Raw genomic sequence first — 113,877 nt, 5'->3', positions numbered from 1 at the left:
CAATGTATTTACGGCAACCTTCCGGCTGAATGCGAAGGAGGAGGCCAGAATGCGCGCGGAGGCCGAGGAGCTTCTGAAGATTGTAGATTTGACGGATGTGCGCGACGAGCTGGCTACATCCCTGCCTTATGGAAAGCAGCGCCATCTGGAGATCGCGAGAGCGCTGGCGACCCAGCCGGAGCTTCTTTTGCTGGATGAGCCGGCGGCAGGCATGAATCCCCAGGAGACCCTGGAGCTTACCGAATTCATCGGACGGATTCGTGACGAATTTGGATTGACGATTTTCATGATTGAGCATCATATGGATCTGGTTATGGAGATTTCAGACCGCATTTATGTGCTGGATTTTGGAAAAACCATTGCGGAAGGAAATCCGGAGGAAATCCGCAGCAATCCGCGGGTTATCGAAGCTTATCTGGGAGGTGCGCAGGATGAGTAATCATATTCTGGAAATCAAGGATTTAAATGTGTCCTACGGCGGAATCAAGGCTGTGAAGGATATCAGCTTCTGCGTCCCCAGAGGTGAGGTAGTAACGCTGATCGGAGCCAACGGCGCTGGCAAGAGCTCTACCTTACGTTCTATTGTGGGACTTGTGAAGCCGGAAAGCGGAAGCATTCAGTTTGAGGGAACGGAGCTTTCGGGACTTTCCACCGATCAGATTGTGTCAAAGGGAATTACGCTGGTTCCTGAGGGACGCCGGGTATTCCCGGATATGACAGTGCTGGAAAATCTGAAGATTGGCGCTTATATGAGAAAGGATTCCCTGGAGGAGGATCTGAAATGGGTGCACGACCTGTTCCCCAGGCTGAAGGAACGTTCCTGGCAGCTGGCGGGAACCCTCTCCGGCGGCGAACAGCAGATGCTTGCCATCGGCCGCGCGCTGATGTCAAAGCCGGATCTTATCATGATGGACGAGCCGTCCCTGGGACTGGCGCCTCTGATTGTGCAGAGCGTGTTTGACATCATCAGGGAGATCAACCAGCAGGGCGTAACGATTCTTCTGGTAGAGCAGAATGCGAACATGGCCCTGAAAGCGGCGAATCTGGGCTATGTGATGGAGACGGGACGCATCACTCTGACCGGGACGGGGGCCGAGCTTCTGGAGAATGAAGAGGTGAAGGCTGCGTATCTTGGAAAAGCGAAGAATAATACAAAGAAATAGATTTACTTTTTCCTGGAAAGCATGTATACTAAAGGCGTTTGAGTGATTGAAACGGATGCGGCACGGCGGATTTACCGCGGCCGCGCCGAAAAGCCAATGGAGGGATAACAGGTTATGGTAAAAGCAATTGTAGGAGCAAACTGGGGAGATGAGGGAAAAGGCAAGATTACGGATATGCTCGCCCAGGAGTCCGATATTATCGTCCGTTTTCAGGGCGGAGCCAATGCAGGCCACACGATCGTGAATAATTACGGCAAGTTTGCGCTGCACACACTGCCGTCCGGTGTGTTCTATGATCACACAACCAGCATCATCGGAAACGGCGTGGCGCTGAACATTCCGGTTCTGTTCCGTGAGATTCAGAGTATTGTGGATCAGGGGGTTCCGAAGCCCAAGATCCTGGTATCTGACCGCGCGCAGATGGTGATGTCCTATCATATCCTGTTTGATCAGTGCGAGGAGGAGCGCCTGGGAGGAAAATCCTTTGGTTCCACCAAATCGGGTATCGCTCCCTTCTATTCGGATAAATATGCAAAGATTGGTTTTCAGGTGAGCGAGCTGTTTGCTGACGAGGCGTATCTGAGAGACAAGATTGCAAATGTCTGCGTGCAGAAGAATATTCTTCTGGAGAATCTGTACCACAAGCCGGCCCTTGATCCGGATAAGCTCTATGAGGAGCTGATGGAGTATAAGGAGATGGTGGCGCCCTATGTGTGCGATGTGTCAAAGTATCTCTGGGACGCTATCCGCGAGGGAAAGAACATCCTGCTGGAGGGCCAGCTGGGTTCCATGAAGGATCCGGATCACGGCATCTATCCGATGGTGACTTCCTCTTCCACGCTGGCAGCTTACGGCGCTATCGGAGCCGGAATTCCGCCTTATGAGATCAAACAGATCATTACAGTCTGCAAGGCATATTCCAGCGCAGTTGGCGCGGGCGCATTTGTGAGTGAGATTTTTGGTGAAGAGGCTGACGAGCTGAGACGCAGAGGCGGCGACGGCGGAGAGTACGGAGCGACCACCGGACGTCCGAGGAGAATGGGCTGGTTCGACTGCGTGGCCTCCAAGTATGGCTGCCGGATCCAGGGCGCTACAGATGTGGCGTTTACCGTGCTGGATGTACTGGGATATCTTGACGAGATTCCGGTCTGCGTAGGCTATGAGATCGATGGTCAGGTGACCACAGATTTCCCGACGACCTATCTGCTTGAGAAGGCAAAGCCGGTTTATGAGACGCTTCCCGGCTGGAAGTGTGATATCCGCGGTATCAGAAAATATGAGGATCTGCCGGAGAACTGCCGGAAGTATATCGAGTTTGTGGAGAAGCATATCGAGTGCCCGATCACCATGGTTTCCAATGGACCGGGACGTGACGATATCATTTACCGGAGATAGGCAAAGAAGGCTGTAGGAGAGGCTCTTATGATAGATACGGTTATTTTTGATCTGGGAAATGTGCTGGTGGGCTTCGGATGGGAAGAATGGCTGCGGAGCATTGTGCCGGAGGAAAAGGATTATCTGGCTGTAGAGCAGGCAGTCTTTCGGAACCCGGCCTGGGTGGAGCATGACAAGGGCCTACTGACGGAGGAAGAGGAGCTGGAGGAATTCCTGTCTGCCGCTCCGGAGTATGAGGCAGAGATCTGCCAGGTGTATAAGGACATCGGAAGGTGTATCTGGGATCTCCCGTATACGGTTCCCTGGCTTCAGGAGCTGAAGGCAAAGGGGCTGAAGCTGTACGCCCTTTCCAACTGGCCGAAGCGCGTGTATGACCAGAGAGGAAGCAAGCTGGACTTTCTGGAGCTGATGGATGGCTATATCCTTTCCTACCGGGAGCATGTTATCAAGCCTTATCCGGAGATCTATCAGCGGCTGATAAGCCGGTACGGCATCTGCCCGGAGCGGGCGGTCTTTCTCGACGACACGCCGGCAAATGTAGAAGGAGCCAGGAGGCTTGGCATCCACGGGATACATTTCCGCTCAAAGGAACAGGCGGAGGAAGAGCTCCGTGGGCTTGGGATCGAATAAAAGAAGCTTCTTTCATTGACAGGGGAATATATTAGGAAAAATTGTGCAGGAACAAAGACGGGATGGTCATGTCAGATCAGAACGGGTTCCTGCATTTTTTCGCTTGACATACCTAGATTATCAAGGTATGATAAATACATAGAATATCTAGGTATAGAAAGGGAGGACAGAGCATGGACAAAAAGATGATGGCAGCCAGCACTTCGATGCTTCTTCTGAAGCTGCTGGAGGAGGAGGATATGTACGGATACCAGATGATCCGGAAGCTGGAAACGAGAAGCGGCAATGTGTTTTCCCTGAAGGAGGGGACGATGTACCCGGTGCTTCATGCTTTAGAGGAAGAGGGAGCAGTGGAGAGCTATGAGAAGGCTGCCGAGACCGGACGCATGCGGAAATATTATCATTTGACGAGAAAGGGGCAGAGGCTTCTGGCAAAAAAGCGGGAAGAATGGGAGGAGTACGAAAAGGCAGTGCATGCTGTGCTGAAGGGAGGTGCTGTATTTGCCTTCTGAGACATACGGAATCGTAGAAGCCTATTTGAAGGATGTAGACGATCAGATCTCGTGTAAGCTGGGGCTTTCGTCCGTGAATGAGGAATTGCGGGGCCATATCGAAGACAAGACGGCTCTCTACATGGAGTACGGCCTGGACAGAGAGGAAGCCTGCAGAAGAGCGGTCAGGGACATGGGAGCCCCGGATGTGGTGGGGATGGAGCTGAATAAGCGCCGCCGGCTGCGGACGGCAAAGCCTCTCCTTTTTGTGGTTCTGGCGCTGATGGCTGTGGGACTGACGGGAGAGCTGCTGCGGAGCGCAGCGGGCAGGAGTATGTCAGATATCATTCTTGAGGCAGCGGGCCAGAGATATTATCTCTGGGGACTGCTGGTGCTGTTTCTGGTGGCACGGTTTGGATATCCGTTTCTCCTGAGGCATACAAAGGGAGTCTGCGTGTTTTTTCTGGCAGTCTGCGCGTTTTTTGGAGGATTGTATCTGAGCCTGAAGGTTTGTCCGGGCTGGGTAGACAGGCTTTATGCTTATACTGCGACGAGGCTTCCGGGTATGCTTTTTCATATATTTATTTCTCTGTTCCGAACCACGCTGTTTTTGGGAATCATACAGCTTGCCGTTCCGGTAGGGGCTGTGCTGCTTTACAGGAAGAGGAATCAGTACTTCCGCGGAATTTTTTTCTTTTGTCTTTTCCAGGCGCTGATGATTCTCCTGGGAAAGGGAAATTTTCTGCAGGAGCGGAGCTATATTCCGATTCTGATCCTGCTCTCCAGCTGCCTTGGCACAGCGCTGTATCTCCTGAGAAAGGGATGGTGCATCGTCAAGAAGAGCCAGGGAGCGGCCGCAGCGCTTGCTGGCTTCTGCATTTTGCTGATTTTCTGGGCTGCGCCCCAGTGGAGCAGGATCAGGGGAAATCTGGAGGTCTGTGTGAATCCCGGTTCCCGCGCCTCTGTCACAGACGCCTGGGACGATTCCTACAATAATGTGCTGATACGGGAGCTTCTGGGGCGGGCGCGCGCGTTCGGACAGATTGAGCTGACAGAGGAAGAGCTGGTGCGCTACGGAACGTCTCAATGGTACTATGAGGATGGAGATGGAAACTGGAATAATGGCTCGGAGACGAGTGTCAGGCCGTTTGAGGAGCATGTCGCATACAGGATGCAGTTTCTGGAGGAACCGGATTTCCGGGAAATTCTGCCCCAGTCTTATATGGAAAATTACCGGATCTCCTGGTGGGCTTTGCGCTATGGATGGGTACCGGCGCTTTTCCTCACCGTGCTGGTTCTTGCCCTTCCGGCTGCGGCGCTGTGGACAGCCTTCCGTATCCGGAACCGTCTGGGGCGGCTGACTGCCTTTTCTGGCGCGCTGGTCTTTAGCGTCCAGACGGTGTTTTATCTGGTCGAGAATTTCGGATTTCAGTTTGGAGCCTTCAGCAATCTGCCCTTTGTGGCAGAGGGACTCGTAAGCATCACAGGCAGCGCAGTCCTGGCAGGGCTGATTCTTTCCGCTTACCGGTTCGACACAGTGATAGAGGAGAGCGAGGTTCCGGTTACTTCTGGGTATCATCCGGCTTCTTCAGATTCCGGTACACCAGCAGATAAGCATAGAAAAAGACGGGAATAATGATGGTGCATACAATGGAAGCCTTCAGCCAGTTCTTGGACTCTGTCGGGTCGACAAAGGCAAGGATGAAGGTAATCAGATACAGGCCGACGAGGATAATGACTCCTGCAAGAGCCAGGATTCGCTTTAGCTTTTTAGACATGACAGTACTTCCTTTCCGGATGATTCTGCCGGCATATAAATATAAGGGGAAGCCCCAGGAAAAGTCCTGCTCCCCGGACACCGGCGCCGATCTGAGAGTAGCACATTTCTTTCAAAAAGTATAGAAGTTTAGAAAATTTTTGTATAAGGAGGAGGATTTGGGCTATACTAGGATTAGACAAAAGAGAAACGAATTACTTATATCCTCCCCTTTAGTAAATCCCCGCCGGAGCGAACGGCGGGGATTTTTTTCGATTCACAAAGGGAGGCGGCAGAAGCGCAGGAAAAGCCGCGCAAAAAAACGGAACCTCCATTCAAAGAGATTCCGCTTCTTCAGGTTCTGGAGCATACGGGACTTGAACCCGTGACCTCCACACTGCCAGTGTGGCGCGCTCCCAACTGCGCTAATGCCCCTCACGCCTTACTACTATAACAGGACATGTGAAAAAAATCAAGAGAAATTTTCTCAAAATAGGACTTGCCAAAGAATTTACGTACTGTTATGATCTACTGATGGGATGTATTTCGGCGGAAAATGTTTCTGCCTCGGGATATGGCTCATGCAAATTGATACACAGGAGGCGTAAAAAGATGCTTGAATTACAGGATATCTGTTATCAGGTCACAGAGGATTCTCAGGATATCGACATCCTGAGAGATGTCAATTTAAAAATAGATGACGAATTTACGGTAATTACCGGCCCGAACGGAGGCGGAAAGTCCACGATGGCCAAGATTATTACCGGAATCGTGAAGCCTACGTCCGGAAGAATTCTGCTGGACGGTGAGGATATTACGGATCTGTCGATTACAGAGCGGGCCAAAAGAGGAATCAGCTTCGCGTTTCAGCAGCCGGTCCGTTTCAAGGGACTGACAGTACTGGATCTTCTGAATCTGGCTCACGGAGAGAAGCTTTCGCTGGATGCGGCCTGCCAGTATATGTCAGAGGTGGGCTTGTGCGCCAGGGATTATATCAACCGGGAGGTAAACGCCTCTCTGTCCGGCGGCGAGCTGAAGAGAATTGAGATCGCGATGGTGCTTGCGCGTGGGACAAAGCTCTCTATTTTCGACGAGCCGGAGGCGGGGATCGACCTCTGGAGCTTCAACAACCTGATTCGGGTATTTGAAGAGATGCGCCGGAAAATCAACGGCTCCATCGTAATTATTTCCCATCAGGAGAGAATCTTGAATATTGCGGATCGTATCGTCGTGATTGCGGATGGAAAGGTGACGGATCAGGGGACAAAGGAGGAGGTTCTTCCAAAGCTCCTGACTTCTTCGGAAGCGTGCAGCACATTGATGGATAAGGTAGTTTAGAGCGGCAGGAAGGAAACACTCAAACTGCGGCAGCATGATAGAAAAGAGGATAAAAGTATGGCTCAGAAGATGGATCAGTTACAGATGCATATGCTGGAGAAGATAGCAGATCTTCACGGCGTGCCGGAAGGCGCTTACAATATCCGTTCCAACGGGGCGCTGGCCGGAAGAAATACGACTGCAAATATTGATATTGTAACCAAAGAGGATAAACCAGGAATCGACATTATCATCAAACCGGGTACAAAGAACGAGAGCGTGCATATTCCGGTGATCGTCAGCCAGAGCGGCTTAAAGGATCTGGTATACAATGATTTTTATATCGGGGAGGATGCGGACGTGACGATCGTGGCGGGCTGTGGCATTCACTGCGGCGGTGACGATACGACAGAGCACGACGGCATCCATACCTTCCATATCGGAAAGAATGCAAAGCTGAAATATGTGGAGAAGCATTACGGAGAGGGAGACGGAGCCGGAGAGCGGATTCTGAACCCGACGACGGTTATTTACATGGATCAGGACAGCTACATGGAGATGGAGACGACCCAGATCAAGGGTGTGGATTCTACGATCCGCGATACGAATGCGGAGCTGAAGGACGGAGCGACCCTGGTGATCAAGGAAAAGATCATGACCCATGGGAAGCAGTACGCGGAGACGAATTTCCAGGTAGATCTGAATGGCGTGGACTCCAATGCAAATGTGGTGTCCCGTTCTGTGGCGAAGGGCAGCTCCCATCAGGTATTCAACTCCAAAATCTGCGGCAACAACAAGTGCTACGGACATACAGAGTGTGACGCAATCCTGATGGATGAGGGCCATGTGGTCGCAGTGCCGTCTCTGGACGCCAACGATCTGGACGCCAGCCTGATTCACGAGGCTGCTATCGGAAAGATAGCCGGAGAGCAGCTGATTAAGCTGATGACGCTGGGACTGACAGAAAAGGAAGCGGAAGAGCAGATTGTAAGCGGCTTCCTGAAATAGGAAGCGTTGACAAATACAGTCTCAGGTGATAACATTAGGGACATATATGGGCTGTAAAAGCCCTGAAAATAAGAAAATGCAAGAAAAGCGAAGGATGGAGAGAAAGCAATGGCATTACTGAAGCAGTGGCGCGATATGGCCTACGACGAGAAGGCAAATAAAGGAGATATCCAGAGATTCTGGGCGAAATATTTTAACATAGAAAAAGAGATCTATGAGCAGCTTCTGGAGGATCCGGACACCGAGGTAAAGGGAACTGTCAAGGAGCTGGCAGAGAAATATGGTCAGGACGTTATGACCATGACGGGCTTCCTGGACGGCATCAATGACAGCCTGGTGGAGCCGAATCCCATCGAGGAGATGGAGGAGGATACCGTTGTATCCCTGAGGTTTGATAAGGAAAAGCTTTATAAAAATATGGTGGACGCAAAGGCGGACTGGCTCTATGAGCTTCCCCAGTGGGACAAGATCTTCTCTAAGGAGAAGCAGAAGGAGCTGTACATGGAACAGAAGAAATCCGGCACAATTGTAAAGGGGCCGAAGATTGGAAGAAACGATCCCTGCCCCTGCGGAAGCGGAAAGAAGTACAAAAAATGCTGCGGAAGAAATGCATGAGTAAGCTGTTTCTGATTCTTGGCACGATTTTTACAGTCTATTATATCGGAATTATTTTATATGCCGGCGTGCATGCGTCCTTTGCCTGGTTCTGGCTGGGCCTGGGCGCTGTATGCTGGCTGGCTCTGGCCGTCTGCAGGGTGCCCGCCCTCCAGGCGGCCTTTCTGCGCATTCCCTCAGGAGTCCGGGCGTCGGCAGGCGTCCTTCTGGCGCTGGGCATCCTGATTTTTCTCGCGGCGGAGGGATGCATCATCAGCGGTATGGCCCAGAGTGGAAAAGGCTCCTGCGATTACCTGATTGTACTGGGGGCTCAGGTGAAGGGGACGCGTGTGAGCCGTGCGCTGAAGCAGCGGCTTGACCGGGCCGCGGAATATCTGAGCGAGAATCCGAAAGCCCTGGTCATCGTGTCCGGCGGTCAGGGCTCCGGCGAGGATATCACGGAAGCGGAGGCCATGGAGGAATATCTGCTTGAGGCCGGAATCGGACAGGAAAGGATACGGAAGGAAGAAGAGTCTGTCAATACTGTGCAGAATATCCGGTTCAGCCGAGAACTGATGGAAGGAGAGGAGCCTTCTGTCGGAATTGTATCAAATGATTTCCATATCTTCCGCGCTGTGCATATCGCAAAGGCTCAGGGGATAGATGCCAGCGGGATTCCGGCTCCGACGGAGATTTTCATGCGTCCGCACTATATGACGCGCGAGGCATTTGCGCTGGTGAAGGATCTGCTGCGCGGGAATGCGGTGTTTTGAGCAGAATATTATGCGGGAATGCTTATATGGCAAAACAGAATGTGAGGTTTTGTGCAGAAAGATTAACAGGAGGGAAGAAGGAGTGAGTGACAACAGTACAAGCCTGACGAAAACCAGCCGGTTCCTGAGCATGATTCTCAGGCACCGGCCAGAGGCAGTTGGGATTACACTGGATGAGCATGGCTGGGCCAATGTGCAGGAGCTGCTCCTGGGAATGAAAAGGACGCATCCGATCGATATGGACATGCTGGAGGAAATCGTGAGGACGGATAATAAGCAGAGATATTCTTTTAATGCGGACAAGACGAAAATTCGGGCGAATCAGGGGCATTCGATCCCTGTGGACGTGGAACTGCCTCTTGTGGAGCCGCCGGAATATCTGTGGCATGGCACCGGGGAGAAGTATGTGGAATCGATCGGGGAGCAGGGGCTAATTGCGAAAAGCAGGCTATATGTGCATCTGTCGGCAGACAGGGAAACAGCCCGCACCGTGGGAGCGAGGCATGGCAGGCCTGTCGTTTACAGAGTAAAGACGGGACAGATGCAGGAGGACGGCTTTCTGTTCTATCGTTCGGTAAACGGTGTCTGGCTGACGAAGCAGGTTCCGGTCAGATATCTGGAGAGAGACGATGAAGCTTGATCGAATGATAGGCATCCTGGCGGTGCTTCTCCAGCAGGAAAAGGTGACGGCTCCCTGGCTGGCAGAAAAATTCGAGGTGTCCCGGAGAACGATTAACCGGGACATTGAGCGGCTCTGCATGGCGGGAATTCCCATTGTGACGTCCCGCGGAGCCGGAGGCGGGATTTCCATTATGGAGGGCTACAAGATAGACAGGACGCTGCTTACCTCCTCTGATATGCAGGCAATTCTGGCAGGGCTGCGAAGCCTGGACAGCGTCAGCGGGACGGGACGCTACGCGCAGCTCATGGACAGGCTTCTTCCGGGGGCTTCGGAGCTTCTGAGCGGAGATCCGCATATCCTGATAGATCTTTCCTCCTGGTACAAGACTGCTCTGGCGCCGAAGTTAGAGCTGCTCCATGAGGCGATTGAAAACAGCCGTCTGGTGTCCTTTTCCTATCATGCTCCTTCCGGCGAGTCCAGCCGCCTTGTGGAGCCGTATGATTTGATTTTCCAGTGGGCGGGCTGGTATCTGTGGGGCTGGTGCAGGACAAGAGAGGATTTCCGCCTGTTCAAGCTGAACCGGATGACAGAGCTTGCAGATGCCGGTTCCTTTGAAAAACGGCCGGCTTCTCTGCCGGATCTGTCGCAGGAAAGGGTATTTCCCCATGTGTTTCAGGTGAAGGCGAGAATTGAACCGGAATACCGGTGGCGGCTTATTGAAGAATACGGGGCGGATAGCTTTCAGGAGCAGGAAGACGGTTCGCTTCTGTTTACCTTTGGATTTACAGATAAAACCGGCATTGTTGGATGGATTGCTTCTTTTGGAGGAGGCGCAGAGCTTCTGGAGCCGGAAGAGCTTCGGCGTGATTTGGCGCAGTTTGGAGAAAAAATCCGAAAAAGACATTTGGATACATAAAATAAACATGACATACTGCTGTCGTATTTCCCTTGATAGAATATCTGTAAAAAAGGGGATGAGGCATAATTATGGCGACCAGCCGGGAATTTGCAGAATATGTGACGGAACAGCTGCAGGATGCGGGAAGAATCACCTGCCGCAGGATGTTTGGGGAATATGGGCTGTTCTGCGGAAGAAAATTTTTTGGTATGATTTGTGATAATACGCTGTTTATCAAGATCACGGAAGCGGGACGGGCCGTCTGCCCGGGACTGCCGGAGGAGCCTCCCCATGAAGGAGCCAGAAACTGTTTTCTGATCGAGGAGACAGATGACAGGGAGCTTCTGGCCAGGCTTGTCACGGCGACCTGCGGAGAGCTTCCGGAGCCGAAGGAAAAGACCAGGCACAGGAAAAGACAGGGCGCGGGAAAGGAAAAAGCCCAGGCGCAGGAAAAGGCAGGGCACAGGCGAGGAAAAAGCTCAGGCGCAGCCGGAAAGCGGGATTCGGGGAAATAAACAGCTATACAGGAGGAAAACAGGGGCAATGGCATTCGATTATAAAAAGGAATACAAAGAATTTTATCTGCCGAAGAGCAAGCCAGGCCTGGTGACTGTACCTGCGATGAATTTTATCGCGGTGCGCGGAAAGGGAGATCCCAACGAAGAGGGCGGAGATTACAAGACAGCTATGGGGCTCCTGTACGGGCTTGCGTTTACAATTAAGATGAGCAAGCTTGGAGAACATCAGATAGAGGGATATTTTGATTATGTTGTGCCTCCGCTGGAGGGCCTCTGGTGGCAGGAGGGCAGGGAAGACATCGATTACAGCCGCAAGGATCTGTTCCGGTGGATTTCCATGATCCGCCTTCCGGATTTTGTGACAGAGGCAGACTTTGAATGGGCGCGCCGGGAAGCGGCGCGGAAGAAGCAGCAGGATTTTTCACGGGCAGAATTTCTGCCCTGGGAGGAAGGGCTCTGCGTCCAGTGTATGCATGTCGGCCCTTATGACGAGGAGCCGGCGACGCTTGAGGCAATGCGGCGGTTTATGAAGGAGAATAAGCTGAGCCCCGATTTTTCGGAGGGCAGGCGCCATCATGAGATTTATCTGAGTGATGTGAGGCGGTGTAAGCCGGAGAGGCTGAAGACGGTGATCCGGGTGCCGGTGAGGAGAAACGGTTGATATGAAGTTTTGGGATTTCCGTGCTGGTCAGATTTAGACTATATATTTGTATGGAAATTGCGTAGAGCATATGAAAGACACCTTCAGGGCGGCAAAAACAAAAATGTTTTTGCCGCCCTGAAGGATATGTTTGTTACACATAACATTATTATTTCAATCCGCAAGTTTCCCTGACATTTTTTATAATAGCACATTCTATATTGATAATTAATATTTCAATAAAGTTAATATTAAAAATCATATATTTTATATTGCAAATATAACTGGAATATGTTACCATAAATTTAGGCCTAATATAGCCAGCTCCGGAGCGGAAGGAGAAGGTAAATGGAAAGCAAAAACACGAATGAAAAGGAAAAATATCTCGCCCATATCAGCGAAGATAAAAAACGGGAACAGACGGTGTTAGAGCATAATCAGGGGGCTGCCTTACTTGCGGGAGAATTTGCGTCAAAATTCGGCTGCAGAGAATGGGGGCAGGCAGCCGGCCTGTGCCACGACATCGGAAAATATTCGAAGGGGTTCCAAAAACGCCTTCTGGGGGAAGGACCTCCTGTAGATCATTCTACGGCGGGAGCTCAGGAGCTTTATGCCAGAGGCTATCTCATGGTTGCTTACTGCGTGGCAGGACATCACAGTGGGCTGCAGGACGGAGGCAGCGCAGCAGCGGATGAAAGCGATGCAGGCACTTTTCTGGGAAGGATGAAAAAGCAGGTGGAGGATTACAGTGCCTTTCGGGAAGAGACAGAGATCCCAAGGCTTTCAGATGTACCATTGAAGCCTTTAGGGAAAGGAGGATTCAGCGTTTCCTTTTTCATTCGAATGCTTTTTTCCTGTCTGATTGATGCGGATCGTCTTGATACAGAGCGTTTTATGATGAATGGCATGGTGGAAAGAGGCGGATATGACAGCGTAGAAATCCTGATGGATCGCCTGCAGGCTCATATTGCGCCTTGGCTTCGGCAGGAGGCTCTCTCCACAGTAAATGGACGCAGAACGGCCATTTTAAAAAATTGTCTGGAAAAAGGAAAGGAAGAACCGGGACTTTTTCAGCTGACTGTTCCCACAGGAGGCGGAAAGACGACAGCGTCGCTGGCATTTGCGCTGCAGCAGATGAAAACCTATGGAATGGATCGGGTGATTTATGCGATTCCGTATATTTCTATCATTGAGCAGAATGCTCAGGTCTTTAAAGACATTTTGGGGGAGCACAATGTTTTGGAGGATCACAGTAATGTATCCGTGGAAAATCCGGAGAAGCTGAGAAAGGAGCAGCTTGCGGCAGAAAACTGGGACCGTCCAGTCATTGTGACGACAAATGTTCAGTTTTTTGAATCTTTATTTTCCAATCAGACTTCAAAGTGCAGAAAGCTGCACAATATTGCGAACAGTGTGATTATCCTTGATGAAGCGCAGATGCTGCCGTCGAAGTACTTAATCCCCTGTATCTGGGCGCTGAGCGAACTGATTTGCAATTATCACTGCACAGCTGTGCTCTGTACGGCGACACAGCCGTCGCTGGCGACGTATTTCCCAAAAGGAATACAGGCCAGGGAGCTTTGTCCGGATGTGAATAGCCAGTATGAGTTTTTCAAAAGAACCCGTTTGATATACGGAGGCGTATTTTCTGAAAAAGAGCTGGCAGAGCGGCTTCAAAAGGAAGAACAGGTTCTGTGCATTCTGAATAGCCGGAAACGTGTGCAGAGAATTTACCGGAAGCTAAACGGGGAAGAAGTGTATCACCTTTCTACTCTGATGTATCCGAATCATAGAAAGCGCGTTTTGAGAGAAGTAAGAGAGCGTTTGGCTGATGGCCTGCCATGCCGTCTGATCGCCACCAGCCTTGTGGAAGCCGGCGTTGATTTGGATTTTCAGGCTGTGTATCGAGAACTGGCAGGAGTGGATTCTGTGATTCAGGCAGCTGGTCGGTGCAACAGAGAGGGAAAACGGTCCAGGGAAGGGAGTCTGACCGTTATTTTTACGATGGATAAGGAAGAGAAAGCAGATATTCCGGCGGAACTGAATCAGCCGATTGCTGTGGCGGAACAGATTCAGAGGGAATTTGATGATATATCCTCTCTGGAAGCTATTCATGAATATTTTGAGCGTCTGTACCGTTATAAAGGGGAATCGCTGGATTCAAAGGGGATTGTGGAACAGTTTGAGCAGGGAATCCGGGCTTTCAGCTTTCCATTTGAGACAGCAGCGTCCAGGTTTCATCTGATAGAAGAACGGACAAAAACGATTCTGGTGGACAAAGAGCCGGAAGCCCGACGGATTGCAGAACAGCTTCGCGCAGGATGTTTTTCAAGAGAATTGATGAGACAGGCAGGCGGATATTGTATACAGGTCTATGATAATCTGTTCGAGGATTTGAGAGGAGCAGGTCTGATAGAAGAGCTGTTCCCGGAATTTTACCGGCTGCGAAGCGCGGAGCAGTACAGGGAGGATGTGGGACTTTTACTGAATGTCTCACGGGGAGATGCTGTATTTGCCTGAGAGCAGGATGAAAATATGGAAAACAAAGGAAAGGAGGCGTGGCATGAGCCATGGAGTAAAGGTTCGGGTGAGGGGAGATTTTGCCCTGTTTACCCGGCCGGAAATGAAGGTGGAACGCTGTTCTTATGACGTGATGACGCCATCGGCAGCCAGAGGAATTCTGGAAGCCATATACTGGCATCCGGGCATGCGGTGGAAGATTGACCGGATTTATGTATGCAGGCCCATTCAGTTTACCAGCGTACGCAGAAATGAAGTGAAAGGCAAGGTTTCCGCAGGTAATGTGATGTCTGTCATGAATGGGGGAACGAAACCGCTGTATATCTGTGCAAAGGATGAGATTGTGCAGAGAGCGTCGATGATTCTTAAGGACGTGGAGTATGTCATAGAGGCGCATTTTGATATGACAGATAAGGCAAATGAGGGTGATAATCCGGGAAAGTTTAAGGATATCATCATGCGGCGGCTGCGGAGGGGAGAGTGCTACCATATGCCGTATTTTGGATGCAGGGAATTTCCGGCTCATTTTGAACTGTATGAGAAGGATACGGTAGACACTGCCTATGCAGGGGAAAGGCGGGAACTGGGTTACATGCTGTATGATATGGACTACACAGATCCGGAAAACATTACGCCCATGTTTTTCAGGGCTGTGCTGGATGGCGGTGTCCTGGATGTGAGGAAATGCGAGGTGGTTCGATGATTCTGCAGTCCCTGGTCCGTTATTATGAAATATTGGCGGAAAAAGGAAAGGTAGAGCAGCCCGGCTGGTGCAAGGCAAAGGTTTCCTTTGCGCTGGAGCTTTCAGAGAAAGGAGAACTCATAGGGGTACTGCCTTTAAAGGATAAGGATGAGCGCGGGAAGAAAGTGGCTTGGGGTCCAAAAGAAATCCGGGTTCCGCAGATGCTGACCAGATCCTCCGGTGTGGCTGCCAATTTTCTCTGCGATAATACAAGCTATTTTCTGGGAACAGATGCAAAAGGAAAACCGGAACGTTCGCTGGAGTGCTTTGAATGCGCAAAGGAAAAGCATCTGGAGATCCTGAAAAATACTGACAGCCCTGCGGCAGAAGCGGTGAAGGCCTATTTTGAGACATGGAATCCGGGGCAGGCCTCTGAAAATCCCGTATTGCAGCCCCATCTGGATGAAATGATGGCCGGAGCCAACCTGGTATTTTTATGGAAGGGCCGTTACGTGCAGGAGGACAGTGAGGTACAGAATGCCTGGGAGTCATACCGGCAGCAGGATGAGCAGGAAGCGGAAGGTATCTGTCTGGTGACAGGGAAAAGGAGCTCGATTGCCCGGATTCACAGCAATATTAAGGGACTGCAGGGAGCACAGTCCAGCGGGGCGGCCCTCGTGTCTTTTAATGCTCCAGCGTTTGAATCTTACGGGAAAGAGCAGAGCTACAATGCTCCGGTGGGAAATTACGCAGTTTATGCTTATACGACTGCATTGAATTATCTGCTGAAAGACAGAAAAAAAATGTCTTATGTCGGAGATACGGCAGTGGTGTACTGGGCCGAAAATGGAAAAGAAGTTTATCGGAGTGTGTTTGCGGCTGTTTCAGAACCAGTATCAGACAATCAGGAACTGGTGCATGGGGTATTTCACAATCTGGAACTTGGACGGGCAGTGGATCTGGAAGCTGTTCAGGACAAGCTGGATCCGGAGCAGAAATTCTGCATTCTGGGAATTGCGCCAAACGCGGCCAGAATTGCGGTACGGTTTTTCTACACAGACAGCTTTGGAAATATTTTGAGGCATCTGAAAGAGCACTATGATCGAATGGAAATTGTCCGTCCTGCCACAGATACGCTCAGATATCTTGGCGTATGGAGAATGATGCAGGAGACTGTTAATCAGAAATCAAAGGACAAAAAGCCGGCAGCCGGCCTGACAGCCCAGGTATATCAGAGTATTATTTCAGGCGGCCGGTATCCGGATGGCCTGTATCAGGCAGTGCTTGGAAGAATACGGGCAGATCAGGACAACAGCGATCAGCGGATTTATAAGATTACCAGGGGAAAGGCGGCGGTTATCAAGGCTTATCTCCTGCGGAATACCAGTTATGAAAGAGAGGTTTTGACTGTGGCATTGAATGAAGACTGCAAAATTCCAGCTTATGTGGCGGGCAGGGTGTTTGCTGTGCTGGAGGAAATTCAGGAAAAAGCGAATCCGGGAATCAATTCGACCATTAAAGACCGGTATTTTAACTCGGCCTGCGCAACGCCCGGAGTTGTATTCCCGATTTTGATGAAATTAAAAAACAGCCATATCCGGAAGCTGGAGAGCAAAGGAATGCGGATTTATTTTGAACAGAAGCTCACGGAACTCGAGGGAAAGCTGGAGATTCAGGAGGACGGAACCATATGGCCCAGGCGGCTGTCCCTGGAGGAGCAGGGGGCGTTTATCCTGGGGTATTATCATCAGACACAGAAACGGTATGAGAAGAAAGAGAAAGGGGAGCAGGAATAATGGCAGAGGTAATTAAAAACAGGTATGAATTTGTAGTTTTATTTGATGTGGAAAATGGAAATCCGAACGGAGACCCGGATGCAGGCAATCTTCCCCGCATTGATCCGGAAAGCGGATATGGAATCGTAACAGACGTATGTCTGAAGAGAAAAATCCGTAATTACGTGGAGACTGTAAAGGAAGACGCGCCGGGATACCGTATCTACATCAAGGAAAATGTTCCTCTGAACCGCAGTGATAATGAGGCGTATCAGGCACTGGGGACAGACGAAAAGAAGATTAAGGAGCTGAAAAAGAGCACACCGGATATTGACCGGAAAATTCGTGATTTTATGTGTGGCAATTTTTATGATATCCGTACCTTTGGAGCAGTGATGACGACTTTTGTGAAGGCAGCCCTGAACTGCGGGCAGGTGCGTGGCCCGGTACAGCTTGGCTTTGCACGGAGTATTGATCCGATTATTACACAGGAGGTCACGATTACCCGTGTAGCGATTACTACGGAGGCGGACGCGGAAAAGAAAAGTACGGAAATGGGGCGTAAAAATATCGTTCCCTATGGACTTTACCGGGTGGAAGGATATATTTCGGCAAATCTCGCAAGAAAGGTGACAGGATTTACGGAAGAGGATCTGGAACTTCTGTGGGAAGCCCTTATTAATATGTTTGAGATTGATCATTCGGCGGCCCGCGGTAAAATGGCTGTACGGGAACTGATTGTGTTTAAACACAGCAAAGAGCTTGGAGACTGCCCGGCCTATAAGCTGTTTGACGCAGTAGAGGTACAGAAGAAGGACGATGTACTCTATCCGAGAAAATACCAGGACTATACTGTGACGATTCACAAGGAGCAGATTCCGGATACAGTGGAGGTACAGAGAAAGATTTGATGGAATACCGGGAAGAAGATTATCTGATGCTCTCGGGAATTCAGCATTTTGCTTTCTGCCGGAGACAGTGGGCGCTTATTCATATTGAACAGCAGTGGCAGGAAAATGAACATACAGTACAGGGTGAACTGCTTCATAGGCGGGCGCATGACGGATATCATTCAGAGAGCAGGAATGAAGTAATTATAAGCAGAGGAATGCCTGTTTATTCCAGAAGCATGGGAGTCAGCGGCGTCTGCGATATTGTAGAGTTCCAGAAAGCGGAGGAAGGCATTTCCCTGCACGGACATAAAGGTCTGTACCGCGTATATCCGGTGGAATATAAGAAGGGAAGTCCGAAAGACACTGATATGGATATTCTGCAGCTTGCGGCACAGGCCATGTGCCTGGAAGAAATGCTTATGACGCAGATAGAAGAAGGGGCAGTGTATTACGGCGAGACCAGAAGGCGAACCCGGGCTGTATTTACAGAAGAACTGCGAAGCCGGGTCCGGATATGCTTTGAGGAAATGCATCAGCTTTATAAAAGACGCTATACGCCGAAAGTGAAATGGTCAAAAAGCTGTAATGCCTGTTCTCTTCGGGATATCTGCCTGCCGAAGCTTGGAAAGGCTTCGACTGTGGAGCATTATATAGAAAAGATAATCGGAGAAGATACGGAATGAAAAAGCTTTTGAATACTTTGTATGTGACCTCTCCGGATTCTTATCTGTCTCTGGATGGTGAAAACATAGTGATTTTGGACGGAGAGAAAGAATTGGGGCGAATTCCTCTGCACAATCTGGAAGCAATCGTTTCCTTTGGTTACCGCGGTGTCAGCCCAGCGCTTATGGGCGGCTGTGCTAAAAGAAACATTGCGTTGTGTTTTCTGACGCCTCAGGGAAAATTCCTTGCCAGAGTGACAGGAGAGACGCGGGGAAATGTAGTTCTCAGGAAGCGGCAGTATGTGGCATCAGAACAGGAGGACACAGCACTGGGAATTGCCAGAAATTGTATATTGGGAAAGGTATACAATTCACGTTGGATACTGGAGCGGGCTACGCGGGATCACAGTCTGCAGGTGGATGTCGAAAAGCTGAAAAAAGCGTCAGGGTTTTTGAAAAATTCCTTGAAGGCAGTCCGGGAATGTTCATCCATGGAGCAGCTCAGAGGATATGAGGGAGAGGCGGCAAGCATCTATTTTGGTGTATTTGACCAGCTTATTCTTCAGCAGAAAAAGGATTTTTCTTTTATGAGCCGAAACCGCCGCCCTCCTCTGGATAATGTGAATGCAATGCTGTCATTTGTATATACGCTTCTTACGAATTCGGTGGCGGCAGCCCTGGAGACAGTCGGCCTGGATCCTTATGTAGGATTTATGCATACGGATCGTCCGGGCAGAGTATCGCTTGCTCTCGATTTGGTGGAAGAGCTCCGTCCGGTTCTGGCTGACAGATTTGTGCTGACCATGATCAATAAAAAAATGGTAACAGCCAGAGACTTTACGGAAAAAGAGGATGGAGCGGTACTGATGTCAAATGAGGCAAGAAAAAGGCTTCTTACAGAATGGCAGAATAAGAAAAAGGAAGTAATCACACACCCCTATCTGAATGAAAAAGTGGAGTGGGGCATGATTCCTTTTGTACAGGCAATGCTTCTGGCAAGATATCTGCGAAATGATTTGGACGAATATCCGCCGTTTTTCTGGAAATAGAGGCAGGAGATAATATGCTGGTTTTGATTACATATGATGTCAACACGGAAACCGCTGCCGGGAAAGCCCGGCTCCGCAAAGTCGCAAAGCAATGCGTAAACTATGGAACACGCGTACAAAATTCTGTTTTTGAATGTGTGATAGATACGGCGCAGCTTCTGGTTTTGAAATCAAAATTGATTGATATTATCGACGAAGAGGTGGACAGCCTGCGGTTTTATTATTTGGGAAACAAGCACAAGACGAAAGTGGAACATGTAGGCGTGGAAAAAGGGATCAAAGTGGAAGAGCCTCTGATTTTCTGACATGTCTGAGGAAGGTTTGAAAAGTAGAATTTGTTTTCTGAGAAATGAACGCAGGAGACAAGCCTCGAGGTATTTATAAATGATTTATGATTAATGAACCTTGTGTTTCAGAATGGTTGGATTGTGCTTTATATGGGTTTATTATGCTTGAATTCTTATCTCTGTAGAAAATGATGTCGTAATACTCGAAATAGCATATGCTCGTAGCGGAAATATCTTTACTAATCTGTGTGTAACGGGAGTGTTTTTCGTTATCATTTATGTGAAAAAATGATATATAGTAAAAGGTTTTAATTGTGTCGAGAAATAATTTAAGCATATGCAATACTATATACCATTGTTTAGAAGAAAGGAGAAGTGAAACAGAAATGCAGTTGTGCGAACTATAAGTGAGCATAACATACCTGTTTGATTCGCACTGCAGATAACTGCGAAAGTGAGATGTGAAAAACAGATTTGAGGGATATATTGTAAAATTCTGTGTATGTGCAATACGAGAATGAACAAACTGTGCAAAACTGGTAGATTTCAGAAAAAGAAATTTAGGCAGTTTTGCTGTCACCGCCCTTGTGGCGGTGAGGATTGAAATTTATTGTCAGTTACACTTGTACAAGAATCTGTCCGTCACCGCCCTTGTGGCGGTGAGGATTGAAATTGTAGGTGATTATATCGTTTGTGGAGTCGATGGAGAAGTCACCGCCCTTGTGGCGGTGAGGATTGAAATTCCCGAATGAACCGCCACTTAAAGTTGTATCGGCATGGTCACCGCCCTTGTGGCGGTGAGGATTGAAATCATATAATGTTTAGAAGCATAGGTTCCTTCCGGGGTCACCGCCCTTGTGGCGGTGAGGATTGAAATCAAATCCGCACCCCGAATATGCGGTTCGGAACTGCGTCACCGCCCTTGTGGCGGTGAGGATTGAAATATACTGGAAAGGTTTCGATCCCGGACAACAGGTCGTCACCGCCCTTGTGGCGGTGAGGATTGAAATATCGAATATCAATGCTTTCCTGACCTCCGAATCAAGTCACCGCCCTTGTGGCGGTGAGGATTGAAATAATTCCGGTCAGAGTCATTGCAGAGTTTACGGTGTCACCGCCCTTGTGGCGGTGAGGATTGAAATCAGAAAGGAAACACAATGGTATCCACAGCTGAAATGGTCACCGCCCTTGTGGCGGTGAGGATTGAAATAAAAAATTCGGGGACTCTGGGGTTTATGCTCCTAAGTCACCGCCCTTGTGGCGGTGAGGATTGAAATCTATACCTCAAAACTGTTTAACCACGAGACTTAGAGTCACCGCCCTTGTGGCGGTGAGGATTGAAATCACTATAGCGAAAGTCAAAGATGTTGCCGAAACTGGTCACCGCCCTTGTGGCGGTGAGGATTGAAATTTGAAACTGAGCGCACAGGAAGATGGGTATCTGTGTCACCGCCCTTGTGGCGGTGAGGATTGAAATTGGTTTCCAAGGGTGGGCCACACGCGCGGATATAGTCACCGCCCTTGTGGCGGTGAGGATTGAAATGGTACATCTTCCCGCCTTTTCCCGGCTTTACCTGGTCACCGCCCTTGTGGCGGTGAGGATTGAAATAGCTTATCCCTCGCAATCCTGCGGGCTATGATATGTCACCGCCCTTGTGGCGGTGAGGATTGAAATCCGAACGTTACCCATGTCGGGGCCGATCCGTTCGGTCACCGCCCTTGTGGCGGTGAGGATTGAAATTATTCATCTTCATCCGGAGCCGTGGTTTCCGATGTCACCGCCCTTGTGGCGGTGAGGATTGAAATAGAGGATTGCCGATGAGAGCCAGGTGACGGGGTCGGTCACCGCCCTTGTGGCGGTGAGGATTGAAATTTCCAGAATGTCAATCGTGCTGTCTGTCGGAGCCTGTCACCGCCCTTGTGGCGGTGAGGATTGAAATTCTGTTCGGTCAAAATCGGATTATCCTCTGGCGTGTCACCGCCCTTGTGGCGGTGAGGATTGAAATTCACAAAATTCCTGAGGTTCATGTCTCACCTCACAGTCACCGCCCTTGTGGCGGTGAGGATTGAAATTCCGATCTCCATGTAAAATCCAAAGAACGTCCAGTCACCGCCCTTGTGGCGGTGAGGATTGAAATGTGAACGTGGTGTCTAACAGTGTAATTCCGCAGGGTGTCACCGCCCTTGTGGCGGTGAGGATTGAAATTTCTTCAACCGGGCTGTCTGCCCCATAGTCAATGTCCGTCACCGCCCTTGTGGCGGTGAGGATTGAAATAGATCGATTCCCGTGAGAAAGCGCGGGCTATTACTGTCACCGCCCTTGTGGCGGTGAGGATTGAAATTTTACCTGTTGGACTTTGTACATTTCTCCGGCTTGTCACCGCCCTTGTGGCGGTGAGGATTGAAATAAGAAAATGTCCCCCGAAGAAGAAGTTGCATCCTGTCACCGCCCTTGTGGCGGTGAGGATTGAAATGAATCGCGTATCGCGAAATCAAATCTGGATTTTGCGTCACCGCCCTTGTGGCGGTGAGGATTGAAATTTCGCAAATTAATAGAGATTTTCACAGACCCTTAGTCACCGCCCTTGTGGCGGTGAGGATTGAAATTCCCTGCCATTGTGTTGCCTCCTAAAATGATTATGTCACCGCCCTTGTGGCGGTGAGGATTGAAATTGATAAGGCATTACACCTACCGGAGTGCCATAGCGTCACCGCCCTTGTGGCGGTGAGGATTGAAATTTTATATATCAAAAAGAGCCGACCTCCCGAAAGGTCACCGCCCTTGTGGCGGTGAGGATTGAAATATCATTATTTTGTTGTCTCCTTTTGCAATATATGTCACCGCCCTTGTGGCGGTGAGGATTGAAATTACGAAGCGGACAGGTCAAGGCATCCTGAGTAGCGTCACCGCCCTTGTGGCGGTGAGGATTGAAATTCTCGTACTATTGCAGGATTTTCGGGATATTTGGTCACCGCCCTTGTGGCGGTGAGGATTGAAATCATAACAACCAAGGATATGTGCAGAGGGATTATAAGTCACCGCCCTTGTGGCGGTGAGGATTGAAATAATATACTTCTGAGGGCGGTGGTAGTACCGGAGTCGTCACCGCCCTTGTGGCGGTGAGGATTGAAATCTCCCAGAGTGGATCGGATGCTGACCGGTACAGCTGTCACCGCCCTTGTGGCGGTGAGGATTGAAATATAGAAGGAGACACGCAGCAGAAGATTGGAGAGAGTCACCGCCCTTGTGGCGGTGAGGATTGAAATGTTTACTGCCTGCTGCTCTTCCGGGCTTACAGCCGTCACCGCCCTTGTGGCGGTGAGGATTGAAATCAGAAAGCATCATGGTTTTTACGATCCAGTAGAGTCACCGCCCTTGTGGCGGTGAGGATTGAAATCAGATCGATGGAGACGTAGACGAAGAGTATTACGTCACCGCCCTTGTGGCGGTGAGGATTGAAATTATTAGTTACCCAAAATGGTGAATTGAATCTCCAAGTCACCGCCCTTGTGGCGGTGAGGATTGAAATTGCAAACATTCCAACGTAGATATTGGGAACCCAATGTCACCGCCCTTGTGGCGGTGAGGATTGAAATTTCCGGTGCATTACTACGGGTATTTCACCGTCCCTGTCACCGCCCTTGTGGCGGTGAGGATTGAAATCGCATGGTCGGCGCCCCATAGTCCGCAGCCACCGTCACCGCCCTTGTGGCGGTGAGGATTGAAATCCTGGCCATAATATTTTACAAGGAACGCTCTGACGTCACCGCCCTTGTGGCGGTGAGGATTGAAATACAATCTCTTCGCCGTCTGACAGGCCGGTTTTCACGTCACCGCCCTTTTGGCGGTGTGGATTGAAATCCAGATAGGCATATCAGTGTTATTCATTCTTGGCCATCGCTCTTGTAGCAACGAGAGTTGAAATAGTGATTATGTGGAGAAGGCGCTCACAACAGTTCGTTCACTACCCTGACGATGAAAAGGAGTGAAAGTAGAGTATGCGGACAATGACGCGACGGTCCATGACATGCCATCACCTTTACAGCAGTGAGAAACTCAATAAAAGCTCCTGTGTATTATACTCTCATTAGTGTTGTGGGCCTTGCATCGGTCACCAATAAAAGAATTAAAATATAAAATACTTGATATTTTTGGCTGATTAGTAATGAAAAATACGTTATAATTTAACAATCTCATCACATTATCAGTAGTCACTGGAAAGTAGAAGCAAAAAAGGAGATGCGGGTATTGTGGGGAATTTATCCTTTTGGGAGAATGAGTGTGATAATGCCATTCAGTGAAAAACTATTTTCTGCAGAATGTGTTCATAATAGTAGTGGCTTTTACAGAATTACAACATTATAGCAAAAACGGAGGAATCCAACCATGCCGCCATGCACCATATGTCCCCGCAATTGCCGAATTGACCGCACCGCCGGTCAGAAGGGCTATTGCGGTGTCACAGGAACCAAAATCAAAGCCGCCCGCGCGGCGCTTCATATGTGGGAAGAGCCCTGCATCTCGGGAACGAGGGGCTCTGGGACCGTATTTTTCAGCGGCTGCCCTTTAAGATGCGTGTATTGTCAGAACCGTGATATCGCAGGGGCAGAAGCGGGAAAAGAAATTACGCCGGAACGGCTGTCAGAGATTTTTCTGGAGCTTCAGGAAAAAGGGGCGGTAAATATCAATCTTGTGACGCCCACCCACTATACGCCGGAGATTGCGTGGGCGGTAAAGCAGGCTCAGGCCTGCGGCCTGACGCTCCCTGTTGTGTATAACTGCAGCGGCTACGAAAAGACAGAAACGCTCCGGGTGCTGGAGGGAATTGTAGATATCTATCTGACAGATTTCAAATATATGGAATCCGAGACAGCTGCACGCTATTCTCATGCGCCGGATTATCCGAATGCTGCCAAAATGGCCCTTGAGGAAATGGTTCGTCAGCAGCCGGAGCCGGTTTTTGGCGAAGACGGCATGATGAAAAAAGGAGTGATTGTCCGGCATCTGCTGCTCCCGGGACATTTGAAGAACGCTAAGGCGGTTGTGCAATATGTGTATGAGACATATGGAGATCGGGTATACCTAAGCCTTATGAATCAATATACGCCTCTTCCGGGCATGGAAAAATGGCCTGAGCTGAACCGGAGGGTGACGAAACGAGAGTATGAACGGCTGGTTGCTTTTGCGGTGGAGCTTGGAGTGGAAAAAGGCTTTATTCAGGAAGGAGAAACAGCGGAAGAGAGCTTTATCCCAGCCTTTGACAATGAGGGAATCTGAAGGCGGGAAATTTGTAAATGAATTGACAGGGCAGAGTAAATATGCTATCATTTTCGGTAGAAAAAGAGAGACTTTTGGCGAAGCTGTCAGAAGTCTCGCTTTGTGTAAACGATAAGGAGGAAAGGAAATGGAATTTCTATGGGAGGGGCTTATGTCCATCACCTGGCAGCAGGTTGTGATGTATGCGGTGGGAATCCTGCTGATCTATCTTGCTATCAAAAAGGACTATGAGCCTGCGCTTCTGCTTCCAATGGGCTTTGGAGCAATCCTGGTAAATCTGCCTTTGTCCGGTGTGATTAATCAGGAGATGGAAGGCATTGGTGTTGTGAATGGTATTATTGAATGGTTGTTTAACGTGGGTATTGATGCGTCTGAGGCGCTGCCAATCCTGCTGTTTATCGGTATCGGAGCGATGATTGACTTTGGCCCGCTTCTGTCTATGCCGTCTATGTTCCTGTTCGGTGCAGGTGCGCAGTTTGGTATTTTCTTCGCGATCTGTGTGGCAGTGCTGATGGGCTTTGACCTGAAGGATGCTGCGTCTATTGGTATTATCGGAGCTGCAGATGGCCCGACCTCGATTCTGGTGTCTCAGGTCCTGCATTCCAACTATGTGGGGCCGATTGCGGTGGCAGCGTATTCGTATATGGCGCTGGTGCCGATTGTGCAGCCTGTTGCTATCCGTCTGGTGACCACAAAGAAGGAACGCAGGATCCATATGGACTATACGCCGGGAACAGTTTCTCAGAAGATGAAGATTGCGTTCCCGATCCTTGTTACCTTCCTGGTAGGTCTGGTGTCTCCGCAGTCTGTTGCCCTGGTAGGCTTCCTGATGTTCGGAAACCTGCTGCGCGAGTGCGGTGTGCTTGGAAACCTGTCTGATACGGCTCAGAATGTGCTGGCAAATCTGATTACCCTGCTTCTGGGAATCACGATTTCCTTCAGTATGCGCGCGGAAGCCTTCGTAAACTTTGACACGCTTCTGATCATGGTGCTTGGTCTGGTTGCCTTCATTTTCGACAGTATCGGCGGAGTGCTTCTTGCGAAGTTCCTGAACCTGTTCCGTAAGAAGAAGATCAATCCGATGATTGGAGCTGCCGGAATTTCCGCGTTCCCGATGTCTGCCCGTGTAGTTCAGAAGATGGCGATGGAAGAGGATCCGTCAAACGTGATTCTGATGCACGCCATCGGAGCAAACGTATCAGGTCAGATTGCTTCCGTTATCGCCGGAGGTCTTGTCATCAGCCTTGTGGCTGCTTATCTGTAGGAGGTGCGTATTAAGATGGGTGATTTTATCATTGCACTGGAAATTATGGTAAAGGGAATGGTCGGAATTTTCGTGGTAATCGGCATTCTGACACTCCTTGTAATGCTCATGGGAAAGATATCCGGCCCAAAGAAAAAGGATGATGAGCAGGCATGAGAAGAAGTGACAGAGAGATTCGGGATTTTGATGAAATTCTTGAAGTCATGAAAAAATGTGACGTCTGCCGGATTGCCATGCAGGGGGACGAATATCCCTATGTGATTCCGCTCAATTTTGGCATGGCGGTGGAGGGACAGCAGGTGACGCTGTATTTCCACGGAGCGCAGACGGGTATGAAGTATGAGCTGCTTTCAAAAAATAATAAGGTCTGTTTTGAGATGGACTGCGGCCACATGCTTTTTACGGATATGGAAAAGGGCAATTGCACCATGTGCTATGAAAGCGTGATTGGGTACGGTGTCCTGGAGGATGTGCCTGAGGAAGGAAAGAGAGAGGCTCTTGATATTCTGATGGAGCATTATCCGGTTCCTGCCGGCTTTCATTACAATGAAGCTGTGGTGGCTCAGACTCGTGTGTTAAAGCTGACGGTGGAATCCATGACTGGAAAGCGGCGTGAGAAAAAATAATAGAAATCAATGTTTTAAGATTCGGGGCGTTCTGAAAATCAGATTCAGAACGCCCCGGTTTTAGATTACAGCGGTTATGGCGCCAGGATTGTCCGGCCAGCCCGGAGCAGTCCCGGTCAATAGCATTTATCGCAGGGGGTAAGTCCTCTGGCCAGAGCCTCGTCAAGGGTTGCCTCATAATAAGTGCCGTTTCCGCATTTATGAGTGTGATATTTGCTGCCTGTTCTGGTGACCAGCACGGTCTGAGAGTTTGTCACTCCGGAATCTGCAGAGGAAGAGGCGGAAGAAGAGCCATCGTTTATAGAATCAGCAGAGGCCGTAGTGGAGGAAGCTTCTTTTTTGGAATTCTGGGCTTCCTCAAGCTCATCCTGCGTCTGTTCCAGCTCATCTTGTACCTGGGCAAGCTGCTGCTGTGTCTCCTCCAGGGCTGCTTTTGTGTCGTTTAATTCTGCTTCCTTTTGCTCCAGAAGAGCCTGCGTCTCTGCGAGCGCTTCATCGACAGCTGCCTGTATCTGTGAATCTATTTCCGCAGAAGCAGCTTCAGCGGCGTCAGGAGCCTCGGAAAGCGCCTGGGAGCCGGGAACCTGGGAGGGCAGCAGAGATGAGACTGCGATCGCCAGAAACCAGATCCCCATAACGACAGTAACAGGCCATTTGACCCACTTATGCCACTGAGGCTTGTACTTCCACATCAGATAGCAGCCTGCAGGGAAAAAGACAAGAAGGAGAAGAATAATCCATCCTGTTTTCTGGTACCATTTCATACTAATTCCTCCTCTTTTGTAAGATGATTCTGAGCAGATAACTGCTGCTCAGGATAATTCATACTGATTATACCAGAATATTCCTGAACATTCTATAAGATTTGAAATATTTTACAGAATTATTTGGAGAAATGGAAACAGGAAATATTCATTGCAGGCCGGACGGGCTTATGCTATCGTAGAAAAAGAGGAAACATTTCAGCAGGCAGGGAGCCTCCTGCCGGTGGAGAGACAAAAGCGGGAGAAGAAGATATGGCAAAAATATTGCTGGTAGAAGACGATAAAGACATTATAGAGAACTTAAGCGCCGTGCTCCGGGCAGAAGGGTTTCAGGTCCGGGCGGAGGAAGGACAGAGAGAAGCCCTTGAGGCGGTGGAAGAGGAAAGCTTTGATCTGCTGCTTCTGGACGTGTCACTGAAAAACGGCAACGGGTTTTCTGTCTGCTCGGCGGTGAAGGCGGTCTCAGATCTTCCTGTGATATTCCTGACGGCTTCCGGAGATGAATTCAGCGTCGTCACGGGTCTGGAGCTGGGGGCCGAGGATTATGTGAGCAAGCCGTTCCGGCCCCGGGAGCTGATTTCCCGGATACGAAGCGTCCTGCGGCGCTGCGGGAAAAGCCAGGCAGTAGTGGAGATAGAGGGGCTGAGAGTGGACACGGTAAGGGCTGTGGTCACCAGGGATGGGCAGGACTGCCTTTTGACGGCGCTGGAGTACCGTCTGCTCCTGTTCTTTTTGAACCACAGGGGCATGGTGCTGTCCAGAGGAAGACTTCTGGAGGAAATCTGGGATGCGGCAGGAGAATTTGTGAATGATAATACGCTGACGGTCTATATCAAACGGCTCCGCGAGAAGATAGAGGCCGATCCGCAGAATCCCATCATTATCCGCACAGTGCGCGGCCTTGGATACAAGCTGGGAGAATAGGGAGGAAACGTATGCGTTATCTGCGAAATTCAGAGCTTTGGCGTCAGCTTTTGGTTTCTCTGCTTTTTTGGGTGTCAGCGGTTCTGGCGGCCCTTTTCTGTTTTCCGGGTCAGACAGGATGCGCGGTCTTTCTTGGAGCGCTGGGGCTGCTTGTCATCCTTTTCTGGCTTTTCTTTACGGTCAGGCGTTACCGGAGGCTGGAACATCTGGCGGCGGACGCAGACAGGCTGCTTCACGGGGAACGGTCCCTCGATTTGTCCCAATATCAGGAAGGAGAGCTGGCGATTCTGGCGAACGAGCTGCAGAAGCTGATTTCCCGGCTTCAGGATCAGTCTGACCGGCTTCAGAAGGAAAAAGTGTATTTAAGCGATTCTCTGGCGGATATCTCGCACCAGCTCCGTACCCCGCTGACCTCGCTGAATCTGCTGCTTGCCAGACTGCCTGGGGAGGCGGGGGAAGAAGAAAGGCGCCGCCTGGTCTATGAGGCGGGGCAGCTTCAGCAGCGGATTTCCTGGCTGGTGGAGGTTCTGCTGAAAATCGCCCGTATTGACGCGGGGACGGCTTCCTTTGGAAAAGAACGGGTGGATGCGGCACAGCTTGTCCGTACGGCTCTGGAGCCTTTTTGTATTCCCATGGAAATACGGGGACAGAGAGCGGAGCTTCAGATACAGGAAAACGCCGGTTTCTCAGGCGATCCGGAATGGAGCACAGAGGCCCTGGGCAATATTATAAAAAACTGTCTGGAGCATGCAGGAGAAGGAGGGGTGCTTAGGATCCGGGCGCTGGAAAACAGCCTTTATACTGAATTTATCGTAGAAGACGACGGGCCTGGGATCAGCCCGGAGGATCTGCCCCATCTGTTCGAACGGTTTTACAGGGGAAAGCAGCCCTTTGGCTCCGGCGTGGGAATCGGCCTGGCTCTGGCCCGCATGATTATAAATGCCCAGAATGGAACGGTAAAAGCGGAAAACAGAACAGAGGGCGGGGCGAGATTTATCCTGCGGTTTTATAAGGGAATCATATAGCGTCAGTGTGTCTTCCTCCCCCCTGAAGCTTTCCGGCACAGACAAAAGGAAAAGTGACAATTTTGTTATTTTTCAGTCACGGCAGCGTCACCTGCTCCTGGTATACTGAAAAAAACAAAGCGGGAGAGTCCGGCAGAGCGCCGGGCGGAGAGGAGCAGTATGGATGTATTGAAGGCAGAGCATCTGTCCAAGATTTATGGTTCGGGCGATAATGAGGTTCGGGCTTTGGACGACGTATCTTTTTATATTCAGCAGGGAGAGTTTGTGGCGATCATCGGGCCTTCCGGTTCGGGTAAATCGACGCTTCTCCATATCTTAGGCGGCGTGGACCGGCCCACATCCGGAAAGGTGTATCTGGACGGAAAGGATATCTACAGCCAGGATGCGGAGCAGCTGGCGATCTTCCGGCGCCGGGAGGTAGGCCTGATCTATCAGTTTTATAATCTGATCCCGGTTCTTGACGTGGAAGAGAATATCACGCTTCCGGTGCTGATGGATGGCAGGCCGGTCAATAAAGAGCGGCTTGAGGAGCTGCTTGCGTTTCTGAATCTCGCGGATCGGAGAAAGCACCTTCCGAACCAGCTTTCCGGAGGCCAGCAGCAGCGCGTCTCTATCGGAAGAGCGCTGATGAACGCGCCTGCTATTGTGCTGGCGGATGAGCCTACGGGAAATCTGGATTCCAAAAACAGCCAGGAAATCATGGAGCTGTTAAAGCTGTCAAACCGGAAATTTGGACAGACGCTGATTATGATTACCCATGATGAGAATCTGGCGCTGCAGGCAGACCGGATTATGTCCATGGAGGACGGGAGAATCGCCAGAGACGAGGTGATCCGCCGATGAAAAATGTGTTTGCCAATGTGACCTTTAAGACCTTAAGGAAGAACCGGACGCGTACTCTTGTGACGGTCATCGGGATTATTCTGGCTTCGGCTATGCTTACAGCGGTTACGACCTTTATTTCCAGCCTTCAGCAGTATATGGTCCGGGTAGCCATCGAGGAGCTGGGAAACTGGTACGGGGCTTCGTTTCAGGTTCCGGAGGAAAAGCTTGCAGAGCTTTCCGGGGATGAAGAGGTGACAGGGCTGACAGTCTGGCAGGATGTGGGCTATGCGGAGATTCCAGGTATTACAGATGAGGAGATCTACATCTATCACAAGCCTTATCTCTATGTGGCCGGGCTGTCAGAGGGCTTTACGGATATGATGCCGATCGTGCTGACGGAGGGGCGGATGCCGGAGAACAGCCATGAGATCGTGATTACAGACAGAGTGGAGAACTGGGGACTTCTGGATGTGGAAACCGGCGATACGCTGAGGCTGAATCTGGGGAAAAGAACTCTGGAGGGAGAGCAGCTGGGACTCTATAATCCGCTGATTTATACACAGGAGGAGGACGGCAGCAGGATCCGAGTGGTGGAAGAATTTGTCCCGGAGGAAACGAGGGAATACACGGTGACAGGAATCATGGAGCCGCCGGCTTTCATGGAGAGCAGCAGCACTCCTGCCTTTTACTGTATGTCAGTGATGGAGGAGGAGCCGGCGGGGAATGCATCCTATACCTGCTTTTACCGGATACGTCATTCTTCACAGATTTACCGGTTTACACAAGAAAACATGTATGGTTACGAAACCACCTACAATACAGAGCTTCTCCGGTATATGGGAACCTCTCAGAACCGTCCGTATATGCAGCTGCTCTATGGTCTGGCGGCGATCCTGATCGCGCTGATTATGGTTGGAGGAATCTCTCTGGTCTACAATTCCTTTGCGATTTCCGTCAGCGATCGGACGAAGCAGTTTGGCCTGCTGGCCTCTGTAGGGGCTACGCCGAAACAGCTGCGGGGGATGGTGTTTTGGGAGGCGCTGGCCTTAAGCGCTGTCGGGATTCCTCTCGGTGTCGGAGCGGGAATTCTCGGAATCGGTGTGACCCTTCATTTCACCGGATCCTATTTCATCTATCTGCTTTCCAGCGATACGGTGGTGATGCAGCTTTATATAGCCTGGCCGGCAGTTCTGATCGCAGTTCTGACAGCTCTGGCAACAGTGCTGATTTCCGCCTGGATTCCGGCCAGGCGTGCGGCGAAGCTTCCTCCGATAGAAGCGATCCGGCAGTCGGGGGATGTCCGGAAGCCCCGGAAAAACAGCTTTGCAAAAGGCCGGAAGGGAAGGATTTCCTACCGTCTCTTCGGTCTTCCTGTGATGATTGCGGGGAAGCATTTTTCCAGGGACAGAAAGCAGTACCGGACGACGATTTTCTCACTGTTTATCAGTATTGTGCTTTTCATCTCGGCCAGCTCCTTTTCGTCTTATATTAAGAGCACCGCGACGGAGGTAAGTGAGCTGCCGGGCTATGATGTCTCAGTATATCTGGAAGACGAAGCGGAGCATCTGGCCGGAGAGATTGCAGCAGTGGAGGGCGTCGATGCAGCGCTGGATACGGCATGGGTCTATGCGAAAGCTCTGGTAGATCCGAAAGCTATGACGGAGGAAGCGCGTGGAATGTACACGCCGGAAGGAATTTCGTCTCCGGGCTCGGAGGATTCTCCCTATTTCCTGTCAGAGGATGGACGTGCGGTGCTTTCTGTAAACCTTTTGGTGCTCAAGGATGCGGATTATGAGGAATGGCTGGCACAGCAGGGCGTCAGACAGCAGACAGTGAATGAGGGCGCCCCATATTCTGCCGCTGCCTATAATCAGATGAAGTGGTATGATTGGAGTGAGCAGAGATACAGAAGCTTTGATGTCCTGGAAAAGGAGGGGGCGGAGATTGAGCTGGTGCTTACGGATACAGAAAGCTGGAACGAGGCTATATCAGCGGCAGAGGAAGCGGGAGCTTCCGGCCAGGAGGTGCGGGAAGAGGATTATCAGCGGCAGGTACGGGCTGCTGCAGACTTCTTTGTAGAAAGAGGGCCGATGAACCTTTTTGCAGGGGACTCCGGGCTTAATATTGTGGTTCCGGAGAGCCGGTTCAGGCAGATGACCGGAGATGACGCAGACGCCTATCTGACAAGACGGACCTTGTATCTGCAGGCGAAGGAGCATCAGGCAGTGACAGAGCGCATTCAGAAGCTGGCAGACGAAGAGACGAATACGGACGGAGGCTACGTATTTGTAAATGATGAGAGGCAAAGCATCACCGTGGCAAAAAATATGCTTCTGACGGTAGATATCTTTTCGTACGGGTTTATTGCGCTGATTTCCCTGATTGCAGCCGCCAATGTATTTAATACGGTTTCTACGGCCTTTCTGCTGCGCCGCAGAGAGTTTGCGGTACTGTCGTCTGTAGGAATGACGCCGAAGGAAATGAACCGGATGCTGAGCTTCGAATGCCTGCTTTACGGCTTAAAGGCACTGCTTTATGGGATTCCCGTGTCTCTGCTCGTGACCTGGGAAATCTATCAGGTAGTGAAATCCAGCATGGATACGAGCTTTTACGTTCCGGTATTCAGTATTGTGATTGCTGTATTCAGTGTGTTTGCCGTCGTCTTTGTGACCATGCTTTACGCCCGCAGCAGGATGCGGCACGAGAATATTATTGACAGCATCCGCCAGGAGAGCCTATAGAATTTTTAGAATTGTTTAGAATTCCTTTATTGAATGTCATTTTGCAAAATGTTAGACTTTTTTCATACTGGCGGGCAGTCTGTATGACTGTCCGCTGAAAACGACAGGAGAAAAGAATGAAGGAAGTCAAAAACAACAAAAAACCGTTTATTTTCTACTACGCGGTTGTCATATTGATTATGATACTGCTGAATCTTTTTCTGTTCCCGAAGATGCTGTCGCCTACCATTACAGAAGTAGGCTATGATACCTTTCTTTCCATGCTGGAGGAAAAGCAGGTAAAGGAGGTACAGATCGACAGCCAGGAGAACCAGATTATTTTTTCAGATAAAGGTGATCCGGTGAATTATTATGAGACGGGAATTTTTCCGGATCCCGATCTGCTGACACGCCTGGAGAACGCAGAGGTAGAGGGCGGCTACGGGACGCAGATTATAGAGCAGGTTTCTCCCTGGATGTCCATTTTGATGTCTCTGGTGCCATTTATCATTCTGATTGTGATTGGACAGCTTATGATGCGCAGCCTGAGCAAAAAGATGGGCGGAGCCATGGGAAATGCCATGACCTTCGGAAAGAGCAACGCAAAGATTTATGTAGAATCTACCACAGGCATCCGGTTCTCTGATGTGGCAGGTGAGGATGAGGCGAAGGAAATCCTGACGGAAATTGTGGATTTCCTGCATAATCCTGCAAAGTATGCTGAGATCGGAGCGTCTATGCCGAAGGGAGCGCTTCTGGTGGGGCCTCCGGGAACCGGAAAAACGCTGCTTGCAAAGGCAGTGGCAGGAGAAGCGAATGTGCCCTTCTTTTCTATCTCCGGCTCGGAATTTGTGGAGATGTTTGTAGGTATGGGCGCGGCGAAGGTACGCGATCTGTTCCAGCAGGCCAATGAGAAAGCTCCCTGCATTGTGTTTATTGATGAGATTGATACGATCGGCAAGAAGCGTGACGGAGCCGGCTTCAGCGGAAACGATGAGCGTGAGCAGACCCTGAACCAGCTTTTGACTGAGATGGACGGCTTTGACGGCCGCAAGGGCGTCATGATCCTGGCAGCGACCAACAGGCCGGATTCCCTTGACCCGGCGCTTCTGCGGCCGGGCCGCTTTGACCGGAGAGTGCCGGTGGAGCTTCCGGATCTGAAGGGCCGTGAGGATATCCTGAAGGTCCATGCGAAAAAGGTGAAGCTGGGCGATGATGTAGACTTCAATGCTGTTGCGCGCGCGGCGGCAGGCGCCTCCGGAGCGGAGCTGGCGAACATGATCAATGAGGCGGCGCTCCGCGCCGTACGCCAGGGCCGCAAATATGTGATTCAAAGCGATCTGGAGGAGAGCGTGGAGGTAGTCATCGCCGGCTATCAGAAGAAGAATAAGGTTCTTTCCAATAAAGAAAAGCTGATTGTGGCTTACCATGAGGTAGGGCACGCTCTGGTGGCGGCCCTGCAGACCCATTCCGCTCCGGTGCACAAAATCACAATCATTCCGCGTACCTCCGGGGCCCTTGGTTATACCATGCAGGTGGATGAGGGCGAGCACAACCTGATGTCGAAGGAGGAGCTGGAAAATAAAATTGCGACGCTGACCGGAGGCCGTGTGGCAGAGGAGCTGATTTTCCATTCTGTGACGACCGGCGCTTCCAATGATATCGAGCAGGCGACCAAGCTGGCCAGAGCCATGATTACGCGCTTCGGCATGTCGGAGGAGTTCGATATGGTTGCCATGGAGACTGTGACGAATCAGTACCTGGGCGGCGATACGTCTCTGGCCTGCTCGGCGGAGACGGCGTCTCTCATTGACCGCAAGGTGGTAGAGCTGGTAAAGGCAGAGCATGAGAAAGCAAGAAGGCTTTTGTCAGACAATATTTTGAAGCTCCATGAGATCGCCAAATTCCTTTATGAAAAGGAGACAATTACCGGCGAGGAATTCATGGAAGTGCTGGATCGTCCGGCAGGGCAGATTGAAACCTCAGATGAAGCTGGGACGCCAGCTCAGCAGTAGGAAATCGCGACGCCAGAACAGGCCGCGGTTCACATAAATTTTACGATTTCTTAAAAAAGCTTCCGGTTCTCTGATTTTGGTATTATAATGAGAGCTGCCGGAGGCTTTTTGTTATGAATAGAGATGCAGAAAATACGATTTTGGAAAAAAGAAATGATTTTACAACAGGGGACATGAAGGGAAGTATTTTCCGGATTGCGTTCCCAATGATTATGGCACAGCTGGTCAATGTGCTTTACAATATCGTGGACCGTGTGTATCTGGGCCACATGGAGGGCGACGGGAGGCTGGCACTGACAGGTGTGGGAGTGGCCTTCCCGCTGATTACGATTATCAATGCGTTCGCGAACCTTTGTGGAAGCGGCGGCGCGCCTCTGTGCTCCATTGAGCGCGGCAGAGGAAATCTGAAGAAGGCAGAGCAGATCATGGGAAATTCCCTGGTGGTGCTTGTGATTCTCGGTGTGGTCCTGACTGCGGCAGGCTATCTTTTCAAGACACCGCTTCTCTATCTGTTTGGCGCAAGCGAGCAGACGATTGCCTATGCGGACGGGTATCTTCAGGTCTATCTGGCCGGAAACATTTTTGTGATGCTGGGGCTTGGCATGAATCCGTTTATTCAGTCCCAGGGCTTCGCAAAGACGGGAATGCTGACGGTCGTGATCGGCGCTTTGCTGAATCTGATCCTGGATCCTGTCTTTATCTATGGCTTTGGCTGGGGCGTGGAGGGCGCGGCGCTGGCGACTATTTTGTCTCAGATGGTGTCTGCTGCGTGGGTGCTGGCTTTTCTGTGCGGAAAGAAGGCAATTCTGAGGCTGCGCCTGCCGGCAATGAAACCGAAGCCCAGGCTTATGGTGCAGATTCTGTCTCTGGGCCTGTCCGGCTTCACGCAGTCTGTGACAAACAGCCTGGTGCAGATTTTCTGCAATGCGTCCCTGCAGTTTTACGGCGGAGATCTGTATGTGGGAGCCATGACAGTCATCTATTCGATCCGCGAAGTCGTGCAGATGCCCTTGCAGGGCTTTACCCAGGGAGCCCAGCCGGTGCTCGGGTATAATTACGGAGCCAGGCAGTACGGGCGTGTGCGGGAAGGGATCCGGTTTGTCACAACAGTATCCCTGGCCTTTGCGTCGGCAGCCTGGCTGATTCTGATGCTGTTTCCCGGACAGCTCATCCGGCTCTTCAACGGTGAGCAGGAGCTTCTGGAGGTGGGGATCATCTCCCTGCGGATTCATTTTGTGCTTTTTATCTTTATGGCGTTTCAGTATGCGGGGCAGAATATTTTTGTCAGCCTTGGAAAAGCAAAGCAGGCGGTATTTTTCTCTCTGTTCCGCAAAGCTATCCTCGGGGTGCCGCTGATCCTGATATTGCCTCATCTGTGGAATCTGGGGATTTATGGCGTGCTGGCGTCGGAACCGGTGACGAATATCGTCGGCGGCCTGGCCTGCTACTTCACGATGCTGCATGTGGTGGGAGGCGAGCTGAAGGCAGGAGAGAGGAGTGCCTGAATGGGGCCGGAAATGTAAAAACTTTCTCATGTATACAAAAGAATACTTGCCAGAGGCCCGGATCTTGTGTACAATTTTATAAGACAGCTCATGTCCGGAATGGCGAACAGGGCAGTGTGCTTCTGCCGGACGGACATAAATCAAGCACAGTATAAAAACATAACAGGATGCAGGAGGAAGAGCAGACATGCGTAATAAAGTGACAGATTCTATCTATTATATAGGAGCGGATGATAAGACCATCGATCTGTTTGAGAGCCAGTATGTGGTTCCGAACGGCGTCTCCTACAATTCCTATCTGATCATGGATGAGAAGACAGCGATCATGGACACCGTAGATCCGAGAGCGGCGGAAGAGTGGCTGGCGAACCTGGAGGAGGCCCTGGACGGACGGAAGCCGGATTATCTGGTGATTTCTCACCTGGAGCCGGATCATGCGGGAAACATTCAGAGGGTCGCAGAAAAGTATCCGGAGATGAAGCTGGTGAGCAACGCAAAGGTCTTTGCCTTCCTGCCTCAGTTCTTTGATCTGGATCTGACGGATCGCTGCGTGACGGTAAAGGAAGGGGATACCTTAAGCCTTGGCAGTCATACCCTGGCCTTTGTGATGGCGCCGATGGTTCACTGGCCGGAGGTTATGGTAGAATACGAGGTATCTGAGAAGATCCTGTTTTCGGCAGACGGCTTTGGAAAGTTCGGCGCTCTTGACACAGAGGAAGCGTGGGCGGACGAGGCGAGACGTTATTTTATCAATATCGTAGGAAAGTACGGCACACAGGTGCAGGCGCTTCTGAAAAAGGCTGCAGGGCTTGATATTGCGATGATCTGCCCGCTGCACGGACCGATTCTGAAAGAGAATCTGGGCTATTATATCGGTCTTTATGATACCTGGAGCAGCTATCGTCCGGAGGAGCCTGGCATTGTGATTGCCAGCGCCTCGATTCATGGAAATACGAAGAAGGCGGCCCAGGAGATGGCGGAGATCCTGCGAAGCAGGACGGAGATTCCGGTCAAGGTCTATGATCTGGCCCGGGATGACATGGCGCAGGTAATCGCGGAGGCATACCGTTATGACCGTCTTGTTCTGGCGGCAGCCAGCTACGACGGAGGCGTGTTCCTCTGCATGGAGGACTTCCTGACCCACCTGAAGTATAAGGCCTTCCAGAACCGTAAGGTCGGACTGATTGAGAATGGAACCTGGGCTCCTTCTGCAGGACGTGTGATGAAGGGATATCTGGAGGAGATGAAGAATATCCAGGTGTGCGATACCATGGTGACGATCCGTTCCACGATGAAGCCGGAGGATCGGGAGGCTATGGAGCGGCTGGCGGACGAGCTGCTTGCGCAGTAGCGGAGAATACATCCGAGAATGACAGAAAAAAGGACTTGAGAGAATATGGCACGAAGAAGGAGAAAAAGCCGGGGAAGAAAGCTGATTCTGGCCGTAGCGGCCCTGTGCCTGGCGGCGGTATATCCTCTGCAGGAACAGCTGACAGATGGCGGCGGGGACTCCCGGGGTGCAGGAAATGCGGCAGCGGAGGACGTATCTGCTGCCGCTTCCGATGTCTTCCGGGATGGCTCCACACTGGAGGTACATTTTCTGGACGTAGGGCAGGGGGATGCCACTTTGATCCGCTGCGGTGAGGCTGCGATGCTGATCGATGCAGGAAATAACAGCTGGGGCGATGATGTCCGGGATTATCTGGAGTATCAGAGCATAGGCGATCTGGACTATGTGATTGGAACGCATCCGGATGCAGATCACATCGGGGGACTGGATGTAGTGATGGAAGCCTTTGACTGCGGCACCGTGATCATGCCGGATTACGAAAAAGACACCCAGACCTATACAGATGTGACAGATGTGATGGAGGAGAAAGGGTATGAGCTCACGCTGCCCCAGGTGGGGATGGTCTATGAGCTTGGTGAGGCTGCCTTTACAATTGTGGCGCCGAACGGAGAATATGGGGATAATGCCAATGATTATTCCGTGGGAATCCTCCTGGAGCATGGGGAGAACCGTTTCCTGCTTACGGGAGACGCAGAGGAGGATTCCGAGGCGGACATGCTGGATAATGGAATCGATCTGTCTGCTGACGTCCTCAAGGCAGCCCACCATGGCAGCAGAACGGCCAATACAGAAGCATTTCTGGAACGGGTGAATCCGGAATATGTGGTAATTAGCTGCGGAGAAGGAAACAGCTACGGGCACCCCCATGCAGAGGTGCTGAACCGGCTCCGGGAGATGGGAATCAAGGTCTTCCGTACGGACGAGGAGGGAACTGTCGTAGCGACATCAGACGGCGCCGGCATCACCTTTAACGTACCGCCCAGCGAGAGCTGGCAGGCCGGAGAGCCGAAGGGGTGAAGCCTGGAAGGCCTGTGTGAGCGGGCAAAAGGCATGGGAGCAAGAATATCAAAAAGCAGAAACGAAAAAGCGAGGGGTGTAAATGGAGATTATAGAAGAGAAAAAGCAGTTTGCGGTGCTGATAGATTCAGACAATATCAGCGCCAAATATGCGTCCAGTATTTTTAACGAGATCGAGAATTATGGATACGCGTCCTTCCGCCGTATCTATGGAAACTGGTCCAGCAGGGCGAATGGCTGGAAGGAGGAGGTCCTGCTGGAAAATTCCATCACTCCGGTCCAGCAGTTTGCCTATACCAGCGGGAAAAACGCGACAGATATGGCCATGGTGATTGACGCGATGGACATCCTTTATTCAGGAAAGGTGGACGGCTTCTGCCTGGTGACAAGCGACAGTGATTTCACGCGGCTGGCGATGAGGCTCCGGGAGGAAAATATGTATGTCATCGGCATGGGAGAATCCAAGACGCCCATGGCCCTGACCAAGGCCTGTAATAAGTTTATCCATCTGAATCTGATTAACAAGCAGGTCAATGATGTGGAGACGGCTTCCGAGGCTTCTGTGTCTGCCGGAGCCCGAAGAAAAGGAAGCAAGGCTGCTGAGGAAGAGCACGGCAGCGCGGTTACGCCTCTCTCCCAGATAGAGGAAGCCGTGATTTCCATTATCAATGACAATGAAAACAAAGGAAAAATCACATATCTGGGTGAGATAGGAAGCCGGCTCAATGACAAGTTTACGGATTTTGACGTCCGGAACTACGGCTACACGAAGCTGGTGGTCCTGCTTCAGGATACCTGCCCCCGCCTCTCCGTGTACCGGATTGATTCCGCTTATGCGGTGGGCTTAAGCGGCCAGATTGACCGGCAGAAGCTGGAGAAGGAAATTCTGCTGTTTGTAAAGAACAGCGGAGGCCAGGTGGAAAATCTGTCCCTGGTCTACGAGGAAATTCATAAGAAGCATCCGTCCTTTGATATCAAGGATTATGGATACAGCCGCCTGTCCAGCTTCCTGCGGAGCATCCGGCAGCTTTCGGTAAACGGCAATCTGGTCAGCATTAAGGAGAGAAAATCATGACAGAGGAGAGAAAGGCGTTAAAGCCTTTGGATGTGGTGGGCGGTTATCTCGTGCGGCCCGGTCTTTATGAAGTATATGGAGCGACAGCCCTGGAAGGGGCTGTCAGCTTTACCGTGCACTCACAGGGAGCGTCTTCCTGTGAGCTTCTTTTATATCACAGAGAAGAGGAAAATCCCTATGCGGTACTGAAATTTCCGGATCATTACAGGATAGGCCAGGTATATTCCATGATTGTCTTCGGCCTGGATATTGAGGAATTTGAATATGCATACCGGCTGGACGGTCCCTGGGACCCCGAAAAGGGACTGCTTTTTGACCGGAAGCATGTGCTTCTGGATCCATATGCGAGAGCTGTGACAGGACAGAGTGTCTGGGGAGAGAGCCAGAAGAAAGACGGCCTCTACCATGCCCGTGTCGTGAAAAGCAACTTTGACTGGGGAGACGCGCCGGACCCATTTTATGAGATGAGCGATCTGATTATTTATGAGCTTCATGTGCGGGGCTTTACGAAGCACGAGTCCTCCGGCGTGGAGCATCCGGGCACCTTTGCGGGATTGAAGGAAAAGATTCCCTATCTGAAGGAGCTTGGCGTCACGGCGGTGGAGCTGATGCCGATCTTTGAATTTGACGAGACGATGGGAAAGCGGGAGGTGGACGGCCGCCAGCTCCTTGATTACTGGGGCTATAACACGGTGAGCTTTTTTGCGCCGAATACCAGCTACACGGCGGCGGAAGAGTATAACCGGGAAGGACGTGAATTGAAGGAGCTGATCCGGGAGCTCCACCTGGCGGGAATTGAGGTGATTCTCGACGTAGTCTTTAACCATACGGCGGAAGGAAACGAGCACGGTCCGTTTATCTCCTTTAAAGGCTTTGACAATCAGGTTTATTATATGCTGACGCCGGACGGATACTATTACAATTTCAGCGGCTGCGGAAACACTCTGAACTGCAATCATCCAGTCGTGCAGGAGATGATTGTGGAATGTCTGCGCTACTGGGTTTCCGAATACAGGGTAGATGGCTTCCGCTTTGACCTGGCAAGCATCCTTGGCCGCAATGAGGACGGCTCGCCCATGAGCAATCCGCCGCTTCTGAAACGCCTTGCCTATGAGCCTCTGCTGGGAAATACGAAGCTGATCGCCGAGGCCTGGGACGCAGGCGGGCTTTACCAGGTCGGAAGCTTTCCGGCATGGAAGCGGTGGGCCGAATGGAACGGAAAATACAGAGACACGCTGCGGAGCTTCCTGAAGGGAGAATACTGGCTGGCGCCGGAGGCAGCCAGCCGGATTACGGGTTCCCACGACCTTTATGCGGAGAACAGGAGCGGCTACAGCGGTTATAATTCTTCGGTTAATTTCCTGACCTGCCACGATGGATTTACGCTGCGCGATCTTTACAGCTATAATGAAAAGCATAACGAGGCCAATGGCTGGAATAATACGGATGGCAGCAATGACAACCGCAGCTGGAACTGCGGGGCAGAAGGAGAGACCGAAGATCCGGAAGTGCAGAAGCTTCGTCTGAGGCTGATGAAAAACGCCTGCGCAGTGCTGATGTGCAGCCGTGGAACTCCCATGTTTCTGGCCGGGGACGAGTTTGGAAATACCCAGTACGGAAACAACAATGCCTACTGTCAGGACAATGAGATCTCCTGGCTGGACTGGGGACTTTTGAAAGAGCACCGGGAGCTGTTTGATTTCTTCCGGTATATGATCGCGTTTCGAAAGCGCCACCCTGCGGTTACCAGGGAGCTTCCCGGAGCCATGTGCGGCTTTCCGCAGATCAGCTGCCATAAGGAAAATGCCTGGGACGGAAAGCTCTCTCCGGACACAAAGGCCTTCGGCGTCCTGTATGCGGGCTATGACGGAGAAAGAGGAAGGGATGATCTGGTCTATCTGGCGGTCAATCCATGGTGGGAGGAGGCATGGCTGGCGCTTCCTGCCCTTCCGGAGGGCCTCTCCTGGCGGATGACCGTCTGTACAGGAGCGGGAGAAGCCGGAGAGATCTACCCGGAGGGGATACCTGCCGGTGGAGACAAAATCTGCCTGAGGCCCCGTTCTGTGACGGTGCTGGAGGGATGCTGAGGCTCCCTCCCTTTTCCGCGCTTATGCCGGAAAGAGGACAGGGATGGAGATTTTATGCAGTTTTTCTGTGTAATCCTGTATTTTTTTGCAAAAAAGAATTGACAAATTTATTTTCCTGGGAGTAAGATAAAAAACGATATAGAAATATATCAATTTTTTATAAGGAGGAAACTATTATGAAAAAGGCATTAAGCTTACTGCTGGTTGGCGCGATGACTCTTTCCCTCGCAGCATGCGGAAGCAATTCCGATGACAGCGCGGCGACAGACAGCACTACCGCAGAGGAAAGCACCACTACTGAGGCATCGGACAGTGAAGGGAGCGGCGAGGCTGTTTTCAGAATTGGCGGCATTGGACCGACGACCGGAAGCGCAGCAGTGTATGGAACAGCTGTAGAGCGGGGCGCTCAGATTGCGGTTGACGAGATTAACGCGGCAGGCGGTATCAACGGATACCAGATAGAGTTTAATTTCCAGGATGATGAGAATGATGCGGAGAGATCTGTAAACGCATATAACACTCTGAAGGACTGGGGAATGCAGATTCTGATGGGAACGGTTACCTCTACTCCCTGTGTGGCAGTAGTGGAGAACACTCATGAGGACAATATGTTCCAGATTACACCGTCCGGAACAGCCGTAGAGTGCATTCAGTATCCGAATGCGTACCGTATGTGCTTCTCTGACCCGAATCAGGGTACAGAGTCTGCAAAATACATCGGTGAGAACGGCCTGGCTTCTACAGTAGCCGTTATCTATGACAGCTCTGATGTATACTCTACCGGTATTTACGAGGCATTTGCCGAGGAAGCTGCAAACCAGGGAATTGAGATTGTAAATGTAGCTGCATTTACAGCTGACAATAATACAGACTTCTCTGTACAGGTTCAGCAGGCAAGGGATGCAGGCGCTGAGCTCCTGTTTATGCCTTTCTACTATACAGAGGCTTCTCTGGTGCTGGCAGAGTGCAACAGCCAGGGATATGAGCCGATCTTCTTTGGCTGCGACGGCATGGATGGAATTCTTGCAGTAGAGAACTTTGACACTGCTCTGGCAGAGGATCTGATGTATCTGGCTCCGTTCGTAGCTACCTCTGAGGATGAGCAGGTTCAGAGCTTTGTAACTGCTTACCAGGAAGCTTACGATGAGGTGCCGAACCAGTTTGCAGCTGACGCTTATGACTCCATCTATGTGATCAAGGCAGCCCTTGAGGGAGCTGGCGCGACTCCGGATATGAGCGTATCTGATCTGTGCGACGCTATGACAGCAGCTATGGCTGATGTGACCTACAGCGGCGTTACCGGAAAGGACATCACCTGGGGTGAGGACGGCGAGCCGAACAAGGCTCCGCTGGTGCTTCAGATCAAGGATGGCGTAGCGGTTGAACTCTAATATGAATCCGTAATTTTCGGCAAAGAGGCCATTTGTGGCCTCTTTGCCTTTTTTATCTTGTGCAGGCTCCGGTTCTGTGCTATAATATATCGCAAAATTGTGTTGAACTAAAAGGATAAAGAGGTGTTATGTATGATAGGATTCATATCCTACCTGGTGAATGGAATCAGCCTGGGAAGCGTATACGCGATTATCGCCCTGGGATACACCATGGTGTACGGCATTGCGAAGATGCTGAATTTCGCGCACGGAGACGTTATTATGGTCGGAGCCTTTGTGGTATTTTCCACAGTCAGCGGCATGGGACTGCCGCCTGTAATCGGTATTCTGATTTCTGTAGCGGTCTGCACGGTGCTCGGCGTAGTCATTGAGAGGGTAGCTTATAAGCCGCTGAGGCATGCGTCCAAGCTGGCTGTTCTGATTACGGCGATTGGAGTCAGCTATTTCCTGCAGAATATGGCTCTGCTGATATATGGAGCAAATACAAAGTCCTTTACGTCTGTAGTGACGGTTCCGCCGATTACGCTGGCAGACGGGGCTCTGGTGATTTCCGGCGAGACGATTGTGACGGTAATCGCCTGTATCATCATTATGATTGGTCTTATGGCTTTTATGAAATATTCCAAATCCGGACGTGCGATGCTGGCAGTGTCTGAAGACAGCGGAGCAGCGCAGCTCATGGGCGTCAATGTAAACTCTACAATCGCCCTGACCTTTGCTATCGGTTCCGCCCTGGCAGCTATCGCAGGAGTGCTTCTGTGCTCCTCTTATCCGTCTTTGACGCCCTATACAGGCTCCATGCCCGGCATCAAGGCGTTTGTGGCGGCTGTGTTCGGCGGCATCGGTTCGATTCCGGGCGCTTTCATCGGCGGAATTCTGCTGGGTGTCATTGAGATTCTGGGAAGAGCCTACATATCCTCCCAGCTGTCCGACGCGATTGTATTTGCGGTGCTGATCATAGTGCTGCTTGTGAAGCCCACAGGTATTCTCGGAAAGCAGATCCAGGAGAAAGTGTAGGTGGATGGAATGAAGATGCGGAATTTGAGTAAGACAACAAGAAGCAATCTGATCACCTATGGAATGGTGATAGCGGCTTATATCATAGTGGAGATCTTTCTGCGGGCAGACATGGTTTCCAGCCTGATGGAAGGGCTTCTGGTGCCTCTCTGTGTATATGTGATCCTGGCAGTATCGCTGAACCTGACGGTAGGAATCTCCGGAGAGCTGAGCCTTGGTCATGCAGGCTTTATGTGTGTGGGAGCCTTTGCGGGAGCGACCTTTTCAAAATGTGTGGAGGAAGTGATTACCTCTTCCCTGCTGCGTTTTCCGCTGGCGATTCTGGTGGGTACTGCCGCCGCCGCTCTTTTCGGTATTTTGGTGGGAATTCCCGTGCTTCGTCTGAAGGGCGATTATCTTGCGATTGTAACCCTGGCTTTCGGAGAGATCATTAAAAACGTGGTGAATGTCATTTATCTGGGACGTGACAGCCGCGGCTTTCATATCTCCATCAAGGATACGGTTTCTCTTGGACTGGAGGATGACGGGGAGGTTATCATCAAGGGAGCCCAGGGAATTACGGGTACGCCAAATGATTCCACGTTCCTGATCGGTATCATTCTGATTCTGATAACGCTTTTTATTGTGATTAATCTGATAAATTCCCGGACAGGCCGGGCGATTATGGCGATTCGTGACAACCGGATTGCTGCTGAGTCCATCGGAGTCAACGTAACCAGGTACAAGCTGCTGGCCTTTGCCGTATCTGCGGCTCTGGCGGGAACAGCGGGTGTGCTTTATGCCCATAACCTGTCTACGCTGACAGCTCTGCCGAAGAACTTCGGCTATAATATGTCTATTACAATCCTTGTATTCGTTGTGCTGGGCGGAATCGGAAATATCCGTGGTTCTGTCATTGCGGCCGTGGTTCTGACTCTTCTGCCGGAGCTGCTGCGTTCCCTGAACGATTACCGTATGTTGATTTATGCGGTTATTCTGATTGCGACCATGATCTTTACATCCAGCCAGGGAGGACAGGAGATACAGGAGCGTATCAAGCTGTTCTTTAAACGCAGGAAGACAAAGGAGGCATAGGAAGATGGCATTACTGGAAGTGAAAAATCTTGGAATCTCCTTTGGAGGCCTGCGTGCCGTGGATGATTTCAGCCTGACGATTGAGCAGGGAGAGCTTTATGGCCTGATCGGACCGAACGGAGCAGGAAAGACGACGATTTTCAACCTGCTGACAGGAGTATATAAGCCCACAGACGGCTATATTATGCTGGACGGGGAAAATATTACCGGAAAGAAAACAATTGAGATTAACAGGCACGGCATTGCCCGTACCTTTCAGAATATCCGCCTGTTCAGCGAGCTGACCGTGCTGGACAACGTAAAGGTGGGGCTGCACAACCATCATCCTTATTCTACGCTTACGGGCATTCTCCGCCTGCCGAAGTATTATAAGGTGGAGAAGGAGATGAATGAGCGGGCCATGGAGCTTCTGAAGGTCTTTGATCTGGATCAGGAGGCGGATTATAAAGCATCCAATCTGCCTTACGGCAAGCAGAGAAAGCTTGAGATCGCCAGAGCCCTGGCGACGGATCCAAAGCTGCTGCTTTTGGATGAGCCGGCGGCCGGCATGAATCCGAATGAGACTCAGGAGCTGATGAAGACGATCCGCTTTGTGCGGGACGAGTTCCATATGACTATTCTTCTGATTGAGCACGACATGAAGCTGGTGTCTGGTATCTGCGAGCGGCTTACCGTACTGAATTTCGGACAGATACTGGCTGAGGGCGAGACCACAGAGGTGCTGAACGATCCGAAGGTTATCGCGGCTTACCTTGGAGAATAGGAGGAACGAGAAGCTATGGCAATGCTGGAAATCAAGGATATAGAAGTATATTATGGCGTGATTCAGGCCATTAAGGGGATTTCCTTTGAGGTCAATGAGGGAGAGGTCATCGCCCTGATCGGGGCGAACGGAGCAGGCAAGACGACGACCCTGCAGACCATTACCGGATTGATTTCCCCGAAAAAGGGGCAGATTACCTTTGAAGGGCAGGATATTACCCATATGCCGGCTCACAAGATTGTCTCCATGGGAATGGCCCATGTGCCCGAGGGAAGGCGCGTATTTGCGCAGCTTTCCGTACTGGACAACCTGAAGCTGGGCGCTTTTACCAGAAAGGATAAGGAAGAGGTAGAGGAAACCCTGATTCGTGTTTATAAGCGTTTCCCGCGCCTGGAGGAGCGCAAGAATCAGATTGCAGGAACCCTGTCGGGAGGCGAGCAGCAGATGCTGGCTATGGGCCGGGCGCTGATGTCCCATCCGAAGATTATTCTGATGGATGAGCCTTCGATGGGTCTTTCCCCTATCTTTGTAAATGAAATTTTTGATATTATTCAGGAGGTCAGCAAGGGAGGAACGACGGTTCTCCTCGTGGAGCAGAACGCGAAGAAGGCTCTTTCCATCGCAGACCGCGGCTACGTGCTGGAGACAGGGCGTATTGTCCTGGAGGGCAATGCGAAGGAGCTGCTGGACAACGCTCAGGTAAAGAAGGCTTATCTGGGAGAATAATGCCGGCCTTATGGCGGCTGATACAGACAGTGAGACGTGAAAAAGAGACGCAGAATTCATACAGCAAAGGGGGCTTGTATGAATCCTGCGTTTTTTCTGTCGGCAAACATAAAGGCGGCTGTGCGTTAAGCTGACAGGGGTATTGCTATCTTCAGTAAAGTGTGATATGATATCTCCCGTCAAGTCAAAAAACGACAAACTCTGGAGAGTCTCAGTAAATGAGCGCCGAAGGTGTAACACAGAAGGAGTACGGCTGGTGCCAAAAGAGCAGAAAGCCGGAAGAGCTTCTGTCTATCTCTCAGGCAAAAGGACAGGGCTGGAAATGCAGATGTTCTACTCTTTGGAGGAGCTGATTTTATATCGGCTCTTATTTTTTGCGCTGTAATGAGCCGGGCAGGGCGGGCCCTTTGGGCCGTAAGCCTGCCAGTGTCTGGCCCGCACGCAGCGCAGGAATATCATAATGATTATCATATTATGCGAAAGAGGGAAAAGAAAAATGTTGGATTTGATCAAAGCGGTAAATGAATGGATGTGGAGCCTGGGGCTCCTGATTATTCTGTGCGGCACGGGGATTTATTTTACGATCCGCCTCAGATTTATTCAGATCAGGAAATTTGGCGAAGGGATGCGCCTTGTGTTTGGCCATTTCAGGATGAATGGCGAGAAGAGAGAGTATGGAGAAATGACGCCCTTTCAGTCTCTTGCTACGGCGATCGCGGCTCAGGTAGGTACGGGAAATCTGACCGGCGCGGCGACGGCCCTGGTCTCCGGAGGCCCCGGCGCTATCTTCTGGATGTGGGTCAGCGCCTTTTTCGGCATGGCGACGATCTATGGAGAGGCGGTGCTGGCGCAGGAGTATAAGACGACCGTGGACGGGGAGGTGACCGGCGGCCCTGTATATTATATCCGCCAGGCATTTAAGGGAACCTTTGGAAAGGTTCTGGCGGCTGTTTTTGCAGTATTTATCATTCTGGCTCTGGGCTTTATGGGGAACATGGTACAGTCCAATTCCATCGGAGCAGCCTTTGCAGAGGTGTTTGACGCCAGAAATATTCAGATTCCGCCGATTGCTGTCGGCATCCTGCTGGCAGTGTTCGCGCTGTTTATCTTTGTGGGGGGCACGAAGCGGCTGGCGGCAGTAGTGGAAAAAATGGTGCCGGTGATGGCAGCGATCTATATTGTCGGAAGCCTGATTCTGATTGCGATGAATATTACGTCGCTGCCGGGCGCATTGAAGATGATTTTTGTAGGCGCATTTCATCCGCAGGCGATTTTGGGCGGCGCTGCCGGAATCACTGTGCGGGAGGCGATTCGCTACGGCGTTGCGAGAGGTTTGTTCTCTAACGAGGCAGGGATGGGATCCACGCCCCATGCACATGCCCGCGCAGCTGCAAAGAACCCTCATGAGCAGGGAATGACAGCCATGATCAGCGTGTTTATTGATACGTTTATCATCCTGAATCTGACCGTATTTACAATTCTGACCTCCGGCGCCCTTTCTTCCGGAAAGGATGGAATTGCTCTGACGCAGGAAGCCTTTGTCAGCAATTTTGGCGGCTTTGGAGATATCTTTGTGGCGGTCTGCCTGCTGTTTTTTGCTTTCTCTACGATTCTGGGCTGGCACTTTTTCGGGGAGATTAATGTCAGGTATTTGTTTGGAAAAAGGGCAGTAAAGGTTTATTCGGTGATTGTGACGGCTTTTATTATTGTGGGATCTACATTGAAGGTAGATTTGGTGTGGGAGCTGGCTGATTTCTTCAACGGACTGATGGTAATTCCAAACGCTCTGGCGCTGCTGGCCCTGAGCGGCGTGGTCGTAAAAATCAGCCGGAGCTTCAGCAGAAAAAAATAAAGAAAAGAAATGGAACAGGCAGAATATGCGGGGCGCCGCAAAATCATGGAATTCCGTGATTTTGCGGCGCCCCTGGCGATCAAAGGGAGCTATGCTTCCTCCAGGCACCTGTTTTGCAGGCGTCAGCCAGAGGAAAAGGCTTCTGTCCCGCGGCGAAAATTCAGGGGAGCTGGACTGTAAAGGTGCTTCCTCCGCCGGGTGTATCGCTGACAGTCAGCCGGCCCCGGTGGGCTTTTATAATTTCAGAAGCGATACAGAGGCCAAGGCCGAAATGCTCCCGGTCGCTGCGGGAGGGATCAGACCGGTAAAAGCGCTCAAAGATAAGCTTTTTTTCTTCTGCCGGGATGCCCGGGCCGTTGTCAGCGACAGAAAAGGAAAAGCTGTTCTGTTCAAAGGAAAGACCCAGGCAGACTCTGCCGCCGGGGGACGTATAGCACAGCGCGTTGTCCAGAAGAATCGCAAGCACCTGCCGGATGCGTTCCTGGTCACAGCTGCAGGGGGGAATCGAAGCCTCCGGGAGCTCTATGGAGAGCTGGACTCCTCGCTCCCTGGCCAGAGGGAGAAAGGCTTCATAGGTATCAAGAAGCAAGGTATCTGCTTCCGCAGGCTCAGGCCGGATGCTCCAGGACTGGGCATCGGCCTTGGACAGAAGCAGCATATCCTCCACGAGCCGCGACATCCGTTTCCCTTCGGCTTCTGCAGCTTCCAGGAAATGAAGGCGTTCTTCCGGCTCTCCTTTGCGGGAAGCAGAGATGCAGGACAGCATCACGGAAAGAGGGGTGCGCAGCTCGTGGGACGCAGAGGCGACAAAGCGGGCCTGCTGTCTTTGGCTTTCCTCAAGCGGAAGCAGCAGGCGTCTGGTAAAGAACCAGGAAAACAGCAGCAGGGCAGCAGCGCCTGCTAAATCAAGGCTGAAAAACAGGAGCCGCTGTCTTTCGATCTGGCTTTCCAGCGGAGCCAGGGGAGCGAGAATCAGTGTCTGAAGCTCTCCCTGGCCCCGGGACAGAACTGCGCCGCAGGCATAATAGTCCGTTCCGGTTTCTTCAAAGCGGAAGGGAAGCTCTGTGTGGACTGTGGAGCTGGAAGCAGCGCCGCGGATAGCAGATAATTTGGATTCGCAGGAAGCCCAGGCCGACTCATACAGAGATTGTGGGCTTTGATTCTGGCGGTTGTGGAGAAAGGGCACGCCGTTGTCCAGAATCCAGATCAGATATTTGCCGTTATCCTCCATGTTTTTCAGCCATTCGCCGGAGATGACGGTCTGCTGTTCCAGGTTGCTGATGAGAGTGTTCATATCATTTTGAAAGGAGATAAAGCTGTTGTCCCGCAGGCTTTTTTCTGACACATACAGCCAGCCGCAGGACATGACCAGCAGAATAAAAATGGTGATGCCTGCGCAGAGAAGCGTCAGCTTCAGGTGTACTTTTTGAAACATTACGAATGATTCTCCTTTCAGCGTTCCAGACGGTATCCCACGCCGCGCACGGTCTGAAGACAGACGGCGCTGTTCAGGTTCTTCAGCCGGCGTCTCAGAAAATGAATGTAATTATCCAGATTGCCGTTTTCCACATCGCTGTCCATCCCCCAGACCTTGGTTAACAGCAGCTCCCTGGAAAGCGTCTGCCCCGGATTGCGCAGAAAGGCCTCCAGAAGGGCGGCTTCCCTGCCGGACAGGGTACAGCTGCCGGAGGGACCGTTCAGGGTCTGTTCGTGTATGGAAAAGGACAGATCTCCGAAGAGCAGCTCAGCAGAATCAGACAGCTTCCTCGGGCGCCGCAGAATCGATCGGATACGCGCCATCAGCTCTTCGAAGGCGAAGGGCTTGACCAGATAATCGTCGGCTCCCAGATCAAGGCCTTCGATTTTATCCTCCAGCGCGCCAAGGGCTGTGATCAGAATGACGGGAGTTTGGAAGCCCTCCTTACGCATCCGGGAGAGGACGGAGATCCCGTTCAGGACAGGAAGCATCCGGTCCAGCAGGATCAGATCGTAGATACCCTGACGGATATAATAGAGGGCTTCCTCGCCGTCTGTACAGGAATCCGTCTCGATTCCTTCCTTTCGAAGCTGGAAGCTCAAGGCTTCCTTTAGCTTTTCATCGTCTTCTACCAGCAGTATTCTCATTTTAAGGCCTCCTGTTAACGATTTCTCTCCTATTATAAACAATGATAGCACAGAAGTCTTTAAAAAATCTCTAAATATCTACATGCAGCCAAAGAGGCAAAGAAGTTAATGGCATGCAGAATTTTAGAGGTGCTTTAGAGACTTCCCTGGTATGATGTGAAAAAATCAAGGAATGAGGAGATTGAAAATGAAAAACAAGGTATGGAACAAACAAATCAGAATCCGCCTGACGGCGGCAGGACTTGCAGGAGCTCTGGGACTGGGAATCTGCGGCTGCGGAGCAGCCGGTGCCCAATCTGCTTCCAGGGGAGGAGGCATGGAAGAGACGGTACAGGAAGACACTGTGCAGGGAGAGGTATTTCGTGCATCTTTAGTCCGTCTGACAGAAATGGTATAGGAAGGAGAAGAGTATCTGAAATGAAAAAGCATTCTAGGATTCATAGGATTACAGCCTGGCTGCTTCTCGGAGCGGTGCTGCTTACCTGCGGCTGCTCCGGAGGAGGCGCGGCCGGGGAGCCTGGCGAAGGTTCCGGAAGCGGTTCGGGAGATACCATTATGGGACGTTATGTCGAGCAGGAGGCTGCGCTGCCTGAGGCGGCTGCTTCCCAGGGGGAGGGCAGCACGCCGGTGATGACGGTCATGAATGACGGTTCTGTGGGACTTTTGGACCGGCATTCGGGACTCTACCGTTCACAGGATCAGGGAGAGACCTGGGAGCAGCAGGAGGTGGCTCAGCTTGCGGAGCTTGCTGCCGGAAATTATATATCAAGTCTGGCGCTTGCTCCGGACGGGAGCATTGCAGCAGCTTACAGCCCGCTTATAGACAGTGAGGAAGGGGAAGCGCTTTCTTATCAATATTTTTACCTGGATGCAGACGGTGAGGAGTATACAGTACCTTATGACGATGAGGAAGATTATCTTCACCAGCTCTGGTTCGGAAGAGACAGCCGACTTTACGGGATAAGCCTCGGCGGAAGGGTTTACGAGCTGGACTGCGCGGGCGGAACAAAAAAACAGATTTTTGAGATCACAGGAGTCTCGGATTATGTCTGCTTTACGGAAAATTACATGGTGATTCTCAGTTCTCAGGGCTTAGGCCTGTACGATGTGACAAATGGAACGCAGGCTCAGACGGATCAGGTGCTGGAGGAGTTTGTGACAGCACATTATGACGAAGGCTCCTTCAGCACAGATACCCACAATATGGTAGCAGCTTCCGGTGAGGGTGATGTGCTTTATCTGGCCTTGAGCGACGGGATCTACCGCCATGCCATCGGAGGCTCTGCCATCGAGCAGGTGGCGGATGGAAGCCTGAATTCTCTTGGAAATCCGATGATGATGCTTCAGGGCATGACAGTATTGGAGGATGAGGTATTCCTGATTCTCTACTATGGGGCTCAGCTGATGAAATATGTGTATGATCCGGAGATTGCCGCGACGCCGGAGGAGGAGATCCGGATCTACAGCCTGTATGAAAACTATACGATCCGCCAGGCGGTGAGTCTGTACCAGAAGGCCCATCCTGAGGTCTATGTCAATTATGAGGTGGGAATCAGCGGGGAGGACGGCATGACGGAAGAGGACGCAGTCCGAAACCTGAATACACGGCTTGCTTCAGGCAGCGGTCCGGATTTGCTTGTGCTGGACGGGCTTCCGAAAAGCTCCTATGAGGAAAAGGGGCTTCTGGCAGATCTTACAGAGCTGGAAGCCGGGCTCACCGGGGAAAACAGTCTTTTTCCCAATCTGGTGGATGCGGTCCGGACTGGAGATAAGCTTTATTCGCTTCCTGTGCGCTTCAGCCTGCCGCTTCTTGTGGGAAGCTCTGAGGCCTTAAAGGGGATTATGGATCTTGCTTCTTTGGCGGATACCGTGGAACGCATTCGGGCAGAGCAGCCTTCCGGCGGGATCCTGGGGCTTTTAACAGAAGAGCAGGTACTGAAAGCGCTGATGGTTTCCTCCTCCGGCTCCTGGCTGACAGAGGACAGAAGGATGGACGAGGCGGCCTTGACCGAATTCCTCACGCAGGCAAAGCGGATTTATGAAGCGGAGCTTGCGGGCTACACCGCGGAGGAGCTGTCTATGCTCCAGGAGATGACCAGGCAGCAGGTAGCGTCTGCGGGAACCACTGCCGGAAGCGGAGAGCTGGCTTCTTCGGCGGCTCTGAATATTGCCATGGGAGACCAGCTGATGGGAACCGGCGAGGTAAATGGAATAGAGACGGATTTCAACCTGCTGGCGACGCTTGCGGATCAGGAGGAGACGGTCGATTACAGCATCCTTCCGGGACAGATGGGAGACAGCTTTCTTCCGGAGGCCAGCGTGGGAATTCTGGAATCCTCTGTGGAAAACGCACAGGTGACGGATTTCTTCTGCTATTTGTTTGGCCGGGAGTTTCAGGATCTGGATCTTCCGGATGGACTTCCGGTAAACCAGGCATCCTTTGCGCAGCTTCAGGAAAGCGGATCCGGGGATGAGAATGCGGTATCCTTTGCGGTTATGACGGAGGGAGGAGGTGGAGACCTCTTCTCGGTAGATGTTTACCAGGCCTCTGCGGAGCATTTTGCCCGCCTGCAGGAGATGGCGGAGACGGTGTCAGCAGTGGGAAATGGAGAAAGCGCTATTGAGGATGCGGTTTTGGAAAGCGGGCCAAACGCTTTGAACGGAAGCGCGTCCGTGGAGGATACGGTGGCTGAAATTGTACAGAAAGCGGCGATTTATCTTGCTGAGTAGAAAAAACAGGGTCTGGCTGTGCTTCCTGGCTCCCAGCCTTCTGGGCGTCCTGATCTTTGTCTGTCTTCCCTTTCTGGATGTGGTGCGGCGGTCGTTCACGACCGCCGTCACCGGAAGGTGGGCGGGGCTTGCCAATTACCGGGCTGTGTTTGAAAACGGAGCCTTCCGGCTGGCCGTGTGGAATACCTTCCGGTTTACAGCGGTCTGCCTGCCTCTTCTGGTGGGGCTGGGGCTCTTTGCGGCGGTTCAGCTTTCCAGACTGAAGAACGGGCAGAGATTTAAGACCATGTTTCTGTTTCCTATGGCGGTTCCGGCAGCAGCGATCGTACTGGTATGGAAGATGGTATTTTCCTCCGGCGGTTTTCTGAATCTGCTTCTGAACAGGCTGGGGCTTCTGCCGGACGGAATGCAGCCGGATTATATGGCATCCGGCGCGGCCTTCTGGGTGCTGGTGTTTACCTATGTGTGGAAAAATCTGGGCTACACGGTGGTACTCTGGCTGGCCGGCCTTGCGTCGGTGCCGGAAAGTATTGTGAGGGCGGCCCGTGTGGACGGCGCTTCACAGTGGAAATGCTTTTGGAGAATTGTACTGCCGAATCTGAAGGGAAGCCTGTATACGATCACCGTACTTTCCTTTCTGAATTCCTTTAAGGTGTTCCGTGAGGCCTATCTGGTAGCAGGCTCTTATCCGGATGAAAGCATGTATCTGCTGCAGCATCTGTTCAACAACTGGTTTGTAAACCTGGATCTGGATAAGATGGCGGCTGCAGCGGTCTGCGTGGGGATTGTACTGTTTCTGGCAATCCTGGTTCTGCAGAGATTTTGGGACAGGGAGGGATAAAAGAATGAGCAGATTTAATTTTGCGGGAGCTGTAAGATACCTGGCGCTGGCTCTGATGGGAATACTTTTTGCGGCGCCTGTCTTTCTGCTGGTGTCCGGCTCGCTTATGAGCCGCTGGGAGCTGGGAGAATATCTGGGGGCGCTCGAGAGCGGAGAGGGCTTTATACGCTGGGCTCTTTTCCCTATGTATCCGACCTTTTCCCATTATGGAAGGCTGCTGTTTGAGACGCCGCAGTTTTTTACGGTGTTCTGGAACTCCATGAAGCTTACAGTATTTTCAGCGGGCGGCCAGCTCCTTCTGGCGGTTCCGGCTGCCTGGGCCTTTGCGGCCTACCGCTTCCCGTTCCGGAGATTTCTGTTTACGCTGTACGTGATGCTGATGCTGCTTCCCTTTCAGGTAACGATGCTTTCCAGCTATCTGGTACTGAATGATTTGAAGCTCGTCAATACCCACTGGGCGATCATTCTGCCGGCAGCCTGCTCTACCTATCCGGTCTTTTTGATTTACCGCGGCTTTCTGAATATCCCCAGAGCCCTGCTGGACGCGGCGCGGATAGACGGAGCGGGAGAGTGGCGCATCTTCTGGAAAATAGGGCTGCCGCTGGCGTCAAATGGAATCTTGTCGGCTGTGGTTTTGGGATTTCTGGAGTACTGGAGCCTGATCGAGCAGCCGCTGGCTTTTCTGGAGAATCAGTCTCTGTGGCCGCTGTCCCTGTATCTTCCGGAGATCAGCCTTCAGCAGGCCGGCTATTCCTTTGCGGCCTCTGTGATTACGCTGATTCCTCCAGCCTTTGTGTTTTTCATAGGACAGGATTATCTGGAAAAGGGAATAGCGGCTTCGGGTATGAAGGAATAAAAATCTGGAAAATCAGCAGCAGGATGAGGAAAAAGAAGGAAAGGCAGGAGAAGCTCAGAAAATGATGGAATTATTGAGACGGCAGAAGAATAAAATAAGGGCCTTTGGCGCCTTTCTCGCATTTATGCTGCTGTGTACGCTGATTTCCAGGTCTGTATATGCTTCAGGGCTTCCGCAGGTAAGCACGGAGAAGCCGGCGGTCTCTGCCCTTGCTCATACGGCAGAGGCAGAAGGAATTGTGGAAGCGGGAAGAGAGACGGCAGTCACGGCCTTAAGCGGCCTGCGCTGTGGAAATGTGCTGGTGCATACAGGCGATCGTGTGGATCCAGAGACGCCACTCTTTCAGGCAGACCTGGAGGATTTAAAGGCTCAGATAGAAGAGATGCAGCTTGCGGTCTCGAAGCTTCAGCTGGAGATCCAGGCCCAGGAGCAGAACCGCCAGCTGGAGGCCGAGCAGAAGAGTGAGCAGAAGGACCGCGCCGAGGCGGACTATGACGCGGCGGAAGAAAGCTCTTCCCGGTCAGTGGCGCGGGCTGAGCAGGATCTGGCTGCGGCAGAAGCGGCGCTGAAAGAGGCTGAGGCCGCGTATGAGACATGGAAGGCGGAGCAGGCAGCAGAACAGGAGCAGCAGGAAGGAGAAGGGCAGGCAGCGGAACAGGAGCAGCAGGAAGGAGAAGAGCAGGCGGCGGAACAGGAGCAAAACCCATCTGGAAAAGAGGATACAGGAACTGCGCCCTCCGAAGACGGGGGCTCTGGCAGTATGACGGAGGAAGCCTGGCAGGAGCAGCTTGGTTCGCTCCGCCAGTCTGTGGAGACAGCGAAGCGTGCGCTGGAAGACGCCCGGCAGAGCCGGGACAGCGCGCTGGCGGAGGCAGAGCGCGCTGTAGAGGATGCAGGAAGCGGGAGTACAGCGGACAACAGCCTGGAAATCAACCGTCTTGAGCTTGCGTCCCAGCAAAAGCAGCTGAAGGAGTACCAGGAACTCCTGAATGCGGACGGAATGGTTTATCCGGAAAAGGAAGGAATTATTACATCGATCGCAGTGAGCCCTGGCGAACGGATTTCGGACGGCGCGGCGGTGGTCATGGCGGATTTGGACAGTCCGCTGCAGTTTTCGGCCTCTCTGACTGCAGAGCAGAAGAAATATGTCAGTCAGGGAGATTCGGTCACGCTGAAGCTGGGCAGTACGACGATAGAGGCGACGGCAGACTACATTGAAGAAAGCGAGATGAGCCCTGGGACATATCAGGTGACGGTTTTCCTGGATGAGGGGGAGGGAGAGCTGGGAGAAAGCGGAACTCTTACGACTGAGGCGAGGACAGATACCTATTCCTGCGTTGTGCCGCTGGAAGCTGTCTATACGGATGAAAATCAGAGAAAGTATGTACTCGTCATGGACGAATGCTCGGGAATCCTGGGTTCCGAATTCATAGCCCGGAAGGTCTATGTGAATGTGATGGACCAGAATGACAGCCAGGCTGCCCTGGAAGAGGGGAGCTTAAGCGGAGATGAGGAGGTGATTACGGATTATACAGGTGAGATAGAGGACGGGGATGTGGTGAGATATAAGGAGGAGTAATTTAATACAAAAATCGGCGTAAATAGAATATATATTCTATTTACGCCGATTTTTATGCACTTATGAAAATGGGTGTTAAATATTTTAGAGAAAGCTTACCTAGTTCTCCTTCTTCTCAGCCTTCACCTCAGCCATCTTCATAGCTCTCACCTTCAGCGGCAGGCCAAACAGTGTGATGAAGCCGTCGGCATCGTGGTGGTCGTACAGGTCGCCGGTTGTGAAGGAAGCCAGGGACTCATTGTACAGGGAGTAGGGAGAGGTGGTTCCGGCCTTGATGATGTTGCCCTTGTACAGCTTGAACTTTACTTCTCCGGTTACATACTCCTGGGTCACATCCATGAATGCCTGGATGGCCTCGCGAAGCGGTGTGAACCATTTACCCTCGTATACAATCTGGGCGAATTTGTTGCCCAGGTCTTTTTTGGTCTCCATAGTGGCGCGGTCTAAGACGAGCTCCTCGAGCTGGCGGTGCGCCTCTACCAGAATGGTTCCGCCCGGCGTCTCATAGACGCCGCGGGACTTCATGCCTACGACACGGTTCTCCACGATATCCACGATTCCAATGCCGTGCTTTCCGCCCAGTACGTTCAGCTCACGGATAATATCGGATACCTTCATCTTCTTGCCGTTGATGGAGGTGGGAACGCCCTTTTCAAAGGTCATGGTTACATATTCCGGTTCATCGGGAGCCTTCTCCGGCGTCACGCTTAAGACGAGCAGATGCTCGTAGTTCGGCTCGTTGGCGGGATCCTCGAGCTCCAGGCCCTCATGGCTGATGTGCCAGAGGTTGCGGTCCCGGCTGTAGCTGGAATCGGTGGAGAAGGGAAGGTGGATACCGTGCTTCTCGCAGTAGGCGATCTCATCCTCGCGGGACTGCATGGTCCAGATATCGGTCATTCTCCAGGGAGCGATGATTTTGATATCCGGAGCCAGAGCCTTGATTCCCAGCTCAAAACGAATCTGGTCATTGCCCTTTCCGGTTGCGCCGTGGCAGATGGCTACAGCTCCTTCCTTTCTTGCGATCTCAACCAGCTTCTTCGCGATGGCGGGGCGTGCCATAGAGGTGCCCAGCAGATATTTGTTCTCGTATACTGCGTCAGCCTTTACGCAGGGCATGATATAGTTATCAGCGAAATCGTCTACGAGATCCTCAATGTATAATTTGGAAGCGCCGGACAGCTTTGCTCTCTCGTCAAGGCCGTCAAGCTCGTTCCCCTGTCCGCAGTCAATGCAGCAGCAGATTACTTCATAACCGAAATTTTCTTTCAGCCACGGGATGATGGCTGTGGTGTCCAGGCCGCCGGAATAGGCGAGTACGACTTTTTCTTTCATCTTAAGATTCCTCCTCAATATTAAAAGCGCTGCGCAGCCGGGAAGGCATGCGTGCGCCTGTATTCAGCTGAAAATAAATATACATCATCTGACAGAAAGATGCAAGCGTAATTTTATACATATTTATAAGCTTCAAAAAAGAGATTGTTGGAGAATATGCAGATAAATATGGATAATATGCAAAAAGTATGCATAAATATTTATTTGCATGCTTATTCTCCGAGCAGGCGGTTCAGCAGAGCTTCCCTGTGGTTGATAAACATCTCTGTAATTTGATAGCTTTCGGTTTCTTCGTAGGAGCATTCATGCAGGTGCTCCTCGTCAAAGGAGAGGATCTGCGCGCCAGGGATTCCAAGCAGAAGCGGGGAATGGCTGGCGATGAGAAACTGCGAGCCGGTCTGGGCCATCCGGACAAGCTGAATCAGCAGGGTGAGCTGGCGCTGGGGAGACAGGGCTGCCTCCGGCTCGTCCATGAGATAGAGGCCGGGGCCTTCAAAGGACAGAAAATAGGAAAGAAAGCTTTCGCCATGGGACTGCTCATGGAGAGATTTCCCGCCATAACGGGCGTAATAGGCCTCCTTCAGGTCACCATCCCGGTATTCCTCGGCTTTGGTGGCTACATTGAAGAAGCTTTCTGCACGGAAGAAGCAGCTGGAGGCCGGGCGGCGGAAGCCCTTGGAGAAGGAGATGGCCGTGCTGAGCTCCGACACATCGTCATAGGTGGAAAAACGGTAGTTCATCGTGCCGCCCTCCGGATTGAAGCCGTAGGCGGCCGCAATGGCTTCCAGAAGCGTAGATTTTCCTGTGCCGTTTTCCCCCACAAAAAAGGTGATGTTTTTGGAAAATTCAAGCCTGGCAAGCCCGGACAGAGCCGGAATGCTGCGCAGGTAGGAATGCTCTGGAATTTTGCTCCAGTCTATCCGGAGTTCGCGGATAAAACGTGTTTCAAGCATGGCAGGAGTCCTCTCATGACAGGAAGATATTTTTTCTATTGTATCACAGGAATCCCCATCTTTACAATGCGGAATGGAATCGCTATACTAACAGAGAAAGGAACGAACAGCAGCAAAGGGTATCATAAAAGAGGACAATAAATAAGAAAATCCGGGCGCCGCACCCTGCGGCGCCCGGCCATGCAGGAAGGTGTCGGGCTATGATGGAACAGCTGAGCTTATTTGACGACCGGGAACGGACTGCGCCGCTGGCGAGCCGCCTGCGCCCGGAGAATCTGGATGAATACGTGGGCCAGAAGCACTTGGTAGGGCCTGGAAGGATTCTGCGCCAGCTTATCGAGCGTGACCAGATCTCTTCGATGATTTTCTGGGGGCCTCCGGGTGTGGGAAAGACGACCCTGGCCCGGATCATAGCCCGGCAGACCAAAGCGGAATTTGTGGAATTCAGCGCGGTGACGAGCGGCATCAAAGAGGTAAAGGAGGTCATGAGCCAGGCGGAGCAGAACAGGAGGCTGGGAATTCGAACACTTCTGTTTGCGGACGAGATTCACAGGTTCAACAAGGCGCAGCAGGATGCCTTTCTGCCCTATGTGGAACGGGGAAGCATTATATTGGTGGGAGCTACGACAGAAAATCCTTCCTTTGAGATCAATTCAGCTCTGCTGTCCAGGTGCAAGGTTTTTATTCTGAAAGCGCTGGAAGAAGCAGATCTCCTGGAGCTGCTGCATCACGCGCTGAAGAGCCCGAAGGGCTATGGAAGTATGAAGGTGTCTATCGGGGAAGAGGACTTGCAGGCGGTTGCCCGCTTTGCCAATGGGGACGCCAGGACGGCGCTGAATACGCTGGAGATGGCTGTCCTGAACGGAAAAATGGATGAAAATGCTGTGCTCTGTGTGGACAAGGAGATATTGGCCCAGTGCATGAACCGCCGTTCCCTTTTGTATGACAAGAATGGGGAAGAGCATTATAATCTGATCTCCGCTCTTCATAAGTCCATGCGCAACAGCGATCCGAACGCGGCAGTTTACTGGATGTACCGGATGCTGGACGGAGGGGAGGATCCCCTTTATATTGCGAGAAGGCTGATACGCTTCGCCAGCGAGGATGTGGGAATGGCGGATTCAAACGCCCTTACGCTTGCGGTTTCCGTGTATCAGGCCTGTCATTTCCTGGGAATGCCGGAGTGTGACGTGCACCTGGCTCATGCGGTGATTTATCTGTCTATGGCGCCAAAGTCAAATGCAGCTTACGAAGCCTGCCTGGCCTGCAGGGAGGATATCCGGGAAAAGCCGGGAGCGCCGGTTCCGCTGCAGATACGGAACGCGCCTACAAGGCTGATGAAGGATCTCCATTACGGAGAGGGATATATCTATGCGCATAGTACGGAGGAAAAAGTAAGCCGGATGAAGTGCCTGCCGGACGAGCTGGCCGGGCGGCGGTATTACCGGCCCACGGAAGAGGGAGAGGAAGCGGCTGTGAAGGAACGGCTGGAGGAAATTCTCCGGTGGAAGGAAGAAACAGACTAGTGGATTCGGGTATGGAACCAGGATAAGCAGAGGGGATTTCGGAGGAAGGAGAGATACAGCGGATGGAGGAGAAGGAAAGACGGCAGGAAGGGCAGCAGCAGAGAAGGCGGCGGAAAAAAAGGAACGGAAAAAAGAGGCTGCGCAGAGAGCGGGAACGGCAGAAGAGAAAGAGGATGGCGCTTCTGCTGGCGGAAGCGGGGATTGTGCTGGCACTGGCCATATTGCTTGCCGTTTTTCTGCTGAGGGGCTGCGGCACCCAGCCTGAGGCAGCTGCGGCCGTGGCACAGGGAGCAGGACTGCAGAATCTGGAGAGGCTTCAGGAAGTGACGGCAGAGATTCTGGCGGCGGAAGCGGAGCCGTCAGAAGAGGAACGGGTAAGCACCGTGAAAGAGGTCGCCACAGAGACAGATGAGGTCACTGTGGGAATTGACGTTTCGGAATACCAGGGAAATATCGACTGGTCCCAGGCGGCAGAGGGAATTGATTATGTGATGGTCCGCGTGGGATACCGCAGTTCTGAGACGGGTGAGATCACGGAGGACGCCTGCGCCAGGTACAACCTGCAGGAGGCCAGGGATCAGGGTCTCTATCTGGGAGCTTATTTCTTTTCCACGGCTGTCTCTGAAGAAGAGGCCAGAGAGGAGGCACGCTGGGTCTGTGAGCTTCTGAAGGGCTATCCGATTACTTACCCGGTGGCCTACAATTGCGAAGGCTTTCAGAATCCGGACAGCCGCCAGTATGAGCTGACTGTGGATGAGCGTTCCCGAATTGCAGAGGCGTTTCTGGACGAGGTGGAGGCGCAGGGCTATACGGGCATGTTTTACGCGGCGCGCAATGAGCTTCAGGGAAATACGCTCTGGGATACGGATACGCTGGAGCTGAAATACCGGATTTGGGTAGCACAGTATGGAATCGGCGACTATCCCGATACAGAGAAGCCGGAGTATTCGGGTGAGCATGTGATGTGGCAGTATACGAATCAGGGAAGCGTGAATGGAATTGACGGAGAAGTGGACAGGAACGTGGCATATTTCGGATACAGTGAGGCGGCCAAGCCAAAAGCAGAGGGAACGGCTGAGACCGTGGAAGCAGATCCGGAGGTGGGCGTGACCTTTACAGAGGTGGAGGAGCAGGTGACAGCCAAGGAGCTGGCGAATCTGCGCAGCACCATGGACCAGGGCAGCGACGATAATGTGGTCGCCCAGCTCAAAAACGGCGAGACGGCTCTGCGCACCGGCACAGGCAATAACGGCTGGTCCAGAGTGGAGTACAATGGACAGGTTCTCTATGCGGTGTCCAGCCTTTTGACCACAGATTTATCCTACACGCCTCCGGAGGAGGAAGAAGAGGAAAGTGAGTTTAAGACAAAGTTTACCGCTGTTTCCGAAAATGTGACGGCAAAGGATGTGACGAATTTGAGGAACCGGCCAAGTGTAGAAGAGCCTTCCCAGGTGATCGTACAGCTGCATAACGGGGAGATTGCTGTCCGCACAGGCGTTTCGGACGTGGGCTGGTCCAGGGTGGAATATAACGGCCAGACTCTGTACTGTATCAGCAGTTATCTGCAGGTGGTGGAATAAGGAATGGCGAAGGCCTGACAGGCGCGGCCGGAAGAAGCTGCTTCTGTCAGGCCATTTTAGAATAAAAATAAAATAGTGCTTGCGCTATATGCATAAAAATGCTAATATATCGGGTAAAAAGTGAATATTTATGCTTTTATAAAGAAAAACACTTGAAAAGCAGAGAAAACAGGTTTAGAATGGAACAGAAATTGTTTTGGAAAAAAGAAAAGGCAGGGGAAATCAATGATTAAAGCAGGAATTATCGGAGCCACCGGGTACGCGGGAGGAGAGCTGGTACGCATTCTCACAGGGCATAAGGACGTCGAAATCAAATGGTACGGTTCCAGAAGCTACATAGATAAAAGGTATGCAGAGGTTTATCAGAACATGTTTCAGATCGTAGATGACAGATGCATGGATGATAATATGGAAGAGCTTTCGAAGCAGGTGGATGTGATCTTTACGGCTACTCCCCAGGGGCTTTGCGCTTCTCTTGTGAACGATGAGATTCTGTCCAGGACAAAGATTGTGGATTTGAGCGCAGATTTCCGGATTCAGGATGTGGAGACCTATGAAGCGTGGTACAAAATCAGGCATTCGGCGCCGCAGTATATTCCGGAGGCGGTTTACGGCCTCTGCGAGATCAACAGGGAAGCGGTGAAAAAGGCCCGGCTGGTAGCGAATCCGGGCTGTTATCCCACCTGTACGACGCTGTCCATCTATCCGCTTCTGAAGGAAGGCCTGATTGATCCGGATACGATTATTGTGGATGCCAAATCCGGAACCTCCGGAGCGGGCCGGGGTGCGAAGGTTGATAATCTTTACTGCGAGGTTAATGAGAATATCAAGGCCTATGGGGTGGCTTCCCACCGTCATACGCCGGAGATTGAGGAGCAGCTGGGATATGCGGCAGGCCGTCCGGTGTTGATTAATTTTACGCCTCACCTGGTGCCGATGAACCGGGGAATTCTGATTACAGCGTATGCTTCCCTGAAAAGAGAAGCCTCCTATGAAGAGGTGAAGGCGGCCTACGATAAATATTACGATTCTGAAAAATTTGTGCGTGTTCTGGAAAAAGGCGTCTGCCCCCAGACGAAATGGGTGGAGGGCAGCAATTATGTAGATGTGAATTTTCAGATCGATCCCCGCACAAAGCGCGTAATTATGATGGGAGCCATGGACAATCTTGTGAAGGGCGCGGCGGGACAGGCAGTTCAGAATATGAATCTGATGTTTGGCTTAAAGGAGAGCGAGGGGCTGGAGCTGGTTCCCATGTTTCCGTAGCCTTTATCCGGTGCCGGATTCCGGTCCCGGGTGGCAGTTTACAGTCTGGAAAGGGTTGAAAGAGAATGACAGTTCGCACAATGACGATAGAAGATTATGACGGCGTACGCGCGCTCTGGATGACGATCAGCGGATTTGCGATCCGCAGTATTGACGATTCCCGGGCGGGCGTGGAGAGGTTCCTGCGCCGCAATCCTTCGACCAGCGTAGTGGCGGAGGAGGATGGAAGGATAGTAGGAAGCATTCTGTGCGGGCATGACGGGAGGCGCGGCTGTCTTTACCATGTCTGCGTGCACAGAGATTACCGGATGCGTGGGATTGGGAAGGCTATGGTGGTTTATGCGATGAACGCGCTGAAAGCAGAGGAGATCAGCAAGGTTTCCCTGATTGCCTTTACGAAAAACGATATTGGCAATGCGTTCTGGAACCGCATCGGCTGGACCAGGAGGCTCGATTTGAATTATTACGACTTCACGCTGAACGAAGAAAATATTATAAAATTTAACGAATAAGCAAAAAAGATTCTTTATTACAAAAGAGCGCAGCTTCATGGCAGCGTTATGCGGCAGCGCGTCTGTGGGAGGAAAAGCAAATGAGCGGACAGAATAATATCCAGAAAATCGAAGGCGGCGTGACGGCGGCAAAGGGCTTTGAGGCCGCTTCCGCAGCAGCCGGGATCAAATACCAGGGCCGTGACGATATGGCTTTGATTTACAGTGAAGCGCCCTGCCGGACGGCAGGAACCTTTACGACGAATGTGGTAAAGGCAGCCCCTGTGAAATGGGATCAAAGGGTGGTGGCTGAGTCGCCCTTCACGCAGGCTGTGATTGTCAACTCCGGAATCGCGAATGCCTGTACGGGGGCGGAGGGCTATGGATACTGTAAAGAGACAGCGGAGGAGGCATCAAGAGTCCTTGGCGTTCCGGAGGACGCGGTGCTTGTAGCCTCTACGGGCGTCATCGGCATGCAGCTTCCGATAGAGCGCCTGAAGAAAGGAATTTCGCTTCTGAAAGAAGCAAAGGGCGCGCGTCTTGAGCATGGCACAGCGGCGGCAAAGGCGATCATGACGACAGACACCGTGCATAAGGAGATCGCCGTGCAGGTAGAGCTCGGCGGAAAAACAGTGACGATCGGCGGGATGTGTAAGGGCTCCGGCATGATTCACCCCAATATGTGCACCATGCTTGCCTTTGTGACCACAGACGCGGCTATTTCCAGGGAGATGCTGCAGCGTGCGGTAAGCGCGGATGTGAAGGATACCTTTAATATGATTTCTGTAGACGGGGACACCTCCACAAACGACACGCTGCTGGTTCTGGCAAACGGTCTTGCCGGCAATCCGGAAATCACAGAGGAAAACGAGGATTACCGGGCATTTGCGGCAGCTCTGAACCAGGTGAATACGTATCTTGCGAAAAAGATGGCAGGAGACGGGGAAGGAGCGACGGCCCTTTTCGAGGTCAAGGTCGTGGGAGCAGAAAGCAAGGAGCAGGCGGTGGCCTTAAGCAAGTCTGTGGTAAGCTCCAGCCTGGTGAAGGCGGCGATCTATGGCCACGACGCCAACTGGGGACGGATTCTCTGCGCTATGGGGTATTCCGGCGCGCAGTTTGATCCGGAGAAGGTAGATCTGTTCTTTGAGAGCGCTGCCGGGTGCATCCAGATTATCGAAAACGGCGTGGCAGTAGACTACAGCGAGGAGGAGGCTACCCGGATTCTTTCCGAGCCTGAAGTGACGGCCATCGCAGACGTCAAGATGGGGACGGCCGCAGCCACAGCCTGGGGCTGCGATCTGACCTATGACTATGTGAAGATCAACGCAGATTACCGCTCCTGATGAAGGAGAATGAGAAAGAGGAGTATGAGGATATGAGCAGAGAGGAAGAAATGCAGACGTATCTGGAGAAGGCGAAGGTGCTGGTGGAGGCCCTTCCCTATATCCAACGGTTCAACCGGAAGATTATTGTAGTAAAATACGGCGGAAGCGCCATGGTGGATGAGGCGCTGAAGCGCAGCGTGATCCAGGATGTAACCCTTCTGAAGCTGGTCGGCTTTAAACCGATCATTGTTCATGGCGGCGGAAAGGAGATCAGCCGCTGGGTTGGGAAGGTAGGAATGGAGCCTCATTTCGTGAACGGCCTTCGGGTGACGGATGCGGAGACCATGGAGATCGCGGAAATGGTTCTGGGAAAGGTAGGAAAGAGCCTGGTACGGCTGGTGCAGGAGCTTGGGGTCAAGGCGGTCAGCATCAGCGGCAAGGATGGAGGACTTCTGCAGGTAGAGAAAAAATATTCCGGCGGTGAGGATATCGGCTTTGTGGGAGAGATCACAGAGGTAGATCCGAAGCTTCTCTACGATTTGCTGGAAAAGGATTTTCTGCCGATTGTATGCCCGGTAGGCCTTGACAAGGACTTCAATACCTATAATATCAACGCGGATGACGCGGCCTGCGCGATCGCACGGGCGGTACATGCGGAAAAGCTGGCGTTTCTGACGGATATCGAGGGTGTGCGCCGGGATCCGGACGATCCGTCCACACTGATCTCTGAGCTGCATGTGAAGGAAGCCAGGGAGCTGATAGGAAACGGCAATATCGGAGGCGGCATGCTGCCAAAGCTGAATAACTGTATTGACGCCATCGAGAACGGCGTATCCAGGGTCCACATTCTGGACGGACGGATCGCCCACTGCCTGCTTCTTGAAATCTTTACGAATAAAGGAATCGGAACAGCGATCTTAGGCGAAGGAGAGACGAATTATTATGATGGAGAATAAAGAGCAGATCATGGAACAGGCGGAGGAAGCGGTCCTTCATACCTACAACCGGTATCCGGTGGTGCTGGATCACGGAGAGGGCGTCTATCTCTATGACACGGAAGGAAAGAAATACCTGGATTTCGCAGCGGGGATCGCGGTTCAGGCTCTGGGCTATCACTATCCCGGTTATGATGAAGCCCTGAAAGCGCAGATTGACAAGCTCATGCATACCTCGAATCTTTACTACAATGAGCCTGCGGCTGAGGCCGCAGAAAAGCTGGTGAAGGCCAGCGGCATGAGCAAGGTGTTTTTTACCAACAGCGGGACAGAGGCTATAGAGGGAGCCCTGAAGGCTGCCCGGAAATATGCCTATGCAAAGGGGAGAAAGGATACGTATGAAATCATAGCCATGAACCACTCCTTCCACGGAAGAAGCATGGGAGCGCTCTCTGTCACCGGAAACGAGCATTATCAGGAGCCCTTCCGTCCTCTGGTGGGAGGAATCCGCTTTGCAGATTACAATGATCTGGAGAGCGTAAAAGCGCAGTTCAGCGAGCATACCTGCGCGGTGATTCTGGAGACGGTCCAGGGCGAGGGCGGCATTTATCCGGCCTCAGAGGAATTTTTAAAAGGCGTAAAGGCGCTCTGTGAGGAGCACGACGCCCTTTTGATTCTCGATGAGATTCAGTGCGGCATGGGCCGTACCGGTCATTTCTTTGCCTGGCAGGAGTACGGCGTGAAGCCAAATATCATGACCTGCGCCAAGGCCCTTGGGTGCGGCGTTCCTGTAGGAGCCTTTGTGCTGGATGAAAAGACGGCGGCTGCCTCTCTGGCGCCTGGGGATCACGGCACAACCTACGGGGGAAATCCCTTTGTCTGCGCGGCTGTGTCGAAGGTGCTTGACATTTTTGAGCAGGATCAGATTGTGGAGCATGTGCAGAAGGTGGGCGCATATCTGGAAGAAAAGCTTGATGTCCTTGTAAGGAAATATGATTTTATTGCGGAGCGCCGCGGCAGGGGCCTGATTCAGGGCCTGGAAATCCAGGGTAGACCCGTGAATGAGATTGTGTTAAAATCATTGGAGGAGGGGCTTCTGGTGATTACGGCAGGAAGCAATGTGCTTCGGCTCGTGCCGCCTCTTGTGATCACGGAGGCTCATGTGGATGAGATGGCGGAAAAGCTTGAGCGGGCTTTTGCGCAGCTGAGTGCAGAGCAGTAGACGGCGCCGGAGTGCCAGGAGGGATGGCCCTTTTGTACACCGTGCCAGGTTTAGAAAGGAATTTTCATGAGACATAAGATTTACCGGAGAGCGGCGGCGATTTTTGTGGTTCTTCTGGTGTTTGCCCAGATGGTGCAGGTCGCCTGGAGCTATCATCAGGAGCAGGTGCAGGCAGCTATGACGGGACAGGAGACGGAGCCGGAGAAGCTGACGCTTTGGTATACGGATGAGAAGCTGAATCCCTATCTGGTGGAAGCGGCGGCAGAATTTGAAGAGCAGAACCATGTGGATATCACGCTGCAGCTGGTGACGGCTGTGGATTACATTGAGCATATCAATACGGCGAGCATCTCGGATCTGGGCGGCCCGGATCTGTTTATCACCTCCAGCGAGCTTTTGGAGAAGGCCCGTCTGGCCGGGCTTACGGTTGAAAATGACAGCTTTACGGATCGGGAGCTGGAGTCAGATTTCCCGCAGCAGGCTTTGAATGCCGCGGCCTGCGGAGGCAGGCTTATGGCATATCCCTTTTATTTTGAGACCTGCTGCCTGCTTTACAACAAAAACTATGTAGACGCGGCTCCGGAGACTATCGACGATATTCTGGCGTACGCGGACAGCTATGAGGGAAGCGATGAGACGGCCAATGTGGAAAATATCTTTAAGTGGAATGTGGCGGATATTTTCTCGAACTTTTTCTTTATCGCGAACTATGTAAATCTGGGCGGGGCCACGGGCGACGACCCGTCCCAGGTGCAGCTTACGGCTGATGAGGTGACGGCCTGCCTGCAGTATTACCAGAGCCTGAACGCATTCTTCGCGATCGACGCGGAGGAAGTCACTACGGAGAATGTGATCCAGGAATTTATCGACGGAAAAACCGTATATACGATAGCCAAGACAGATGCGATTGCGACGATTGACGAGGCAGTTGCAGAAGCGGCTGCGGAGGAAGCGGCGGAAGAGACAGGGGAAACGGCGGAAGGCTCCGGAGACAGCAGCTATTTTTATGGAATCGCAGAGGTGCCGGATCTGACCGCAGAGCTGGCGACGAAGGGCCTGTCTGTTACGAACTCCGTAGTGGTCAATGCCTATTCCTCTCAAAGAGAGCTGGCGAAAAGCTTTGCCCGTTATCTGACCTATGAAAAGGCAGACGACCTGTATGCGCTGACGAATAAGATGCCGGTGCGCCTTGGCGTCGAATATGAGAATCCGGAGATGATGGTGCTGCTTGACCAGTATGAAAATTCGGTAGAGGTGCCGAAGCTGACGGATCTGAGCAATTACTGGATAGAGATGGAGATTGCCTTCGCGAATATCTGGCAGGGCAGCGACGCTCAGACGGAGGTGGAGACAGTAGCGCAGGAAATGATGAATCAGCTTGGAACACAGGAGGCAGACGGCTCACAGTAAAAAAGGAAAAGGATGGCTTTTCGCAGAAGAGACGTCGAAAGAATGTCAGCAGAGCGCGGCGGCGGTCTGTTTTGTGAATGAAAGTTCCAGTTATGGGAAAAACTACTTTCAGCAATTGGAGAACTGGAGGTAGTCGGAACCATGATTGGAATTTTTATTGCCCTGATTTCGGGCGGCCTGATGAGTATTCAGGGTGTTTTTAACACAGAGGTCACAAAGGCCAGCAGCGTCTGGGCTTCGGCCAGCTGGGTACAGCTGTCGGCTCTGGCCACCTGCCTGGCAGTGTGGGGAACCAGGGAGAGAGGAAATCTCCTGAACGTATTTCAGGTAAGTCCGAAATATATGCTTCTGGGAGGCGTGATCGGAGCCTTTATCACCTTTACGGTAATCAAGAGCATGGAGAGTCTGGGACCGGCAAAATCGGCGATGCTGATTGTGATTTCTCAGCTGATGGTGGCCTATCTTATCGAACTGTTCGGAATTTTTGGAGTGGAAAAGGCGGATTTTTCCTGGAGAAAGATGATTGGCATGGCGATTGCCATCGGCGGCGTTGTGTTGTTTAAGTGGGAGTGATGGCTCCAGCGCCTGGGAACCTGGCGAAGTATCTTAAGGCTTCCTGGAAAATATAAAAACCGCTTGTAATCCGTCTGAAACTCCGTTACAATAAAGTTGTTCTGTATCGGAGGGGCCTCATCTGGGTGAAAGGATGGGGAAAAATGAGATACAGGTGGAAAAAAGCTTTTCTTTTATTGGGTCTGCTTATGATGTGCGGGCTTTCTTTCGGTTGTCAGGATACGGCGGTGCTGTATGACAGCGAAGAGAAGGCAGGGGACGCTTTGCTCGGAGACAGCGGAGCTTCTGGCCCTGAGACGCCGGAAAAAGATGTGGCAGGTGGAGAGGCTTCCGGGGAGCCGCAGCCGATCTGTGTATACGTGTGCGGAGAAGTGAGAGCGCCGGGCGTCTATGAGCTGCGGGAAGGCGATCGGATCGTGGATGCGGTCGAGGCTGCAGGCGGAACGACGGAGGCGGCATCGGATACCTGGCTGAACCTGGCGGAGCCTGTAAGCGACGGGCAGAAGATTGAAGTGCCTTCCAGGGAGCAGGCAGAAGAGCTTGAGGAGGAAAACAGGAAAGCGCAGTCCGGCCTTGTGAATCTGAATACGGCGTCGGCGGAGGAGCTGATGACGCTTGCAGGCATCGGGCAGTCAAAGGCAGAAGCGATCTTAAGCTACCGGGAGGAGCATGGAGGCTTTGAAAAGCCGGAGGATCTGATGGAGATTCCGGGAATCAAGGAAGGCGTTTTCGAAAAAATCAAGGATCAGATTACAGTGTGACAACTATCGTATTTAAAACAGTATCTTAAGGACAGAGGCGGGAAGCATGGGAAAGAAAGTATTGGTAGTAGACGATGAGAAGCTGATTGTAAAGGGGCTGCGTTTCAGCCTGGAGCAGGAAGGAATGGAAGTGGACTGCGCCTATGACGGAGAGGAGGCTCTGGAATATGCGAGGGCAAAGGAGTACGATATCGTGCTTCTGGATGTGATGCTTCCGAAGCTGGACGGCTTTGAGGTATGCCAGCAGATCCGTGAGTTTTCCAATATGCCGATTATTATGCTGACAGCCAAGGGTGAGGATATGGACAAAATTCTCGGCCTGGAGTACGGGGCTGACGATTATATTACAAAGCCCTTTAATATTCTGGAGATCAAGGCGAGGATCAAGGCAATCATGCGCCGGACCGGACGGCCGGAAAAGGAACAGAAGAGCAAGGTGGTCGAGGCTGCAGATCTGAAAATGGATCTGGACAGCCGGCGTCTGTTTATCAGCGGGCGGGAGATCAACCTGACGGCCAAGGAATTTGATCTGCTGGAGCTGATGGCCCTGAATCCGGGCAAGGTCTACAGCCGGGAGAATCTTCTGAACACGGTCTGGGGATATGAGTATCCCGGGGATGTGCGGACGGTGGATGTGCATATCCGCCGGCTGAGAGAAAAGATCGAGACGAATCCGAGCGAGCCGAAATACGTTCATACAAAGTGGGGAGTTGGGTACTATTTCCAGGCATAGAATTATCTTTACATATCTGAAAAGTCTAAAATTCCGGATGCTTCTGGTGCTTTTGGCCATCGGATGGGTTCCGATGGCTTTGATGGCCGCCAGCCTTCTGGGGAGCTACCAGAGCAGAGCAGTGTCTTCCAGGAGCACGGAGCTTCAGAACCAGTGCAGAATTCTGGCAAATCAGCTTTTAAGCTACCATTATCTGGATGATCCGTCGTCAGAGCTGATTAACGGCGAGCTTTCGCAGCTTGCCGGTATGTACGACGGGCGGATTATCATAATCGATCAGGATTTTCAGGCGATCCGGGATACCTACGACCTGATTGAGGACAAATATGTGCCCTCAGAGGAGGTGATTCGCTGCTTTCAGGGGCAGACGGCGAATCAGCTTACGCCGGATGGCTTTATAGAGATCGCAATTCCGATCAAGGAAAGTGATGCAGAGACGGTACAGGGCGTTCTTCTGGCCAGCGCGTCTACGGACAGTATCAGGGTAAATGCTGAGGCATTGAGCGGAAATGCGGCGGTGTTTTTCCTGGTATACGGGATTCTGGTGACGGCGCTGGCGATTCTGCTTTCCCATCTGCTGGTGCGGCCGGTAGAACGGATACGCGCAGGGCTTCATGAGATTTCCAGCGGCCATTCCACGGAAGATCTGGCGGTGAAAAGCTATACGGAGACCGAAGAAATTTCAGAGGAATTTAATAAGATCGTCACGCAGATGCGGGTGCTTGACGAGTCCCGGCAGGAGTTCGTATCCAACGTATCCCATGAGCTGAAGACTCCGCTGACCTCCATGAAGGTGCTGGCAGACTCGCTTCTGATGCAGGAGGAGGCTCCTGTGGAGCTGTACAAGGAGTTTATGGGGGATATCGCTGAGGAGATCGAGAGAGAAAATAAGATTATCACAGATCTGCTTTCTCTTGTAAAAATGGATAAAAAGGCGGCTACCCTGAATATTGAGTCTGCGGATATCAACGATCTGCTGGAGCTGATCCTGAAAAGGCTGCGCCCCATTGCATCGAAAAAGAACATCGAGATGGTTCTGGAAAGCTTCCGTCCGGTGACTGCGGAGGTAGATGTGGGACGGCTTACGCTGGCCTTTACAAATCTGGTAGAAAACGCCATCAAGTACAATAAGGAGAATGGCTGGGTCCATGTATCGCTGGATGCGGATCATAAATTCTTTTACGTGAAGATCATGGATTCCGGCATGGGAATACCGGAGGAATCTCTGGATTATATTTTTGAGAGGTTTTACCGGGTGGACAAATCACACTCTAATGAAATAGACGGTACGGGACTTGGCCTTGCCATTGCGAAGAGCGCCGTCCTCGTGCACAAGGGCGCAATCAAGGTATCCAGTCAGGTAGGAGAGGGGACTACGTTTTCTGTGCGGATACCTCTGAACTATATCGCGTAAAGAAACGGCTGGGAGGCATTTCATGAGACAAAAAGGACGATACAGGACTGTCTTTGCTCTGGTGCTGGCGCTTCTTATGGCGTCCCTGGCAGGCTGCCGGAGTGCAGAACAGGCTGAGGAGCAGAGTGAAAGCGGTTATGTGATTTATTATCTGAACCAGAATGAGACAGCGGTGGAGAAAGCCGCATATGAGCCGGACGGGACCTCGGCAGAGGAGCTGATAGACGAATTTTTGGGACAGCTTGCGCAGACTCCTGAGGATACAGGCCTGAAGGCCGTGCTTACCCAGGATATAGCCGTCAGCAGCCGCGAACTGGAAAACGGGCAGCTTTCACTGCATTTTGGCATCGGATATCAGACAATGACGGGAACAAGAGAGATACTGACCCGGATGGCGGTCGTCTGTACCCTGTGCCAGATTCCGGGAGTGGAGTATGTGTCCTTTCTGGTAGGGGACAATCCCCTGGTAGACTCCAAGGATACGCCGATCGGGCCTATGAATGAGGACAGCTTTGTGGAGAACCCCGGCAGTACGGCGGATGATTATGCGGTGACTACGGCGACGCTCTATTTTGCGAATGAGAGCGGGGACAAGCTGGTTCCGGAAAGTGTAAATATCAGCTACAGCAGCAATATTCCAGTAGAGAGGGTAGTGGTGGAGCAGCTGATCAAGGGGCCGCTTACAGAGGACGTTTACCCTACGATTCCGGCAGAGACAAAGCTCATCAGTATCTCCACCAAGGATGGCATCTGCTATGTGAATCTGGATAACGGATTCCTGAGCCAGGGCTATGATGTAACGGAGGCTGTGCCTATCTATTCTATCGTGAATTCTCTGACGTCGATTCCGGGAGTCAGCAAGGTGCAGATCCTGATCAATGGAGAGACCAATCTGGTTTACCGGGAAAGCATTCGGTTTGATACAATTTTTGAACGAAATCTGGATATTATAGAAGAATGAGAAAAAGACCCTTATGTCTGGCGGCTCTTTTTCTGACTTTGCTCCTTCTGGTTCTTCCGGCCAGGCTTTGGATGAAAGCATCCTCCTGGCCGAAGGAACGGGGGAGCCCTGAAAATCTGACCGGAGAGATCTGCGGGATCGATCCGGGCGGAAAGGCCGTCAGCCTGAAACACACAAATTTATCTGATACCGGAATCATTCTGGTATATTTCGATGCCGAGACACCATTTTCTATCGGCAATACCATACGAATTGATGAAAATTTTGAACTGCAGGAGCCGGAGTCCCCGACTAATCCGGGGCAGTTTGACGCGCGCCTGTATTATCAGACGAAAGATATTATCCTGATCTGCTATGCAGAAGAAGCCGTTCTGCTTGATGCCGGAGTGCGTTTGGTGCCGCAGCTTTTTTACCGGCTGCGGGAGAACTTAAGCATCCGGTGCCAGGCGCTTTTCGCGGAAAAATACAGAGGCGTGATAGGGGCTATGCTGCTGGGCGACAAGACGGAGCTGGCGGATGAGACAAAGGAAATCTATCAGAAGAGCGGCATGTCCCACCTGCTGGCCATTTCAGGTGTTCAAACTTTATTCTTGGCATATATGTGGCTTTGAAAAAGCTCGTAAATACGCCGCTTCTGGCGGATTTCATTCCCTATATTTACATTTATTTTCAGCAATTTTCAGCTTCATTTTTTGTGATTGTCCTTTTGGAGGCTTCGAGGGGGCGAGGGATTTATTAAATACTTTGGCAAAATAGAGAAACATTATAGCGAAAAAATTATTTAGCGAAATGGAGGAAATACAAAGATGGGGATAGTAGCAATTCATTATTATAATGTATGGTTTTATTTGTATTTGCAATCAGAATTAGATATGGTGAAGTTTTCATATTTATCGAAACGTATAGATACAGGTGAAAGTTTTAGAATGACAGATATACACAGGTGGTGCACTGTACAAAAAATAAAATATAAAACAAAGTTTGTGTATAGAAAGGACTTTCCGGTAAAGGCAAATTTGTGGAATTTTTATTCTTACACACGTTCGAAAATTGAAAAAATATATTTCAATAAACTATTTTTTGAATGATATATAGTTATTATCTATTCGCATATTGGGGGTGATTTCTTTGTCATAGCAGGGTGTCTTATTTGTTTGTGAAACGCTTTGCACCGCCAATTGAACACACATATTCCGCTGAAAAATGCCGTATTTCGGGGCTTTTTCGGCTTTTGAGGTTGGGAACACATACCCGATGGTGTGTTTTGGCTGGATTGTAGACCAACTATATGTAGTATGGGGTGAATATGAAGTTTCGATATGTAGCAAACGGTTCACGCAGATGTAGCACCATTTGGCAAAACTCCTAACCTTTTGACGAAACGCCATATTATTTGGCGTAACTACTATTTAGCAAAAGGAGAATGCCATGAAAAACAAGAATAATAGACGACTGAAAGTATACGGCCAGAGCAATGGATACAACTACCAGGATGTTCCCACCATCGTCCTTAAGGGCAAATGGCTGGAAGCAGCTGGCTTTGAGATTGGAACAGACCTTATGGTCGAATGCGAAGACGGGAAACTCACCATCAACGCTGTGGACAGAAGTTGGGCTTTGATGGAAAATAGTAAATAAAATCAAGATATGGTCATTTGATTTACAGTGCTATAACTCATTGTACTCTGTTGCAAAGCAGGAAAATTTCTCGCCGTATATTGAAAAAATGGAGATTGTATGATAGAATGTGTTTGTATTATTCGCCCCGTGGAATAAAAGGAGGCACATGATGAAATATATGACTGCGAGCCAAGCGGCAGCAAAATGGAATATATCGCAAAGAAGAGTTCAGGTTCTTTGTTCCGAAGGTAGAATTGAGGGAGTATTCAAACTCGGAGAGAATTGGGCTATTCCCGAAGATTCAGAAAAACCTGCTGATGGCAGGAGTAAGAAGGAGAGCAAAGAAAATGAGTAAGTGGAATGTTATCGACCTTTTCTGTGGAGCCGGTGGCTTGTCCTACGGTTTTGAAAAGGCTGGTTTTAATGTCCTCCTTGGTATAGATAATGATGCTAAAGCATTGGAGACTTTTGAGCGCAACCACAATGGTGCGAAATCAATCTGCGGTGATATAACGTCTATCACCTACAAAGATCATATTGCTCCTCTGCTCGGCGATAAGAAAATTGATGTGATTATTGGTGGCCCTCCTTGTCAAGGTTTCTCCTTGTCGGGGCCTCGTAATTTCAATGACCCTCGGAACAAACTGTATCTCAGCTACATCCGACTGGTTGAGGAAATCCAACCCAAGGCATTTGTTATCGAAAATGTTCCAGGCCTTGTTGGGCTTTTCAATGGCGAGGTTAAGGACAACATCATAAAGACATTTGCAGATATGGGTTATGAGGTAAAATACAAAATCCTTTGTGCTGCTGACTACGGTGTTCCTCAGAACAGAAAAAGAGTTGTGTTTGTTGGCGTTAAGGGTGCGAACTACTTTGAATATCCGACTATTCAGACAGAGCAGGTGACGTGTGAAATGGCATTAAGCGATTTGCCGCCACTTGTGGATGTTCTGGGTGAAGATGTCCAAGGGTATGAGACCGTCCCACAGAATGCTTATCAAAAACTTATGAGAGAAAGGTCTGCTGAAGTTCGCAATCATGTGGCAGCTTCGCACAGTGAAAAGGTACAGCATATAATTTCCCTTGTTCCTGATGGTGGAAATTATAAAGATTTGCCAGCAGAGTTTAGAGAATCAAGAAACTTCCATGTTGCATGGACTCGTTTCAACAGTCAGAAGCCTGCACCCACTATTGATACAGGGCATCGTCACCATTTCCATTACAAATATAATCGGGTTCCCACTGTTCGTGAGTGTGCAAGACTTCAGTCTTTCCCAGATGATTTTATTTTCTTGGGTAACAAAACGCAGCAGTTTAGACAGGTTGGTAACGCTGTTCCCCCTATCATGGCACAGAGAATTGCTGATCAGATGAAAGAACTTTTAGAAAGCGAGGACGAATGATGGAATATAAGATACCAGAACATTTTTATTTTAGAATACACCATGCAAGACCTCGTTTCAAAAACGATGTAGAAAATGTTTTAATTTATGTGGCCGAGAGCATTGCGAAACTTGAGCCTATGCCAGAGGCTGATTTTGCCCAACGGTTGAATCAAGCAATTTATGGTTATCCTGGCAATGCTCATAAAGAGTTAAAGACTATAAATAACTGGCGAACTGAGATTTCTTCCTTGTTTGGGTTTGTTCAGCACAACGACAATGACATTGCAGAGGCAGGTAGACGAGCAAAGGAACTCGCAGAAGATGGTGACCTTGTCGCTTTTTTCAAAACCTATCTGTATTCGTTTCAATATCCAGGAGCCCATATTAAATCTCATGCAATTTTAGAGCAAATCGAACACGGCATTCACTTCAAGCCCGCCCAATACATACTGCGTTTGCTTACCCATATTAAGAAAGTGGAGGGTGCAAACATAGGGCTGACCAAAGGCGAGATTTGCCATTGCGTGTTTAATGATTTGAGAGTTACCAGGGATGGTGAGGATGTTTCCCTTGTATGGGAGCGCATTAAGGCCAACAGAAAGAATAAACTCACATATGATATGACTGGCGACGTGATACGTTATGCAGGGGATATCGTTGACTATATGGAAATCGCTAACCTTTTGAAAACATGGGATAGCAGAACATATTACCTTAATGATTTAGAAACCGAGACAATTGTCAAGTTTATTGAATCAAAAGAATGGTTCCCTGGTTATGACCGTATGATTGCCAGCCGTAGCGGTTCCTTGGATGCAATCAATAGTGTGTATTTTGACTGGTTCTCTTTTGTCAATCGCGATATGGATACAACAGACTTCAAGACTGACATTCTTGCATATATCGCAACCGATCAGCAAGAATACGAGGCTCTGAAAAATACGGGTAAAGAAATCACTGACAGGATTGAAGCTGAAGAAGAATTTACCACCAAAGATATCGGCGATATGGGAGAAAACCTTGTTCACGGTCATGAGTGCATGAGAGTTAAAATTGGTGGTCGTGAAGATCTTATACATCTAATTAAAAGGATTCCGACACAGTTTGCAGTTGGTTATGACATTAGTTCCGTTGAATTAGACGAGAGAAAAAGATATATTGAGGTCAAGACAACTATTTCTTCTAAACCTCTACATTTCAACTCCGTACATCTTACCAGAAACGAATGGAACACGGCCAGCACCACCAGGGATGCGTATTATGTATATCGCTTAATGATAAGCAAGGGTGCGACCAAGCTTTTCTTGCTGCAAGATCCAGTCGGCCTTTATAAACAGGACAAAATCAATATGATACCGAATGACGGAGCTGACATTACATTTGACCCGAAAGCGGTAGGAAGATTTGAGGATTTGTTAGTATGGAGACATTAAGAGTAGCATCTCTGTTTTGCGGATGTGGTGGAACGGACGTCGGATTAAAGGGAGCGTTTGATTTCCTCGGCAAGCATTATGATGCCAATGGCATGGAGATTGTTTATGCCAATGACATTGACGATAATGCTTGTGCCATATTTGAAAAAAATTTCGGTATCAAACCCGATAACAGAGATATTCGTACGGTTGCCTCTGAAGAATTGCCTGAGTTTGATATTTTGACAGGTGGTTTTCCGTGTCAGTCTTTTTCTATTGTTGCACAGAATCCGCCTCGTTTAGGTATCAAAGACGACAGAGGTATGTTGTTTTTTGAGATGTGCCGTATCCTTCGTGAGAGAAAACCGAAATGCTTTATTGCCGAGAATGTAAAGGGAATTTTAACTGCAAACAAAAAAGCTGCGTTTCCGCTCATTCTGCAAGAGTTTGAAAATAGTGGGTATGATGTAAAGTATACCGTCCTTAACGCTGCCGCCTATGGCGTGCCTCAGAAAAGAGAGAGAGTCATTATTGTTGGATTCAGAAAGGATTTAAAAATAGACTTTTCTTTTCCGGCACCTATAATTGATGACGAAGAACAGTACGAGGCATTGCAGTCGGTTATCGAGACAGAGGTGCCAGAAAAATACTTTTTCAGTGAGAAAGCAGTTGCTGGTATGATGAAAAATAGAGAAGCGATGAATAAGGGACGCGCCCAAGATGTGACAAAGCCTTGTAACACCGTTGGAGCGCATCTTGCCAAGGTATCGCTAAATAGCACCGATCCAGTGCTATTTTCCGGAGGCAGATATCGGCGCTTTACTCCAAGAGAAGTCGCTCGGATTCAGTCTTTTCCAGAAGATTTTGAGTTGGTTGGAAGTGAAGGCGCACAGTATCGTGCTCTTGGTAATGCAATTCCTCCAGTAATGTTCTGGTATGTCGCACGGAAAGTAGGAGAACTCCTTAGCAACAAGTGACTTATAGGGCAAAAAGAAAAGCGAACATCTCCGATTTAGAACTATGATAAAGGTGGAGCGCCTCAGATTTTGAAGCACTCCACCTTATTTCTTTCTGCATATTCGATTGTGTTCCGGGTGCCGCCCGGTTCGCCGTTGTAGACTGCAATTACTCTGGCTGATCTGTTCACCATCCATTCATTGCGGATCTGGAAGCAAGACTTGCTGTAGCCATTACAGACGAAACGGACAAGGTCTGCCTGGTCGAGTATGTCTTTATAGCGCCTCTGCCAATCCGCAGACCAGCGGCTCTCAAATCCATCATAAGGAGAGGCGGCTATTAGATGGAGGTTGGGATTATTCTTCCGAAGTTGGAGGATGATTTCCCCAGCCCAGATATCTACACCACGAGCCATACCAGTTATGAAGGTCACAAACCCATCATCTATCGCCTGGAGGATTGCCCCTTCCAGGTCTTTTTTTATCTCAACCTCCGACCGATTTAGCTTCTCTGGACGATGCCCAGTAAAACAGCAACGGTGCAATCGGAGTTCAGCTTCGTTTGCCATTTCATCACCCCAATCGGGCTTGGGTCATATCCCTTGCCTCGCTAATAGTGTCGCAAGTTAGGAGCGTATCAAGCATAGCCCACACACGACCATTTCTGAAAATCTTACCAGTCTTGACTGTTTTCCCCGGAATGATTGCAGGCCCCAGCTTATAAACATAGCAGTCACCATCCCAGACCTCATCCGGCATTTCTGGAATTTCATCGTGCATATTACGGGTCACTGTGTATCCTTCGATATGGTGGATAGACTGAAGCTGCCCGTAGTAGCGGAAAGCTATGTAGTTAGGTGGCTCTTTCGGCCAGCCGTTGCCTCCGACTGGGCAGAAGTATTTATTGTGGTTCTTTACGATGTCGATCCAGCTGATACTACAGCGGTCAGGACACTGCGTACCAAGAGCAACGACATAGACCATATTTGAATCAAGTTTTTGCATAGTCATTAGTCCTCTCAGATATTCACAGAACTCCCGGAGGAGATGTTTCTGCTCGTGATTTGATGCTGCGTGCGATGCCTGCGCCATTTGGTACACCTCTTGGTAGGAGAGGTGAGAAACCGGGATGCCGTTCACATTCTGGAATGGGAGATGGCTCTTGGCGTATGCCTGGGTACACTCGGACAGAGACACAATGTGCTTGTGGGTATAAGCGGTCTTTGTGAAATCATCACGAATGGAGTATCTCGTAAGCTGGTCTGCACCAGGCAATAACCACCCACGCTTCGCTTCAAAAATGATATGGAAGTTTTTGTGGTCAGTCACTTCGATATCGGTTATACCAGTGGCAGCATCATACCGCTGGTTCATAATTGTCGTATCCTCTACAGCAGGAGTAAAGCCAGATACGGCGATTACGACTGCTTTGAGGAATTCCGGGCATTTGGCTAAAGCCCAGGACATACTCAAAGTGATGTCGTTTTCTTTATCGCCCAGCAGCTGGAAAATGCTATGTATTTCCCGACCATAGGATTCTAAAGTTGCCACAGTTACCTCCTTCCTGCGGAAAGTAGGTCAATCATCCGCTGTAGGATGGGTTGCACTTGTCCGGCTTGATAGCGTACATCAAAGGAGCCGTTGCTGAAGTGATCCTCACGGAGCAACATGGTCAGCAATGCACAGCAGAGGTCATAATCAGCCTCTGGGAGTCGCTCCAGTTCCTTGTCGCAGTGAATCGGCTCCGTAATCATGTAGTCGTAGTAATGGTATTTCATGTCGCCAATCCGCTCCAGTGCCTCATAGTAGCAGTCAACATGAATATGTTTTTGCTGCTGGAGTTCCAGAAGAACCTGCAGTTTCATTTGATTATCCATTCCAATCCCTCCTTATGCAATCCGGCGTTCTACGAACCACCGGCCGAGATTGTTGCCAGTGAGAGAGCAGCTCCGTTCAAAGAACAGATAGCTTTGCTTTCCTCTGACCCATATTGTGTAGCGGTCACCTTGCCCTCCGGCTTTCATGGCGGCAGCCTGTCGGATGTCAGTGACACGGTCGATTTCAAAAACTTGACCATCTTCCCAAGTGAGGTTGATGGGAATCAAAAACCCATCGCTGTTGAACTTGGCGGTCACATCCACATAAACCTTAATATTCATCGGTGACCTCCGTTTCCACATTCTTTAGGAAGTTGGCATTCGCCATCAAAGGCGGATCTATCAATTTGTATCCGTTCCGCTTCATCAAACGGAACTTGAAGTCCAGCAGTTCCGGTGGGACACGGAGTAAGGACGCCGCTCCGAAGAAGGAGATGTCCTCATTCAGCTTTTCCAGGACATCGTCATCGTCCATAAGAAATTCGGCTGCAAATATATTAGCTTCATATTCCATGAAGGAGGCGCTGTCAAATAACTCAAAGTCGTGGAAAGCATTCACGCCCACGGCTTTGGCGTGGAGAACAGCGTGACCCAGTTCGTGTGTGACGATAATTCTTTGTATCGCCTCCGGGAGATCACTGTTTACGGTGATTGAGCGTTTGCGGCTCTGTGCCAGGAAGAAACCTTTGCAGGCTCCTGGGTATGTACCCATCGGCGCATACAGAAGTATGATACCCATCGCATCACACAGCTTGAATGGGTCTGTCTCATGGAATTTACGCTTGAGCCGTTCTACTTCACGGCATATATAATCCACGGTCATTCAGATCCCTCTTTTCTGTATCACTTCAATTGTAAAAAACGATGTGTCCTAAAAACTGGACTTATTTCTTTTTGCGCCCGAAGGTCTTTCTGGCTTCCTCTTTACATTCCAGATATGCCTTGGTAACAGCAGTGAAGAATGCATCCTTGGCTTCCTCACTCAGTTCGCCACCCGCAAAGAGGGCGGCGTTGCGCTCCAGCAATTCATCGACCTCGCTGGCTGCCTTGTCGCCGAACTGACCTCGGACAGCTTCGATATGTTCAATCTTTTCAATGCCCTGTTTCGGGTCGGTCACTTCATCGTTTGCCAGATAGTCATAAGAAACATTAAGCGCTACCGCCAGCTTTCTCATAGTGGAAGACCGAGCGATTGCCCCGGAAGATTCATAGGATGCGATAGTACGCTTGGATACACCAACCTTATCGGCGAGTTGCTGCTGGGTTAAATTGCAGAGTTCTCGTGAGACTTTGATTTTATCGGAAAATGTCATGGTAGCCCTTCCTTTCAAAAAAATTTACAATTCGAAACTTCATCAACTTCACCGGAGTTGTTGACTGAACTTCACCCAGGTGCTATTATATGGATGAAGTTCGGTGAAGTTATGAGAAAATTATATTCGCAAAACTTCACTTTGTCAATAGGCTTGGATGAAGTTTTAAGAGGAAGGTGATGAAGTTGGGTGAAAAAACGATACTACACAGCGACATGAACTGTTTTTATGCATCTGTAGAGATGATGCTCGACCCCAGCCTTAGAGGTAAGCCAGTAGCAGTCTGTGGTAGCACAGAGAATCGTCACGGCATTGTACTGGCTAAATCGGAACTGGCGAAAAAGGCCGGAGTCAAGACTGGCATGGTGAACTGGGAAGCACGCCAGCTTTGTCCGGGACTGATTATGGTAAAACCCCAGTATGACCAGTACCTCAAGTATTCCGAACTGGCTCGTAACATCTACCAGAGATACACAGACCAGGTGGAACCCTATGGCATGGATGAGTGTTGGCTCGATGTCACAGGGAGCCGTGGTGTGTGCGGTGACGGCATGAAAATTGCCGAGAGCATCCGGCAAGAGATTAAAGAGGAACTGGGGCTGACGGTGTCCATCGGCGTTTCCTATAATAAGATTTTCGCCAAGCTGGGCAGTGATATGAAAAAGCCGGACGCCGTGACCGAAATCTCCAAGGAAACCTTTCAAGAGAAAGTGTGGCCTCTGCCCGCCTCTGACCTGCTGTTTGTGGGTAGAGCAACCGAGGCAAGGTTCAGAAATTATGGCATCCACACCATCGGTGACATCGCTGCTACAGATCCTGCTTTTCTGAAAAGGCTTCTGGGCGTGAATGGACTCCAGCTTTGGAAGTACGCTGCTGGCAAGGATGATACGCCAGTCATGCACAAAGATTTTGTCTCTCCAATCAAATCCGTGGGGCATGGAATTACCTGCGTAGCCGACCTTCTGGACAATGAGGAAGTATGGAAAGTAATGCTGGAACTGTCTCAGGACATTGGACACCGCCTTCGCCTACATAAGCTGAAAGCTACTGGCGTTCAGATCAGCATCCGCAGCAACGACCTGGGCTATCGGCAGTTCCAGGCACCGTTGAGCCTTTCAACCCAAAGCCCGATGATGATTGCAAAAAAGGCTCATGCCGTTTTCCAGACGAATTATCGGTGGTCAACCCCTGTCCGAGCCGTGACGGTAAGAGCCATCAACCTTGTACCCCAGGGTGTGCCGGAGCAGATTGACCTTTTCACGGATATGCGCCGTGTGGAGAAAGCTGAGAAGCTGGATGACTGTATAGAAGAAATCCGGCGGCGGTTTGGCAAGAGGGCTGTGTTCCAAGCTTGCCTGCTGGGTGATTTGAAAATGCCAATTGATAATCGCCATCTGGTACAGATGCCTGGTGTGGTGGGACGTTAGCAATCAATATCCCAGAAATGTTAGCAAGCGATATTTGCCATAATTATTGACTACGGGGTAAGATTTGATATAATGTTATCAACAGTTAAAGGTAAATAACGATTGTTTACAGTTGCCTGGTTTGTGGCAGCAAATAGCGATTGATAACAGGAGGAACATAACATGGACATTGGTTTGAATGTGGATTTTGATGGAAAGAAGAATATTGTCGTAGAGGGAGATAACTTTAAGGAATATCCTATTGGTGGGATGGTTTGTGAATACGCGAGGCTGTATCCTTCAGAGATTAAACCACTTATTTTGGAAAACCCCTACTTCCACGATGAAGATTTGAAGGAGAATGGTGGTGCTGCACTGTGGAGCCTTTATGAAGCCTGTTTGGAGAAGTTTGGAATTATTACGGCTGTAATGATTCTCACGGATTTTTCCAGCTTTATGGCGGATTTCAACCGCGCCGATGAGGAGGAACTAAAAGGTCTGATTGAACCTCTGAATGAGGACAAAGATGAAAATAAGATTAAGACTTTCATTTTGGAAGAGTCCGGCTATGAGGAATTTGGTATCAGCACCATCGGTCAAGCTATGCTGAGCGCTTATGCGGTGTACGCAGACAGCTATGTGGCGTTCAAGCATTCTTTCAATATGCTGGCTTCTGGTGGAGAATACGAAGAAGACCAGGTAATGGCGTTCTGGGGGCTGTATGCTTCCAATATGGATTTTCAGCATATTGATTTTCACATTATGTTTTATGAAAATGCCTTCCATTCCATCTACACGATAAAGTCCTCTATGTCGCTCATGATGTTTGAAGCAGCCCATGCGATGGATGCGGAGACTAAATTCGTGAAGTGCAAGAACTGTGGTAACTACTTTGTGCCAGTTGGAAGATCCGATTCTGTGTACTGCGGATACCCATCACCCCAGGATGCCACCAAGGAGTGCCGGGAAGTAGGTGCAAATGCGACCCGTGCCAAAAAGATGAAGAACGATACTCTGACCCAGGAATACCGTAGACTGTATATGCGGTTAAAGATGGCAATAAAACGCCACCCAGACGATGAGGCTTTACAGGAGCGTTTCCGAGAACTTACTGATGGAATGAAAGAAAAAAAGAAGCAGAAGGATTCAGTTGATGATCTGCTGGAATGGCTCCAGTCCTTTGAAAACGTTCTCAATGATAACTGAGGAACGGAAATGCCAATTTTACGTTCCTGTCAATCTGAACCTTATGGCGATATAATATCCCCATAAGATGAAAGGAGGCAAAATGCCATATGGAAAATAACAGAATCAGCCTACAGGCTATCTATGATGAAATCATCCAGCATTACAGCTGGGGCAACTATGAGGAAGCCAAGAAACGCCTGCTCCGTAAGAAATATTCTTTTTTGCAGAAGAACCTTGTTCTCTGTGACCCTACCGCATTCAAAGAAAAAGGTGCCAATTTCGTTCCAGCGAATGATGCGCCCATCATCAGAGATCTGCTGATTGAGGCTGTGAACGACAGCGAGGACAGTATGATTGTGGACTGGTTCAACGGAAACGTAGACACCAGTGACTCCCTTACGGCAACACTTCTGTATATGCAGCTTAAGCCTGTTATTATGAAGCCTTACATTCTGGGAGAAACCGATGAGGTTACGATGGATGAGTGGTTGAGAACTGTATCGGCAGCTATCAACCACAGTACAGCCAGAAACACGCTGGCAATCAAACGCAGTTTGGAGAATTTCCGTAACAGTTCACTGCCGTTGGATGCTACGATTGGCTACGGCGATATTATCGCAACCTATGAAGATGGCACCCGTTCCTTTGGTCTGCGCGGAGAGCGTAGTCCTATCGACATCAAGGGGAAAACCGTTGAGCAGATTCTGGACGAAGTTGGAACGCAGGACGATTATTTTGCCGTTCTCGCCCAGATGCTTGATCTCTTCGATGCCCATGCCAAGGCAAGAGCGAGAGAGCATATTGAAACCCTGGCAATGGCAAAGGAAGCGTTTGAAGCAGAAAAAGCAGATGATGCGATTGATCGTGATTCCATCGCATCGGAATATGTAATCTGGTATCAGCGTGTACATGACTTCTTGGAACAGAATCCAGAAGTATGTAAGGACATCGAGAAGAAGGTCGGAACTACTGGGCTTGCCGAGTTCTTCCAGATGCGCGGAAGATAAATTGCAAAAACTTGCAAGAATATTCTTTGAAACAGCAATTTACATATTGACGGGCTTGCGTGTTTGTGATATTATAATTGCAGATAATTGAAATCGACTTGCAAGAAGATGAATGGAGGTGCCGTTATGACGGTAGAAGAAATAAGAAGCTATAAACAGATAAGAACCCCAGACTATTCGCTCTTAGCCAACTTGGTGTCCAAGGCGAAGGGTCCAGACAGAACGATGGCTCAATTTGCCGAGGTAACTGGCATTGGAGCATCCACACTGTCTCGTCTGGTCAACCATAATATAAAGAAACCGCTGGCACTGGATGTCATCATCAAGATTTACGAGTGCAGAGCCGATGAAGAGGATACCTATCTTCTGGACTCCCTTGCTCGTGCTAACGGTTTCTATCCGGCAGATTATGCACAGCGCGTCAAAGACCATGAGTCTATGGCTGCCAGAAGAAATGCCCAGCTGAACAGAGAGCATCAAATGAAGAATGCTCTCATTGCTGGTGTTGCTGCCGCAGGGTGCGGTATCACCGTAGTGGATAGACCTATTTTGAGAACGAAGGATCTACCAGCGATTTATCCTTCTCGCTTGGGGGATTTCATCCTCCAACTTAAAGAGAACACTACACTCGGCACCACAAGAAACTGGAGCTTTATAACGATTTCTCGTCTCGTTGATGAAGAAGAGTGCCGTTATGATGCCAAATTTTTCGCCCGTCGCTTCTTTCAGTCTTGTAGCGATGTGCTATTGCTGGATGCTTGGAAGCCGGAAGCACTGAAGGGATACAAGATTTCCTTCGCATTCGTGGACAAGGACATTCTGGGTGAGTTTTGGAATGCAGTAAGCATAGCCAAGGTTCATACAGAGATGTCACTGATTCTGATTGATCCAGTTAGCTATCGTGTTCTGGACGAGATTTGGGTACCAGGAGACTATAACCCGATGACCAATATCAGCGTATTCCGTGTCCCTGCGCCTGTTGAAGATGATGTGTACGAAGAAACCGAAGATTTTTACGAAGAAGATCCTGAATAAAGCGATCTGTGTTCAGACCAGAGAGGAGGCTGATGCCATTGATGAATACCGCCGAGAAGTTAAAAGGACAAATCCCGTATCCGTGTTGTCCCAAGGAAAAAGCTATGGCCTTTGAGAGTTCCCACGGAAGGGCTTCATATAAATGCCCCAGATGCGGTAAGTTCGCCATCTTCGATTTTGATAAGATGACGGCTTATCCAGCCGAACCAGCCAGAGGGGCATCCCACAAATTTAAGATGAAAGCAAGCAGTATCGACTGAGCCAATAGGAGTCCATAGGAGACTACCGCCGAGCCGGGGTACAGCAAATGAAGCAGTAAAAGCTGCTCATTTGCCGTACCCCGGCTCTTTTTTTGTCTCCAAAACTTTTTCGCAAAACTTTTTTTAAAGCGGTAATTAGGCTTCCGCTTTAACTTTTACCATTAAGCCACAGCAAACGAAAGGAGGTGAGCAAGCGATGATGACAGCGATTGAACGGCGTGATGCCATTCTGGACAGGCTTTGTGTCCGTAGACACGACCAGGTCAAAAACCTGGCTGAAGAGTTCGGTGTGTCCGAAAAGACCATCCGCACTGATATCGAAGTCCTCGCTTGCTCATATCCGATTGAGACTGTCCGTGGCCGACACGGCGGAGGCATCTATGTTGCGGACTGGTACCACCGTGGCAGAAAGACCCTTTCGCCGGAGCAGGCGGCGTTGCTTAAGAAGCTGGCACCCAGCTTGGAGGGGCATGACCTGGAAGTCATGAACAGCATCATCAACCAGTTTGCTGCTTATTAACCACGGGACACACCCCCGAATGACATGAAAGGCAAAGGTGAATTTTTATGAAACGAGTATTTATCTGTTCTCCGTATCGTGGCGATGTGGAGAGAAACCTCAAGGCAGCAAGGAAACACGCCCGTATGGCGGCAATCATCGGTTATTGCCCGATGGCACCTCATCTGATGTTTCCGCAGTTTCTGAACGACAACGACCCTGAACAGCGCATCCTGGGCATCACCCTCGGTGTGGAGCAGATGAAGGTCTGCGATGAAATCTGGATCTTCGGCGGTCGCATCAGCAACGGCATGGTCTTTGAGTTGGAGCAGGCAAAGGAACTGGGCATCCCGGCTCGTCTGTATGACGATGACGGCAACCGCATCAGTCCCGCAACCATGATGATCGATGACCGTGTCAGCGAGGAATACCGCAAGGCAATCCACGGTCTGAAGTTTGTATAAGGAAAGGATGAAGCACATGAATGAAGTTTATTTAACCATCGCAGATGGATTTGAAAAGCTGGCTGCTGGCTATCGTGCCTTGGCTGGCAACACCTCTGCTCCGGCTGTGAGCGAACCTGCCCCTGTGGCAGAGGCTCCTGCAGAGACAGCGGAGGTCACTATCGAAGAGGTTCGTGCGGTTCTCGCAGCAAAGTCCGAGGCCGGCAAGCGTAAGGAAGTCAAAGAACTCCTCTTCAAATATGATTCCGGCAAGCTGTCTGGGGTCAAGAAATCTGACTATGCAGCCCTCCTGGCTGATGCGGAGGCGCTCTAATGGGCGCCCACGCAAGGAACTCTCCTTCGGCTTTGCACCGTACTTTGAACTGTCCGCCCTCTTTGGTGCTTGGGGAGCAGTTCCAGGATGAGGAGAGTCAGTACGCCGCAGAAGGGTCTGCCGGACACGCTCTGGCAGAACACCTTATCAAAAAGCACCTGAAACAGCGTACCAAACGCCCGGTATCCGACTACTACTCCGATGACCTTATGGAAGCTGTGGAAGATTATGTGGCTTTCGTCATCGAGAAGATCGAGGAAGCCAAGCGAGAGTGTAACTCGCCCCTGTTCTCCGTGGAGCAGCGTGTGGATATTTCCGAATACTCCCCAGACTGCTTTGGCACGGCAGATATGGTCATCGTCACCGACAAGGTGGCTCATGTGATCGATCTGAAGCTGGGGCGCGGCGTGGAAGTTTCTGCCGAAGAGAATCCGCAACTCATGGCCTACGGTCTGGGCGTACTGGAAATGGTAGAGATGCTCTACGACATTGAAACGGTGCGACTGACCATTTTCCAGCCTCGTATCAATAACTTCTCCACCTGGGATATTACCCCGGAAGCCCTCAAGACCTGGGGCGAGGAGATTCTGAAGCCCCGCTCCGCTATGGCACTTGCTGGGGCAGGAGAGTTCCAGGCTGGAAGCTGGTGTCGTTTCTGCAAGGCCCGTAACCAGTGCCGAGCCAGAGCCGAGGAGTTCCTTCGTCTGGCAAAGATGGAGTTCCGTCAGCCCGCTCTGCTCTCGGATGACGAGGTGGCAGAAATCATCAAGATTTCGGATGAACTCGCCAAGTGGGCATCCGATGTGTACGCCTACGCCCAAGACCAGGCTATCATCCACGGCAAACAGTGGAAGGGCTACAAACTGGTGGAAGGCAGAAGCAACCGTAAGTATTCCAGTGATGATAAGGTGGCCGAGGCTGCCAAGGCTGCTGGATACACAGACATCTACAAGCAGACCCTCATTGGCGTGACCGAAATGGAACGCCTCATGGGCAAGAAGGAATTTGCCCGTATCCTCGGCAAGCTGGTGTATAAGCCTGCAGGCAAGATCACCCTCGTGCCGGACACAGACAAGCGTGAAGCTATCAACACATCAACCGCTGCGGCGGATTTTCAGGAGGAATAATCATGAACAACAATACTACCAAAGTTATCGTACCTTGCCGTTTTTCTTATCTGCACTGCTGGGAGCCTGACTCCGTGAATGGCGGCGATCCTAAGTACAGCGTGTCCGCCATCATCGATAAGAAGGACACCAAGACCATCAATGCCATCAAGGCTGCCATCGAGCAGGCCAAGAAGGACTCCGTTTCCAAGTGGGGCGGTAAGGTTCCTGCCAATTTGAAGCTGCCCCTCAGAGACGGCGACATCGACCGTCCCGACGATGAAGCCTATGCTGGCTGCTACTTCTTCAACGCCAACAGCCGTCAGGCTCCCCAGGTCGTGGATGCCAAGGTTCAGCCTATTCTTGACCAGAACGAGGTATACTCCGGCTGCTACGGTAAGATCAGCGTGACCTTCTACGGCTATAACAGCAATGGCAATCGTGGTATCGCCGCTGGTCTGGGCAACATCCAGAAACTGAAAGATGGCGAGAGCCTGGGCGGTCGCTCCAACGCTGCGGACGACTTCCAGACTGAGGAAGATGAGGACTTCCTCAACTAAGTACCACTGTGGTGGGTGGCGGGAAACCGCCATCCGCCCTTACATATAACGCTATGCGAAAGGAGTGATTGCATGGCCCTGTTGGCTATTGATATTGAAACATATTCTGATGTGGATCTGACCAAGTCCGGCGTTTATGCCTACTGCGACAGTCCGCAGTTTGAAATATTGCTGTTTGCCTACGCCTTTGATGATGAGCCGACTGAAATCATCGACCTTGCCTGTGGGGAGCAGCTTCCCCAGAAGGTGCTGGATGCGTTGGAAGATACCTCTGTGATAAAGACAGCGTTCAATGCCGCATTTGAGCGCACGTGTATTTCCAAGCACCTGGGTAAGAAGCTGTCTCCGGCAGCTTGGCAGTGTACAGCGGTGCAGTCGGCAATGCTGGCTCTGCCCCTCTCCCTGGACGGCGTTGGTGAGGTGCTGGACATCCAGAGAAAGAAGCTGAAGGAAGGTGCAGACCTTGTCCGCTTCTTCTCCATGCCGTGTAAGGCGACCAAGGCCAACGGCGGCAGAACCAGAAACCTCCCGTCTCACGAGCCGGAAAAGTGGGAGAGGTTCAAAGCCTACTGTATCCGAGATGTGGATGCGGAGCGTGAGATCCGCCACAAGCTGCGGAACTACCCGATTTCCGAAAGTGAGATGCGGCTCTACCAGATGGACCAGGAGATCAACGACCGTGGCATTCTGGTCGACCGTGAACTGGTGGCAAACGCAGTCCTCTGCGATACCGAGTACAAGGAAGCCGTCACCGCCAGAGCCTACGAACTGACTGGGCTGGATAACCCCAACTCCCCGGCTCAAATCAAAGGGTGGCTTACTGATCGTGGTGTGGAGGTGGACAGCCTCGATAAAAAGGCTGTCAAATCTATGATTTCCGATGCGGACGGCGAGGTGCTGGAAGTCCTCCAGCTTCGTCTGCTCATGGCAAAAACCTCTGTAAAGAAGTATGAAGCCATAGAGCGTTCCGTGTGCAGTGATGGCAGATGCCACGGTCTGCTCCAGTTTTATGGTGCGAACAGAACGGGGCGTTGGGCTGGGAGGTTGGTGCAGGTGCAGAACCTCCCACAGAACCACATCGTGGATCTGGAACTGGCTCGTAATCTGGTAAAAAATCGGCAATTCGACCTCATTGATTTGCTATATGATTCCACCCCAGGGGTGCTGTCCGAACTCATCCGTACCGCTTTTGTCCCAAGACCAGGAACACGCTTCATCGTGGCGGACTTTGCTGCTATCGAAGCCAGAGTGCTGGCATGGTTCTCTGGAGAGCAATGGCGACTGACCACCTTTGAAGAAGGCGGCGACATCTACTGTGCATCGGCATCGCAGATGTTTGGCGTACCTGTGGTGAAGCACGGTGAGAATGGCCACCTCCGGCAGAAAGGCAAGATTGCCGAACTGGCTCTGGGCTATGGCGGCTCGGTAGGTGCATTGACGTCGATGGGTGCGTTGGACATGGGAATGCAAGAAGAGGAACTCCAGCCGCTGGTCAATCAGTGGAGAGCCTCCAATCCACATATCACAAAGTTCTGGTGGGATGTGGATGCGGCAGCAGTAAAGGCAGTGAAGGAACGCACCAGCGTGACCTATAAGAACCTCTGCTTCTCTTACCGTTCCGGCATCCTGTTCGTGACCCTCCCGTCCGGCAGAAGCCTTTCCTACATTAAGCCTCGTATGACCCAGAACCGTTTCGGCCGTGAGAGCCTTTCCTACGAGGGCGTTGGTGAGAGCAAGAAATGGATGCGTATCGAAACCTACGGCCCGAAGCTGGTGGAGAATATCGTCCAGGCCACGGCAAGGGATCTGCTGGCTATGGCGATGCTCCGGCTCCGGGATGCCGGATTCGATATTGTGATGCACATCCACGATGAAGCTGTTCTGGAAGTGCCGGAGGGTGTTTCCAGTGTAGAAGAAATCTGCCGAATCATGGCGGTGGCTCCAGACTGGGCTTCTGGACTTCCGCTTCGGGCTGATGGATATGAATGCCCATTTTACAAAAAGGACTAAGGAGGTTAACTGCATGGGAATCAGTTATTACAACGGGTCTGGCTACCCGGACCCTACGGCGCACTACGCAGTTCGCCATTTGGAGGAGGAAGAAAAGATGCTCCATATCGTGTACCCCACAGGTCACATGGATATCCGTATGGATAAGTTCTTCCCCACTACTCTGGACAGGGCAAGGAAGCTGTTCCGTCTGATGGCACAGTATTCTTCCAGCGAGGATAAGCATCGGCTGCTGGAGTTCCTCCGCCAGAAGGAACAGAAACTTGGAAACCAGGAAGAATCATATAGCAGGCTGGCGATGGACAGCGAGAAGAAAATGGACATCAACAAATACACTTCATTTGCCCGTAATGCGGCGAATGAGAAGCACCGCACCAGACGGAACATCGAACTGCTCTGCCAGATCTGCCGATTGGAGGTATCGAAATGAAGCTGAAACTCAGTATTGGTAATTCCCGTATGGACAAGAAATGGAATGCTGTGGAGATGGATCTTTCCGAGTTCCGTGACCGCATCTCCCAGACCAAGCGTACCGCCGAAACCGTGGAGCAGTACCGCAAGCTGGGTAAGGCGAAGCAGGATGACATCAAGGATGTGGGCGGCTTCGTTCTGGGTACCCTCAAAGGCGGTCGCCGTAAGAAGGACTGTGTGCTGACTCGCTCTGGTCTATCGCTGGATATGGACTACGCCACCCCAGACATCATTGAACAGATCGAGATGTTCTTTTCCTTCCATTGCCTGTTCTACAGCACCCATAAACACACGCCGGAGAAGCCAAGGCTCCGTCTTATCATCCCTCTGTCCCGTGAGGTGACGCCGGATGAATACTGTGCTGTTTCCAGAAAAGTAGCGGAAGAAATCGGGATTGAACTTTTCGATGATACCACCTATGAACCGAGCAGGCTGATGTACTGGCCCTCTACTTCTTCTGACGGTGAGTTCGTATTCCGAGAAGTGGAAGGAGAGCCTCTGGACCCGGACGAGGTGCTGGCAAAATACACCGACTGGCATAATACCGCCGAATGGCCCGTGTCCAAGCGGCAGCAGAGCGTTGTCCAGCGTGACATTAAGAAACAGGCTGACCCTCTGGAAAAGCCCGGAACGGTGGGAGCGTTCTGCCGTACCTATTCGGTAGCCGATGCCATCGACACCTTTATCCCCGATGTGTATAAGCACAGTGCCATGCTGGGACGTTACGATTATATTCCGGCTGACTCCCAGGCTGGCGTTGTTCTCTATGAGGACAAGTTCGCCTACAGCCACCATGCCACGGACCCTGCCTGTGGCAAGCTGATGAACGCCTTTGATGTAGTCCGTATCCATAAGTTTGGCTCTTTGGATGCCCGTGCGGATGTGGACACCGACCCGGCGAAGCTGCCATCCTTTAAGGCCATGCAGGAATTTGCCATCCAAGATCGGCGGGTAAAAGAGCAGCTGGCCAAGGAGCGGACGGAGGCAGCACAGGAGGAGTTTACCGAGGAAGATGGCGAAAGCTGGCAGACCCTTCTGGAACTGGACAAGCAGGGAAAAGTGAAGGATACTCTGACGAACATTGCCTTGATTCTTCGCTATGACCCGCAGCTGATAAATATCGTATTCAATGAATTTAAAAACATGGTGGATGTGATCGGCCCTCTGCCGTGGCGGCAGGTCAAGCCCGGCTGGGGTGATACGGATCTTTCCTGTGCCAAGCTGTATTTTGAACGAGTCTATGGGATCTGGTCACCGACCAAATTTAAGGATGCCCTGCTGGCCGTGGTATCTGCGGAGAGGCTCTATCACCCCATCAAAGAATACTTTTCTACCCTGCAGTGGGATGGGACGGAACGATTGGATACCCTCCTGATTGATTATCTGGGTGCGGAAGATACACACTACGTCCGTGCCGTCACCCGGAAAACCTTCACTGCTGCGGTGGCCAGAGTCTATGAACCGGGGATCAAGTTCGACTCCATCCTTGTGCTGAACGGCCCGCAGGGAATCGGGAAATCCACTCTTTTTGCCCTATTGGGGAAGGAGTGGTATTCGGACAGCCTCTCCATTTCCGATATGAAAGATAAAACTGCCGCCGAGAAGCTGCAGGGATACTGGATTCTGGAACTGGGAGAGTTGGCCGGGATCAAGAAGGTGGACGTGGAGACCGTGAAATCTTTTGTCACCAGAACCGATGATAAGTTCCGGCAGTCCTATGGTGTGGCTGTGGAGAGCCATCCCAGATCCTGCATCATTGTGGGAAGCACAAACTCCGAGGGTGGTTTCCTTAGAGATATCACCGGGAACCGGCGTTTCTGGCCAGTACACGTGTCAGGGCATGGCAGGTTCCACCCGTGGGAGCTGCAGGAGGTGGATCTGATCTGGGCGGAGGCGCTGGAACGCTACCATAACGGTGAAGAACTGTATCTGAAGGGCCGGGTGGCAGCGGACGCCTATGTGATGCAGCAGGATGCGATGGAGTCCGATGATCGGGAAGGCGTAATCGCAGAGTATCTGGAGACGCTGCTTCCTGCGAACTGGGATCGGATGGATCTGTACCAGCGGAGAAGTTTCCTTGGCGGCAGCGAGTTTGATGGTGCGCCCACGGCGGGAACAGTGCGCCGGGAGAAGGTCTGCATCATGGAGATCTGGTGTGAATGCTTCGGAAAGGAGCGCCAGAACCTGAAACGGACGGACTCCTATGAGGTGGAATCCATCCTGATGAAGATCGGCGGCTGGGAGCCGATACAGGGACTCAAAAGCGGGAAAACCCGCTTCCCCCTCTACGGAACGCAGAAGACGTTCGTGCGGAGTAAGGAACAAGAGGACTGACTTGGGAACGTTCCGTTGTATCCTTGCAGGTTTTTGGAACGGGGAACGGGAACAGGCAAAAAGCCTTGAAATTCAAGCGTTTGGCGATAGCCTGTTCCTATGTTCCTAAGAAAAGTCATCTTGAGGATAAAAGATATAAAAATATATAGAAATAGGCACACGTATATGCGTGTACGCACGTATAGGATTTTTAGCACTGGGAACAGCACAAAGGAACAGAAGGAATTTTCGTGAGGGAAAGTATCGTAGAAAAGAAGTTCGCTGCGGAGGTAAAAAAGCGTGGTGGGCTGGCTGTCAAATTCGTTTCCCCCGGATTCAATGGGGTGCCCGACCGCTTGGTTCTCTTCCCCGGTGGAAGGATGGCTTTTGTGGAGTTGAAAGCACCGGGAGAGACCATGCGGCCTCTGCAGCAGTACCGGGCAAGGCAGCTTGCCGCATTGGGCTTTCGTGTTTACACCGTGGATCATACAGAAATGATTGGAGGGATTTTAGATGAGATACAGACCACATAATTATCAGCAGTACGCAGCGGATTTTATTTTGGATCATCCGGTCTGCTGTCTGATGCTGGATATGGGACTTGGGAAAACGGTGATCACGCTTACGGCCTTATGGGAACTGGCACTTGACCGTTTTGATATTGGGAAGATCTTAGTGATTGCCCCGAAGCGTGTGGCCACGGACACTTGGCCGAAGGAACTGAAAAAATGGGAGCATCTGACAGGGCTTACCGCCTCACTGGTGGTTGGGAGTCAGAAACAGCGGGAGGAGGCATTTGATCGTCCGGCGTTTTTATATATCATCAACCGAGAGAATGTCAGCTGGCTGGTGCAGAACCATTGTTGGGATTTTGACACCGTGGTGATTGATGAACTTTCCAGTTTTAAATCCAATCAGGCACAGAGGTTCAAAGCTATGAAAAAGGTACGGCCGCTGGTGAACCGGGTGATCGGTCTAACTGGTACACCGGCTCCCAACTCCCTTCTGGATCTCTGGCCTCAGATGTATCTTCTGGATATGGGACAGCGGCTGGGACGGTTTATCACCGGGTACCGGGAGCGGTTCTTTACACCGGATAAACGGAACCGGGAGATTATTTACAGTTACAAACCCCGTGAGGGAGCAGAAAAGGCAATCTACTCACTGATTTCGGATATCTGCATTTCCATGAAGGCCGTGGACTATCTGGATATGCCGGAATGTATTTATAACCGTGTGGAAGTGGAGATGAGCCGGAAAGAGAGAAGCATCTATGAGGATTTCTGCCGGGATATGGTCGTGCAGATCGGAGAGGAAGAACTGGATGCGGTCAGCGCAGGCGCTCTTTCCAATAAACTTCTGCAGATGGCGAACGGCGCTGTGTATAACGGTGACCGGAAAGTCATCCCCATCCATGACCGGAAGTTGGACGCTCTGGAGGATCTGGTGGAAGCGGCCAATGGGAAACCGCTTCTGGTAGCTTACTGGTACAAGCATGATCTTTCCCGGATTCAGGAGAGATTCCCACAGGCCCGGCGCATTGACACCTCGGAGGATATCACAGATTGGAACAATGGGAAGATCCCGTTGGCCCTGATTCATCCGGCCTCTGCCGGACATGGGTTAAATCTGCAGGAGGGTGGCTGCACGATTGTCTGGTTTGGCCTCACATGGTCACTGGAATTGTACCAGCAGCTGAATGCCAGACTGTGGAGACAGGGACAGAAACACACCGTGGTGATCCACCACATCATTACCAAAGATACCCATGACGAGGATGTGATGAAGGCTTTGGAAAAGAAAGATATGCGGCAGTCCAGTCTGATTGAAGCTGTCCGTGCAAGGATTGGAGGGTAAGTGATGAGTGAAAGGATCGAAAAATTAATCCGAGATTATCCTAAACTGAAAAGACAGCAGCGTTGCCTATATTACCAGCTGGTAGATTTTCATGGAATCTCGGAACAGGAAACCATTGATACCATGTATTTTTCACAGCCGGAGGGAGAGCGGGTACAGACCAGCGGAACTTCCAATAAGACGGCGAGTATTGCCCTTAATTTCCGGGAACGCATGGAACGGATCAATGATGAGTGGTATGAACATCTCGAAAAGGAATATCTGGAATTGACAGAACAATTACGTTTCTTTGAAAGTGCGGTTCGCTCTGTCTCTGGAATAACAGGAGAGGTATTGGCGGATCTTGTCTTTGAGCAGCTGACATGGGATCAGGTGGCAGAGAAGCATTATATCAGCCGCAGATCTGTTGGGAATTACCGGAGAAAGGCGATTGCAGAGATGGAGAAACTGTATCAGCACTATGAAGATGAGATTGTAGATTATATGCTTAGCTGAAAGGAGCAGAAAATGTGTAGACGTGGAGATGTTTATTATGTCGATTTTGGCCATAACATAGAATCCTGTAAACAAAGCGGTATCCGTCCGGCTGTGATCGTAAGCAATAACCGAGCAAATTTTTATTCCCCGGTTATTACAGTTGTTCCGTTGACTTCCCGGATTCATAAAAAAAGGTCGCTCCCCACCCATGTATATATTCCACGGGGCTGTGGGACAGGCTTACCAAAAAGCAGTATGGCTCTTGTGGAACAGGTGGGGACGATTGATAAAAAATATTTGTTGGAAAAGAAAGGGACTGTGGCGGATATCGCTGTTATGGAAAAGATAACGAAGGCGCTTCAGATCCAGATCGGAGCAGTGGAGCGGTACAATGATAGCCGGTAAGAAAATTTGCACTACCCTTGCACTGACATTCCTATTTCATTGTGCTATCATTAGAATTGCCAAAATAAAACGAGGGCTTGGAGCGAAAACTTCAGGCCCTTTTTTCGTGGCCGGACGGGGCTTTATCCTTTCACCCGTCTGTACATAGAAGGGAGTGGAAGCGTATGGATACAGAGAAGATGCGGGCGGCACTGGCATATCTGAAGAAAAAGAAACCGGAACTGACCGTGCAGCAGTACTGCACAATCAAGGGGCAGATCCTTGCCGGTGATGAAGACGGTGCGATTCGTGGCATTGACCGGGTGGTGGAACGGAACCGGAGAGGACGTGGGTACCATGCCACGTAGGCCGAACACCCCGTGCAAGCATCCGGGCTGTGGCAGGCTGGTTCCCTACGGTACCATGTACTGTGAGGAACACAAACCCCTGCACCAACACGACAGGAAGACCACAGCTGAGAAAGGATACGGGAGCCGCTGGCAGAAGGCACGGGCTGTTTACCTGCAGTCCCATCCCCTTTGTGTGAGATGCCTTGCCAAAGGACGTTATGTGAAGGCAACAGTTGTAGATCATATCATCCCCCACCGAGGGGATCGGAAATTATTCTGGGATCGGGACAATTGGCAGGCTCTTTGCAAATCCTGCCACGATTCCAAAACCATGACAGAGGACAGATACGAGGAATTCCGCTACCCCAAGGGGCGGTCGAAATCTCTGTGAGTAGCCCCTCAAAAGACCGGCGCCCCCTCAAACGTGAATTTCTGCGAAATTAAAGAGGGGGGATACCTGCCGGGGCGAAGAGAATACGAAAGATTTTTGATAGGCGGCGAGAAAATATGCGTATTTTCTGCATCTGAGCTGCCTGTCAAACAAAATATCATTTGCCAAAAAGTTAAATTTCAGGCTGGGAAACTTATCCGCAAAGGTGGGTTTTCCGGCTTTTTCTTTTGAAACCATTTAGCGAAAGGATGTGAAGCAATGACCGATTTTCAGGCAAAACAGATACGGGAATTACGGCTCCGGGGCGCTGGGTATAAATCCATTGCTTCTGCTGTCGGACTTTCCAGAGATACCGTCCGGAACTATTGTAAAAGTCACGGGCTGGACGGATACGCCGCTGCACTTGTTTTGAATGTGAAAGAACAGATGGAAAGTGGAACGGCGTGTCTTTGCTGCGGCAAGGAACTGATCCAGCCTTCCACTGGAAGGAAACGGAAGTTCTGCTCAGACAAATGCAGGCGCAGGTGGTGGGCCGCCCACCCGGAAGCTATCAAGCGGAAAGAGACTGCTTTTTATGAAGCCACCTGCGCTTATTGTGGGAAAACATTCCGTTCATATGGAAATAAAAATCGGCGTTACTGTTCCCATGATTGTTATGTGAGGGATCGGTTCTGGCGAAAAGAAGAAGGGCGGGAGCCTTATATCAGCCCCGCAAATCGCAAGGAGGTACAGGCATGAGTGCAATGGAATGGAAAATCCTACCCGTGGATGCATTGCGTCCGGCGGCATACAATCCCCGGAAAAAACTGAAAGCTGGGGATAAGGAATATGAGAAGATTAAAAACTCCATTTTGGAGTTTGGTTATGTGGAGCCGATCATTGTTAATTATGATATGACCGTCATCGGAGGGCACCAGCGTCTGACGGTGTTGAAAGACCTAGGATATACAGAAGTTCAGTGCGTTGTGGTTCATATTGAGGATGAGCATAAGGTGAAGGCTCTGAATATCGCTCTGAACAAGATCACGGGCGCATGGAATGAACAGCTGTTGGCTGACCTGCTGGTAGATCTTCAGAGCGTGGACTTCAATACTGACCTGACGGGCTTTGAGGCACCGGAGATCGAGCAGCTGTTTTCCAAAGTCCATAACAAAGACATCAAGGAAGATGACTTCGATGTGGAGGAAGAATTAAAAAATCCGCCGATCTCCCGGAAAGGTGATATTTGGCTCTTAGGCAGACATCGAGTGATCTGTGGAGACTCTACACTTCCGGAGACATACACAAAACTTATGGAAGGCCGGAGGGCCAATCTGGTTCTGACCGATCCTCCCTATAACGTGAATGTGGAAGAGACGGCTGGGAAGATCCAGAACGACAACATGCCGGATGAGGATTTTTATAAATTTCTGTTCGCAGCTTTTACCAATATGGAACAGAACATGGAGAACGATGCGTCCATCTATGTGTTCCATGCGGATTCCAAAGGACTGATCTTCCGGCAGGCTTTTCACGATGCCGGTTTTTATCTATCCGGCTGCTGTATCTGGAAGAAGAATGCGCTGGTGTTGGGGCGCTCCCCGTACCAGTGGCAGCACGAACCGTGCCTGTTTGGCTGGAAGGTTGGTGGGAAGCATCAGTGGTATTCTGACCGGAAGCAGACTACTATCTGGGAATATGACCGGCCGAAGTCCAGCAAGGATCATCCGACCATGAAGCCAGTGGCGCTGATGGCCTATCCGATCCAGAATTCCTGTATGAGCAACTGTATCGTTTTAGATCCTTTCCTCGGATCAGGCTCTACCCTGATTGCCTGTGAGGAAACCGGTCGGATCTGCTATGGGGTGGAACTGGACGAGAAATTCTGTGATGTGATTGTGAAACGATATGTAGAGAAAACGGAGTCCGGCGATCAGGTATTTGTTCTTCGGGATGGTGAGAAGATCCCCTATGCACAGATTTCTCAGGAGGAGGAAGAAATCCCTCGGTTTTAATATCTTCGCAAAATGGAAAATAGGACTTGCTATTTTTGCCTTTTAGAGTGATTAATGTACTACCAAAACAAAGGAGGCAAAATCAATGAGGATTGAAACCAAAACTGACAACCGCAGAAAGATGGTACAGGACATTGCGGAATATATCGGAGAAGAACTGCGCTATGTGGGGCCGCCCACCTTTTCCTACACAGTGGGCTGCCTTACCATTGACAGGGACGGCGTGATCACAAGCGAGACAGAGGAAGGAGAAGATCTCCTGACACAGTTTTTGCAGGAGAAAGGCTATCTGGAAGCCCCGGTGGATGAAGTGAAAATTGAGATCCCGGCAGATACCGGAGATGGAAAATTTTTGAAAAACTTACTTGCCATGATCCATGCACGTGCTTACCTGCTCAACCGGATCACAAGGTATGAGACCTTTGCGGTTGGAGATTCCCTGTTGGAAAAGCTGGAGCAGCTTTCGGAAGAGAATATTTGGGAGAACTTTCAGACCCTTCTGTCAGCGGATACGGCGGTCCTGAAGGGGCTTTCGGTGGAAGAAGGCAAAGTGACCTTTACTTTCCCCCTTTCGCCTGACAGTGCGAAAAATAAAGCATATTCCGAATTGGCGGCAAAGATCGTCACAAAAGCGAAGGAAGCCAAGAGAGTCAGCGCCACTCCGGTGGTGGAAGAAAATGAAAAATATTATCTTCGTATCTGGCTGGTGCAGCTTGGCATGGCCGGTGCGGCAAATAAGGAGTCGAGGAAGGCTCTGCTGGATGGTCTGAAAGGCCATACGGCTTTCCGGACTAAAGAAGAAGCAGAGAAGTTCAGTATTGCCCAGAAGGAAAAACGTGCGGCTGTGAAAGCCGCCCAGATGGCTGAACAGGAAAGTGAGGCCGTTTGATATGGAAGAAGATATCATCGATCAGCTGTATTTTGGAAAGATTGTCCCGTGGGAAAAGCAGGTGGAGAAATCACCGGAGATTAAACAGTACGGCAATCAGGTGTGTGAAGATATTGAGTATCTGCGGAAGCTACTGGATGAGAATGGCAGAAAAGTTCTGGAGCGTCTCTTGGATAATGGTTCTGAGATAGAGCGCTTTCAGATAAAAGAAAGTTTCAAAGATGGATTTCGCCTTGGGATGCAGCTTACAGCAGCCGGATTGCATAACCAAAAGCAACTATAAAACACACAAATTTCTTCGCTGAAGATTGTGCAATATATGCCTCGGAATTGACTTGCTATTATCGGCCTTCAGAGCGAATATGTGTACTACCAAAAGGGAAAACACACAAAACGAAATGGAGGATTTTATAATGAATGAGAAAGTTGCAAGGCAGATTGAGGAAATGAAGAAACAGACCATCGGGGTTGAGGTGGAAATGAACAACATTACCAGAGAGAAAGCTGCGAGAGTGGCAGCCAGATACTTTGGAACCCATCGTTATGAGAACACTGCAGACCGCAACGGATACAGCACATGGTCAGCATGGGATGCACAGGGCCGGGAATGGAAATTCCAGAAGGATGTCAGCATTGCAGGACCGAACAGCGAAAAATGCGAAATGGTTACTCCGATTTTGACCTACTCGGATATAGAAACTTTACAGGAACTGATCCGGCAGCTGCGCCACGCAGGCGCAAAGAGCGATGCCACCAGAGGCTGCGGTGTTCACATCCATATCGGAGCCAAAGGCCATACGCCGCAGACGCTCCGTAACCTGGCAAACATCATGGCCAGCCACGAAAGCCTGATTGCAGATGCTTTGAATCTTGATCATGGCAGGATGAGACGCTACTGCCGGACAGTTGATCCCCGGTTTCTGGAACAGGTCAACCGCAGAAAGCCAACTACGATGACACAGCTTGCCGATATTTGGTACAGTAGCCACGATGCAAACTGCGGCAGGAGTCACCACTACAATGACAGCCGTTACCATATGCTGAACTACCATGCAACATTTACAAAAGGGACGGTCGAATTTCGGCTTTTCCAGTTCGATGAGCCCACAGGAGAGCGCAGGGGCGGGCTTCACGCAGGACAGCTTAAGAGTTATATTCAGCTTTGCCTTGCACTGAGCCAGATGGCAAAAACGGTAAAAACAGCCAGCCCGAAGCCACAGCAGAATGAGAATCCAAAATACGCCATGCGCACCTGGCTCCTCCGGCTCGGTTTTATCGGGGATGAATTCAAAACCGCTAGGGAGATCCTGACGAAGAGACTGGCAGGAGATACAGCCTTTAGACACGGACGGGAAGTAGCTTGAAGGAATTAGCCTCCTGCCACCTTATGAACCGCTTCAGCGGTCTTAAGGTGGTAGAAGGGTAATCCCTTCGGAAAGGATGGATACCAAAATGAAAAAAAGATACTATATTGCTTATGGCAGCAACTTAAACATTCGGCAGATGAGGATGCGATGTCCTTCCGCACGGATCATCGGGACTTCTGAGATCCCGGATTATGAATTGCTTTTTAAAGGAAGCAAGACCGGCTCTTACCTGACGATTGAGCCAAAGAAAGGCAGCCGGGTTCCGGTTGCAGCGTGGGAAGTAAGTGCCGAGGATGAGCAGGCGCTGGATCGCTATGAGGGATTTCCCACTTTTTATTACAAGAAAGAAATGCTCCTTCCGATCAAGGGAATCCGAAGCGGAAAAATCCGGCGGCGGGATACATTCGTGTACATCATGCACGAGGACAGACCCTTTGGGGTACCGAGCAATTTTTATATGCAAACGTGTCTAAGTGGATATAAAAGTTTCCGGTTCGATCCTCAATTCCTGAAAGATGCCTATATGAGAAGCCGTGAGGTGGAAGGATGATCGGATCAAAAAGATGGACAAAGCATAGTTGGTGCAGAGGCCGGGGGTCTTATAGTCTGCGTGGAGAATTAAAATTTTCGATCAAGAAAAATAAGAGATATTTTAACCGGCAGGTGCGCCGTTACACGAAAGACCTTCCGAATGGGAAAGCCTATCGGAAACTGGCTGGAGAAAAAGTATGGGATTATGTCGTGTAACAGGAGGAGAAGGGGTCATGAAAGAAACAAACGTTACTCAGATTAAAATTTGCCCACGATGCGGAAAGGTCTACCACGAGCCTCCTGCTCTTTCCAGAATAGATAATCAAACACTGATCTGCCCAGACTGTGGGACCAGAGAGGCGTTGGAGAGCATTGATGTGGATCGTCAGGAACAGGAAGAGATTCTAGCGATTATTCATCGGCAAAGGAGAGAAATTAACGATTGAATTTTGCTAAATATATTAAATTGAATGGGAGCCGCAAGGCTCCTATTTTTGTGCCGTGAATTGGAGGTGGGAGCGATGGCGCAGAGAGGCAGGAAGCCGAAGCCGACAGCACTAAAGATGCTGGAGGGGAATCCGGGCGGACGGCCGTTAAATACAAAAGAACCAAGGCCAGAGAAGAAGGCTCCACGCTGCCCTTCCTGGCTGGAAGATGAGGCGAAAAAAGAGTGGAAGCGTATGGCGAAAGTGCTGGAGAACATGGGGCTTCTGACAGAAATGGATATGGCGGCTTTTGCCGGGTACTGTCAGGCATATGCCCGTTGGAAGGAAGCAGAGGAATTCCTGACGCAGCACGGCTCTATGGTGCGGACGCCAAATGGTTATTTGCAGCAGGTGCCGCAGGTATCCATCGCCCAGACTAATATGAAGATTATGCTGAAATTTTGTGAGCAGTTCGGTCTGACGCCATCGGCCAGGACCAGGATTGTTGGCGGAGAGAACAGCGATGAGGAAGATGAAATGGAGAAACTGTTGGAAGGAGGCGGATGTTGATGGATTTTCAATACACACCTTCTCCCTTCAGGCTCTCTACTTCCCATTATGATGCGAAGCGGGCGGATCATGCGGTTGCCTTTATCCAGAACCTGAAACATACAAAAGGGAAATGGGATGGGAAACCATTTCTTCTGCTCCCGTGGCAGGAGCAGATTGTCCGGGATCTTTTTGGAATCGTAAAAGCCGATGGAAAGCGTCAATTTCGGAGTGCTTATATAGAGATACCAAAGAAGAACGGGAAGTCAGAACTGGCAGCGGCCATCGCACTGTATCTTCTCTATGGGGATGGAGAGGCAAGTGCAGAGGTATATGGCTGCGCCAATGACCGGAGTCAGGCGTCCATCGTTTTTGATGTGGCGAAGCGGATGGTGGAAAAATGTCCGGCGCTTTTAAAGCGGTCGAAGATTGCAGCGGCCACGAAGCGGATCGTCAATTACCGGAACGCCGGGTTCTATCAGGTGCTGTCCGCTGAAACAGGAACAAAACATGGCCTGAATATTTCCGGACTGGTTTTTGATGAGATCCATGCCCAGCCGAACCGGAAACTTTATGACGTTATGACCAAAGGCTCCGGTGACGCCCGTGAGCAGCCGCTGTTTTTTATCATTACCACGGCCGGGACGGATAAGGAAAGTATCTGTTATGAACTGCATACCAAGGCGCTGGATATCATGAACGGTCGGAAAGCAGACCACTCCTTTTATCCAGTGATCTATGGGCTGAGTGACGAGGATGACTGGAACGATGAGAAGAACTGGTATAAGGCGAACCCATCTCTGGGATACACCATCAGCATCGACCGTGTCCGGGACGCTTACCGGGAGGCTCTGGATAACCCAGCAGAGGAAAATGTATTTAAGCAGCTTCGCCTGAATATTTGGACAAACTCAGCGGTGGTGTGGATACCGGAGCATATCTACGACCGGGGTAATCAGAAGATTGATTACGCTTCACTCTTGGGACGGGACTGCTTTGCGGGGCTTGACCTTTCTTCCACCTCAGATATTACAGCGTTGGTGCTGGTCTTTCCTCCGAGGACGGAAGAGGAGAAATATATTGTCCTGCCTTTCTTCTGGTTGCCGGAGGAAACATTGGAACTGCGCTGCCGCCGGGATCATGTCCTCTATGATGTGTGGGAGCGGCAGGGGTACATCCTCACCACGGAAGGGAACGTGATCCATTACGGATTTATTGAACGGTTCATCGAGCAGCTGGGGGAGAAGTATCACATCATTGAAATTGCTTATGACCGATGGAATGCTACACAGATGGTGCAGAACTTAGAAGATATGGGATTTACCATGGTTCCCTTTGGACAGGGATTTAAAGATATGTCCCCACCATCAAAAGAACTGTACAAGCTGCTGATGGAAGGGAATATTATCCACGGCGGTAATCCGGTTCTCAAATGGATGGCCCAGAATGTGGTGATGCGGCAGGATCCGGCGGGCAATATTAAGCCGGATAAAGAAAAATCTGTGGAAAAAATCGATGGGATAGTGGCATTAATTATGGGACTGGATCGCTGTATTCGTAGTTCACCGCCAAGCAGTGTTTATGATACAAGAGGCATTCTCTTTATTTAGAAAGGGGTATGAGTGTTATGGGAATCTTATCAAGTTTATTCCGGTCAAGGGATAAGCCGTCTGACCGGACATCCGGCAGCAGTTATAGTTTCTTTATGGGAGGAAGTACATCCGGAAAGCGGGTGAATGAGCGGACGGCCATGCAGATGACGGCGGTGTATTCCTGTGTAAGGATCCTGTCGGAGGCGGTGGCCAGTCTGCCCCTGCAATTTTACCGGTATACGGATGATGGCGGGAAAGAGAAGGCGGTAAATCATCCCCTCTATTTCCTGCTTCATGACGAGCCGAACCCGGAGATGACGTCTTTCGTATTCCGGGAGACACTGATGACGCATCTGCTTTTATGGGGCAATGCCTATGCCCAGATTATCCGGAACGGGAGGGGCGAGGTAATCGCCTTATATCCTTTAATGGCAGACCGGATGTATGTGGATCGGGACGATAAAGGGCAGCTGTATTATGAGTACACGTTGAGTTCTGATGACGCACCGACCATGAAAGGTTCTGTTGTGCGGCTTTCTCCTTATGAGGTGCTGCATATTCCGGGGCTGGGTTTTGACGGATTGGTGGGATATTCGCCGATCGCTATGGCAAAGAATGCGATCGGCATGGCCATGGCCTGTGAAGAATATGGGGCGAAATTTTTTGCCAATGGTGCTGCACCATCCGGGGTGTTGGAACATCCTGGAACCATTAAGGATCCCAGCCGGGTGCGGGAAAGCTGGCAGAGGACATTTGGGGGCTCCGGTAACGCCAATAAGGTGGCGGTATTGGAAGAAGGAATGAAATATACTCCGATCTCCATTTCGCCGGAGCAGGCACAGTTTTTGGAAACAAGAAAGTTTCAGCTGGATGAAATTGCCCGGATCTTCCGGGTGCCGCCCCACATGATTGGGGATCTGGAAAAATCCTCATTTAATAATATCGAGCAGCAGTCTATGGAATTTGTGAAATATACACTGGATCCCTGGGTGTCCCGGTGGGAACAGTCCATGGTGCGGTCTTTACTTTCCAGGGAAGAAAAAAAGCAGTATTTTATCAAGTTCAACGTGGACGGCCTGCTGCGTGGGGATTATCAGAGCCGGATGAACGGATATGCCACGGCAAGACAGAATGGATGGATGAGTGCCAATGACATCCGGGAATTGGAAAATCTGGACCGGATTCCGGCGGAGCAAGGAGGAGATTTGTATTTAATTAATGGAAATATGACAAAGTTGGAGGACGCTGGTCTGTTTGCAGCGGCTCCGGCAGGAAAGGAGGATCCGTCCAATGAAAAAGTTTTGGAAGTGGAAGAATCAGGCGGGAACACAGGAACGGACGCTGTTTCTGAACGGAACCATTGCGGAAGAGAGCTGGTATGACGATGAAGTCACACCGGCTCTTTTTAAAGAGGAGTTGATGGCAGGAAATGGAGATATTACGGTCTGGATCAACAGCCCCGGTGGTGACTGTGTGGCCGCAGCGCAGATCTATAACATGCTGATGGATTATCCCGGAAATGTGACCGTTAAAATCGATGGGATCGCGGCCAGTGCCGCTTCGGTGATTGCCATGGCAGGCACAAAAGTGCTGATCTCCCCGGTAGGCATGCTGATGATCCATAATCCGGCAACCCTTGCATGGGGAGATTCCGGGGAAATGCAAAAAGCCATTGAGATGCTGGGAAGTGTGAAGGATTCCATTATCAACGCTTATGAAATCAAGACCGGCCTGTCCCGTACAAAGTTATCCCACATGATGGATGCGGAGACCTGGATGGACGCCGGAAAAGCGGTGGAACTTGGTTTTGCCGATGGGATTCTTGCCAGGGCAGAACTGACGGAGGATGTGGAACCGATCACAATGTCCATGCTGTATTCCAAAGCTGCCGTAGTCAATTCCCTGATGGATAAGATTGCGGCGAAATGCATGACAAAACAGAAAACCGAACCTGCAGGCCGCAGCGTAGACAGTCTCTACGAGCGGCTTAATTTATTGAAAAATTAGGAGGACATGACGATGACGATTTTAGAATTGAGAGAAAAGAGGGCGAAGGCATGGGAGGCAGCGAAGGCTTTCCTGGATTCCCACAGGAATGAAAAAGGTGTGCTGTCTGCTGAGGATGACGCTGCCTACACCCGTATGGAACAGGAGATCACAGATCTGGGGAAAGAAATCGCCAGGCTGGAGCGGCAGGAAGCCTTTGAACGGGAACTGTCCCAGCCGGTGAATCAGCCCCTGACCGGACGTCCGGCATCCGGCGGCGCGGGAAAGGAAAAGACCGGGCGTGCTTCGGAGGAATACAAGGCCAATTTCTGGAATGCCATGCGCTCTAAGGTGCCGCTTCCCAGTGTGGTCAATGCTTTGGAGGAAGGGACGGATTCCGAGGGTGGTTATCTGGTGCCGGATGAGTATGAGCGTACCCTGGTGGAAGCCCTGGAAGAGGAAAACGTGTTCCGCCAGATGGCTAAAGTGATCCGCACTTCCAGCGGGGATCGGAAGATCCCGGTAGTGGCAACGAAGGGAACAGCGTCCTGGATCGATGAGGAAGGGGCGTATACGGAGAGCGATGATTCCTTTGGGCAAGTATCTATCGGTGCCTACAAGGTGGGTACCATGATCAAGGTATCTGAGGAACTTCTCAATGACAGCGTCTTTGACCTGGAATCTTATATCGCGAAGGAATTTGCCCGCCGGATCGGGGCGAAAGAGGAAGAGGCGTTTTTTACCGGAGACGGTTCCGGGAAGCCTTTGGGTGTCCTTGCAGCTACCGGTGGTGCCGAGACCGGGGTGACCGCCGCATCTTCTACGGCGGTGACAGCAGATGAACTGATGGATCTGTTCTATTCCCTGAAATCTCCGTATCGGAAGAAGGCAGTGTGGGTGTTGAACGATTCTACGATCAAGGCCGTTCGGAAACTGAAGGATTCTACCGGACAGTATCTGTGGCAGCCTTCCCTTGTGGCCGGAACGCCGGATACCCTCCTTGGCAGGCCGGTGAAGACCTCCGCCTACATGCCGGTGATTGCGGCGGGGGCAAAGACCATTGCCTTCGGTGATTTCAGCTATTACTGGATTGCGGACCGGCAGGGACGCTCCTTTAAGCGCTTGAATGAATTGTACGCCGCCAACGGTCAGGTAGGCTTTCTTGGATCCCAGAGGGTGGACGGTAAGCTGGTGCTTTCCGAGGCCGTGAAGGTGCTGGCGCAGAAAGCTGGTTCCTGATGGATTGATGTGAGAAAAGGACGGCATCCCCTTGTGTGGGGATGCTGCTGGTAAGGAAGGAGGGCAGGAAGGATGCTGGTGACGCTGGAAGAAATGAAAAATTACCTCCGGGTGGATGACAATGAAGACGATGGGCTGATCACTACGCTTTTGGCGTCAGCGGAACGGATGTGTATGGATATCCTGCGGATCGATGAAGAAAGCGGTCTGCAGGAAGTGGAGAATGGGAAACCGGCGGTGATGTATACGGTGGCTTATCTGTATGAACACCGGGAGGAAGCTGACCACCATGCCCTGGTCCTGACACTGCGCTCCCTGCTCTTTGGAAGCCGGAAGGAGGCGTTCTGATGGAGATTTCCCTTCTGAATGTAAAAGTGACCTTCCAGAAAAACTCCGTAGTTGCGGACAATATTGGAAACCGTAGGAATGTCTGGGAGGATTATCATACCTGCCATGCCACGGTCAGTGGTGAGGGCGGGAATGAAAAGGCTGCCGCCGGATTAACGGTTGTGGATTCTGACATTGCTTTTACCATCCGTTTTTGTAAACGGGCGGCGGAGGTAACGGCGGACGGTTTCCGTATCCTGTTTGGCGGGGAGATCTACAATATCGTGGCCGTGGATCACATGAACTATAGGAGGAAAGCGCTGAAGTTCCGGTGTGAGAAAGCGAGGCGGTAAACATGGGACAGAATGTACAGATCGGGGACCTGGCAGACGCCATTATGGAGACTTTGGAGGAATATGCGGATCTGGCTGCAGATAATGTGAAACAGGCAGTAAAAGACGCCGGGGAGACAATAAAGAAAGAGATCTGTGCCAATGCTCCGAAGGATACCGGGGATTATGCGAAAAGCTGGGCGGTGAAGAAATCTAAAGAGACTTCCAACAGTATAACGATGACGGTCTATTCCCGGAATCGTTACTACCTGGCCCATTTGCTGGAATTTGGCCATGCTAAACGAAATGGAGGCCGGGTCGCTGGAAAGAGTCATATTGCTCCGGCAGAAGAAAAGGGAATCCAACAGTTGGAAGAAGAGATTGAAAGGAGTCTTAGGAATGGATAGGTTGCTATCAATTTTAAACGATATAGGGGTTCCTTATGCTTATGACCATTTTGCAGAAGGGGAAGCACCGGATCCGCCTTTCCTCTGTTATCTGCTTCCGGGGAGCGATAACTTTTCCGCAGACGGGAAGGTGTACCGAAAGTTTACGGAAGTTCGGCTGGAACTGTATACGGATTTTAAAGACTCTGAAGCGGAGCAGAACGTGGAAGATGTTCTGGACGCAGCGGGGATTTTTTATAACAAGTCGGAAACCTGGATTGACAGCGAGAAGCTGTATGAAGTTCTGTATGCTTTTGAAATGCCGACAGACGGAGATAGTGCTGGGAAAACCGGGAATGAAATGAAGGAGGCTGAAAATGTCTACGAAGAAAAATAAAGTCAAATTTAATATCTGCAACGTGCATTACGCACTGATTACGGTGGACGATGACGGGGAGGTGACCTTTGGGACACCTGTGGCTATGCCGGGTGCGGTATCTTTGTCCTTGGAACCCAACGGCGAGCCGTCCAATTTTTACGCGGATGGGTATGCCTATTATACGATCTCCAACAACATGGGCTATGAGGGAGATTTGGAACTGGCCATGGTGCCGGAGAGCTTCCGTACCGATGTGCTGAAGGAGTCTCTGGATGACAACAGTGTGCTGGTGGAGAGCGCCAATGTGGAGACGGCGAACTTCGCCCTGCTCTTTGAATTTGACGGGGATGTGAAGAAGATTCGCCATGTGCTTTACAACTGTTCGGCAGCAAGGCCGAACATCGAGTCCACCACCAATGAAGAGGAGATCGAGGTACAGACGGAAACGCTGGCCATCACGGCGGCTCCTCTGGCTAACGGCTATGTGAAGGCACGTACCGGGGACAGCACCACGGATACGGTCTACACCGGCTGGTATACATCTGTGTATATGCCGACGGTGACAGATCCGGAGACATCCGGGGTACAGCAGTCCAGCCTGCGGGAAATGGAAGAGGATGAAATCGGAGGGGAGACATTATGAGTATGAAGAAAAATATCACGATTGATGGTCAGGAGGTCGCTTTTAAGGCCTCCGCCGCCATCCCCCGGATTTACCGGATGCGGTTCCACCGGGATATCTACAAAGACCTGCGGGATCTGGAAAAAGGGATCGACAAGAATGACCCGGAGAATTCCAATCTGGATCTGTTCTCTTTGGAAATGTTTGAGAATATCGCCTATGTGATGGCGAAGCATGCCGACCCTTCCATCCCGGATACGCCGGAGGAATGGCTGGACAGCTTTAACACTTTCTCCATCTATCAGGTGCTGCCTCAGATCATAGAGCTTTGGGGGTTGAATACACAGACAGATGTGCAGGCTAAAAAAAACTTCGCCCGACTGACCGGGAAATGACAACGCCCCTGTTCCTCCTGCGGTGCGTGCAGCTGGGGCTGTCCATCCGGGATCTGGATCTTTTGACTATCGGGATGGTGAACGATATGTATGTGGAGAGCCGGAATGACGAGCATAAATATGCGGTGGTGGCAACGCAGGAGGATTTCGATAGATTTTGAGCCATTGAATGATCAGTCTTTTCTTGGTATAATCTTAGCTGGGAAAAGGCTGATTTTTCAGAGAAAAGACAGATGGTAGGGAGAAAAAGATGGAAAAAATAGAGGCTATTGAACTTTCTGCTTTAAAGTTATTGCAGCAAAATCTTTCGGATGCCAAGACAATAATTAATGAGGAATACCCATTTCAGAAGATTACTGCACAAGGAAGAAATTATTCGGATAAAGAAAAGATGGAACAATTTATAAGGGACGGCTTCATTGACAGGTATAGCGGGAAAAAGCTGGTAAATCCTGGTATATTGAAAGTTCTATCTCACTATATGCCTGAGACATTTCCATATCATTCACATTGGAAAATGGAGGAATGTCATAATGCTTATTGGGAATTTGTACCCACAGTGGATCATATTTATCCGGTAGCGCTCGGCGGAGCGGATTCAATGGAAAATTGGGCGACGACATCCATGCTTCATAACTCGATTAAAAGCAACTGGACTCTGGAACAGCTGGAATGGAAACTTTATGACGCCGGAGATTATTCACAGTATGATGGATTGACGGGATTGTTTATTAAGCTGATTCAAGCCGATGAAGAGTTATTAAGGGATTCATATATCAAGCGGTGGTATAAATTATCGGTAGATTGTGATAAGGCATAGCAAAAATTAAATTTATGATCGGTTAATATGAATCGAAAAATATATGCAGCATCGATTGGAGAAATCTGATTGGTGCTTTTTATGCTCGGAGAAGATCCGGGCATTTTTTATGTTCATTTTCAGGAGGTGGTGACACATGGCGGGCCGGATCAAGGGCATTACGGTAGAGATCGGCGGCGATACCAGCGGGCTGGAAAAGTCGCTGAGCGCGGTGAACAATTCCATAAAGAAGACCCAGAGCCAGCTTCGGGATGTGAATAACCTTCTGAAACTGGATCCGTCCAATACCATCCTTCTGGCGCAGAAGCAGGAGCTTCTGCAATCTGCGATTGGAGATACGGAAAAGAAGCTGGAAGCCTTGGAACAGGCCCAGGAAGATGTGGCGAAAGCTTTTGAGCGGGGCAACTTAGGGAAAGACCAGTACATGGCATTCCAACGGGAGGTTGAGGAAACCCGTGGTGCGCTGAACCGGTATAAGGCAGATCTTTCCGGCCTGCAGTCAGAGCAGGAGCGGCTGGCTTCTAATACGGAACGTCTGAATAAGCTGTTTGCGGCGACTGGATCCAGTGTGGATGATTACGTAGACGTGCTGGGGAGCCGTTTGGTGACGGCGATCCGGAACGGGACGGCTTCTTCTGACCAGCTGAAAACCGCTGTGGAGAGGATTGGGAAAGCGGTCACTGGCGGGAAGGCGGATATCAAACAGCTGACCGCCGCCCTGGACACGGTGGATGACGGGCAGGCCGTGCGAAACCTGATCAACGATCTGAATGATGTGGGTGACGCGGCCCAGGACGCTGCGGATGACATCGAGGAGATTGCCCAAGCCACCAAGGGTGCGGTCCTGATGGAAGCTGCCGACCAATTATCCGTGGTTGGGGATAAGATCCAGGATGTGGGCGATAAGGCAGTATCCGCTTATGCGGAGACAGAGACGGCGGTTTCCAAAGTGAACGCCTACTTCGGGGAGACCGGGGAGGCGGCGGAAGCCAGCGCGGAGATTGTAAAAAATGTGTATGGATCCGGTGTGGGCCAGAGCATGGACGCCGTGGCGGAAGCGGTCATCATGGTCAAGAAAAACCTGGGTGATCTGGGGGATACGGATCTGACCAACCTGACGAAGCAGGCGCTGACGCTGGAAGAATTATACGGGATTGACATGAATGAGACCCTCCGGGGCGTCAACTCTCTGATGAAGCAGTATGGCCTGACCGCCCAGGAAGCTATGGATTATATCGTCCGGGGTACCCAGAACGGTCTGGACAAGACCAATGAGTTGGGGGATAACCTGTCCGAGTATGCGGGGAAATTTGAGCAGGCGGGATATTCCGCTTCGGAGTATTTCCAGCTTCTGCAGAACGGCCTGCAGGGCGGGGCGTACAACCTGGATAAGGTCAATGACGCCATCAATGAGGTGACTACTCGTCTGGCGGACGGGACCATCGGGGATTCCATAGACCTGTATTCCCAGAAGACCCAGTCTTTGTTCCTGGCATGGCAGAACGGGGAGGCTACCCAGAAGCAGGTAATCGATTCCATTGTGGCGGATATCGCAAACTGCACCAACGAACAGCAGGCCCTGAATATGGCGGCGGAAGCCTTTGGCACCATGGCCGAGGACGGGAACCTGAAATTCATTACTTCCCTGACTTCGGTTGGGGAGACTTATGACAGCGTGGCCGGATCTGCGGAAAATCTAAGTCACAACCACCACTTCAAGTGGTGGTTTGGATTGGCCCTCATAAGGGCCAGTTACATGCTCGCCCCAAAGGGCGGGTATCGCAAGCGTTGTTACTAGTCCGC

Annotated in this window: 115 protein-coding genes, 1 tRNA gene, 1 pseudogene, 1 CRISPR repeat array and 1 riboswitch (1 of these 119 only partly in view); of the genes and pseudogenes, 104 read left to right on the top strand and 13 right to left on the bottom strand. The window is 50.8% G+C overall.

Features of this window, described 5'->3' with window-relative positions; genetic code table 11:
* From B5E77_RS09910 to B5E77_RS09885, 6 genes are all read left to right on the top strand, one after another.
* Window positions 1-439, top strand: partial view of an ABC transporter ATP-binding protein gene (locus B5E77_RS09910; protein WP_087165215.1) — the 3' portion only. The gene continues 413 nt to the left of window position 1, outside the view; the window shows 439 of its 852 coding nt (coding positions 414-852); its start codon lies off the left edge, out of view; it ends in the stop codon at window positions 437-439.
* Between the two features lie 4 nt (window positions 440-443).
* The gene (locus tag B5E77_RS09905) at window positions 444-1,163 is read left to right on the top strand and encodes an ABC transporter ATP-binding protein (RefSeq protein WP_087165255.1); all 720 of its coding nucleotides are present in this window, start codon (window positions 444-446) and stop codon (window positions 1,161-1,163) included.
* 114 nt (window positions 1,164-1,277) lie between these two features.
* Window positions 1,278-2,558: an adenylosuccinate synthase gene (locus tag B5E77_RS09900; protein WP_087165214.1), complete on the top strand. Its 1,281-nt coding sequence runs from the start codon at window positions 1,278-1,280 to the stop codon at window positions 2,556-2,558.
* 27 nt (window positions 2,559-2,585) lie between these two features.
* A complete protein-coding gene (locus tag B5E77_RS09895) occupies window positions 2,586-3,188 on the top strand; it encodes an HAD family hydrolase (protein WP_087165213.1) in 603 nt (200 codons plus the stop codon).
* 173 nt (window positions 3,189-3,361) lie between these two features.
* The gene (locus B5E77_RS09890; protein WP_087165212.1) at window positions 3,362-3,700 is read left to right on the top strand and encodes a PadR family transcriptional regulator; all 339 of its coding nucleotides are present in this window, start codon (window positions 3,362-3,364) and stop codon (window positions 3,698-3,700) included.
* A complete protein-coding gene (locus tag B5E77_RS09885; RefSeq protein ID WP_087165211.1) occupies window positions 3,690-5,315 on the top strand; it encodes a permease prefix domain 1-containing protein in 1,626 nt (541 codons plus the stop codon). Before B5E77_RS09890 ends, B5E77_RS09885 begins: the two co-directional genes overlap by 11 nt.
* On the opposite strand, the gene B5E77_RS09880 is transcribed toward B5E77_RS09885, so the two are convergent.
* The gene (locus B5E77_RS09880; protein ID WP_087165210.1) at window positions 5,242-5,457 is read right to left on the bottom strand and encodes a hypothetical protein; all 216 of its coding nucleotides are present in this window, start codon (window positions 5,455-5,457) and stop codon (window positions 5,242-5,244) included. The genes B5E77_RS09885 and B5E77_RS09880 overlap by 74 nt on opposite strands.
* Window positions 5,458-5,797: 340 nt before the next feature.
* Window positions 5,798-5,870 (bottom strand) — tRNA-Ala (locus B5E77_RS09875).
* Window positions 5,871-6,047: 177 nt separating this feature from the next.
* Here B5E77_RS09875 and B5E77_RS09870 point away from each other — a divergent pair.
* The 19 genes from B5E77_RS09870 to B5E77_RS09785 all read left to right on the top strand — a co-directional run bounded on the left by B5E77_RS09870 (window position 6,048) and on the right by B5E77_RS09785 (window position 26,841).
* Complete coding sequence (locus B5E77_RS09870) at window positions 6,048-6,773, top strand: ABC transporter ATP-binding protein (protein WP_087165209.1); 726 nt, start codon at window positions 6,048-6,050, stop codon at window positions 6,771-6,773.
* A gap of 69 nt (window positions 6,774-6,842) precedes the next feature.
* Window positions 6,843-7,760, top strand: coding sequence for a SufB/SufD family protein (locus tag B5E77_RS09865; RefSeq protein WP_087165254.1), 918 nt, complete (start codon window positions 6,843-6,845; stop codon window positions 7,758-7,760).
* Between the two features lie 108 nt (window positions 7,761-7,868).
* A complete protein-coding gene (locus B5E77_RS09860) occupies window positions 7,869-8,375 on the top strand; it encodes an SEC-C metal-binding domain-containing protein (RefSeq protein WP_087165208.1) in 507 nt (168 codons plus the stop codon).
* Complete coding sequence (locus tag B5E77_RS09855; protein ID WP_162609677.1) at window positions 8,372-9,127, top strand: YdcF family protein; 756 nt, start codon at window positions 8,372-8,374, stop codon at window positions 9,125-9,127. Before B5E77_RS09860 ends, B5E77_RS09855 begins: the two co-directional genes overlap by 4 nt.
* 82 nt (window positions 9,128-9,209) lie before the next feature.
* Window positions 9,210-9,767, top strand: a complete 558-nt coding sequence (locus B5E77_RS09850) for an RNA 2'-phosphotransferase (protein WP_275532759.1) — start codon at window positions 9,210-9,212, stop codon at window positions 9,765-9,767.
* Window positions 9,757-10,665 (top strand): helix-turn-helix transcriptional regulator, encoded by a 909-nt coding sequence (locus B5E77_RS09845; protein WP_087165205.1) that lies wholly within the window; start codon window positions 9,757-9,759, stop codon window positions 10,663-10,665. The genes B5E77_RS09850 and B5E77_RS09845 overlap by 11 nt, the downstream gene beginning before the upstream one ends.
* Window positions 10,666-10,736: 71 nt before the next feature.
* Window positions 10,737-11,162, top strand: coding sequence for a TfoX/Sxy family protein (locus B5E77_RS09840; protein ID WP_087165204.1), 426 nt, complete (start codon window positions 10,737-10,739; stop codon window positions 11,160-11,162).
* Window positions 11,163-11,190: 28 nt separating this feature from the next.
* Entirely contained in the window at window positions 11,191-11,826 is a 636-nt protein-coding gene (locus tag B5E77_RS09835; RefSeq protein WP_087165203.1) for a GyrI-like domain-containing protein, read from the top strand.
* A 327-nt stretch (window positions 11,827-12,153) separates the two neighbouring features.
* Window positions 12,154-14,325 (top strand): CRISPR-associated helicase/endonuclease Cas3, encoded by a 2,172-nt coding sequence (locus B5E77_RS09830; RefSeq protein WP_087165202.1) that lies wholly within the window; start codon window positions 12,154-12,156, stop codon window positions 14,323-14,325.
* Between the two features lie 43 nt (window positions 14,326-14,368).
* A complete protein-coding gene (gene cas5c, locus B5E77_RS09825; protein WP_087165201.1) occupies window positions 14,369-15,028 on the top strand; it encodes a type I-C CRISPR-associated protein Cas5c in 660 nt (219 codons plus the stop codon).
* The gene (gene cas8c / locus B5E77_RS09820) at window positions 15,025-16,803 is read left to right on the top strand and encodes a type I-C CRISPR-associated protein Cas8c/Csd1 (protein WP_087165200.1); all 1,779 of its coding nucleotides are present in this window, start codon (window positions 15,025-15,027) and stop codon (window positions 16,801-16,803) included. The genes cas5c and cas8c overlap by 4 nt, the downstream gene beginning before the upstream one ends.
* Window positions 16,803-17,693: a type I-C CRISPR-associated protein Cas7/Csd2 gene (gene cas7c / locus B5E77_RS09815; protein ID WP_087165199.1), complete on the top strand. Its 891-nt coding sequence runs from the start codon at window positions 16,803-16,805 to the stop codon at window positions 17,691-17,693. Before cas8c ends, cas7c begins: the two co-directional genes overlap by 1 nt.
* Window positions 17,693-18,358 carry a CRISPR-associated protein Cas4 gene (cas4, locus tag B5E77_RS09810; protein ID WP_087165198.1) on the top strand — a complete coding sequence of 222 codons (666 nt, stop codon included), beginning with the start codon at window positions 17,693-17,695 and terminating at the stop codon, window positions 18,356-18,358. The genes cas7c and cas4 overlap by 1 nt, the downstream gene beginning before the upstream one ends.
* Complete coding sequence (gene cas1c / locus B5E77_RS09805) at window positions 18,355-19,386, top strand: type I-C CRISPR-associated endonuclease Cas1c (RefSeq protein ID WP_087165197.1); 1,032 nt, start codon at window positions 18,355-18,357, stop codon at window positions 19,384-19,386. Before cas4 ends, cas1c begins: the two co-directional genes overlap by 4 nt.
* A gap of 14 nt (window positions 19,387-19,400) precedes the next feature.
* Complete coding sequence (gene cas2, locus B5E77_RS09800) at window positions 19,401-19,691, top strand: CRISPR-associated endonuclease Cas2 (RefSeq protein ID WP_087165196.1); 291 nt, start codon at window positions 19,401-19,403, stop codon at window positions 19,689-19,691.
* 557 nt (window positions 19,692-20,248) lie between these two features.
* Window positions 20,249-23,535: direct repeats of the CRISPR family, unit length 32 nt; unit sequence GTCACCGCCCTTGTGGCGGTGAGGATTGAAAT.
* Window positions 23,536-24,060: 525 nt separating this feature from the next.
* The gene (locus tag B5E77_RS09795; protein WP_087165195.1) at window positions 24,061-24,951 is read left to right on the top strand and encodes a radical SAM protein; all 891 of its coding nucleotides are present in this window, start codon (window positions 24,061-24,063) and stop codon (window positions 24,949-24,951) included.
* 127 nt (window positions 24,952-25,078) lie between these two features.
* Window positions 25,079-26,215, top strand: coding sequence for a sodium ion-translocating decarboxylase subunit beta (locus tag B5E77_RS09790; protein WP_087165194.1), 1,137 nt, complete (start codon window positions 25,079-25,081; stop codon window positions 26,213-26,215).
* A gap of 15 nt (window positions 26,216-26,230) precedes the next feature.
* Window positions 26,231-26,371 carry an OadG-related small transporter subunit gene (locus B5E77_RS17090; protein WP_143468609.1) on the top strand — a complete coding sequence of 47 codons (141 nt, stop codon included), beginning with the start codon at window positions 26,231-26,233 and terminating at the stop codon, window positions 26,369-26,371.
* A complete protein-coding gene (locus B5E77_RS09785; RefSeq protein ID WP_087165193.1) occupies window positions 26,368-26,841 on the top strand; it encodes a pyridoxamine 5'-phosphate oxidase family protein in 474 nt (157 codons plus the stop codon). The genes B5E77_RS17090 and B5E77_RS09785 overlap by 4 nt, the downstream gene beginning before the upstream one ends.
* Before the next feature lie 116 nt (window positions 26,842-26,957).
* On the opposite strand, the gene B5E77_RS09780 is transcribed toward B5E77_RS09785, so the two are convergent.
* On the bottom strand, window positions 26,958-27,605 hold the full coding sequence (locus tag B5E77_RS09780; protein WP_087165192.1) for a hypothetical protein: 648 nt from the start codon (window positions 27,603-27,605) through the stop codon (window positions 26,958-26,960).
* 252 nt (window positions 27,606-27,857) lie between these two features.
* Here B5E77_RS09780 and B5E77_RS09775 point away from each other — a divergent pair, with 252 nt between their 5' ends.
* The 16 genes from B5E77_RS09775 to B5E77_RS09700 all read left to right on the top strand — a co-directional run bounded on the left by B5E77_RS09775 (window position 27,858) and on the right by B5E77_RS09700 (window position 48,972).
* Window positions 27,858-28,529, top strand: a complete 672-nt coding sequence (locus B5E77_RS09775; protein WP_087165191.1) for a response regulator transcription factor — start codon at window positions 27,858-27,860, stop codon at window positions 28,527-28,529.
* An 11-nt stretch (window positions 28,530-28,540) separates the two neighbouring features.
* Entirely contained in the window at window positions 28,541-29,554 is a 1,014-nt protein-coding gene (locus tag B5E77_RS09770; protein WP_087165190.1) for a sensor histidine kinase, read from the top strand.
* 159 nt (window positions 29,555-29,713) lie between these two features.
* Window positions 29,714-30,397, top strand: a complete 684-nt coding sequence (locus B5E77_RS09765; protein ID WP_087165189.1) for an ABC transporter ATP-binding protein — start codon at window positions 29,714-29,716, stop codon at window positions 30,395-30,397.
* Window positions 30,394-33,120, top strand: a complete 2,727-nt coding sequence (locus tag B5E77_RS09760; RefSeq protein WP_087165188.1) for an ABC transporter permease — start codon at window positions 30,394-30,396, stop codon at window positions 33,118-33,120. The genes B5E77_RS09765 and B5E77_RS09760 overlap by 4 nt, the downstream gene beginning before the upstream one ends.
* 116 nt (window positions 33,121-33,236) lie before the next feature.
* Window positions 33,237-35,114 (top strand): ATP-dependent zinc metalloprotease FtsH, encoded by a 1,878-nt coding sequence (gene ftsH, locus B5E77_RS09755; RefSeq protein ID WP_087165187.1) that lies wholly within the window; start codon window positions 33,237-33,239, stop codon window positions 35,112-35,114.
* Between the two features lie 113 nt (window positions 35,115-35,227).
* The gene (locus B5E77_RS09750) at window positions 35,228-36,619 is read left to right on the top strand and encodes an MATE family efflux transporter (protein WP_087165186.1); all 1,392 of its coding nucleotides are present in this window, start codon (window positions 35,228-35,230) and stop codon (window positions 36,617-36,619) included.
* Window positions 36,620-36,806: 187 nt separating this feature from the next.
* A complete protein-coding gene (locus B5E77_RS09745) occupies window positions 36,807-37,970 on the top strand; it encodes an FprA family A-type flavoprotein (RefSeq protein WP_087165185.1) in 1,164 nt (387 codons plus the stop codon).
* A gap of 45 nt (window positions 37,971-38,015) precedes the next feature.
* Complete coding sequence (locus B5E77_RS09740; RefSeq protein ID WP_087165184.1) at window positions 38,016-38,987, top strand: ComEC/Rec2 family competence protein; 972 nt, start codon at window positions 38,016-38,018, stop codon at window positions 38,985-38,987.
* An 82-nt stretch (window positions 38,988-39,069) separates the two neighbouring features.
* Window positions 39,070-40,062: an NYN domain-containing protein gene (locus tag B5E77_RS09735; RefSeq protein WP_087165183.1), complete on the top strand. Its 993-nt coding sequence runs from the start codon at window positions 39,070-39,072 to the stop codon at window positions 40,060-40,062.
* On the top strand, window positions 40,059-42,149 hold the full coding sequence (glgX, locus tag B5E77_RS09730; protein ID WP_087165182.1) for a glycogen debranching protein GlgX: 2,091 nt from the start codon (window positions 40,059-40,061) through the stop codon (window positions 42,147-42,149). The genes B5E77_RS09735 and glgX overlap by 4 nt, the downstream gene beginning before the upstream one ends.
* A gap of 173 nt (window positions 42,150-42,322) precedes the next feature.
* Window positions 42,323-43,540, top strand: a complete 1,218-nt coding sequence (locus B5E77_RS09725) for an ABC transporter substrate-binding protein (RefSeq protein ID WP_087165181.1) — start codon at window positions 42,323-42,325, stop codon at window positions 43,538-43,540.
* 135 nt (window positions 43,541-43,675) lie between these two features.
* Window positions 43,676-44,557, top strand: coding sequence for a branched-chain amino acid ABC transporter permease (locus B5E77_RS09720; protein ID WP_087165253.1), 882 nt, complete (start codon window positions 43,676-43,678; stop codon window positions 44,555-44,557).
* A 9-nt stretch (window positions 44,558-44,566) separates the two neighbouring features.
* Window positions 44,567-45,631 (top strand): branched-chain amino acid ABC transporter permease, encoded by a 1,065-nt coding sequence (locus tag B5E77_RS09715; protein WP_087165252.1) that lies wholly within the window; start codon window positions 44,567-44,569, stop codon window positions 45,629-45,631.
* Between the two features lie 4 nt (window positions 45,632-45,635).
* A complete protein-coding gene (locus B5E77_RS09710) occupies window positions 45,636-46,394 on the top strand; it encodes an ABC transporter ATP-binding protein (protein ID WP_087165180.1) in 759 nt (252 codons plus the stop codon).
* A gap of 15 nt (window positions 46,395-46,409) precedes the next feature.
* Window positions 46,410-47,120: an ABC transporter ATP-binding protein gene (locus tag B5E77_RS09705; RefSeq protein WP_087165179.1), complete on the top strand. Its 711-nt coding sequence runs from the start codon at window positions 46,410-46,412 to the stop codon at window positions 47,118-47,120.
* Between the two features lie 191 nt (window positions 47,121-47,311).
* Window positions 47,312-47,444: riboswitch (glycine riboswitch) on the top strand.
* Window positions 47,445-47,616: 172 nt separating this feature from the next.
* The gene (locus B5E77_RS09700) at window positions 47,617-48,972 is read left to right on the top strand and encodes an alanine/glycine:cation symporter family protein (RefSeq protein WP_087165178.1); all 1,356 of its coding nucleotides are present in this window, start codon (window positions 47,617-47,619) and stop codon (window positions 48,970-48,972) included.
* Window positions 48,973-49,132: 160 nt separating this feature from the next.
* Here the strand turns inward: B5E77_RS09700 and B5E77_RS09695 are convergent, their stop codons facing one another.
* Window positions 49,133-50,407 carry a sensor histidine kinase gene (locus B5E77_RS09695; RefSeq protein WP_087165177.1) on the bottom strand — a complete coding sequence of 425 codons (1,275 nt, stop codon included), beginning with the start codon at window positions 50,405-50,407 and terminating at the stop codon, window positions 49,133-49,135.
* A gap of 17 nt (window positions 50,408-50,424) precedes the next feature.
* Window positions 50,425-51,096: a response regulator transcription factor gene (locus tag B5E77_RS09690; protein WP_087165176.1), complete on the bottom strand. Its 672-nt coding sequence runs from the start codon at window positions 51,094-51,096 to the stop codon at window positions 50,425-50,427.
* A 187-nt stretch (window positions 51,097-51,283) separates the two neighbouring features.
* Between B5E77_RS09690 and B5E77_RS09685 the strand changes: the two genes are divergently transcribed.
* The 5 genes from B5E77_RS09685 to B5E77_RS09665 all read left to right on the top strand — a co-directional run bounded on the left by B5E77_RS09685 (window position 51,284) and on the right by B5E77_RS09665 (window position 57,102).
* Window positions 51,284-51,493 (top strand): hypothetical protein, encoded by a 210-nt coding sequence (locus B5E77_RS09685; RefSeq protein ID WP_087165175.1) that lies wholly within the window; start codon window positions 51,284-51,286, stop codon window positions 51,491-51,493.
* A gap of 20 nt (window positions 51,494-51,513) precedes the next feature.
* On the top strand, window positions 51,514-53,826 hold the full coding sequence (locus B5E77_RS09680) for an ABC transporter substrate-binding protein (protein ID WP_087165174.1): 2,313 nt from the start codon (window positions 51,514-51,516) through the stop codon (window positions 53,824-53,826).
* Entirely contained in the window at window positions 53,816-54,667 is an 852-nt protein-coding gene (locus B5E77_RS09675; protein WP_242963689.1) for a carbohydrate ABC transporter permease, read from the top strand. Before B5E77_RS09680 ends, B5E77_RS09675 begins: the two co-directional genes overlap by 11 nt.
* Window positions 54,668-54,671: 4 nt before the next feature.
* A complete protein-coding gene (locus B5E77_RS09670; RefSeq protein WP_087165172.1) occupies window positions 54,672-55,523 on the top strand; it encodes a carbohydrate ABC transporter permease in 852 nt (283 codons plus the stop codon).
* 61 nt (window positions 55,524-55,584) lie between these two features.
* The gene (locus tag B5E77_RS09665) at window positions 55,585-57,102 is read left to right on the top strand and encodes an efflux RND transporter periplasmic adaptor subunit (protein ID WP_087165171.1); all 1,518 of its coding nucleotides are present in this window, start codon (window positions 55,585-55,587) and stop codon (window positions 57,100-57,102) included.
* Window positions 57,103-57,201: 99 nt separating this feature from the next.
* On the opposite strand, the gene B5E77_RS09660 is transcribed toward B5E77_RS09665, so the two are convergent.
* Window positions 57,202-58,434, bottom strand: a complete 1,233-nt coding sequence (locus tag B5E77_RS09660) for an argininosuccinate synthase (RefSeq protein WP_087165170.1) — start codon at window positions 58,432-58,434, stop codon at window positions 57,202-57,204.
* Between the two features lie 212 nt (window positions 58,435-58,646).
* Window positions 58,647-59,387: an AAA family ATPase gene (locus tag B5E77_RS09655; protein WP_087165169.1), complete on the bottom strand. Its 741-nt coding sequence runs from the start codon at window positions 59,385-59,387 to the stop codon at window positions 58,647-58,649.
* A 203-nt stretch (window positions 59,388-59,590) separates the two neighbouring features.
* On the opposite strand from B5E77_RS09655, the gene B5E77_RS09650 reads away from it, so the two are divergent.
* The 19 genes from B5E77_RS09650 (at window position 59,591) to B5E77_RS09555 (ending at window position 78,981) form a co-directional block, all read left to right on the top strand.
* Window positions 59,591-60,913, top strand: a complete 1,323-nt coding sequence (locus tag B5E77_RS09650) for a replication-associated recombination protein A (protein WP_087165251.1) — start codon at window positions 59,591-59,593, stop codon at window positions 60,911-60,913.
* Window positions 60,914-60,975: 62 nt separating this feature from the next.
* Window positions 60,976-62,493 (top strand): GH25 family lysozyme, encoded by a 1,518-nt coding sequence (locus tag B5E77_RS09645; protein WP_087165168.1) that lies wholly within the window; start codon window positions 60,976-60,978, stop codon window positions 62,491-62,493.
* Window positions 62,494-62,718: 225 nt separating this feature from the next.
* On the top strand, window positions 62,719-63,759 hold the full coding sequence (gene argC, locus B5E77_RS09640; protein WP_087165167.1) for an N-acetyl-gamma-glutamyl-phosphate reductase: 1,041 nt from the start codon (window positions 62,719-62,721) through the stop codon (window positions 63,757-63,759).
* Between the two features lie 65 nt (window positions 63,760-63,824).
* Window positions 63,825-64,271, top strand: a complete 447-nt coding sequence (locus B5E77_RS09635) for a GNAT family N-acetyltransferase (protein ID WP_087165166.1) — start codon at window positions 63,825-63,827, stop codon at window positions 64,269-64,271.
* Between the two features lie 98 nt (window positions 64,272-64,369).
* A complete protein-coding gene (gene argJ, locus B5E77_RS09630) occupies window positions 64,370-65,593 on the top strand; it encodes a bifunctional glutamate N-acetyltransferase/amino-acid acetyltransferase ArgJ (protein ID WP_087165250.1) in 1,224 nt (407 codons plus the stop codon).
* Between the two features lie 32 nt (window positions 65,594-65,625).
* Complete coding sequence (gene argB, locus B5E77_RS09625) at window positions 65,626-66,531, top strand: acetylglutamate kinase (RefSeq protein ID WP_087165249.1); 906 nt, start codon at window positions 65,626-65,628, stop codon at window positions 66,529-66,531.
* On the top strand, window positions 66,521-67,732 hold the full coding sequence (locus B5E77_RS09620; RefSeq protein WP_087165248.1) for an aspartate aminotransferase family protein: 1,212 nt from the start codon (window positions 66,521-66,523) through the stop codon (window positions 67,730-67,732). The genes argB and B5E77_RS09620 overlap by 11 nt, the downstream gene beginning before the upstream one ends.
* A gap of 66 nt (window positions 67,733-67,798) precedes the next feature.
* Window positions 67,799-69,142: a sugar ABC transporter substrate-binding protein gene (locus B5E77_RS09615; protein ID WP_087165165.1), complete on the top strand. Its 1,344-nt coding sequence runs from the start codon at window positions 67,799-67,801 to the stop codon at window positions 69,140-69,142.
* 141 nt (window positions 69,143-69,283) lie between these two features.
* Window positions 69,284-69,715 carry a DMT family transporter gene (locus B5E77_RS09610; protein WP_087165164.1) on the top strand — a complete coding sequence of 144 codons (432 nt, stop codon included), beginning with the start codon at window positions 69,284-69,286 and terminating at the stop codon, window positions 69,713-69,715.
* Window positions 69,716-69,858: 143 nt separating this feature from the next.
* Window positions 69,859-70,476 carry a helix-hairpin-helix domain-containing protein gene (locus tag B5E77_RS09605; protein WP_087165163.1) on the top strand — a complete coding sequence of 206 codons (618 nt, stop codon included), beginning with the start codon at window positions 69,859-69,861 and terminating at the stop codon, window positions 70,474-70,476.
* Window positions 70,477-70,522: 46 nt separating this feature from the next.
* Window positions 70,523-71,209, top strand: a complete 687-nt coding sequence (locus tag B5E77_RS09600) for a response regulator transcription factor (protein WP_087165162.1) — start codon at window positions 70,523-70,525, stop codon at window positions 71,207-71,209.
* 73 nt (window positions 71,210-71,282) lie between these two features.
* Window positions 71,283-72,623: a sensor histidine kinase gene (locus B5E77_RS09595; protein ID WP_242963687.1), complete on the top strand. Its 1,341-nt coding sequence runs from the start codon at window positions 71,283-71,285 to the stop codon at window positions 72,621-72,623.
* 22 nt (window positions 72,624-72,645) lie between these two features.
* Window positions 72,646-73,584 carry a GerMN domain-containing protein gene (locus B5E77_RS09590; RefSeq protein ID WP_087165160.1) on the top strand — a complete coding sequence of 313 codons (939 nt, stop codon included), beginning with the start codon at window positions 72,646-72,648 and terminating at the stop codon, window positions 73,582-73,584.
* The gene (locus B5E77_RS09585; protein WP_087165159.1) at window positions 73,581-74,195 is read left to right on the top strand and encodes a ComEC/Rec2 family competence protein; all 615 of its coding nucleotides are present in this window, start codon (window positions 73,581-73,583) and stop codon (window positions 74,193-74,195) included. Before B5E77_RS09590 ends, B5E77_RS09585 begins: the two co-directional genes overlap by 4 nt.
* Before the next feature lie 817 nt (window positions 74,196-75,012).
* The gene (locus tag B5E77_RS09575) at window positions 75,013-75,222 is read left to right on the top strand and encodes a SymE family type I addiction module toxin (RefSeq protein WP_087165157.1); all 210 of its coding nucleotides are present in this window, start codon (window positions 75,013-75,015) and stop codon (window positions 75,220-75,222) included.
* A gap of 148 nt (window positions 75,223-75,370) precedes the next feature.
* The gene (locus B5E77_RS09570; RefSeq protein ID WP_442911331.1) at window positions 75,371-75,559 is read left to right on the top strand and encodes a helix-turn-helix domain-containing protein; all 189 of its coding nucleotides are present in this window, start codon (window positions 75,371-75,373) and stop codon (window positions 75,557-75,559) included.
* Window positions 75,552-76,610, top strand: coding sequence for a DNA cytosine methyltransferase (locus tag B5E77_RS09565; RefSeq protein WP_087165155.1), 1,059 nt, complete (start codon window positions 75,552-75,554; stop codon window positions 76,608-76,610). The genes B5E77_RS09570 and B5E77_RS09565 overlap by 8 nt, the downstream gene beginning before the upstream one ends.
* Window positions 76,607-78,025 (top strand): protein NO VEIN domain-containing protein, encoded by a 1,419-nt coding sequence (locus B5E77_RS09560; protein WP_087165154.1) that lies wholly within the window; start codon window positions 76,607-76,609, stop codon window positions 78,023-78,025. Before B5E77_RS09565 ends, B5E77_RS09560 begins: the two co-directional genes overlap by 4 nt.
* Complete coding sequence (locus B5E77_RS09555) at window positions 78,013-78,981, top strand: DNA cytosine methyltransferase (RefSeq protein WP_087165153.1); 969 nt, start codon at window positions 78,013-78,015, stop codon at window positions 78,979-78,981. Before B5E77_RS09560 ends, B5E77_RS09555 begins: the two co-directional genes overlap by 13 nt.
* A 62-nt stretch (window positions 78,982-79,043) precedes the next feature.
* Here B5E77_RS09555 and B5E77_RS09550 read toward each other — a convergent pair whose 3' ends face one another.
* From B5E77_RS09550 to B5E77_RS09525, 6 genes are all read right to left on the bottom strand, one after another.
* Entirely contained in the window at window positions 79,044-79,529 is a 486-nt protein-coding gene (locus B5E77_RS09550) for an SLOG family protein (RefSeq protein WP_087165152.1), read from the bottom strand.
* Window positions 79,530-79,533: 4 nt separating this feature from the next.
* Window positions 79,534-80,511, bottom strand: a complete 978-nt coding sequence (locus B5E77_RS09545) for a hypothetical protein (RefSeq protein WP_087165151.1) — start codon at window positions 80,509-80,511, stop codon at window positions 79,534-79,536.
* Window positions 80,512-80,513: 2 nt separating this feature from the next.
* A complete protein-coding gene (locus B5E77_RS09540) occupies window positions 80,514-80,837 on the bottom strand; it encodes a DUF6508 domain-containing protein (RefSeq protein ID WP_087165150.1) in 324 nt (107 codons plus the stop codon).
* Between the two features lie 12 nt (window positions 80,838-80,849).
* Window positions 80,850-81,119, bottom strand: a complete 270-nt coding sequence (locus B5E77_RS09535; protein WP_087165149.1) for a hypothetical protein — start codon at window positions 81,117-81,119, stop codon at window positions 80,850-80,852.
* Complete coding sequence (locus B5E77_RS09530; protein WP_087165148.1) at window positions 81,109-81,660, bottom strand: ImmA/IrrE family metallo-endopeptidase; 552 nt, start codon at window positions 81,658-81,660, stop codon at window positions 81,109-81,111. The genes B5E77_RS09535 and B5E77_RS09530 overlap by 11 nt, the downstream gene beginning before the upstream one ends.
* 61 nt (window positions 81,661-81,721) lie before the next feature.
* Window positions 81,722-82,150 (bottom strand): helix-turn-helix transcriptional regulator, encoded by a 429-nt coding sequence (locus B5E77_RS09525; protein ID WP_087165147.1) that lies wholly within the window; start codon window positions 82,148-82,150, stop codon window positions 81,722-81,724.
* 179 nt (window positions 82,151-82,329) lie between these two features.
* Between B5E77_RS09525 and dinB the strand changes: the two genes are divergently transcribed.
* The 39 genes and pseudogenes from dinB to B5E77_RS09325 all read left to right on the top strand — a co-directional run.
* Complete coding sequence (gene dinB / locus B5E77_RS09520) at window positions 82,330-83,577, top strand: DNA polymerase IV (RefSeq protein WP_087165146.1); 1,248 nt, start codon at window positions 82,330-82,332, stop codon at window positions 83,575-83,577.
* A gap of 162 nt (window positions 83,578-83,739) precedes the next feature.
* Window positions 83,740-84,762, top strand: a complete 1,023-nt coding sequence (locus tag B5E77_RS09515; protein WP_087165145.1) for a DUF6076 domain-containing protein — start codon at window positions 83,740-83,742, stop codon at window positions 84,760-84,762.
* An 89-nt stretch (window positions 84,763-84,851) separates the two neighbouring features.
* Window positions 84,852-85,751, top strand: a complete 900-nt coding sequence (locus B5E77_RS09510; RefSeq protein ID WP_087165144.1) for a hypothetical protein — start codon at window positions 84,852-84,854, stop codon at window positions 85,749-85,751.
* A 126-nt stretch (window positions 85,752-85,877) separates the two neighbouring features.
* Window positions 85,878-86,786: a hypothetical protein gene (locus B5E77_RS09505; protein ID WP_087165143.1), complete on the top strand. Its 909-nt coding sequence runs from the start codon at window positions 85,878-85,880 to the stop codon at window positions 86,784-86,786.
* A 38-nt stretch (window positions 86,787-86,824) separates the two neighbouring features.
* Complete coding sequence (locus tag B5E77_RS09500) at window positions 86,825-87,046, top strand: hypothetical protein (RefSeq protein ID WP_143468608.1); 222 nt, start codon at window positions 86,825-86,827, stop codon at window positions 87,044-87,046.
* Between the two features lie 196 nt (window positions 87,047-87,242).
* Entirely contained in the window at window positions 87,243-87,566 is a 324-nt protein-coding gene (locus B5E77_RS09495; protein WP_330394663.1) for a DeoR family transcriptional regulator, read from the top strand.
* A 47-nt stretch (window positions 87,567-87,613) separates the two neighbouring features.
* Entirely contained in the window at window positions 87,614-88,009 is a 396-nt protein-coding gene (locus tag B5E77_RS09490; protein WP_087165141.1) for a DUF7768 domain-containing protein, read from the top strand.
* Window positions 88,010-88,025: 16 nt separating this feature from the next.
* Window positions 88,026-88,322 (top strand): hypothetical protein, encoded by a 297-nt coding sequence (locus B5E77_RS09485; RefSeq protein ID WP_087165140.1) that lies wholly within the window; start codon window positions 88,026-88,028, stop codon window positions 88,320-88,322.
* Window positions 88,322-89,449, top strand: a complete 1,128-nt coding sequence (locus B5E77_RS09480; RefSeq protein ID WP_087165139.1) for a DUF2800 domain-containing protein — start codon at window positions 88,322-88,324, stop codon at window positions 89,447-89,449. Before B5E77_RS09485 ends, B5E77_RS09480 begins: the two co-directional genes overlap by 1 nt.
* Window positions 89,450-89,451: 2 nt before the next feature.
* Window positions 89,452-89,988 carry a DUF2815 family protein gene (locus B5E77_RS09475; RefSeq protein ID WP_087165138.1) on the top strand — a complete coding sequence of 179 codons (537 nt, stop codon included), beginning with the start codon at window positions 89,452-89,454 and terminating at the stop codon, window positions 89,986-89,988.
* Window positions 89,989-90,060: 72 nt separating this feature from the next.
* Window positions 90,061-91,998 carry a DNA polymerase gene (locus B5E77_RS09470; protein WP_087165137.1) on the top strand — a complete coding sequence of 646 codons (1,938 nt, stop codon included), beginning with the start codon at window positions 90,061-90,063 and terminating at the stop codon, window positions 91,996-91,998.
* A gap of 13 nt (window positions 91,999-92,011) precedes the next feature.
* On the top strand, window positions 92,012-92,428 hold the full coding sequence (locus tag B5E77_RS09465) for a hypothetical protein (protein ID WP_087165136.1): 417 nt from the start codon (window positions 92,012-92,014) through the stop codon (window positions 92,426-92,428).
* A complete protein-coding gene (locus B5E77_RS09460; protein WP_204248042.1) occupies window positions 92,425-94,803 on the top strand; it encodes a virulence-associated E family protein in 2,379 nt (792 codons plus the stop codon). The genes B5E77_RS09465 and B5E77_RS09460 overlap by 4 nt, the downstream gene beginning before the upstream one ends.
* Window positions 94,804-95,033: 230 nt before the next feature.
* Complete coding sequence (locus B5E77_RS17650) at window positions 95,034-95,315, top strand: VRR-NUC domain-containing protein (protein ID WP_087165135.1); 282 nt, start codon at window positions 95,034-95,036, stop codon at window positions 95,313-95,315.
* Window positions 95,296-96,639 (top strand): DEAD/DEAH box helicase, encoded by a 1,344-nt coding sequence (locus B5E77_RS09450; RefSeq protein ID WP_087165134.1) that lies wholly within the window; start codon window positions 95,296-95,298, stop codon window positions 96,637-96,639. The genes B5E77_RS17650 and B5E77_RS09450 overlap by 20 nt, the downstream gene beginning before the upstream one ends.
* Before the next feature lie 3 nt (window positions 96,640-96,642).
* Entirely contained in the window at window positions 96,643-97,134 is a 492-nt protein-coding gene (locus tag B5E77_RS09445) for a hypothetical protein (RefSeq protein ID WP_087165133.1), read from the top strand.
* Window positions 97,135-97,146: 12 nt separating this feature from the next.
* Window positions 97,147-97,521, top strand: a complete 375-nt coding sequence (locus B5E77_RS09440; protein ID WP_087165132.1) for a type II toxin-antitoxin system PemK/MazF family toxin — start codon at window positions 97,147-97,149, stop codon at window positions 97,519-97,521.
* A gap of 164 nt (window positions 97,522-97,685) precedes the next feature.
* Entirely contained in the window at window positions 97,686-97,868 is a 183-nt protein-coding gene (locus B5E77_RS09435) for a hypothetical protein (protein ID WP_087165131.1), read from the top strand.
* Window positions 97,792-98,241: an HNH endonuclease gene (locus tag B5E77_RS17645; RefSeq protein WP_334293261.1), complete on the top strand. Its 450-nt coding sequence runs from the start codon at window positions 97,792-97,794 to the stop codon at window positions 98,239-98,241. Before B5E77_RS09435 ends, B5E77_RS17645 begins: the two co-directional genes overlap by 77 nt.
* A gap of 743 nt (window positions 98,242-98,984) precedes the next feature.
* The gene (locus tag B5E77_RS09420; protein WP_087165245.1) at window positions 98,985-100,235 is read left to right on the top strand and encodes a site-specific DNA-methyltransferase; all 1,251 of its coding nucleotides are present in this window, start codon (window positions 98,985-98,987) and stop codon (window positions 100,233-100,235) included.
* An 85-nt stretch (window positions 100,236-100,320) separates the two neighbouring features.
* Entirely contained in the window at window positions 100,321-101,124 is an 804-nt protein-coding gene (locus B5E77_RS09415; protein WP_204248041.1) for a phage terminase small subunit P27 family, read from the top strand.
* A gap of 1 nt (window position 101,125) precedes the next feature.
* Window positions 101,126-101,407 carry a DUF6809 family protein gene (locus B5E77_RS09410; protein ID WP_087165128.1) on the top strand — a complete coding sequence of 94 codons (282 nt, stop codon included), beginning with the start codon at window positions 101,126-101,128 and terminating at the stop codon, window positions 101,405-101,407.
* Window positions 101,408-101,537: 130 nt separating this feature from the next.
* Window positions 101,538-102,488, top strand: coding sequence for an amidoligase family protein (locus tag B5E77_RS09405; protein ID WP_087165127.1), 951 nt, complete (start codon window positions 101,538-101,540; stop codon window positions 102,486-102,488).
* An 88-nt stretch (window positions 102,489-102,576) separates the two neighbouring features.
* Window positions 102,577-103,041 carry a gamma-glutamylcyclotransferase family protein gene (locus B5E77_RS09400; RefSeq protein WP_087165126.1) on the top strand — a complete coding sequence of 155 codons (465 nt, stop codon included), beginning with the start codon at window positions 102,577-102,579 and terminating at the stop codon, window positions 103,039-103,041.
* Window positions 103,042-103,255: 214 nt separating this feature from the next.
* Window positions 103,256-103,468: a hypothetical protein gene (locus B5E77_RS09390; RefSeq protein WP_087165124.1), complete on the top strand. Its 213-nt coding sequence runs from the start codon at window positions 103,256-103,258 to the stop codon at window positions 103,466-103,468.
* 75 nt (window positions 103,469-103,543) lie between these two features.
* Complete coding sequence (locus tag B5E77_RS09385) at window positions 103,544-104,017, top strand: phage terminase small subunit P27 family (protein ID WP_087165123.1); 474 nt, start codon at window positions 103,544-103,546, stop codon at window positions 104,015-104,017.
* Window positions 104,017-105,606 (top strand): terminase large subunit, encoded by a 1,590-nt coding sequence (locus B5E77_RS09380; protein WP_087165122.1) that lies wholly within the window; start codon window positions 104,017-104,019, stop codon window positions 105,604-105,606. The genes B5E77_RS09385 and B5E77_RS09380 overlap by 1 nt, the downstream gene beginning before the upstream one ends.
* A 17-nt stretch (window positions 105,607-105,623) precedes the next feature.
* A complete protein-coding gene (locus tag B5E77_RS09375) occupies window positions 105,624-106,970 on the top strand; it encodes a phage portal protein (protein ID WP_087165121.1) in 1,347 nt (448 codons plus the stop codon).
* Window positions 106,879-107,595 (top strand): head maturation protease, ClpP-related, encoded by a 717-nt coding sequence (locus tag B5E77_RS09370; protein ID WP_087165120.1) that lies wholly within the window; start codon window positions 106,879-106,881, stop codon window positions 107,593-107,595. The genes B5E77_RS09375 and B5E77_RS09370 overlap by 92 nt, the downstream gene beginning before the upstream one ends.
* 12 nt (window positions 107,596-107,607) lie before the next feature.
* Window positions 107,608-108,813, top strand: a complete 1,206-nt coding sequence (locus tag B5E77_RS09365; protein ID WP_087165119.1) for a phage major capsid protein — start codon at window positions 107,608-107,610, stop codon at window positions 108,811-108,813.
* Between the two features lie 72 nt (window positions 108,814-108,885).
* Complete coding sequence (locus tag B5E77_RS09360) at window positions 108,886-109,161, top strand: head-tail connector protein (RefSeq protein WP_087165118.1); 276 nt, start codon at window positions 108,886-108,888, stop codon at window positions 109,159-109,161.
* On the top strand, window positions 109,161-109,493 hold the full coding sequence (locus B5E77_RS09355; protein WP_087165117.1) for a phage head closure protein: 333 nt from the start codon (window positions 109,161-109,163) through the stop codon (window positions 109,491-109,493). Before B5E77_RS09360 ends, B5E77_RS09355 begins: the two co-directional genes overlap by 1 nt.
* A gap of 2 nt (window positions 109,494-109,495) precedes the next feature.
* Window positions 109,496-109,879, top strand: a complete 384-nt coding sequence (locus tag B5E77_RS09350; RefSeq protein ID WP_087165116.1) for an HK97 gp10 family phage protein — start codon at window positions 109,496-109,498, stop codon at window positions 109,877-109,879.
* Entirely contained in the window at window positions 109,872-110,255 is a 384-nt protein-coding gene (locus tag B5E77_RS09345) for a hypothetical protein (protein ID WP_087165115.1), read from the top strand. The genes B5E77_RS09350 and B5E77_RS09345 overlap by 8 nt, the downstream gene beginning before the upstream one ends.
* Entirely contained in the window at window positions 110,236-110,880 is a 645-nt protein-coding gene (locus B5E77_RS09340; RefSeq protein ID WP_087165114.1) for a major tail protein, read from the top strand. Before B5E77_RS09345 ends, B5E77_RS09340 begins: the two co-directional genes overlap by 20 nt.
* On the top strand, window positions 110,877-111,254 hold the full coding sequence (locus tag B5E77_RS09335) for a hypothetical protein (RefSeq protein WP_087165113.1): 378 nt from the start codon (window positions 110,877-110,879) through the stop codon (window positions 111,252-111,254). The genes B5E77_RS09340 and B5E77_RS09335 overlap by 4 nt, the downstream gene beginning before the upstream one ends.
* Window positions 111,251-111,415, top strand: a complete 165-nt coding sequence (locus tag B5E77_RS17085; RefSeq protein WP_166430228.1) for a hypothetical protein — start codon at window positions 111,251-111,253, stop codon at window positions 111,413-111,415. Before B5E77_RS09335 ends, B5E77_RS17085 begins: the two co-directional genes overlap by 4 nt.
* 89 nt (window positions 111,416-111,504) lie before the next feature.
* Window positions 111,505-112,074 carry an HNH endonuclease gene (locus tag B5E77_RS09330; RefSeq protein WP_087165112.1) on the top strand — a complete coding sequence of 190 codons (570 nt, stop codon included), beginning with the start codon at window positions 111,505-111,507 and terminating at the stop codon, window positions 112,072-112,074.
* Window positions 112,075-112,210: 136 nt separating this feature from the next.
* Window positions 112,211-113,773, top strand: a pseudogene (locus B5E77_RS09325) (phage tail tape measure protein); the annotation flags it as partial.
* Window positions 113,774-113,877: the final 104 nt, after the last annotated feature.

This window comes from Lachnoclostridium sp. An131, from assembly GCF_002160825.1.
GTDB lineage: Bacteria > Bacillota > Clostridia > Lachnospirales > Lachnospiraceae > Laedolimicola.
This window is presented reverse-complemented; position numbering and strand designations above follow the sequence as displayed.

Excerpts from the sequence above, each read along its gene's own strand:
- B5E77_RS09900 (WP_087165214.1), top strand. The coding sequence starts at position 1,278 with ATGGTAAAAGCAATTGTAGGAGCAAACTGGGGAGATGAGGGAAAAGGC.
- B5E77_RS09895 (WP_087165213.1), top strand. The coding sequence starts at position 2,586 with ATGATAGATACGGTTATTTTTGATCTGGGAAATGTGCTGGTGGGCTTC.
- B5E77_RS09890 (WP_087165212.1), top strand. The coding sequence starts at position 3,362 with ATGGACAAAAAGATGATGGCAGCCAGCACTTCGATGCTTCTTCTGAAG.
- B5E77_RS09880 (WP_087165210.1), bottom strand. The coding sequence starts at position 5,457 with ATGTCTAAAAAGCTAAAGCGAATCCTGGCTCTTGCAGGAGTCATTATC.
- B5E77_RS09870 (WP_087165209.1), top strand. The coding sequence starts at position 6,048 with ATGCTTGAATTACAGGATATCTGTTATCAGGTCACAGAGGATTCTCAG.
- B5E77_RS09865 (WP_087165254.1), top strand. The coding sequence starts at position 6,843 with ATGGATCAGTTACAGATGCATATGCTGGAGAAGATAGCAGATCTTCAC.
- B5E77_RS09860 (WP_087165208.1), top strand. The coding sequence starts at position 7,869 with ATGGCATTACTGAAGCAGTGGCGCGATATGGCCTACGACGAGAAGGCA.
- B5E77_RS09855 (WP_162609677.1), top strand. The coding sequence starts at position 8,372 with ATGAGTAAGCTGTTTCTGATTCTTGGCACGATTTTTACAGTCTATTAT.
- B5E77_RS09845 (WP_087165205.1), top strand. The coding sequence starts at position 9,757 with ATGAAGCTTGATCGAATGATAGGCATCCTGGCGGTGCTTCTCCAGCAG.
- B5E77_RS09840 (WP_087165204.1), top strand. The coding sequence starts at position 10,737 with ATGGCGACCAGCCGGGAATTTGCAGAATATGTGACGGAACAGCTGCAG.
- B5E77_RS09835 (WP_087165203.1), top strand. The coding sequence starts at position 11,191 with ATGGCATTCGATTATAAAAAGGAATACAAAGAATTTTATCTGCCGAAG.
- B5E77_RS09830 (WP_087165202.1), top strand. The coding sequence starts at position 12,154 with ATGGAAAGCAAAAACACGAATGAAAAGGAAAAATATCTCGCCCATATC.
- cas5c (WP_087165201.1), top strand. The coding sequence starts at position 14,369 with ATGAGCCATGGAGTAAAGGTTCGGGTGAGGGGAGATTTTGCCCTGTTT.
- cas8c (WP_087165200.1), top strand. The coding sequence starts at position 15,025 with ATGATTCTGCAGTCCCTGGTCCGTTATTATGAAATATTGGCGGAAAAA.
- cas7c (WP_087165199.1), top strand. The coding sequence starts at position 16,803 with ATGGCAGAGGTAATTAAAAACAGGTATGAATTTGTAGTTTTATTTGAT.
- cas4 (WP_087165198.1), top strand. The coding sequence starts at position 17,693 with ATGGAATACCGGGAAGAAGATTATCTGATGCTCTCGGGAATTCAGCAT.
- cas1c (WP_087165197.1), top strand. The coding sequence starts at position 18,355 with ATGAAAAAGCTTTTGAATACTTTGTATGTGACCTCTCCGGATTCTTAT.
- cas2 (WP_087165196.1), top strand. The coding sequence starts at position 19,401 with ATGCTGGTTTTGATTACATATGATGTCAACACGGAAACCGCTGCCGGG.
- B5E77_RS09795 (WP_087165195.1), top strand. The coding sequence starts at position 24,061 with ATGCCGCCATGCACCATATGTCCCCGCAATTGCCGAATTGACCGCACC.
- B5E77_RS09790 (WP_087165194.1), top strand. The coding sequence starts at position 25,079 with ATGGAATTTCTATGGGAGGGGCTTATGTCCATCACCTGGCAGCAGGTT.
- B5E77_RS17090 (WP_143468609.1), top strand. The coding sequence starts at position 26,231 with ATGGGTGATTTTATCATTGCACTGGAAATTATGGTAAAGGGAATGGTC.
- B5E77_RS09785 (WP_087165193.1), top strand. The coding sequence starts at position 26,368 with ATGAGAAGAAGTGACAGAGAGATTCGGGATTTTGATGAAATTCTTGAA.
- B5E77_RS09780 (WP_087165192.1), bottom strand. The coding sequence starts at position 27,605 with ATGAAATGGTACCAGAAAACAGGATGGATTATTCTTCTCCTTCTTGTC.
- B5E77_RS09775 (WP_087165191.1), top strand. The coding sequence starts at position 27,858 with ATGGCAAAAATATTGCTGGTAGAAGACGATAAAGACATTATAGAGAAC.
- B5E77_RS09770 (WP_087165190.1), top strand. The coding sequence starts at position 28,541 with ATGCGTTATCTGCGAAATTCAGAGCTTTGGCGTCAGCTTTTGGTTTCT.
- B5E77_RS09765 (WP_087165189.1), top strand. The coding sequence starts at position 29,714 with ATGGATGTATTGAAGGCAGAGCATCTGTCCAAGATTTATGGTTCGGGC.
- B5E77_RS09760 (WP_087165188.1), top strand. The coding sequence starts at position 30,394 with ATGAAAAATGTGTTTGCCAATGTGACCTTTAAGACCTTAAGGAAGAAC.
- ftsH (WP_087165187.1), top strand. The coding sequence starts at position 33,237 with ATGAAGGAAGTCAAAAACAACAAAAAACCGTTTATTTTCTACTACGCG.
- B5E77_RS09750 (WP_087165186.1), top strand. The coding sequence starts at position 35,228 with ATGAATAGAGATGCAGAAAATACGATTTTGGAAAAAAGAAATGATTTT.
- B5E77_RS09745 (WP_087165185.1), top strand. The coding sequence starts at position 36,807 with ATGCGTAATAAAGTGACAGATTCTATCTATTATATAGGAGCGGATGAT.
- B5E77_RS09740 (WP_087165184.1), top strand. The coding sequence starts at position 38,016 with ATGGCACGAAGAAGGAGAAAAAGCCGGGGAAGAAAGCTGATTCTGGCC.
- B5E77_RS09735 (WP_087165183.1), top strand. The coding sequence starts at position 39,070 with ATGGAGATTATAGAAGAGAAAAAGCAGTTTGCGGTGCTGATAGATTCA.
- glgX (WP_087165182.1), top strand. The coding sequence starts at position 40,059 with ATGACAGAGGAGAGAAAGGCGTTAAAGCCTTTGGATGTGGTGGGCGGT.
- B5E77_RS09715 (WP_087165252.1), top strand. The coding sequence starts at position 44,567 with ATGAAGATGCGGAATTTGAGTAAGACAACAAGAAGCAATCTGATCACC.
- B5E77_RS09710 (WP_087165180.1), top strand. The coding sequence starts at position 45,636 with ATGGCATTACTGGAAGTGAAAAATCTTGGAATCTCCTTTGGAGGCCTG.
- B5E77_RS09705 (WP_087165179.1), top strand. The coding sequence starts at position 46,410 with ATGGCAATGCTGGAAATCAAGGATATAGAAGTATATTATGGCGTGATT.
- B5E77_RS09700 (WP_087165178.1), top strand. The coding sequence starts at position 47,617 with ATGTTGGATTTGATCAAAGCGGTAAATGAATGGATGTGGAGCCTGGGG.
- B5E77_RS09695 (WP_087165177.1), bottom strand. The coding sequence starts at position 50,407 with ATGTTTCAAAAAGTACACCTGAAGCTGACGCTTCTCTGCGCAGGCATC.
- B5E77_RS09690 (WP_087165176.1), bottom strand. The coding sequence starts at position 51,096 with ATGAGAATACTGCTGGTAGAAGACGATGAAAAGCTAAAGGAAGCCTTG.
- B5E77_RS09685 (WP_087165175.1), top strand. The coding sequence starts at position 51,284 with ATGAAAAACAAGGTATGGAACAAACAAATCAGAATCCGCCTGACGGCG.
- B5E77_RS09680 (WP_087165174.1), top strand. The coding sequence starts at position 51,514 with ATGAAAAAGCATTCTAGGATTCATAGGATTACAGCCTGGCTGCTTCTC.
- B5E77_RS09670 (WP_087165172.1), top strand. The coding sequence starts at position 54,672 with ATGAGCAGATTTAATTTTGCGGGAGCTGTAAGATACCTGGCGCTGGCT.
- B5E77_RS09665 (WP_087165171.1), top strand. The coding sequence starts at position 55,585 with ATGATGGAATTATTGAGACGGCAGAAGAATAAAATAAGGGCCTTTGGC.
- B5E77_RS09660 (WP_087165170.1), bottom strand. The coding sequence starts at position 58,434 with ATGAAAGAAAAAGTCGTACTCGCCTATTCCGGCGGCCTGGACACCACA.
- B5E77_RS09655 (WP_087165169.1), bottom strand. The coding sequence starts at position 59,387 with ATGCTTGAAACACGTTTTATCCGCGAACTCCGGATAGACTGGAGCAAA.
- B5E77_RS09650 (WP_087165251.1), top strand. The coding sequence starts at position 59,591 with ATGGAACAGCTGAGCTTATTTGACGACCGGGAACGGACTGCGCCGCTG.
- B5E77_RS09645 (WP_087165168.1), top strand. The coding sequence starts at position 60,976 with ATGGAGGAGAAGGAAAGACGGCAGGAAGGGCAGCAGCAGAGAAGGCGG.
- argC (WP_087165167.1), top strand. The coding sequence starts at position 62,719 with ATGATTAAAGCAGGAATTATCGGAGCCACCGGGTACGCGGGAGGAGAG.
- B5E77_RS09635 (WP_087165166.1), top strand. The coding sequence starts at position 63,825 with ATGACAGTTCGCACAATGACGATAGAAGATTATGACGGCGTACGCGCG.
- argB (WP_087165249.1), top strand. The coding sequence starts at position 65,626 with ATGAGCAGAGAGGAAGAAATGCAGACGTATCTGGAGAAGGCGAAGGTG.
- B5E77_RS09620 (WP_087165248.1), top strand. The coding sequence starts at position 66,521 with ATGGAGAATAAAGAGCAGATCATGGAACAGGCGGAGGAAGCGGTCCTT.
- B5E77_RS09615 (WP_087165165.1), top strand. The coding sequence starts at position 67,799 with ATGAGACATAAGATTTACCGGAGAGCGGCGGCGATTTTTGTGGTTCTT.
- B5E77_RS09610 (WP_087165164.1), top strand. The coding sequence starts at position 69,284 with ATGATTGGAATTTTTATTGCCCTGATTTCGGGCGGCCTGATGAGTATT.
- B5E77_RS09605 (WP_087165163.1), top strand. The coding sequence starts at position 69,859 with ATGAGATACAGGTGGAAAAAAGCTTTTCTTTTATTGGGTCTGCTTATG.
- B5E77_RS09600 (WP_087165162.1), top strand. The coding sequence starts at position 70,523 with ATGGGAAAGAAAGTATTGGTAGTAGACGATGAGAAGCTGATTGTAAAG.
- B5E77_RS09595 (WP_242963687.1), top strand. The coding sequence starts at position 71,283 with ATGGCTTTGATGGCCGCCAGCCTTCTGGGGAGCTACCAGAGCAGAGCA.
- B5E77_RS09590 (WP_087165160.1), top strand. The coding sequence starts at position 72,646 with ATGAGACAAAAAGGACGATACAGGACTGTCTTTGCTCTGGTGCTGGCG.
- B5E77_RS09585 (WP_087165159.1), top strand. The coding sequence starts at position 73,581 with ATGAGAAAAAGACCCTTATGTCTGGCGGCTCTTTTTCTGACTTTGCTC.
- B5E77_RS09575 (WP_087165157.1), top strand. The coding sequence starts at position 75,013 with ATGAAAAACAAGAATAATAGACGACTGAAAGTATACGGCCAGAGCAAT.
- B5E77_RS09570 (WP_442911331.1), top strand. The coding sequence starts at position 75,371 with ATGATGAAATATATGACTGCGAGCCAAGCGGCAGCAAAATGGAATATA.
- B5E77_RS09565 (WP_087165155.1), top strand. The coding sequence starts at position 75,552 with ATGAGTAAGTGGAATGTTATCGACCTTTTCTGTGGAGCCGGTGGCTTG.
- B5E77_RS09560 (WP_087165154.1), top strand. The coding sequence starts at position 76,607 with ATGATGGAATATAAGATACCAGAACATTTTTATTTTAGAATACACCAT.
- B5E77_RS09555 (WP_087165153.1), top strand. The coding sequence starts at position 78,013 with ATGGAGACATTAAGAGTAGCATCTCTGTTTTGCGGATGTGGTGGAACG.
- B5E77_RS09550 (WP_087165152.1), bottom strand. The coding sequence starts at position 79,529 with ATGGCAAACGAAGCTGAACTCCGATTGCACCGTTGCTGTTTTACTGGG.
- B5E77_RS09540 (WP_087165150.1), bottom strand. The coding sequence starts at position 80,837 with ATGGATAATCAAATGAAACTGCAGGTTCTTCTGGAACTCCAGCAGCAA.
- B5E77_RS09535 (WP_087165149.1), bottom strand. The coding sequence starts at position 81,119 with ATGAATATTAAGGTTTATGTGGATGTGACCGCCAAGTTCAACAGCGAT.
- B5E77_RS09530 (WP_087165148.1), bottom strand. The coding sequence starts at position 81,660 with ATGACCGTGGATTATATATGCCGTGAAGTAGAACGGCTCAAGCGTAAA.
- B5E77_RS09525 (WP_087165147.1), bottom strand. The coding sequence starts at position 82,150 with ATGACATTTTCCGATAAAATCAAAGTCTCACGAGAACTCTGCAATTTA.
- dinB (WP_087165146.1), top strand. The coding sequence starts at position 82,330 with ATGAAGTTGGGTGAAAAAACGATACTACACAGCGACATGAACTGTTTT.
- B5E77_RS09515 (WP_087165145.1), top strand. The coding sequence starts at position 83,740 with ATGGACATTGGTTTGAATGTGGATTTTGATGGAAAGAAGAATATTGTC.
- B5E77_RS09510 (WP_087165144.1), top strand. The coding sequence starts at position 84,852 with ATGGAAAATAACAGAATCAGCCTACAGGCTATCTATGATGAAATCATC.
- B5E77_RS09505 (WP_087165143.1), top strand. The coding sequence starts at position 85,878 with ATGACGGTAGAAGAAATAAGAAGCTATAAACAGATAAGAACCCCAGAC.
- B5E77_RS09495 (WP_330394663.1), top strand. The coding sequence starts at position 87,243 with ATGATGACAGCGATTGAACGGCGTGATGCCATTCTGGACAGGCTTTGT.
- B5E77_RS09490 (WP_087165141.1), top strand. The coding sequence starts at position 87,614 with ATGAAACGAGTATTTATCTGTTCTCCGTATCGTGGCGATGTGGAGAGA.
- B5E77_RS09485 (WP_087165140.1), top strand. The coding sequence starts at position 88,026 with ATGAATGAAGTTTATTTAACCATCGCAGATGGATTTGAAAAGCTGGCT.
- B5E77_RS09480 (WP_087165139.1), top strand. The coding sequence starts at position 88,322 with ATGGGCGCCCACGCAAGGAACTCTCCTTCGGCTTTGCACCGTACTTTG.
- B5E77_RS09475 (WP_087165138.1), top strand. The coding sequence starts at position 89,452 with ATGAACAACAATACTACCAAAGTTATCGTACCTTGCCGTTTTTCTTAT.
- B5E77_RS09470 (WP_087165137.1), top strand. The coding sequence starts at position 90,061 with ATGGCCCTGTTGGCTATTGATATTGAAACATATTCTGATGTGGATCTG.
- B5E77_RS09465 (WP_087165136.1), top strand. The coding sequence starts at position 92,012 with ATGGGAATCAGTTATTACAACGGGTCTGGCTACCCGGACCCTACGGCG.
- B5E77_RS09460 (WP_204248042.1), top strand. The coding sequence starts at position 92,425 with ATGAAGCTGAAACTCAGTATTGGTAATTCCCGTATGGACAAGAAATGG.
- B5E77_RS09450 (WP_087165134.1), top strand. The coding sequence starts at position 95,296 with ATGAGATACAGACCACATAATTATCAGCAGTACGCAGCGGATTTTATT.
- B5E77_RS09445 (WP_087165133.1), top strand. The coding sequence starts at position 96,643 with ATGAGTGAAAGGATCGAAAAATTAATCCGAGATTATCCTAAACTGAAA.
- B5E77_RS09440 (WP_087165132.1), top strand. The coding sequence starts at position 97,147 with ATGTGTAGACGTGGAGATGTTTATTATGTCGATTTTGGCCATAACATA.
- B5E77_RS09435 (WP_087165131.1), top strand. The coding sequence starts at position 97,686 with ATGGATACAGAGAAGATGCGGGCGGCACTGGCATATCTGAAGAAAAAG.
- B5E77_RS17645 (WP_334293261.1), top strand. The coding sequence starts at position 97,792 with ATGAAGACGGTGCGATTCGTGGCATTGACCGGGTGGTGGAACGGAACC.
- B5E77_RS09420 (WP_087165245.1), top strand. The coding sequence starts at position 98,985 with ATGGAATGGAAAATCCTACCCGTGGATGCATTGCGTCCGGCGGCATAC.
- B5E77_RS09415 (WP_204248041.1), top strand. The coding sequence starts at position 100,321 with ATGAGGATTGAAACCAAAACTGACAACCGCAGAAAGATGGTACAGGAC.
- B5E77_RS09410 (WP_087165128.1), top strand. The coding sequence starts at position 101,126 with ATGGAAGAAGATATCATCGATCAGCTGTATTTTGGAAAGATTGTCCCG.
- B5E77_RS09405 (WP_087165127.1), top strand. The coding sequence starts at position 101,538 with ATGAATGAGAAAGTTGCAAGGCAGATTGAGGAAATGAAGAAACAGACC.
- B5E77_RS09400 (WP_087165126.1), top strand. The coding sequence starts at position 102,577 with ATGAAAAAAAGATACTATATTGCTTATGGCAGCAACTTAAACATTCGG.
- B5E77_RS09390 (WP_087165124.1), top strand. The coding sequence starts at position 103,256 with ATGAAAGAAACAAACGTTACTCAGATTAAAATTTGCCCACGATGCGGA.
- B5E77_RS09385 (WP_087165123.1), top strand. The coding sequence starts at position 103,544 with ATGGCGCAGAGAGGCAGGAAGCCGAAGCCGACAGCACTAAAGATGCTG.
- B5E77_RS09380 (WP_087165122.1), top strand. The coding sequence starts at position 104,017 with ATGGATTTTCAATACACACCTTCTCCCTTCAGGCTCTCTACTTCCCAT.
- B5E77_RS09375 (WP_087165121.1), top strand. The coding sequence starts at position 105,624 with ATGGGAATCTTATCAAGTTTATTCCGGTCAAGGGATAAGCCGTCTGAC.
- B5E77_RS09370 (WP_087165120.1), top strand. The coding sequence starts at position 106,879 with ATGAAAAAGTTTTGGAAGTGGAAGAATCAGGCGGGAACACAGGAACGG.
- B5E77_RS09365 (WP_087165119.1), top strand. The coding sequence starts at position 107,608 with ATGACGATTTTAGAATTGAGAGAAAAGAGGGCGAAGGCATGGGAGGCA.
- B5E77_RS09360 (WP_087165118.1), top strand. The coding sequence starts at position 108,886 with ATGCTGGTGACGCTGGAAGAAATGAAAAATTACCTCCGGGTGGATGAC.
- B5E77_RS09355 (WP_087165117.1), top strand. The coding sequence starts at position 109,161 with ATGGAGATTTCCCTTCTGAATGTAAAAGTGACCTTCCAGAAAAACTCC.
- B5E77_RS09350 (WP_087165116.1), top strand. The coding sequence starts at position 109,496 with ATGGGACAGAATGTACAGATCGGGGACCTGGCAGACGCCATTATGGAG.
- B5E77_RS09345 (WP_087165115.1), top strand. The coding sequence starts at position 109,872 with ATGGATAGGTTGCTATCAATTTTAAACGATATAGGGGTTCCTTATGCT.
- B5E77_RS09340 (WP_087165114.1), top strand. The coding sequence starts at position 110,236 with ATGTCTACGAAGAAAAATAAAGTCAAATTTAATATCTGCAACGTGCAT.
- B5E77_RS09335 (WP_087165113.1), top strand. The coding sequence starts at position 110,877 with ATGAGTATGAAGAAAAATATCACGATTGATGGTCAGGAGGTCGCTTTT.
- B5E77_RS17085 (WP_166430228.1), top strand. The coding sequence starts at position 111,251 with ATGACAACGCCCCTGTTCCTCCTGCGGTGCGTGCAGCTGGGGCTGTCC.
- B5E77_RS09330 (WP_087165112.1), top strand. The coding sequence starts at position 111,505 with ATGGAAAAAATAGAGGCTATTGAACTTTCTGCTTTAAAGTTATTGCAG.